This window comes from Microbacterium zouquanmingi (assembly GCF_052266695.1).
Lineage (GTDB): Bacteria > Actinomycetota > Actinomycetes > Actinomycetales > Microbacteriaceae > Microbacterium.
In genome coordinates, this window is sequence record NZ_JBQPQZ010000006.1 from 1 (window position 1) to 113,029 (window position 113,029).

General features: G+C 66.1%; 112 protein-coding genes (1 of these 112 cut by a window edge). 38 read left to right on the plus strand and 74 right to left on the minus strand.

What is annotated here, in order from left to right; translation table 11 throughout:
• From ACTU6U_RS12840 to ACTU6U_RS12880, 9 genes are all read right to left on the minus strand, one after another.
• The coding region (locus ACTU6U_RS12840; protein ID WP_443469505.1) for a hypothetical protein at nt 1-191 on the minus strand (191 nt) is incomplete at its 3' end.
• Between the two features lie 21 nt (nt 192-212).
• Nucleotides 213-1,061, minus strand: a complete 849-nt coding sequence (locus tag ACTU6U_RS12845) for a hypothetical protein (protein WP_443469506.1) — start codon at nt 1,059-1,061, stop codon at nt 213-215.
• 248 nt (nt 1,062-1,309) lie between these two features.
• Entirely contained in the window at nt 1,310-2,230 is a 921-nt protein-coding gene (glpX, locus tag ACTU6U_RS12850) for a class II fructose-bisphosphatase (RefSeq protein ID WP_443469507.1), read from the minus strand.
• 157 nt (nt 2,231-2,387) lie between these two features.
• Nucleotides 2,388-3,056 (minus strand): dihydroxyacetone kinase subunit DhaL, encoded by a 669-nt coding sequence (dhaL, locus tag ACTU6U_RS12855; RefSeq protein WP_443469508.1) that lies wholly within the window; start codon nt 3,054-3,056, stop codon nt 2,388-2,390.
• 22 nt (nt 3,057-3,078) lie between these two features.
• Nucleotides 3,079-4,086: a dihydroxyacetone kinase subunit DhaK gene (locus ACTU6U_RS12860; RefSeq protein WP_443469509.1), complete on the minus strand. Its 1,008-nt coding sequence runs from the start codon at nt 4,084-4,086 to the stop codon at nt 3,079-3,081.
• Nucleotides 4,087-4,136: 50 nt separating this feature from the next.
• A complete protein-coding gene (locus ACTU6U_RS12865; RefSeq protein WP_443469510.1) occupies nt 4,137-4,844 on the minus strand; it encodes an HPr family phosphocarrier protein in 708 nt (235 codons plus the stop codon).
• Nucleotides 4,841-5,488, minus strand: a complete 648-nt coding sequence (gene dhaL / locus ACTU6U_RS12870) for a dihydroxyacetone kinase subunit DhaL (protein WP_443469511.1) — start codon at nt 5,486-5,488, stop codon at nt 4,841-4,843. The genes ACTU6U_RS12865 and dhaL (ACTU6U_RS12870) overlap by 4 nt, the downstream gene beginning before the upstream one ends.
• An 8-nt stretch (nt 5,489-5,496) precedes the next feature.
• On the minus strand, nt 5,497-6,483 hold the full coding sequence (gene dhaK, locus ACTU6U_RS12875) for a dihydroxyacetone kinase subunit DhaK (RefSeq protein ID WP_443469512.1): 987 nt from the start codon (nt 6,481-6,483) through the stop codon (nt 5,497-5,499).
• Nucleotides 6,480-7,235, minus strand: a complete 756-nt coding sequence (locus ACTU6U_RS12880; protein ID WP_443469513.1) for an MIP/aquaporin family protein — start codon at nt 7,233-7,235, stop codon at nt 6,480-6,482. The genes dhaK and ACTU6U_RS12880 overlap by 4 nt, the downstream gene beginning before the upstream one ends.
• Before the next feature lie 171 nt (nt 7,236-7,406).
• On the opposite strand from ACTU6U_RS12880, the gene ACTU6U_RS12885 reads away from it, so the two are divergent.
• The gene (locus ACTU6U_RS12885; protein ID WP_443469514.1) at nt 7,407-8,156 is read left to right on the plus strand and encodes an IclR family transcriptional regulator; all 750 of its coding nucleotides are present in this window, start codon (nt 7,407-7,409) and stop codon (nt 8,154-8,156) included.
• 36 nt (nt 8,157-8,192) lie between these two features.
• Here the strand turns inward: ACTU6U_RS12885 and ACTU6U_RS12890 are convergent, their stop codons facing one another.
• The 12 genes from ACTU6U_RS12890 to ACTU6U_RS12945 all read right to left on the minus strand — a co-directional run bounded on the left by ACTU6U_RS12890 (nt 8,193) and on the right by ACTU6U_RS12945 (nt 22,607).
• Nucleotides 8,193-10,145 (minus strand): BCCT family transporter, encoded by a 1,953-nt coding sequence (locus ACTU6U_RS12890; RefSeq protein WP_443469515.1) that lies wholly within the window; start codon nt 10,143-10,145, stop codon nt 8,193-8,195.
• A 194-nt stretch (nt 10,146-10,339) separates the two neighbouring features.
• The gene (locus ACTU6U_RS12895; RefSeq protein WP_443469516.1) at nt 10,340-10,909 is read right to left on the minus strand and encodes a sugar O-acetyltransferase; all 570 of its coding nucleotides are present in this window, start codon (nt 10,907-10,909) and stop codon (nt 10,340-10,342) included.
• A gap of 9 nt (nt 10,910-10,918) precedes the next feature.
• Nucleotides 10,919-12,631, minus strand: a complete 1,713-nt coding sequence (locus ACTU6U_RS12900; protein WP_443469517.1) for an ABC1 kinase family protein — start codon at nt 12,629-12,631, stop codon at nt 10,919-10,921.
• A 16-nt stretch (nt 12,632-12,647) separates the two neighbouring features.
• Entirely contained in the window at nt 12,648-13,250 is a 603-nt protein-coding gene (locus tag ACTU6U_RS12905; protein WP_443469518.1) for a PadR family transcriptional regulator, read from the minus strand.
• Nucleotides 13,251-13,325: 75 nt separating this feature from the next.
• A complete protein-coding gene (locus ACTU6U_RS12910) occupies nt 13,326-14,285 on the minus strand; it encodes a PfkB family carbohydrate kinase (protein WP_443469519.1) in 960 nt (319 codons plus the stop codon).
• 36 nt (nt 14,286-14,321) lie between these two features.
• On the minus strand, nt 14,322-15,530 hold the full coding sequence (locus ACTU6U_RS12915; RefSeq protein WP_443469520.1) for an MFS transporter: 1,209 nt from the start codon (nt 15,528-15,530) through the stop codon (nt 14,322-14,324).
• 45 nt (nt 15,531-15,575) lie between these two features.
• On the minus strand, nt 15,576-15,995 hold the full coding sequence (locus ACTU6U_RS12920) for an HtaA domain-containing protein (RefSeq protein WP_443469521.1): 420 nt from the start codon (nt 15,993-15,995) through the stop codon (nt 15,576-15,578).
• A 9-nt stretch (nt 15,996-16,004) separates the two neighbouring features.
• Nucleotides 16,005-18,257, minus strand: a complete 2,253-nt coding sequence (locus tag ACTU6U_RS12925; protein WP_443469522.1) for a cytochrome P450 — start codon at nt 18,255-18,257, stop codon at nt 16,005-16,007.
• A gap of 38 nt (nt 18,258-18,295) precedes the next feature.
• Nucleotides 18,296-19,498, minus strand: a complete 1,203-nt coding sequence (locus ACTU6U_RS12930) for a serine hydrolase domain-containing protein (protein WP_443469523.1) — start codon at nt 19,496-19,498, stop codon at nt 18,296-18,298.
• Between the two features lie 12 nt (nt 19,499-19,510).
• Nucleotides 19,511-20,320, minus strand: coding sequence for an SDR family NAD(P)-dependent oxidoreductase (locus ACTU6U_RS12935; RefSeq protein WP_443469524.1), 810 nt, complete (start codon nt 20,318-20,320; stop codon nt 19,511-19,513).
• Nucleotides 20,321-20,422: 102 nt separating this feature from the next.
• Nucleotides 20,423-21,916, minus strand: a complete 1,494-nt coding sequence (locus ACTU6U_RS12940) for an MFS transporter (RefSeq protein ID WP_443469525.1) — start codon at nt 21,914-21,916, stop codon at nt 20,423-20,425.
• An 85-nt stretch (nt 21,917-22,001) separates the two neighbouring features.
• Nucleotides 22,002-22,607, minus strand: a complete 606-nt coding sequence (locus ACTU6U_RS12945) for a TetR/AcrR family transcriptional regulator (RefSeq protein WP_443469526.1) — start codon at nt 22,605-22,607, stop codon at nt 22,002-22,004.
• A 232-nt stretch (nt 22,608-22,839) separates the two neighbouring features.
• On the opposite strand from ACTU6U_RS12945, the gene ACTU6U_RS12950 reads away from it, so the two are divergent.
• Nucleotides 22,840-23,688, plus strand: a complete 849-nt coding sequence (locus ACTU6U_RS12950; RefSeq protein ID WP_443469527.1) for a hypothetical protein — start codon at nt 22,840-22,842, stop codon at nt 23,686-23,688.
• A 63-nt stretch (nt 23,689-23,751) separates the two neighbouring features.
• On the opposite strand, the gene ACTU6U_RS12955 is transcribed toward ACTU6U_RS12950, so the two are convergent.
• A complete protein-coding gene (locus tag ACTU6U_RS12955) occupies nt 23,752-24,933 on the minus strand; it encodes an FAD-dependent oxidoreductase (protein WP_443469528.1) in 1,182 nt (393 codons plus the stop codon).
• 109 nt (nt 24,934-25,042) lie between these two features.
• Nucleotides 25,043-26,125, minus strand: a complete 1,083-nt coding sequence (locus tag ACTU6U_RS12960) for a type I restriction endonuclease (protein WP_443469529.1) — start codon at nt 26,123-26,125, stop codon at nt 25,043-25,045.
• 155 nt (nt 26,126-26,280) lie between these two features.
• Here ACTU6U_RS12960 and ACTU6U_RS12965 point away from each other — a divergent pair, with 155 nt between their 5' ends.
• The 7 genes from ACTU6U_RS12965 to ACTU6U_RS12995 all read left to right on the plus strand — a co-directional run bounded on the left by ACTU6U_RS12965 (nt 26,281) and on the right by ACTU6U_RS12995 (nt 31,641).
• A complete protein-coding gene (locus ACTU6U_RS12965) occupies nt 26,281-26,676 on the plus strand; it encodes a (deoxy)nucleoside triphosphate pyrophosphohydrolase (protein ID WP_443469530.1) in 396 nt (131 codons plus the stop codon).
• 38 nt (nt 26,677-26,714) lie between these two features.
• Nucleotides 26,715-27,605: an HNH endonuclease gene (locus ACTU6U_RS12970; RefSeq protein WP_443469531.1), complete on the plus strand. Its 891-nt coding sequence runs from the start codon at nt 26,715-26,717 to the stop codon at nt 27,603-27,605.
• A 71-nt stretch (nt 27,606-27,676) separates the two neighbouring features.
• Nucleotides 27,677-28,015: a nucleotide pyrophosphohydrolase gene (locus ACTU6U_RS12975; protein ID WP_443469532.1), complete on the plus strand. Its 339-nt coding sequence runs from the start codon at nt 27,677-27,679 to the stop codon at nt 28,013-28,015.
• On the plus strand, nt 28,012-29,748 hold the full coding sequence (locus ACTU6U_RS12980; RefSeq protein WP_443469533.1) for a DNA/RNA helicase domain-containing protein: 1,737 nt from the start codon (nt 28,012-28,014) through the stop codon (nt 29,746-29,748). The genes ACTU6U_RS12975 and ACTU6U_RS12980 overlap by 4 nt, the downstream gene beginning before the upstream one ends.
• A 235-nt stretch (nt 29,749-29,983) precedes the next feature.
• Nucleotides 29,984-30,181 (plus strand): type II toxin-antitoxin system HicA family toxin, encoded by a 198-nt coding sequence (locus ACTU6U_RS12985; protein WP_443469534.1) that lies wholly within the window; start codon nt 29,984-29,986, stop codon nt 30,179-30,181.
• Nucleotides 30,178-30,564, plus strand: a complete 387-nt coding sequence (locus ACTU6U_RS12990) for a hypothetical protein (protein ID WP_443469535.1) — start codon at nt 30,178-30,180, stop codon at nt 30,562-30,564. Before ACTU6U_RS12985 ends, ACTU6U_RS12990 begins: the two co-directional genes overlap by 4 nt.
• A gap of 129 nt (nt 30,565-30,693) precedes the next feature.
• On the plus strand, nt 30,694-31,641 hold the full coding sequence (locus ACTU6U_RS12995; protein ID WP_443469536.1) for a zinc-binding dehydrogenase: 948 nt from the start codon (nt 30,694-30,696) through the stop codon (nt 31,639-31,641).
• 47 nt (nt 31,642-31,688) lie between these two features.
• Here ACTU6U_RS12995 and ACTU6U_RS13000 read toward each other — a convergent pair whose 3' ends face one another.
• The 3 genes from ACTU6U_RS13000 to ACTU6U_RS13010 are packed head-to-tail and all read right to left on the minus strand — an operon-like array spanning nt 31,689 to nt 33,343.
• Nucleotides 31,689-31,865, minus strand: a complete 177-nt coding sequence (locus ACTU6U_RS13000; protein WP_443469537.1) for a hypothetical protein — start codon at nt 31,863-31,865, stop codon at nt 31,689-31,691.
• Between the two features lie 20 nt (nt 31,866-31,885).
• Nucleotides 31,886-32,452, minus strand: a complete 567-nt coding sequence (locus ACTU6U_RS13005) for a TetR/AcrR family transcriptional regulator (protein WP_443469538.1) — start codon at nt 32,450-32,452, stop codon at nt 31,886-31,888.
• Between the two features lie 39 nt (nt 32,453-32,491).
• Complete coding sequence (locus tag ACTU6U_RS13010) at nt 32,492-33,343, minus strand: SDR family NAD(P)-dependent oxidoreductase (RefSeq protein WP_443469539.1); 852 nt, start codon at nt 33,341-33,343, stop codon at nt 32,492-32,494.
• 186 nt (nt 33,344-33,529) lie between these two features.
• Here ACTU6U_RS13010 and ACTU6U_RS13015 point away from each other — a divergent pair, with 186 nt between their 5' ends.
• Entirely contained in the window at nt 33,530-34,525 is a 996-nt protein-coding gene (locus ACTU6U_RS13015) for an SDR family NAD(P)-dependent oxidoreductase (protein ID WP_443469540.1), read from the plus strand.
• A 191-nt stretch (nt 34,526-34,716) separates the two neighbouring features.
• Nucleotides 34,717-37,866, plus strand: a complete 3,150-nt coding sequence (locus tag ACTU6U_RS13020; protein WP_443469541.1) for an ATP-binding protein — start codon at nt 34,717-34,719, stop codon at nt 37,864-37,866.
• Here the strand turns inward: ACTU6U_RS13020 and ACTU6U_RS13025 are convergent.
• Nucleotides 37,844-38,332, minus strand: a complete 489-nt coding sequence (locus ACTU6U_RS13025; protein WP_443469542.1) for a hypothetical protein — start codon at nt 38,330-38,332, stop codon at nt 37,844-37,846. The genes ACTU6U_RS13020 and ACTU6U_RS13025 overlap by 23 nt on opposite strands.
• Before the next feature lie 179 nt (nt 38,333-38,511).
• On the opposite strand from ACTU6U_RS13025, the gene ACTU6U_RS13030 reads away from it, so the two are divergent.
• A complete protein-coding gene (locus tag ACTU6U_RS13030; protein ID WP_443469543.1) occupies nt 38,512-39,045 on the plus strand; it encodes a large exoprotein in 534 nt (177 codons plus the stop codon).
• A gap of 14 nt (nt 39,046-39,059) precedes the next feature.
• Here ACTU6U_RS13030 and ACTU6U_RS13035 read toward each other — a convergent pair whose 3' ends face one another.
• From ACTU6U_RS13035 to ACTU6U_RS13050, 4 genes are all read right to left on the minus strand, one after another.
• Nucleotides 39,060-39,926 (minus strand): CPBP family intramembrane glutamic endopeptidase, encoded by an 867-nt coding sequence (locus ACTU6U_RS13035; RefSeq protein WP_443469544.1) that lies wholly within the window; start codon nt 39,924-39,926, stop codon nt 39,060-39,062.
• Nucleotides 39,927-40,018: 92 nt separating this feature from the next.
• Nucleotides 40,019-40,687: a response regulator gene (locus ACTU6U_RS13040; protein ID WP_443469545.1), complete on the minus strand. Its 669-nt coding sequence runs from the start codon at nt 40,685-40,687 to the stop codon at nt 40,019-40,021.
• On the minus strand, nt 40,684-41,868 hold the full coding sequence (locus ACTU6U_RS13045) for a sensor histidine kinase (RefSeq protein WP_443469546.1): 1,185 nt from the start codon (nt 41,866-41,868) through the stop codon (nt 40,684-40,686). Before ACTU6U_RS13045 ends, ACTU6U_RS13040 begins: the two co-directional genes overlap by 4 nt.
• Nucleotides 41,869-41,876: 8 nt before the next feature.
• A complete protein-coding gene (locus ACTU6U_RS13050; protein WP_443469547.1) occupies nt 41,877-42,449 on the minus strand; it encodes a TetR family transcriptional regulator in 573 nt (190 codons plus the stop codon).
• Nucleotides 42,450-42,514: 65 nt separating this feature from the next.
• On the opposite strand from ACTU6U_RS13050, the gene ACTU6U_RS13055 reads away from it, so the two are divergent.
• Nucleotides 42,515-43,102 (plus strand): biotin transporter BioY, encoded by a 588-nt coding sequence (locus tag ACTU6U_RS13055; protein WP_443469548.1) that lies wholly within the window; start codon nt 42,515-42,517, stop codon nt 43,100-43,102.
• Nucleotides 43,103-43,190: 88 nt separating this feature from the next.
• Complete coding sequence (locus ACTU6U_RS13060; protein WP_443469549.1) at nt 43,191-43,334, plus strand: hypothetical protein; 144 nt, start codon at nt 43,191-43,193, stop codon at nt 43,332-43,334.
• Nucleotides 43,335-43,361: 27 nt separating this feature from the next.
• Here ACTU6U_RS13060 and ACTU6U_RS13065 read toward each other — a convergent pair whose 3' ends face one another.
• Together ACTU6U_RS13065 and ACTU6U_RS13070 are read right to left on the minus strand one after the other, a co-directional pair.
• Nucleotides 43,362-43,559 (minus strand): hypothetical protein, encoded by a 198-nt coding sequence (locus tag ACTU6U_RS13065; RefSeq protein WP_443469550.1) that lies wholly within the window; start codon nt 43,557-43,559, stop codon nt 43,362-43,364.
• 111 nt (nt 43,560-43,670) lie between these two features.
• Entirely contained in the window at nt 43,671-45,161 is a 1,491-nt protein-coding gene (locus ACTU6U_RS13070) for an alpha-L-fucosidase (protein WP_443469551.1), read from the minus strand.
• 99 nt (nt 45,162-45,260) lie between these two features.
• Between ACTU6U_RS13070 and purL the strand changes: the two genes are divergently transcribed.
• The 3 genes from purL (at nt 45,261) to ACTU6U_RS13085 (ending at nt 48,397) form a co-directional block, all read left to right on the plus strand.
• Entirely contained in the window at nt 45,261-47,582 is a 2,322-nt protein-coding gene (purL, locus tag ACTU6U_RS13075; RefSeq protein WP_443469552.1) for a phosphoribosylformylglycinamidine synthase subunit PurL, read from the plus strand.
• 154 nt (nt 47,583-47,736) lie between these two features.
• Entirely contained in the window at nt 47,737-47,886 is a 150-nt protein-coding gene (locus tag ACTU6U_RS13080; protein ID WP_417512334.1) for a hypothetical protein, read from the plus strand.
• Between the two features lie 157 nt (nt 47,887-48,043).
• Nucleotides 48,044-48,397, plus strand: coding sequence for a TraR/DksA family transcriptional regulator (locus ACTU6U_RS13085; protein WP_443469553.1), 354 nt, complete (start codon nt 48,044-48,046; stop codon nt 48,395-48,397).
• 85 nt (nt 48,398-48,482) lie between these two features.
• Here ACTU6U_RS13085 and gnd read toward each other — a convergent pair whose 3' ends face one another.
• A complete protein-coding gene (gene gnd / locus ACTU6U_RS13090; RefSeq protein WP_443469554.1) occupies nt 48,483-49,538 on the minus strand; it encodes a phosphogluconate dehydrogenase (NAD(+)-dependent, decarboxylating) in 1,056 nt (351 codons plus the stop codon).
• A 106-nt stretch (nt 49,539-49,644) separates the two neighbouring features.
• Here gnd and ACTU6U_RS13095 point away from each other — a divergent pair, with 106 nt between their 5' ends.
• Nucleotides 49,645-50,463, plus strand: coding sequence for a hypothetical protein (locus tag ACTU6U_RS13095; RefSeq protein ID WP_443469555.1), 819 nt, complete (start codon nt 49,645-49,647; stop codon nt 50,461-50,463).
• Between the two features lie 122 nt (nt 50,464-50,585).
• On the opposite strand, the gene ACTU6U_RS13100 is transcribed toward ACTU6U_RS13095, so the two are convergent.
• Nucleotides 50,586-51,443 carry a fumarylacetoacetate hydrolase family protein gene (locus ACTU6U_RS13100; protein WP_443469556.1) on the minus strand — a complete coding sequence of 286 codons (858 nt, stop codon included), beginning with the start codon at nt 51,441-51,443 and terminating at the stop codon, nt 50,586-50,588.
• Nucleotides 51,444-51,462: 19 nt separating this feature from the next.
• Nucleotides 51,463-52,440 carry a C-terminal binding protein gene (locus ACTU6U_RS13105; protein ID WP_443469557.1) on the minus strand — a complete coding sequence of 326 codons (978 nt, stop codon included), beginning with the start codon at nt 52,438-52,440 and terminating at the stop codon, nt 51,463-51,465.
• A 78-nt stretch (nt 52,441-52,518) separates the two neighbouring features.
• On the opposite strand from ACTU6U_RS13105, the gene ACTU6U_RS13110 reads away from it, so the two are divergent.
• The 3 genes from ACTU6U_RS13110 to ACTU6U_RS13120 all read left to right on the plus strand — a co-directional run bounded on the left by ACTU6U_RS13110 (nt 52,519) and on the right by ACTU6U_RS13120 (nt 56,777).
• Complete coding sequence (locus tag ACTU6U_RS13110; protein ID WP_443469558.1) at nt 52,519-53,268, plus strand: SDR family NAD(P)-dependent oxidoreductase; 750 nt, start codon at nt 52,519-52,521, stop codon at nt 53,266-53,268.
• Complete coding sequence (locus tag ACTU6U_RS13115; protein WP_443469559.1) at nt 53,261-53,611, plus strand: nuclear transport factor 2 family protein; 351 nt, start codon at nt 53,261-53,263, stop codon at nt 53,609-53,611. Before ACTU6U_RS13110 ends, ACTU6U_RS13115 begins: the two co-directional genes overlap by 8 nt.
• A gap of 268 nt (nt 53,612-53,879) precedes the next feature.
• Nucleotides 53,880-56,777: a hypothetical protein gene (locus tag ACTU6U_RS13120; protein ID WP_443469560.1), complete on the plus strand. Its 2,898-nt coding sequence runs from the start codon at nt 53,880-53,882 to the stop codon at nt 56,775-56,777.
• Between the two features lie 83 nt (nt 56,778-56,860).
• Here ACTU6U_RS13120 and ACTU6U_RS13125 read toward each other — a convergent pair whose 3' ends face one another.
• The 8 genes from ACTU6U_RS13125 to ACTU6U_RS13160 are packed head-to-tail and all read right to left on the minus strand — an operon-like array spanning nt 56,861 to nt 66,043.
• The gene (locus ACTU6U_RS13125; RefSeq protein WP_443469561.1) at nt 56,861-57,637 is read right to left on the minus strand and encodes an SDR family NAD(P)-dependent oxidoreductase; all 777 of its coding nucleotides are present in this window, start codon (nt 57,635-57,637) and stop codon (nt 56,861-56,863) included.
• Between the two features lies 1 nt (nt 57,638).
• Entirely contained in the window at nt 57,639-58,718 is a 1,080-nt protein-coding gene (locus tag ACTU6U_RS13130) for an enolase C-terminal domain-like protein (RefSeq protein ID WP_443469562.1), read from the minus strand.
• A complete protein-coding gene (locus ACTU6U_RS13135) occupies nt 58,715-59,476 on the minus strand; it encodes an SDR family NAD(P)-dependent oxidoreductase (RefSeq protein ID WP_443469563.1) in 762 nt (253 codons plus the stop codon). Before ACTU6U_RS13135 ends, ACTU6U_RS13130 begins: the two co-directional genes overlap by 4 nt.
• Before the next feature lie 42 nt (nt 59,477-59,518).
• On the minus strand, nt 59,519-60,934 hold the full coding sequence (locus ACTU6U_RS13140) for a hypothetical protein (protein WP_443469564.1): 1,416 nt from the start codon (nt 60,932-60,934) through the stop codon (nt 59,519-59,521).
• A 32-nt stretch (nt 60,935-60,966) separates the two neighbouring features.
• The gene (locus ACTU6U_RS13145) at nt 60,967-62,709 is read right to left on the minus strand and encodes an ABC transporter ATP-binding protein (protein WP_443469565.1); all 1,743 of its coding nucleotides are present in this window, start codon (nt 62,707-62,709) and stop codon (nt 60,967-60,969) included.
• A complete protein-coding gene (locus ACTU6U_RS13150) occupies nt 62,709-63,554 on the minus strand; it encodes an ABC transporter permease (RefSeq protein ID WP_443469566.1) in 846 nt (281 codons plus the stop codon). Before ACTU6U_RS13150 ends, ACTU6U_RS13145 begins: the two co-directional genes overlap by 1 nt.
• Nucleotides 63,547-64,509, minus strand: a complete 963-nt coding sequence (locus tag ACTU6U_RS13155) for an ABC transporter permease (protein ID WP_443469567.1) — start codon at nt 64,507-64,509, stop codon at nt 63,547-63,549. Before ACTU6U_RS13155 ends, ACTU6U_RS13150 begins: the two co-directional genes overlap by 8 nt.
• A gap of 1 nt (nt 64,510) precedes the next feature.
• Nucleotides 64,511-66,043 (minus strand): ABC transporter substrate-binding protein, encoded by a 1,533-nt coding sequence (locus ACTU6U_RS13160; RefSeq protein WP_443469568.1) that lies wholly within the window; start codon nt 66,041-66,043, stop codon nt 64,511-64,513.
• 151 nt (nt 66,044-66,194) lie between these two features.
• Between ACTU6U_RS13160 and ACTU6U_RS13165 the strand changes: the two genes are divergently transcribed.
• Entirely contained in the window at nt 66,195-66,851 is a 657-nt protein-coding gene (locus tag ACTU6U_RS13165; protein WP_443469569.1) for a GntR family transcriptional regulator, read from the plus strand.
• 99 nt (nt 66,852-66,950) lie between these two features.
• Here the strand turns inward: ACTU6U_RS13165 and ACTU6U_RS13170 are convergent, their stop codons facing one another.
• The 9 genes from ACTU6U_RS13170 to ACTU6U_RS13210 all read right to left on the minus strand — a co-directional run bounded on the left by ACTU6U_RS13170 (nt 66,951) and on the right by ACTU6U_RS13210 (nt 76,523).
• Nucleotides 66,951-69,131: a peptidase C14 gene (locus tag ACTU6U_RS13170; RefSeq protein ID WP_443469570.1), complete on the minus strand. Its 2,181-nt coding sequence runs from the start codon at nt 69,129-69,131 to the stop codon at nt 66,951-66,953.
• 102 nt (nt 69,132-69,233) lie between these two features.
• Nucleotides 69,234-69,362 (minus strand): hypothetical protein, encoded by a 129-nt coding sequence (locus ACTU6U_RS13175; RefSeq protein WP_443469571.1) that lies wholly within the window; start codon nt 69,360-69,362, stop codon nt 69,234-69,236.
• On the minus strand, nt 69,359-70,318 hold the full coding sequence (locus tag ACTU6U_RS13180; protein WP_443469572.1) for a Gfo/Idh/MocA family oxidoreductase: 960 nt from the start codon (nt 70,316-70,318) through the stop codon (nt 69,359-69,361). The genes ACTU6U_RS13175 and ACTU6U_RS13180 overlap by 4 nt, the downstream gene beginning before the upstream one ends.
• On the minus strand, nt 70,315-71,316 hold the full coding sequence (locus tag ACTU6U_RS13185; RefSeq protein WP_443469573.1) for a hydroxyacid dehydrogenase: 1,002 nt from the start codon (nt 71,314-71,316) through the stop codon (nt 70,315-70,317). The genes ACTU6U_RS13180 and ACTU6U_RS13185 overlap by 4 nt, the downstream gene beginning before the upstream one ends.
• Nucleotides 71,313-72,374 carry a dihydrodipicolinate synthase family protein gene (locus ACTU6U_RS13190; RefSeq protein WP_443469574.1) on the minus strand — a complete coding sequence of 354 codons (1,062 nt, stop codon included), beginning with the start codon at nt 72,372-72,374 and terminating at the stop codon, nt 71,313-71,315. Before ACTU6U_RS13190 ends, ACTU6U_RS13185 begins: the two co-directional genes overlap by 4 nt.
• Nucleotides 72,374-73,408, minus strand: a complete 1,035-nt coding sequence (locus tag ACTU6U_RS13195) for an NAD-dependent epimerase/dehydratase family protein (RefSeq protein ID WP_443469575.1) — start codon at nt 73,406-73,408, stop codon at nt 72,374-72,376. Before ACTU6U_RS13195 ends, ACTU6U_RS13190 begins: the two co-directional genes overlap by 1 nt.
• A gap of 16 nt (nt 73,409-73,424) precedes the next feature.
• Nucleotides 73,425-74,300, minus strand: a complete 876-nt coding sequence (locus ACTU6U_RS13200; protein WP_443469576.1) for a carbohydrate ABC transporter permease — start codon at nt 74,298-74,300, stop codon at nt 73,425-73,427.
• Nucleotides 74,297-75,232, minus strand: a complete 936-nt coding sequence (locus ACTU6U_RS13205) for a carbohydrate ABC transporter permease (RefSeq protein ID WP_443469577.1) — start codon at nt 75,230-75,232, stop codon at nt 74,297-74,299. The genes ACTU6U_RS13200 and ACTU6U_RS13205 overlap by 4 nt, the downstream gene beginning before the upstream one ends.
• A gap of 58 nt (nt 75,233-75,290) precedes the next feature.
• Nucleotides 75,291-76,523, minus strand: a complete 1,233-nt coding sequence (locus tag ACTU6U_RS13210) for an ABC transporter substrate-binding protein (protein ID WP_443469578.1) — start codon at nt 76,521-76,523, stop codon at nt 75,291-75,293.
• Between the two features lie 195 nt (nt 76,524-76,718).
• On the opposite strand from ACTU6U_RS13210, the gene ACTU6U_RS13215 reads away from it, so the two are divergent.
• The 7 genes from ACTU6U_RS13215 to ACTU6U_RS13245 all read left to right on the plus strand — a co-directional run bounded on the left by ACTU6U_RS13215 (nt 76,719) and on the right by ACTU6U_RS13245 (nt 83,280).
• Nucleotides 76,719-77,891, plus strand: coding sequence for an ROK family protein (locus tag ACTU6U_RS13215; RefSeq protein ID WP_443469579.1), 1,173 nt, complete (start codon nt 76,719-76,721; stop codon nt 77,889-77,891).
• Nucleotides 77,888-78,889 (plus strand): Gfo/Idh/MocA family protein, encoded by a 1,002-nt coding sequence (locus ACTU6U_RS13220; protein WP_443469580.1) that lies wholly within the window; start codon nt 77,888-77,890, stop codon nt 78,887-78,889. The genes ACTU6U_RS13215 and ACTU6U_RS13220 overlap by 4 nt, the downstream gene beginning before the upstream one ends.
• Nucleotides 78,886-79,923, plus strand: coding sequence for a Gfo/Idh/MocA family protein (locus ACTU6U_RS13225; protein WP_443469581.1), 1,038 nt, complete (start codon nt 78,886-78,888; stop codon nt 79,921-79,923). The genes ACTU6U_RS13220 and ACTU6U_RS13225 overlap by 4 nt, the downstream gene beginning before the upstream one ends.
• 1 nt (nt 79,924) lies before the next feature.
• Nucleotides 79,925-81,148: an aminotransferase class III-fold pyridoxal phosphate-dependent enzyme gene (locus ACTU6U_RS13230; RefSeq protein WP_443469582.1), complete on the plus strand. Its 1,224-nt coding sequence runs from the start codon at nt 79,925-79,927 to the stop codon at nt 81,146-81,148.
• Complete coding sequence (locus ACTU6U_RS13235; RefSeq protein ID WP_443469583.1) at nt 81,145-81,891, plus strand: amidohydrolase family protein; 747 nt, start codon at nt 81,145-81,147, stop codon at nt 81,889-81,891. The genes ACTU6U_RS13230 and ACTU6U_RS13235 overlap by 4 nt, the downstream gene beginning before the upstream one ends.
• Complete coding sequence (locus ACTU6U_RS13240; RefSeq protein WP_443469584.1) at nt 81,888-82,667, plus strand: hypothetical protein; 780 nt, start codon at nt 81,888-81,890, stop codon at nt 82,665-82,667. Before ACTU6U_RS13235 ends, ACTU6U_RS13240 begins: the two co-directional genes overlap by 4 nt.
• A 79-nt stretch (nt 82,668-82,746) precedes the next feature.
• Nucleotides 82,747-83,280 carry a Gfo/Idh/MocA family protein gene (locus ACTU6U_RS13245; RefSeq protein WP_443469585.1) on the plus strand — a complete coding sequence of 178 codons (534 nt, stop codon included), beginning with the start codon at nt 82,747-82,749 and terminating at the stop codon, nt 83,278-83,280.
• A 175-nt stretch (nt 83,281-83,455) separates the two neighbouring features.
• Here ACTU6U_RS13245 and ACTU6U_RS13250 read toward each other — a convergent pair whose 3' ends face one another.
• The 5 genes from ACTU6U_RS13250 to ACTU6U_RS13270 all read right to left on the minus strand — a co-directional run bounded on the left by ACTU6U_RS13250 (nt 83,456) and on the right by ACTU6U_RS13270 (nt 88,731).
• Nucleotides 83,456-83,830 carry a lipase maturation factor family protein gene (locus ACTU6U_RS13250; protein WP_443469586.1) on the minus strand — a complete coding sequence of 125 codons (375 nt, stop codon included), beginning with the start codon at nt 83,828-83,830 and terminating at the stop codon, nt 83,456-83,458.
• A 198-nt stretch (nt 83,831-84,028) separates the two neighbouring features.
• On the minus strand, nt 84,029-84,940 hold the full coding sequence (locus tag ACTU6U_RS13255; RefSeq protein ID WP_443469587.1) for a glycine betaine ABC transporter substrate-binding protein: 912 nt from the start codon (nt 84,938-84,940) through the stop codon (nt 84,029-84,031).
• 55 nt (nt 84,941-84,995) lie between these two features.
• Nucleotides 84,996-85,946, minus strand: a complete 951-nt coding sequence (locus ACTU6U_RS13260) for an ABC transporter permease (protein WP_443469588.1) — start codon at nt 85,944-85,946, stop codon at nt 84,996-84,998.
• Nucleotides 85,946-87,247, minus strand: coding sequence for a quaternary amine ABC transporter ATP-binding protein (locus ACTU6U_RS13265; RefSeq protein ID WP_443469589.1), 1,302 nt, complete (start codon nt 87,245-87,247; stop codon nt 85,946-85,948). The genes ACTU6U_RS13260 and ACTU6U_RS13265 overlap by 1 nt, the downstream gene beginning before the upstream one ends.
• Before the next feature lie 281 nt (nt 87,248-87,528).
• Entirely contained in the window at nt 87,529-88,731 is a 1,203-nt protein-coding gene (locus ACTU6U_RS13270) for a class I SAM-dependent methyltransferase (RefSeq protein WP_443469590.1), read from the minus strand.
• Nucleotides 88,732-88,844: 113 nt separating this feature from the next.
• Between ACTU6U_RS13270 and ACTU6U_RS13275 the strand changes: the two genes are divergently transcribed.
• From ACTU6U_RS13275 to ACTU6U_RS13285, 3 genes are read left to right on the plus strand one after another with little or no spacing between them, the layout of a single operon-like run.
• Nucleotides 88,845-89,234, plus strand: coding sequence for a GntR family transcriptional regulator (locus ACTU6U_RS13275; RefSeq protein WP_443469591.1), 390 nt, complete (start codon nt 88,845-88,847; stop codon nt 89,232-89,234).
• Nucleotides 89,231-90,136 carry an ABC transporter ATP-binding protein gene (locus ACTU6U_RS13280; protein WP_443469592.1) on the plus strand — a complete coding sequence of 302 codons (906 nt, stop codon included), beginning with the start codon at nt 89,231-89,233 and terminating at the stop codon, nt 90,134-90,136. The genes ACTU6U_RS13275 and ACTU6U_RS13280 overlap by 4 nt, the downstream gene beginning before the upstream one ends.
• Entirely contained in the window at nt 90,136-90,822 is a 687-nt protein-coding gene (locus tag ACTU6U_RS13285) for a hypothetical protein (RefSeq protein ID WP_443469593.1), read from the plus strand. The genes ACTU6U_RS13280 and ACTU6U_RS13285 overlap by 1 nt, the downstream gene beginning before the upstream one ends.
• Nucleotides 90,823-90,966: 144 nt before the next feature.
• Here the strand turns inward: ACTU6U_RS13285 and ACTU6U_RS13290 are convergent, their stop codons facing one another.
• The 9 genes from ACTU6U_RS13290 to ACTU6U_RS13330 all read right to left on the minus strand — a co-directional run bounded on the left by ACTU6U_RS13290 (nt 90,967) and on the right by ACTU6U_RS13330 (nt 100,874).
• The gene (locus ACTU6U_RS13290) at nt 90,967-92,934 is read right to left on the minus strand and encodes a DUF6259 domain-containing protein (RefSeq protein WP_443469594.1); all 1,968 of its coding nucleotides are present in this window, start codon (nt 92,932-92,934) and stop codon (nt 90,967-90,969) included.
• Nucleotides 92,935-93,021: 87 nt separating this feature from the next.
• Nucleotides 93,022-93,909, minus strand: coding sequence for an aldose 1-epimerase family protein (locus tag ACTU6U_RS13295; protein WP_443469595.1), 888 nt, complete (start codon nt 93,907-93,909; stop codon nt 93,022-93,024).
• A 10-nt stretch (nt 93,910-93,919) separates the two neighbouring features.
• Nucleotides 93,920-94,684, minus strand: coding sequence for an IclR family transcriptional regulator (locus ACTU6U_RS13300; protein WP_443469596.1), 765 nt, complete (start codon nt 94,682-94,684; stop codon nt 93,920-93,922).
• A 26-nt stretch (nt 94,685-94,710) separates the two neighbouring features.
• On the minus strand, nt 94,711-95,571 hold the full coding sequence (locus ACTU6U_RS13305; protein ID WP_443469597.1) for an NAD-dependent epimerase/dehydratase family protein: 861 nt from the start codon (nt 95,569-95,571) through the stop codon (nt 94,711-94,713).
• Nucleotides 95,568-96,836 (minus strand): enolase C-terminal domain-like protein, encoded by a 1,269-nt coding sequence (locus ACTU6U_RS13310; protein WP_443469598.1) that lies wholly within the window; start codon nt 96,834-96,836, stop codon nt 95,568-95,570. The genes ACTU6U_RS13305 and ACTU6U_RS13310 overlap by 4 nt, the downstream gene beginning before the upstream one ends.
• Before the next feature lie 27 nt (nt 96,837-96,863).
• A complete protein-coding gene (locus ACTU6U_RS13315) occupies nt 96,864-97,730 on the minus strand; it encodes a carbohydrate ABC transporter permease (RefSeq protein ID WP_443469599.1) in 867 nt (288 codons plus the stop codon).
• Nucleotides 97,727-98,659, minus strand: a complete 933-nt coding sequence (locus ACTU6U_RS13320) for a carbohydrate ABC transporter permease (RefSeq protein ID WP_443469600.1) — start codon at nt 98,657-98,659, stop codon at nt 97,727-97,729. The genes ACTU6U_RS13315 and ACTU6U_RS13320 overlap by 4 nt, the downstream gene beginning before the upstream one ends.
• A 2-nt stretch (nt 98,660-98,661) precedes the next feature.
• Complete coding sequence (locus ACTU6U_RS13325) at nt 98,662-99,969, minus strand: ABC transporter substrate-binding protein (RefSeq protein WP_443469601.1); 1,308 nt, start codon at nt 99,967-99,969, stop codon at nt 98,662-98,664.
• A gap of 311 nt (nt 99,970-100,280) precedes the next feature.
• Nucleotides 100,281-100,874 carry an ArsR/SmtB family transcription factor gene (locus ACTU6U_RS13330; protein ID WP_443469602.1) on the minus strand — a complete coding sequence of 198 codons (594 nt, stop codon included), beginning with the start codon at nt 100,872-100,874 and terminating at the stop codon, nt 100,281-100,283.
• Between the two features lie 75 nt (nt 100,875-100,949).
• Here ACTU6U_RS13330 and ACTU6U_RS13335 point away from each other — a divergent pair, with 75 nt between their 5' ends.
• Nucleotides 100,950-102,260, plus strand: a complete 1,311-nt coding sequence (locus tag ACTU6U_RS13335) for an MFS transporter (protein ID WP_443469603.1) — start codon at nt 100,950-100,952, stop codon at nt 102,258-102,260.
• A 202-nt stretch (nt 102,261-102,462) separates the two neighbouring features.
• Here the strand turns inward: ACTU6U_RS13335 and ACTU6U_RS13340 are convergent, their stop codons facing one another.
• From ACTU6U_RS13340 to ACTU6U_RS13370, 7 genes are all read right to left on the minus strand, one after another.
• Nucleotides 102,463-102,681: an SCO4848 family membrane protein gene (locus ACTU6U_RS13340; RefSeq protein ID WP_443469604.1), complete on the minus strand. Its 219-nt coding sequence runs from the start codon at nt 102,679-102,681 to the stop codon at nt 102,463-102,465.
• Between the two features lie 21 nt (nt 102,682-102,702).
• Nucleotides 102,703-103,455, minus strand: coding sequence for a DeoR/GlpR family DNA-binding transcription regulator (locus ACTU6U_RS13345; RefSeq protein WP_443469605.1), 753 nt, complete (start codon nt 103,453-103,455; stop codon nt 102,703-102,705).
• Nucleotides 103,455-104,297, minus strand: a complete 843-nt coding sequence (locus ACTU6U_RS13350) for a class II fructose-bisphosphate aldolase (RefSeq protein WP_443469606.1) — start codon at nt 104,295-104,297, stop codon at nt 103,455-103,457. Before ACTU6U_RS13350 ends, ACTU6U_RS13345 begins: the two co-directional genes overlap by 1 nt.
• Nucleotides 104,294-105,232 carry a 1-phosphofructokinase family hexose kinase gene (locus ACTU6U_RS13355; protein WP_443469607.1) on the minus strand — a complete coding sequence of 313 codons (939 nt, stop codon included), beginning with the start codon at nt 105,230-105,232 and terminating at the stop codon, nt 104,294-104,296. The genes ACTU6U_RS13350 and ACTU6U_RS13355 overlap by 4 nt, the downstream gene beginning before the upstream one ends.
• A complete protein-coding gene (locus tag ACTU6U_RS13360; protein WP_443469608.1) occupies nt 105,229-106,224 on the minus strand; it encodes an ROK family protein in 996 nt (331 codons plus the stop codon). The genes ACTU6U_RS13355 and ACTU6U_RS13360 overlap by 4 nt, the downstream gene beginning before the upstream one ends.
• Nucleotides 106,221-107,129, minus strand: coding sequence for an SIS domain-containing protein (locus ACTU6U_RS13365; protein WP_443469609.1), 909 nt, complete (start codon nt 107,127-107,129; stop codon nt 106,221-106,223). Before ACTU6U_RS13365 ends, ACTU6U_RS13360 begins: the two co-directional genes overlap by 4 nt.
• Nucleotides 107,130-107,208: 79 nt before the next feature.
• Nucleotides 107,209-108,222 carry an N-acetylglucosamine kinase gene (locus tag ACTU6U_RS13370; RefSeq protein ID WP_443469610.1) on the minus strand — a complete coding sequence of 338 codons (1,014 nt, stop codon included), beginning with the start codon at nt 108,220-108,222 and terminating at the stop codon, nt 107,209-107,211.
• A gap of 95 nt (nt 108,223-108,317) precedes the next feature.
• On the opposite strand from ACTU6U_RS13370, the gene ACTU6U_RS13375 reads away from it, so the two are divergent.
• From ACTU6U_RS13375 to ACTU6U_RS13395, 5 genes are all read left to right on the plus strand, one after another.
• Nucleotides 108,318-109,112, plus strand: coding sequence for a sugar isomerase domain-containing protein (locus ACTU6U_RS13375; RefSeq protein WP_443469611.1), 795 nt, complete (start codon nt 108,318-108,320; stop codon nt 109,110-109,112).
• 21 nt (nt 109,113-109,133) lie between these two features.
• A complete protein-coding gene (gene ngcE, locus ACTU6U_RS13380) occupies nt 109,134-110,552 on the plus strand; it encodes an N-acetylglucosamine/diacetylchitobiose ABC transporter substrate-binding protein (protein WP_443469612.1) in 1,419 nt (472 codons plus the stop codon).
• On the plus strand, nt 110,549-111,550 hold the full coding sequence (locus ACTU6U_RS13385; RefSeq protein ID WP_443469613.1) for a carbohydrate ABC transporter permease: 1,002 nt from the start codon (nt 110,549-110,551) through the stop codon (nt 111,548-111,550). Before ngcE ends, ACTU6U_RS13385 begins: the two co-directional genes overlap by 4 nt.
• Nucleotides 111,551-111,612: 62 nt before the next feature.
• Complete coding sequence (locus ACTU6U_RS13390; RefSeq protein ID WP_443469765.1) at nt 111,613-112,461, plus strand: carbohydrate ABC transporter permease; 849 nt, start codon at nt 111,613-111,615, stop codon at nt 112,459-112,461.
• A 54-nt stretch (nt 112,462-112,515) separates the two neighbouring features.
• Nucleotides 112,516-113,029, plus strand: partial view of a short chain dehydrogenase gene (locus ACTU6U_RS13395; protein WP_443469614.1) — the 5' portion only. Its footprint extends 80 nt past the window's final position; only the first 514 of its 594 coding nucleotides appear in the window; it begins with the start codon at nt 112,516-112,518; its stop codon lies beyond the right edge, outside the window.

The window sequence follows — 113,029 nt, forward strand, 5'->3', positions numbered from 1 at the left end:
GAAATCCTCACAGCGTTGGAGTCAACTAAACCGTCAGCAGTCCCGGTCTCGTCGTGCGAGATGTAGGGCACGTCGACCACTGGACCCCGGTCTTCCATTCGCAACGTTGCGCCTGTGTAGGGGGTGCCGGTCACACCGTCGATCAGCAAGCCAACATACGACTGACCGGGGGTAAGAGAGGTGATAGCCATACCCCGCAGTGTATGGGGGCTTCAGGCGCCCTGTTCTTCTGCCGGTTCTTCGTCCTCCGCGTCATGTGACGGCACCAGTGCGCCGAAGACCTCTTGGAAGGACTTCCAATCTTCCCCGAACTCTTCGCCCATCGCAGGAGCCTCAGGGAGCTTCCCATCCTCGCCGTACTCAGCCAAGTACACGTGAGTCTTGACGGCAGATGTTGCCTCGTCATACACGACGTCCTCATCGAAGACGTTGCCAAGGTCGGGGATAGTGCCGTTCGCGTGAAGAGTCTCAACGAAGGTGAGCGTTGTCATCCCGAGCATCAGCAACCGAACCACCACCGGCACAGCGGCACGGTAGCGCTCATCTACTCCGAAGACTTGCCCCTGCGCTCGTCTCTCCGGGTCCGCGTGAACGACATCGCCGTAAATCCATGAGAACGCTAAAGCGTTGTCACCAATCTGAGTCTCGGGATCATCGTTACTCTGAACGCGCACTTCGTAGTATCCGTTGCTGTCCGCTTTCGGATTCACCCTCGCCCACTGCTGCTTGAGCGCACGGATGGATTCGATGTTGACCTCAGGGAGCTTCGCCTTGTTCGCGAAGTAGGAGATCGCGTTCATCACCTTGGCGTGAAAGGTGTCCTCGTCGTTGAGGATGAGTGGTCTCACTCGGGCAGCAGCGCTCTCTACCTGCTCTTCGGGCGGCAGGGTCCATGTAAGGGTGGTCTCGCCGTTCTCCGGGTTGAGTTGAACGGTCACCGTGGGGTTGACCAACTTCTGAAGCAACGCAGCATCCTTGGACAGCGAGTGTGCCCGGATGCGTCGGGCACGGAGCACAAACGCCCGCAGTGTGCTCAGATACCGCTCTTCATGGTCAGCCATGACTTCACATTAGGACTGCGTCTCCAATGACTGTGGTCCCGAGCTGCTCACCCGCACGGCATCCTCGTCGAGCGCCAATGATGGAAAGTGTCACGGTAAAGACGCCCGGCGGCACCCAAGAATCGTGGTTCTGCGTGACACTTAGTGTCATCTCACCGCGTTTCCGACATTTCTTGTCGGGAATGCCCTGCCAGTGGTGATGTACGCGGGCCGTCCGACAGCAGCCAGACTGATTCCAAGATGAGCGTTCATTGGCCCCATCTATCGGCACGATGCTCAGCAATGATGCGTCGGACTGTCCGGGTGTGGCTACGCAGGATCAGGCTTTCGGTGCGGATCACGGTGTCGGCGTATCGAACTCCGGAAAGGAGGTCACCGTCCGTGACGCCCGTAGCGATGAAGAGAGCGTCGCCTTGTACAAGGTCCCCCGCCTCCCAAATGCGCTCGTAATCGAGATCGCGTGCGGCTCGACGAGTGTCGTTGCGTAGCATCCGCACTTGCATGTAGCCGTCAAGAGCTTTGATAGCGCAAGCGGTCGCGACCCCTTCCGGGCTTCCTCCGACACCGATGGCCATGTCGACCGGCGACGTGTCCATGGCAGCGTTTATGCCAGCTGCTACGTCACCGTCGGAAATGAGACGCGTGCGAGCGCCGGTCGCACGGACCTCCTCAACCAAGCTGGCGTGTCGAGGGCGGTTGAGGATCGCAACCTGCATTGCCGAGACGGGTTTATGTTTGGCGGCCGCGAGCGCGGCGATGTTCTCTGCCACGGTCTGGTCAAGGTGCACGACCCCGTTTCCGTCAGAGTTCGTGACGATTTTCGTCATATAGAAGGCTTCGGAAGCGTCGATCATCGAACCGCCGTCGGCTGCCGCAATGACAGACAGAGCGTTGGGCATGCCGGCTGCTGTCAGCGTGGTCCCATCGATAGGGTCGACTGCGATGTCCAGGCGGGGGCCTCGGCCGGTGCCAACTCGCTCGCCCCGGTACAGCATGGGGGCTTCGTCTTTCTCGCCTTCACCTATGACGATGAGACCATCCACGTCGAGGGTGGAGAGGAAAGCGCGCATGGCGTCCACGGCGGCGCCGTCCGCCCTGTTCTTGTCTCCTCGGCCGATCCAAGCATGCGCGCTGATAGCAGCGACTTCGGTGGCTCTGACCAGTTCCATGCCGACGTTGCGGTCGGCTGCTGTGAGTGTTGTGATGGCGTTGCTCCTTTCAGATGTGGAGGCCGGCCGGCCAGCCCGCCCCCGTAAGCGGGCACCCCAGCCATCCGGGCATGCCGCCGAACGTCGTTCGGGGACTCGCAGTCCCGCTGGGCGGCAGTCAGTTGACAGCGGAGACGACCGGCGCCCACTCTCTTGAGGCGCCTGCGGCGTTGGCGCCAGCCTCAAAGAAAAGAGCAATGGTCACGGCCCCCGGGTCCAGAACACCTCTTGCCAGCTCACCGACGTAGCTCGCCCGGCCCCTGGCGGCGACGAGTTCACTCGTGGACTCCGCACCGATCCGAGCGGCGTTCGCCGCCGCGGTGAGCGCGTCGCACACCGACAAACCTCGGCCCGCGGCATCCGTGAGGGCGAGCGATGCTGGCTCGAGGGCGTCAATCATCGTGTTGTCTCCTACACGTGCACCGCCCAATTTCTGAACGACCTCGAGCCCGTTGGCGACGCCTTCGGCAATGGCAACGACGTTCACGGCGTCTGTATCGCCAGCCTTCGAAATCTCCCTGAACCACATTCCGAACAACGGGCCGCTGGTGCCGCCTGTTGCCATGAAGCCCGTGGAGGCGGCCGCGAAGACGGTTGCGTAGGTCGCCTCGTCGCTGGCAGGCAACGCGCGACGAGTGCGGTCTAGCGCCGAAGCGATGTTCCCACCGAAGTCGCCGTCACCGGCGAGCCGGTCTAGATTCGTGAGGTAGTCCTGCGTGCTCGCGAACTGGTTGTGGAATCGGGTGATCCACGCGTACGCGACGCTGCCGTTGATGTTGTCAGTCATTCGTCTCTCTTTTCCGGGGGTGTTACCAGGTGAACGTGGGGGTGAGCACCGGCTCGTCCCACAGCTCAATGTGCTCATCACTAACTACGGTGAGCGTGACCGACAATCCATGCATGTCGAGCGAGGTCACGTAGGAACCGGCCAGGGATCGGGCGACGGTGACGCCGCGCGCTCCGAGCAGGCGGTGCACTTGACGTGCGGCGATGCTGAGTTCGATCGGGTAGGCACCGCCCAGTCCATTGACGAGGGCAATGACGGCGTCTCCACGCACCAACTCGAGGCTGTTCGCCAGAGGAGTGACGATCTGCTCAACGAGTTCGTCCACCTTCGCGAACTCGATACGGCCGGTGCCACGCTCACCATGGATACCGACACCAAACTCGACCTCGTGTCCTTCGAGTTCGAATGCTGCGTGCGCATCACCGGGGTGCGCTCCGGCATCCAGCGCAATAGCGAGGCTCCGTGAGCGGTCGACGATCTCCCTTCCGACCTTGGTCACGACATTCAGGGGTGCGCCGCGTTCGGCAAGCGCGCCGACCAGCTTTTCTACCGTGACGACTGCTGCAGTACCGCGCCGACCGGGGCCGTCATCGTCAGTGTCGGATGCGAGGTCGTCGTTGACGAGGATGTCTTCGACTTTCAGACCGTCGTCCTCGGCCAGGGACGCCGCGATCTGAAAATTAAGGACGTCGCCGGTGTAGTTCTTCACGATCTGGACGACGCCGGCGCCGCTGTCGGCCAGCGTGGTGCCTGCGTGGACCTGACCGGCAGTGGGGCTCGCGAAAACAGCACCGCATACGGCGACGTCAAGCATTCCGGTTCCGACAAAGCCGGCATGCAGTGGCTCATGGCCCGACCCCCCTCCGGAAACCAGCCCCACCTTTCCGGAGGCCCGATTCTGTCGGAAGATCAGATTGTTTTCTGAGTCCCACGATACGTACTGCGGGTTTGTCAAGGAGAAGCCCTCGAGAGCTTCGTCGATGACGCTGTGAGAGTCGTTGATGAACTGGCGGCGGATGATAGAGGGCATGGCGAATAATCCCGTCGTTGCGTGTAAATAATGGGTGTGGGGTGGAGTGGTTAGGCGACTTCGCCGAAGCCGTCGAGAACGAGGAGTTGCAGTGCAGCCACAGCTTCGGCGGCGTCCGGTCCGTCCGCTTCCAGGCGAATGACGTCGTCTTTTGTTGCGACCAGGGAGAGGAGACCAATCATGCTGTTGGCCTTTACGGGCCCTGTCCCGGCGGTGGCGTTGGTGATCTGGATATCGGCGGTGAATGTGTTGGCTGCGTTCACGAGCATCGCTGCCGGACGGGAGTGAATCCCCATCGGGTTGATGAGCGCCCCTTCCGCTGTCACGCGTCCGGCTATCGGTGAGCGGTCCGGGGCGGCTCCGTCGGATGCAGGATGTCGCTTCGCTTTGAGGGCGGTGCTCGCCTCCTCCGCTATATCGCCCAGTGTCCCGCCGGCAGCTGCGCTGACGATAGCTGCCGTGGTGCCCTCGACGAACGGGCCGTCGCTGATGAGCACCGGCCGCGTGCTAGAACGCAGGTCCAGCGCCAGTTCGGAGCTCAGAATTGCTGACCCGAGGTCGGTGATAATGAGGACGCCGTCGGTGTGGGCGAGTTCGTCAAGGGCGGCGGCGATCGCCGCCGCGTCGGTTCCGAAGCCGCCGGCAGCACCTGACGCGACGCGGATCGGTGGTTCTTCCCCGTGAACCATCTGCAACGCAAGCTCAACTGCCGCGTGTGCGAGCGCCTCACTGTGCGAGACGATGACGATTCCAATCACGCGCTTTTCCTTCCCAGGACATCGCTCAGAGACTGGAGCAGGATGGTGGCGGAGGCAGAACCGGGGTCGATATGGCCAGTGCTTCGGTCTCCCAGATATGAGGCGCGCCCTTTGCGCGCGACCAGCGACTCAGTGGAGTCGCGCCCGTCTGCGGCTGCCTTTGCAGCGGCAGCAGAAGCGTCGGCTATCGGCAGCCCCCGCGCGAGCGAGAGAGAAAATGCCGCAACGGCCGGTTCAAAGGCGTCGACCATGGTCTTGTCCCCGACCGCCGCATGCCCGCGAGTGACCACACCGCTGATGCCCGCACGGATCGCCTGCTCGAGCTGGGGACCATCCAGTGTGGTAACGGCGGGGACAGCTTTCCCCATTTCCAGGAAGAACGTCCCGTAGAGCGAACCGCTCGCCCCACCCACTGTGGAGATGAGCGTCATCCCAACGGACTTCAGGAGTTCCTGGGCTGTGGTGAACGAGATCGAGTCCAGGCTTGTCACTATTGCCGTCAGTCCACGGGTCATGTTGGTGCCGTGGTCGGCATCACCAATCGCCGAGTCCAACGCGGTCAGCCAGTCCGCGTTCGTGTCGAGGTCCTCAGCCGACTGCCGGAGCCACGCCTCGAGGTCCGCAATGGTGATCACATCGTTCATGGTCGGGGTCACCATCGCACTGCCGACGTGTTCACAGGAGCATCCCACAGTCGAAGGATCTCGTCGTCTGCGCGCACAAGTGTCAGCGAGCATCCGGCCATGTCGAGGCTGGTGACGTAATCGCCGACCAGACTGCGAGCCACCCTGATCTCTCGGGCGCTGAGAGCATCAGCAATCTCACCGTATGTGGCGTACAGCTCGATGAGAGGCGTGCCGCCGAGCCCTGTCAGAAGTGCGATGACGGGGGCACCGGTGAAGTCATAGTCGGATGTGATGGACTCGACGATCTCTTCAGCGATGTCGTGCGCGCTCGCCAACGGCACACGCTTTCTGCCGGGCTCGCCGTGGATACCGACGCCGATCTCCATCTCGTCCTCGGGCAGATCGAAGCTGGGCTTGCCGACCGCGGGAACGGTGCAGCTGGTGAGAGCGACCCCCATGGACCGCCCATTGTCGGCCACCTTCTCCGCGATTGCCTTGACCTGGGAAAGTGTCCTTCCCTCTGCGGCAGCGGCACCAGCGACCTTCTCCACGATAACCGTCGTCCCCACGCCGCGGCGACCTGCCGTCCATGTGGAGTCTTGGACGGCGACGTCGTCGGCCACGACGACAGACTCGACCCGTATGCCTTGCTCCTCGGCGAACTCGCGGGCCATATCGAAGTTCAGCACGTCACCGGTGTAGTTCTTGACGATGAAGAGGACCCCGCCGCCAGAGTCCGTTTGCGTGGCGGCGGCGAGCATTTGGTCGGGTGTGGGTGACGTGAAGATTTCACCGACGCACGCAGCCGAGAGCATCCCCTCTCCCACGAAGCCGCTGTGAAGCGGCTCGTGCCCTGATCCACCTCCCGAGATGAGTGCTACTCGACCGTCGCGCGGTGCGGAGCTGAGAACGATGCGGCTATCAAAGTCCACAGTCAGTTCTGGATGCGCAACCGCTACCCCGCGGAGTGCGTCCTGTAGGACCGTGGCTGGGCTGTTGACGAGCTTTTTCATGCGCGGGTCTCCTGCTCTGTGAGCGCCTCGGTAAGCGAGGTGCGGTCAGCACTGGTCCGCGACACTACTGTAAACAGCGCCGCTGCCGCTACACCTGCAACTAGCTCGGCGATGATGTACACCGGCCATTGCTCCCACGCGACCTGACCGCCGAGAGCCCACTGGACGAACATCGGGCCGGTTGTGCGTGCCGGGTTGATGGATGCGCCGGTGACCGGCGCGACCGGGATGATCGCGGCGAACACGATGAGCCCGATGACCAGTCCCGCAAACCCCGGGGCTGCCTTGCGGTGGATGACCCCAAACACGGTGAACACAAGGATGAAGGTTCCCACGAACTCCGCGGCGAACGCCTGCCCGATTGAGATCTCGCCATACGACGCGACGCCCAGCCCGAGCTCGCTGGCCCTTTGACCAAGCACGGCGACGATCGCGAACGCGCCGACCACGGCGCCGAGCACCTGAGCGATGATGTAGCCGGGGACGTCTTTCCATGGGAACTTCCCTGCCACGGCGAGGGCAACGGTAACTGCGGGGTTGATGTGGTTACCCGAGATATATCCGAAGACATACACCGTGCCAACGACGACGGTGCCGAAGGCCAGAGCGATGAATCCGAGATCCGCGCCGCTGAACGGTTGATCACCCCGAGCCATCGCGAGCGCCGGCACTGAGCCGACGCCGACGAAGACGAGGAAGGCGGTGCCCAGGAACTCGGCGGCAAGCTTCTGCCATGTGCGGTTGTCATCCATAACGCGCGTTCTCCTTTGAACAGGGTTGTGTGTTGTCTCGGTAATCGTGATTCGATAGTGTCGAATCACATTCGTTAATATCGAATAGTGCCGAAGTGCCATGTCGTTGTCAAGACGCGAGAATGAATTGAATGGCCATCAGAGGCCCATCTGGAAAGAAAGGAGCAGCCGATGATTCAGTCAATCGACCGTGCCGCGCGAATCCTCGACCTACTCCAAGGCGCACGAAAACTCGGAATCAGCGAGCTGGCCGCTGCGCTTGACCTACCACCATCGACTGTTCACGGGCTCGTGAAATCACTTCAAGTGCATGGCTTGGTCGCGCAGGAACCGACAGGAAATCGTTATGTTCTTGGGCCTGCGCTGCTGAAGTTGTCGAGCGTCTACCTCGACACACTCGACGTTCGCTCGCGGGCCATACGCTGGATGCATGAGTTGTCGCGCAGCTCCGGGGCCGCGACGCGCTTGGGGGTGAATCTGCGCGGCGATGTACTACTCATCCACCACGACAGGCGCCCCGACGGCAGCGAACAGATGCCGGAAACGGGGCTGGCTCTCCCTGCCCATGCTTCCGCCCTCGGAAAAATTCTGCTCGCGTACGACGAAGACATGCGCGACGACGTCTTGGGGCGGCACCTCGCGGATTTGACCGGCGACACGAATACCGACCCCGGCGCACTCGCAGACGAACTCAGAGAAGTTCGGCGCAATGCTCACGCGGTCGAGAACGAGGAAGCCCTGCTCGGCGAGTCTTCGATGGCCGTTCCAGTGACGGACGAGGGCGGCCGAGTCATCGCCGCCCTGTCCATCGTGTTGCCTTCGGAGCAGTTTCCGCCGCCACGAACAGTAGAAGGTCAATTACGCGACGCGGCACGCAATATCTCCCGTGATCTTGGAGCGCGGTCGTGGCCACCGCGCTGACCACACCTTCGACCGCATGACGAGGAGCCAGTTCGGCTACGCCTCTCCTGCCTGATCCGCGGCTCGTTGGTCCGCAGCATCCAGCCCGTCAGCATCCAGAATGATGTCCACCGCCTCCGTCGCCGCCTCGTACACCTCGGCAAGGCTCTCGTCGACGTCGTCCTCGGCAACCCACGCGATGTCATCCTCGGAGTGGTCGTACTCCACAGGCACGAGCGCGAAGTCATCGCCGTACTCCTCGAGCCCGGTGCGCACGCTGTGCCGCACCGCCATTCGGGCGTAACGGTCGCGGAGAATGAGCGGATCTCGACGCAGGTCCTTCATGAGCGCGATCATCATGAAGGCCATGATGATCGCGAACGGCAGCGCCGCCACGATCGTGACGTTCTGAAGAGACTTCAACCCGCTCCCCTCTGCGCCCGAGACGAGCAGCACAGCCGCGATGACGCCGACGAGGGTTCCCCAGGTAGCTGAGACCCACCGCGCCGGTTCCGGCCGACCCTGCTGCGAGAGGGTTCCCATCACGAGCGACGAGGAGTCGGCGCCGGTGATGAAAAAGATCGCGATGAGCAGGATGAGACCGATGCTGGTGACCATAGGGAAGGGTAGGTTTCCGAGCACGTCGAACAGCACCTGCTCGGGTGGATCAGTGACCAGACCCGCCCCATTCATCTGCTGATCGATCGCCGTCGTGCCGAAGATCGCGAACCAGAACAGCGAGATGACCGACGGCACCAGGATGACGACCGATACGAACTGGCGAAGCGTGCGGCCGCGAGAGATCTTGGCGATGAACATGCCGACGAAGGGCGACCACGAAATCCACCACGCCCAGTAGAAGATCGTCCAGCCCGCGAGGAAGTCCTCGGCCTCGACGCCCTGCGATGCAGAGCGTCCGATCAGCGTCGGAAGATCGCCGATGAACTGCACCGCCACTGCCGGCAGCACGTTGAGGATCAGCATCGTCGGGCCGACGAAGAAGACGAAGATCGCCAGCACGAGAGCGGCGATCCCGTTGATGTTCGAAAGCGCGCGAATGCCCTTGGAGACACCCGACACGGCGGATGCGATGAAGCACGCGGTGAGCACCGCGATGACGGCGACGAGGATGCCGTTGCCCACTTCGCCAATGCCCGTGACGATCTCGATCCCGTGACCGATCTGCAGAGCACCGAGGCCGAGAGACGCCGCAGTGCCGAACAGCGTCACGATGATCGCGAAGATATCGATGATTCGACCGATGGGACCGGTGGTGCGGTTCTCGCCCAGCAGCGGGGCGAAGATCGATGAGATGAGCGGGGTGCGGCCGCGGCGGTATGCGCCGTATGCGATCGCGCCGCCGACCAGTGCGTAGAAGGCCCACGCCTGCGGACCCCAGTGATAGAGCACCTGCACCTGCGCGGTGTGCATGGCGTCGAGAGTGCTCGCCTCGACCGTTCCCGGAGGCGGCGACTCGAACATCGTGAGCGGCTCGGCAGCGCCCCAGAACACCAGACCGATGCCCATGCCTGCAGCGAAGAGCATCGAGATCCACGAGAACATCGAGTACTCGGGAACTTCGTCATCGCGACCGAGCGGAATGCGCCCGAACTTGCTGAACCCGATGAACAACATGAAGAAGAGCACGATGGTGGCGATGACGGTGAAGAAGACACCGAAGTAGTCGAGGACCCAGTCGAGCACGGTGGCGCTGGTGCCCGCGAGGTTGTCGCCGGCGAACACGCCCCACGCGATGAAGGCGAGCATCAGCGTGATCGCGATGCCGAAGACGAGCGGATCAGTCCGGTAGGTGCGCCCCGTCGACTCAACCGAGACACCAGGGATCAGCGCCGGGTGAAGACCGCGAGGCGGCGCCACCGACAGGTCGTGCACGATCTTTCGCGCAGCATCCGTGGATTTCGCCACCGCGCGTTGCGGAACGCTTCCGGTCTTCGGCTGCCCGTCGCGGTGAGCCTCGGAGGATGTGGACTGATCACCAGGGGTACCCATGTCAGTCATCCTGGCACGGATGCGAAAACGACTTCAGATAGAAAACGCTTCAGAAAAGCGTGTCGTCGCGATCGCGCCAGCGATGCCGGAAAGCATGGCGAGCACGGCACCAGAGATCAGGGGCACGGAGACCTCTGCACCCGTCGTGGCCGCCAGTGCAAAACCACAAATCGCAAGTGCAGATCCGCAAATCATCAGCGCGGAACAGACCGCACGAACCGCGCCGGCGATCCGACGACGATCGCGCCGGCAGGCACATCCTTCGTGACGACGGATGCTGCCCCGACCACCGCATCCTCGCCGATCGTCACACCGGGGAGGATCGTCGCATTCGCGCCGATCCAGACGTTTCGACCGATGACAACCGGCGCCGGATGCATATCGGCGCGATGACTCGGCGCGAGGTCGTGGTTGAGCGTGGCGATGACGACATTATGGCCGACGAGGCAGTCGTCGCCGATAGTGATGCCGCCCTGATCCTGGAACCTGCAACCGGAATTGAGGAAGATCCGCTTGCCGAGTGTGATGTTCTGCCCGAAGTCCGAAGTGAACGGCGGGAAGAGCGTCACTGTCTCGTCGACAGGATCGCCGATCAGCTCCGACAGCAGCTCGCGCACTCGGGCGGGCTCGTGATAGCCACCGTTGAGCTCACCGGTGATGCGCTGCGCCCGCTGACTGGCGAGATGCATGACCTCGTGCAGGGGCGAATCTCCGGTGATCGTCTGACCAGCGTTCATGGCATCCAGAAGGTCTTGCAGGTCCATAGGGCCAGACTACGACTCTCGGTGATGCCGCGCTCCGTTGCGCGGAGAACCCCCGAAAAGCCCTGCGAGGACAGCATGCGCAAGAGGGACGATCGATACCGAGAGCAGCACGATTCCCAGCGGAGGCGCAGGACCGAGCAGTAGCGCTCCACCGATCGCGAGCCCCGCGAACAGCACCCCTGAGACCACGCGCAGACCGATCCGGATGAGCGCGTCCATGCGGTGCTCGAGCCGCGAGGTGTCGAACGAGACGATGCCCGCTTCGATGTCGGTGATGACGGAGTCGATGCGCCCGGGCAGCCGAGCCGCCGTACCGACCGAGCCCCAGGCGCTCTGGGCGACATCCTTCAGCGTGTTGCCTGACTCATCGCGCAGCAGTTGGCCGGCGAACGGCTCCACCGCATCCCAGACGTTGAATCTCGGATCGAGACCACTGCACATTCCGGAGGTCAGCGACACTGCACGAAACAGCAGCAGCATGCCCTCTGGGAGCTGGAACGGCAGTGAGCGGATCGTGTCACCGAACTCGTGCGCGAAGTCCCGGAACTCCCGGGGATCAACCGTGCTCAGCTCGGCGAAGCCCATCCCGCCGAAACGCGCGAACAGCTGAGTCACCGCGCGCTCGAAGCTCTTGGTGTCGGCGGACGGCAGCAGCACACCGACCTCCTGCACTGCCTCGACGAGACGCGTGCCGTCGCGGGACGCAACCGCGATGACGAGTCCGCGCAGCCCGCTTCGCAAGCCCTCCGGCACCTCACCCATCATCCCGAAATCGATGAACGTGAGGCGCCAGTCGCCGCCCGGCATGGGTGTGACGAAGATGTTGCCCGGGTGCGGATCGGCGTGGAAGAAGCTGTGCGTGAACACCTGCTCGAACATGGCCGCAGCGAATGCCTGCGCCACCTCGACCGGGTCGATGCCGGCGCCGCGCAGCGCCTCGATGTCATTGATCTTGATCGCGGTGACATCCGAGAGCGTGAGCAGCCGCCTCGTGGTGCGCTCCCATGCCACGGCGGGCGCCGCAACCCGATCGTCGTCGGCGAAGTTCTCCGCGAACCGCTCCGCATTGGCGGCCTCGTGGAGGTAGTCGATCTCCTCGAGACTGGTCTGCGCGAATTCTTCGACGAGGGCCGGAGCATCCACTCGGTCTGACACCATCCGGATCCGGCGCAACCACCCGCCCACCTTGCGAAGGGCCGCGAGGTCGACGGCGATGATGTCGTCGATGCCGGGCCGCTGCACCTTGACGACGACGTCGGCGAATCCTGCGTCGTCGGCGTCGCGATCGGAGAGGCGTGCGCGATGCGCCTGGCCGAGGGATGCCGCGGCCAGCGGCACCTCGTCGAACCACGCGTATGCGCGCTCGAGAGGAACCCCGAGCTCGGTCTCGACGCGCTCCTTGATGTCGGCGAACGGCACCGGCGGCACCTCGTCCTGCAGACCGGCGAGCTCTTCGGTGATCTCCGGAGGCAGCACATCCATGCGTGAGGAGAGAAACTGACCGACCTTGATCATCAGCCCGCCGAGGTCGACAGCGAGCACATGGAAACGCTCGGCGAGTCGGCGCATCCGGTCAGTGCGGGTGCGCTCACTGATGCCGGCGAACCCCACACGGGGCAGGACGAGCTCGAACCACCACAGCTGCACCAGCTGCACGGAGGCGAACCTCAGGATGCGTCGATAGCGAGCACGGTGGGGCCGCACGGATTGCTCGACGACCATGGCGCCCCTCTGCTGATCAGTCCTGGGCAAGGATCGCGTACAGCTTACGACGGGCGTCGTCGAGGACCTCGACAGCAGCATCGAGCTGCTCGGAACTGCCAGTTCGGCCGAGCTGCGCAGCCGCGCCGGCCAGATCAACGCCGGCCTTCGCCAGCGCCGTGTGCCGGTGCACGCTCTCGCCTGTGCGGCCGCTGGACTTCCACGGTGCCGGAGCATCCGCCTCGTCATCAGCCACGGCGCGACCCGCTTCGGTCAGCGAGTACGTCTTGCGTCCGTTCTGCTCATCCGCAGAGACGAGCCCCTCGTCGGCAAGCAGCTGCAGGGTCGGGTAGACCGAGCCCGCGCTCGGCTTCCACGATCCGCCAGAGCGATCCTCGATCTCGCGGATGATCTGGTAGCCGTGCATGGGCTCCTCGGCGAGCAGCGAGAGCACCGCCGCGCGGACGTCGCCGCGCGCCATGCGCGTGGAGCCGGCCGGACGCGGCTCGAAGGATTTGCGGAGCTGATCGAGCGCATCGAAGATCGCCGCCCCCGGGCCGCCTGGGCCACCGAAGGGCGAGCCTGATCCGCCGAAGGGCGAGCCAGATCCGAAACCGCCGGCAGGGAATGAACCGTTCATGTTGACCTCCTGAAATCGTGGAGTTAACGATATATCGCTATGTGTCGTTAAGGAAGTCCGGGTTTCCCGCGCTCGTCACTGCGTCCGCAGGAACTCCTCGACCTCAGCAGCGGTCGGGGCGGTCGTCGGCCCACGCCTGGTCACCTTTATCGCCGCCGTGGCGTTGGCTCTGCGACACGCTTCGACCCACGCGGCCCCCTCTGCGATGCCGGCGAGCAGCGCACCGGTATGCGTATCGCCGGCGCCGTTGGTGTCGATCGGAGTCTGCGGAAAGCCCGGCACATACGTCGTCTCGCCGGCAACGTACACCGCGCAGCCTTCGGCTCCGTCGCGGACGATCACGACAGCATCCGATCGCATCACCGGCGCGAGGGCGCGCGCCTGCGCGACGATCTCGCGGTCGGATGCTTCGACAGCCACACCACGCACGGCCAGAAGATCGGTGGCTTCTTCGGCATTGCTCGTCCAGATATCCGTGCAGGCGAGCATCGCATCGCGCACCTCGACGGGGAGAGCGACGAATGCGGCTCCGGGGTCGAGCACGACGACCGCCTCCTCCGGGAGGGAGGTCAGCCACTCCAGCAGCGGGGCTCGGGTCTGCTCGACAGCGAGCGAGTACCCGGTGACGCACACCAGATCTCCGGCGCGAACATCAGCGGTCGAGAGGGAATCGACGGTGATCTCACGCTCGGCACCAAGCGTGGTGACGAAGGTACGCTCCGCACTCGGTTCGACCAGCACCACGCACACCCCGGTGTCTTGAGTGGTGACGACCGGCGCCGATGCCTCGATGCCGTCCGCGGCGAGCGCGGCACGGATCACATCGCCGTGCGGACCCGCGCCGAGCGAACCGGCATGCACGCACTCTGCGCCGAGACGAGCGGCGGCGAGCAGCACGGTGACCGCTCCGCCCGCGTACTGTGCAACGGAGGAGGCCATCACGTTCTGTCCGCGCGCGGGCAGGTCGGGAATCTCGATGGTCAGATCGACCAGGGCCTGCCCGGTATGGATGACGCGTGGTGCGGAGGTGGGCATGCGGTCAGCCTACCCAGCACGGGGCCGCCGATCGCGTTACCGGGTCGGCTTCACCCGCCCCTGCAGCGCCCACGCGAACAGCACTGCGACGACTCCGGCGATCGGCACGACGAGCAGCCCCGCGCGCAATCCAGCGTTGTCGGCGACGAGTCCGACGATGGGCGGTGAGAAGAGGAAGCCGAGGCGCAGCAACCACGACACGATCGTGAGGCCCGCGCCGTGTTTGAGACCGGGCAGGTCATCGGCGACCTGCATGGCGGCCGGAATGAGGGTGGCGACCCCGTATCCGGCGGCCGCGAATCCGATGATGGTTCCCGGAATCGAGGGGAACGCGAGAGCGAGCCCCATGCCGACGGAGGCGATGAGCCCACCGAAGATCGCGACCGCACGCTGACCGAAGCGGTCGGTGAGCGAGTCGCCGACGATGCGTCCGATGAACTGCGCGCCGACAAGGGCGATGTATCCGGTCGCGGCGAGGGCTGCGGGGGCGCCGAGCGACGAGCCGAGATAGAGCGTCGCCCACGACATCCCGGCATCTTCGACGAGAGCGCCCGCGATCGAGATCAGCACGAGCGCGACGATGATGATGACGGTCTTCGCGGTGATGCGCTGCAGCGCACCTCCGACCTCTTCGCCGCCGGCGATCGCTTCCTCGTCGGTCTCGCGATCGCGGCCCGGCAGGCACAGTCGCAGGGCGATGAGCGAGACGACGCAGAAGATCACAGCGGAGATGATCAGATGGATGCCGATGGGCAGACCCGTCGCGATCGCGACGGCCGCCATCGATCCGCCGAGCACCGCACCGATCGACCAGGTGGCGTGGAAGGAGTTGATGATCGAACGGCCGTAGCCGCGCTGCACACGCAGACCGTGGGCGTTCTGCGCGACGTCAGTGATGGCATCCGCTGCGCCCCCGATCAGCAGGCCGAGCGCGAACAGCAGCACGTGCGGCGAGAGCCCTGCGGCGAGGATGCCGAGGCTGGTGATGATGGTTCCGGCGACCGCGACCTTCGCGGAGCCGAATCGGCGGATGAACATCGCCGCCGCAAGACCCGCGATGATCGCACCAGCGGGAAACGCTGCGATCGCGAGGCCGTAGGCTGCGGCATCCAGACCGAGGGATGCTTTGATCTCGGGGTAGCGCGGCAGGATGTTGGCGAACAGTGCCCCGTTCGTGAGGAACAGCAGCGCGACGCCGACGCGGGCCCGGCGCAGGGCCGGGTCGAGGGTGGGGGAACCAGACACGTGTACGACCGTATCGGTGTCAGCGTTCCCCGGCGCTCACCCCGCTCACGCCGAGCGGTGCACCGTGATCGGGTCGAACACTTCCCCCACCGCGTAATAGCCGCCGAACAGCTCGGCGCCCGCTGGAGTCAGTGCCACCTGATCGAACACAATGTCTCCGCCCTCTTCCCGCGGGGCGCTGAGCGCGAAAGCATCCACAGCCTGCCCACCCGGCGAGGTCGCGAGCAGCCAGGAGCCATCTGTCGAACGATACGCGCGCAGCGATTCGAGTGACGTGATCGGCATCCCGTGGTGGGCGAACAGCGCGACCGATCCGGTCGTCACGTACTCGCCCTCAGCGCAAGAGTCCAGCGGAAACCGGAACTGCCCGTTCTGCGACGTCACGCCATCGGCGCGCACAGCACCGCCCGGCGATGACGTGACGTACAGCAGAAGGCTGAGCTTGATGCTCCACTCGAGGTACATGACTGCCGCTCAGGCATCGAGCACGAGCCGCGGGCAGTTGCCCATGGCACGCGACACGCAGATCATCATGGACTCGCCGCGCTGCTGCTCCTTCGGAGTGAGGATCGAGTCGCGGTGATCGGCCTCACCGCTGAGGATCGGGGTCTCGCACGTACCGCAGGTGCCCTCCCGGCACGACGACATCGTGGTGAGGCCGGCCTTTTCGGCAGCATCCAGAATCGATACCCCCACCGGAACGGTCACAACTCGACCCGACGTCGCGAACTCGACCTCGAACTCGGTGTCGGGGCTGGTGCGCTCGATCTTCTTGGGCGCGAAGCGCTCGGTGTGCAGGGTGTCCTCGGGCCAGTGCGCGAGGGCTCCATCGAGTGCCTTGAGCAGCGGTTCGGGTCCGCACGCGTAGACCAGCGTGTCGGCGGCGACCTCGGCGAAGATCCCCGCCAGATCGAGGTGCCCGAACTCATCCTGCGGAACCAGGCGCGCCCGGTCGCCGTAGGATTCGAGCTCGTCGACGAAGGCCATCGACCTGCGCGAGCGGCCGCCGTAGTGCAGCTCCCACTCGGCGCCGGCGGCCTCTGCCGCCGCGATCATCGGCAGCATGGGCGTGATGCCGATGCCGCCGGCGACGAACACGTAGCGCTTCGAAGGAAGGAAGTGGAAGTTGTTGCGCGGCCATCCGACCCGGATGCTGTCACCCGCAGCCAGTGCGTCGTGCACAGCCAGCGATCCTCCGCGGCCGTTCACCTCACGCAGGATGCCGAGGCGCCACTGGTTGCGCTCGTTCGGAGACGACGACAGCGAGTACTGCCGCACGACCACGCCACCGCCCGCGACAGGAACAGCCACGTCGACGTGCGCGCCGGGCAGCCACTCGGGAAGGACGTCGCCGTCCGGATGCCGCAGCGTGAGCGCTGCGACACTGTCGGCGGCATCCGTCTTGCTCGCGATCGTGAGACTCATGTCGCGCTTGACATTCTTCTTGGCCTTTTCGATGTCGGCGACATCCCACACGACCGGCAGGCTCGTGCGCACTGGGAGGAGCGCCATCTTGATGAACTCGAGCGGGAAGTCCTGCTCGGGGCGCAACGACGGCAGGCGCTCGAAGAGCACCTTGAGGCCTGTCGCACCCTGCACGCGGGCGAGCTCCTGACCGAGACAGGTGTGGCGACCCATCGTGAAGGCGAGGTGATCGGTGGGATTCTCGCGGTGGATGTCGAAGTCGAAGGGCGCGTCGTGGTGCGCCGCCTCGGTGTTGGCGCTGGCGAGCGCGACCCAGATCATGTCGCCCTTGGCGATCTGCACACCCGAGAGCTCCATGTCACGCATGGCCTGGCGGGAGGCGAACGGCGCCGAAGGGCGACGGCGCACGGTCTCTTCGAAGACATTGGCCCACAGCGACGGCTCGGCAATGGCCTCGTCGATGTACTGCGGCTTCTGGCTGAGGAAGAGAATGGCGTTGGTCATCGCCTGGGCGGTGCTGTCGGTGCCGGCCATCGCGAACTCGCAGATCTTGATGGCGATCTGCGGCACGGTCAGTGCGTAGTCGCCATCCGCGCCGCGCTGCACAGCCATCTCGCTGATGAAGTCGGTGCCAGGGTTCTCACGGCGCTCGGCGACCACGGCGCTCATCTCGGCGAACGCGCCCGAGAAGCCCTCCCACACCTCGTCGATGACGTCGGCGGGCATCTCCTCCTGCGCAGAGGAGAGCACCCGGCCCATGTCGCCGCGAAGACGGCGCATGAGGTCGTCGTACTCCCAGCCCAGGCCGAGGTGCGCGAGCAGCGTCTGTGTCGTCAGGTCGAGGCAGTACTCGGCCATGATGTTCGCCGAGCCCTGCTGCTGGATCTTGTCGAGGATGCGGTGCGCGCGCTCCTCGATCTGCGGACGCAGCTCTTCCATGCGCGCCTTCGTGAACCCGCGCAGGGCGATGTTGCGGTGCAGGGTGTGCTCGTCGGGGTCCATGCCGACGATGAGCTGTGCCATAAGGCCCGGCGGCACGATGTGCTGGAAGCGCTCCGGCACATCGATCGTCGCGGTGTTTCCGGCGGACGAGAACTCGGTCCAGTCGCCGAGGACGGTCAGTACGTCGTCGCGACGCGTGACGATCCAGGCGTTCAGCCAGTCGTACCAGAACACCGGATTCTCGTCGCGCACAGCGGCGAAGTGCGCGGCGGGGTCGCGGTAGTAGTCGTCGCTCATGGCGTCGAAGGTGGCGGCCACGGGGCGTTCCGTGGCTACGGGTGCGGTGAGGATGTCGGTCATGTCGAACTCCGTCGTTCTCGGGTGATTTCGGGTGCCGGTCAGAGGGCGGCGGCGATCGCCATCGTCGACAGCTTCTGGAAGCGCGCGACGTTCTCGCTCTCTTCCATGACTCCGGCAGAGAGGAAGGTGAAGGTGAAGTCGCGCTCTGGATCGACCCAGAACAGCGATGAGCCGGCACCGTAGTTGCCGTGCGTGCGCGGAGAGGTGAAGGGCCCGAAGAAGCTCGGCGCGGTGCCGGTGCCCGAGAGCGAGAATCCGAGGCCGAAGTTGCCCTTCGGGATCTCCCAGCCGCGCGCCTTCGCCATCTCGGCGTAGAGGTCGTTGGGCATCTCACCGGTCTGCAGCGTGGTGGCCTGATCGAGGATCGCGGGCGCGACGAGGTGTTCGCCGTTGTGCTCTCCTCGGCGGCGCAGCCACTCGGCGAACGCGTGCACGTCATCGGCGGTGGAGACCGAGCCCACCCAGGGCATCTCGGCATCCGCGGTGATCACGTCGTTGAGAACTTCGATGTCGCTCGGCTGCAGGAAGCCGCCCTCGGGGAGATAGGCCTTCAGCGGAACGGCGCGATCAGCGAGTGCCGCAGGCAGCCCGAACGAGGTGTCGCTCATGCCGAGCGGACGGAAGATCAGCTCCTGCGCGAGTGCGCCGAACGACTCCGCACCATAGGCACGGCGGACCATCTCGCCCATCAGGGCGTGGTTGATGGCCGGTGCGTAGTTGAGGTTCTCCCCCGGCTCGAACAGCACGTCCACGCCGCCGAGCGCCTGAATGACGTCGGCGAGCACGCCGAAGCCGTCGGGGCCGAGGCCGGGGTTCGGCGTCGGGGTGAGGCCGGAGCGGTGCGTGAGCAGGTGGATGAGGTTGATGCGGTCTTTGCGCAGCATCCGGAATGGATCGGTGCCGAGGAACTCGGGGATGAGGTCGACGACCCTGGTCGAGAGCGAGAGCTTGCCCTCGCCGATGGCGCGCAGCGCCATGAGGTTCGTGAACGCCTTCGTCAGCGAGAGCACGCGGAACACGTCGTCCGAGCGCATCTCACGTCCGGCCGCGCGCTCGGACCAGCCGATCGTGGTGTCGAGCACCTTCTCGCCGCCGCGGGCGAGGATCACGTGCACGCCGTCGTAGGCGCCGTGTTCGATGTCGGAGGTGATCTCGGCGGTGAAGCGTTCGATTGCGCGCGGGTCGATGTCGTCGCGGGTGACGACGTCAGCGGTACTGGTGTGCGAGACGGGAATGGTCATCGGATGCTCCGCTCAGACCATCACGAGCCCGCCCGAGGGCGAGATCGTCTGACCGGTCAGGTATGAGGCCGAGGGTCCGGCGAGGAAGAGCACCATCTCGGCGATCTCCTCGGGCTGGGCGGCGCGGCGGATCGGCTGCATGCCGATGAGGAAATCGGCGAACTCTTCGTCGCTCTGGCGGAAAAGCGGGGTGTCGATCGCGCCGGGAGCCAGCGCGTTGACGCGGATGCCGAAGGGAGCGAGCTCTGCGGCGGCCTCGCGGGTGAGACCGAGCACTGCGGCCTTGGAGGCCGGGTAGTAGGCGGGCATCGTGACCCCCATGAGGGCTGCGGCAGAGGAGAAGTTGATGATGGAGCCTGCGCCGCCCCGCTTCATGAGCGGCACCGCTGCACGCATCGTGTAGAAGGTGCCGTAGAGGTTGATGCGCATGACGCGGTCGAAGTCCTCGTCGGTGACGAACTCGAAGAACTCGGAGTCGTGCTTGCGGCCGGCCTTCATCGCATCGAAGATCTTGCGGTTCTCGTCGTTGAGCGCATCGAGCGCTGCACGGTTCGGAGCGTTGACCCCTGCGGCGTTGACGAGGACGTCGAGGCGGCCCTGCTCGGACTCTACGCGTTCGAAGGCAGCCTGCACGGCGGCGCTGTCAGAGATGTCGACGGCAAGGCCGGTGGCACGGTCCAGGTCGGCAAGAGCGTCGGCGACGCTCGGCGAGATGTCCAGTCCGTAGACGGTGGCGCCCGCGGCGTGCAGCGCGCGAACAGTGGCAAGTCCCATCCCGGAGCCAGCCCCGGTGACAAGTGCGACGGTGCCCTCGAATGTCATGTGCTCCTCCTCGAGCGATAGTGACGGTCTACCTGACCGTGAGATGAGTCTGCCACATTCACTAGACATGTGTCTAGTGAATGTGGCAGACCGGCGAGATTCTCAGTGCGTGACGACGGTGTCTGCGAGCGTGGTCGGACGGATCACGAGACCACAGACGATTGCGACGAGCGTCGCGCCAGCAGCAATGAGATAGCCGGTGTCGAACAGCCCTGCCGTGGGCAGCGCGCCACCCTCGATCGGCACCGAGTTCGTCGCCTGCAGGGCTGCGAAGATCGCCCCACCCAACGAGGATGCCGCGAGCGCCATCGACACGTACAGCGACGCTGTGCCTGCGGCGGTCTCCTTCGGCGCCTCGGCCGTGATGACAGACAGCGCCGTCGTCAGCAGCGCGGTGTAGCCGTATCCGAAGACCAGGATCGCGACGACGATCACTGCGAGCGAGGCGTGCCCGAAGCGCAGTGCGGTGAAGGCAGCCATGAGCAGCAGCCCGCCGATCACGAGGGTGACGCCTGCAGAGGTGCGGCGCACGATGATCGGCACAGTCTTGGCCGCGACGAGCCCTGCGAGCGTCATCGGCAGGAAGACGAAGGCGGCCTGTAGCGGGCTGAGCCCAAAACCGACACTCACCGGGTCGCCCGGCACCTGAAGGAGCGTGAGGGTGAGGTTGTAGAGCAGCATCCCGCACACCCCGAGCGTCAGGAAGACGAGGTAGGCGGGGGTCAGGTTGCGTCCGAGTAGCGAGCGCACGTCGAGCAGCGGGTTCTTCGCCTTCGACTCGACGAAGAACGATGCGGCCAGCACCGCAGCACCACCGAGCACGGTGAGCAGCGTCGCGGGAGAGGCCAGACCCCACGTCGTGGACTGAGCGATGCCGATGCAGAGCAGGGTGAGCCCGACGCCCAGCAGCAGCACGCCGCCGACCTCAATGCGCTGGCGAGTGCCGGCGCTGCGCACACGAGCATCCGAGTCCTTGCCCCAGATGAGGAAGGCGACCAGGCTCAGGGCGGTCAGCAGACCGCCGATCCAGAAAGCGCCACGCCAGGTGCCGCCGAACTCGACGATCATGCCGCCGAAGGCAAAGGCGACGAAGATGCCGATGGCCTGGCCGCCAGCGATGATCGCGACCGCACGGGTGCGGTCGCCCACCGACAGTCGGGCGTTGAGGATGCCGATGCACAGCGCTTGACCGGCCATCGTGCCAGTGAGGGCACGGCCGATCACGAGCACGATGAAGTTCGGCGCGAGGGCCGAGATCACGAAGCCCAACGCGATGCCGAGCACCGAGATCACCATCAGACGGCGGTGGCCGTAGATGTCGCCCGCCTTCGACAGCAGGGCGATCGTCGCTGCGCCGAAGATGGTCGTGCTCATCAGCGCCCAGGTGGCCTGGCCTGGACTCAGAGCGAGATCGTTGCTCATCGAGCCGTAGAGCGGGATGGCCATCATGGCGCCGACCTCGTTGAGCAGCTGCAGCAACGAGAAGGTGAGGGCCATTGCCAGGCCGGCACGGCGCCAGGGGAGGAATGCGGTGGGGGTGGTGTCGCGGGTCTTTCCGCCGGCCACTGCCGGTGGAGCGATGTCGGAGGACGTCATCGTCTCAACTCTCTGTCGGGCACGGCGTCGGCGCCGTGCATCTCCGAGAGAGTAGCTCACTTGATAGACACGTGTCTACCCAAAGCTATGCGCGCACCGTCAATCCGAACGCGAGTGTCGAGGCGATCTCAGCGATGATCGCGTCGAGGAAGTCCGGCCGATCCCTGATGATGCCGAAGTAGAAGGCGCGGTCGATCGTCATCGCGACGGCGATCAGTCGAGCCTGAGCGCGTTCTTCGTCGAGCCCCGATTCGATGAGGCGGGTGACGAGCTCTGGCAGTTCGGCGACGATGCGTCCGTACTCCTCGAACCACTCGTCAGCGACCGAGGGTTCGGCGGCCATGGCCTGCACGATCGCGCTGAACTCCATCTGGTGGCGGCGCCAGGTCGCCGCGTGCTCGCGGAGCCAGGCTTCCAGCGCATCCTGCTCTGCGGGGATCTCGGCGAGCTTGCGGAAGTCGGCGAGGATCTCGGGCTCAACCGCGCGCATCTGCTCGATGATGATCTCGGCCTTCGAGCGGAAATAGAGATAGAAGGTCGCTCGCGAGACGTTCGCGGCTTTCGCGATCGCGTCTGCCGTCGTCGCTGAGTAGCCCTGCGCGACGAACAGGCCGCGGGCCGCGAAGATCAGGGCGTCGCGCGTGCGCCTCTTCTGCTCTGCGCGCGAGACGCGCTCAGGTGCACCGCTCAATTTCAGGCTCCGCTCTGCCCGGCGAATCGCCGCCGGGCAGACCCATCATCGCAAATGCCTGATGCTGCGAGCGTGCAGCTCTCCCGCCAGCCTGCGAACTGGCAGGTCGAAGGGTGGAAAGCGGCCTCGCGCGCTATGTCTGCTGCCACCGATATCGTTGTGATTCTGGCGCTCCGCGGCATCCGTCGTGGGGCACGCCGGCGCTCCATGCCCACTCCAAGAGGAGAATCACATGTCCGTTCCCACCCCTCCCGCAGCGCCTTCGCCGCAGCAGATGCCTCCGCCCATGCCGCCCGCGGGCGTGCAGGGTGCCGAGCCGAAGAAGAACAACGTCGTCGCGCTGGTCGCGCTCATCGTCGCCGCTGTGGGCTTCATCTTCGCGTGCATCCCCGGCGCGCTGGTCGTCGGTTGGATTCTGCTGCCGATCGCCTTCGTGCTCAGCATCGTGTCGCTGTTCCTCAAGGGCGACCGCAAGTGGATGGGCATCGTCGGTCTGATCGTGTCGATCATCGGAACGATCGTCGGATTCATCGTGTTCTTCGCCGTCGTGCTCACGGCAGCGGGCGAAGCACTGGATGAGATCAGCAGCGGCGAGACCACGGTCACGCAGACGACCGATGAAGACGCTGAGACCGCGACCGAAGAAGAATCTGCGGCATCCGCCGATCAGGGCACGCGCGAGAACCCCTACCCGCTGGCGTCTCAGATCAGCTCCGACGACTGGACTGTCGTGGTGAACAGCTACACGACCGATGGCAACCCCGTTGTGAGCGGTGCGAACGAGTTCAACGAAGCCGCTCCGGCAGGTTCGCACTACGAAGTCATCAACTACACGGTCACCTACACGGGCTCTGAGTCGGGCCTGTCCGCCGAGGTCGGAATCGCTTTGGTCACCAGCGCTGGAAACGTCGTCAACAGCTACGACGCGCTGGTGCTGCTCACCGACCCCATCGGATTGGACGAGCTGTACACCGGCGCATCCGCCACCGGATCTGCGGCATTCCTCGTGCCTGACGGCGAGACCGCGCTGATCCGGGTTCGCCCCGGGATGCTGGCTGACGAGGTGTTCGTTCAGCCGTAAGGCGCAGCCACCGCAGTAGGGGCCGACGGACTCAGGGAGTCGGCCCCTGTCGGGGCGAGTAGGTCAGAGCCTCTCCGGCCGCGCGCCGAGGCCGATGAAACGGCCGGTGACGTGGGTGAGTCGGGAGTGGTCGCGCAGCATCCGCAGCACGAACGGTAGCGGCGCGTCTGACTCGCGTTCCGCGAGCAGAGGCCCCTGCATCCGACGCTGCACGAACTGGGTGATCCTGGTCGGCCAGTTGCGGCGTCGCTGCACACGTCGTAGGTCGGCGGGTGTCGGGATGCCCTCACGCAGTACGGGTCCGAGGATGCGGGCTGTGGCCACGGCATCCTGAATCGCGAGGTTGATACCGACCCCGCCCGCCGGCGACATCGCGTGTGCGGAGTCGCCCATGCAGAGCATCCCGTCGGTGAACCAGCGGCGCAGCCGCTCGAGGCGCACCCGAAGCAGGCGCACATCAGATGTGACGACCCTGCTGACGGAGGCGGCCATGCTCGGCGAGATACGCGCGATGCGATCTTTCATCGCGGCGAGGTCAGCATCCGTGCCGCGCCAGGTGCCAGCGGGGATCACGTGGGCGATCTGAAAGAAGTCGCCCCGGTCGATCGTGATGATGAGTCCGGAGCCGGCCTGGATGAACGGGTACCGCTCGCCTGCAGTTTTGACGATGCGGAACCAGAGCACATCCATCGCCGAGGCGACACCCTTGGGGGCGAGTCCTGCTGCGGCTCGGATGTCGGAGTCGCGCCCGGAGGCATCGACGACGAGGCGTGCGTACACCGAGACCTCGCCGTCCGGCGCGGTTCCGGTGACCCCGACGATGCGGTCGCCGTCGCGGATCGGCCCGTCGACGCGGGCCTCCCGGAGGAGTGTGAATCCCGGATGCCGCGACGCAGCGTCTGCGATCAGATCGAGAAAGTCCCACTGTGGCATGAAGGTCATGACCTTGCGGCGGGTGGGCAGGCGGGTGAAGTCCGCAAGCGTCAGTTCGGTGCCGTACCAGCTGAACGTGGCGCGAGCCATGTCATCGTGTGGCCTCGTGAGGAACTCGTCGAGCAGCCCGAACTGCACGAGCAGGTCTTGTGTGGAGGGGTGGATGGTGTCGCCCCGAAAATCACGCAGGAAGTCGGCGTGCTTCTCGAGAACGACGACCCGGATGCCTCGGCGCACAAGCGCGAGCGCCAGCACGAGTCCGGCAGGCCCACCGCCGACGATCGCGCAATCCGTGTTGAGCGTGGTGCTCATAGGGATAGTTTGCTCCGCGATGGGCGGGTGTGGGGGTGAATGTTCGTTCACACCAATACCGTTGGCCAACGCGCTAAGCGAAAGAGAAACCTAGCTCGTTACGACGCGTTCAGAGAAATCGCCGAACGGCCTCACGTATCTCCTCTGCGTGTGAGTAGATTTCGTCGAGATCTGTGATGGGATGACGCGTCTCGACCTTGTCTTCGTCGAGCAGACCGAGGTATTTCTGTTTGCCATTGAAGTGCAGGCGCGCAATCGGCTTCCTGTTGTTGTCATCAAGCAGGACCGCGAAGTAACTCTTGGCATCTCGCTGCGTAACACGTTGCGGCTTGACTTCACCACAGGCGATAGCCTTCACGATTTGGTAGCCCTCAAGCTCTTCGAGCGTTGTCTCAAGTTCCGTATCTCGATCAAGATCAGCTTCGACCACTTCCGAGCTCGACGTCGGAGGGAGGTCTGAAGCTTGGCTGGCTCCGCCTACCCCGAGGGCAGCCTTAAGCCTGTCGTTCACCCGCTCCGTGAGGAACTGCTGCGCCGCTTTCCCCACAAGTCCAGTGAATTGTTGACGAACACGCTGCGTAAGCATGCCGTCATATACGCGCGAGGCAAAGAACTTGATCCACTCGTCCGTCGGCTCGCGAAATTGGGCTGCGATCTCACGTTTGAGAGCGCCGATGTACTTCAACTCTTCGGCTGCGTTGACGATGGATTCGAGATCGAAGCTGTCTTTGCTGAGCTTCTGGATTTCCGGGACCAGGGTCTCATCGATGTCAAGTAGGTCAAGAACCAAGAATGGCTTCGCATCCATCCGGTTGGGTGCATCGAGGTCAGTGTAGAAGTGCCATTGAACACCGTTCGTCAGAACCGCAATGCGTGCGTTTGTGACGGCGAAGTACCGAAACAGTTGTGAAGCGTGCTCAATTTTGAGGGCTCCCATCGACGGTTTGCACTCGATGAGAATCTGCACCTCACCATCCCGCATGATGGCGTAGTCGATTTTCTCACCCTTTTTCAGGCCTACATCTGCGATGAACTCCGGAACGACCTCAAGCGGATCAAAGACGTCGTACCCCAAAATGCCGGCGATGAACGGCATGACGAATGCATTCTTTGTTGCTTCTTCGGTAGCGATGGCCGTCGCCTGGTTCTTCACCTTCACCGCAAGAGAATCAAGCCGCTCTGCAAATTCCATTCGCTCTTCCGATCTACATTGATCCGATTGGTTACTCAGACAGTAGCGGAGGGGAGATACATTCACGATCATGGGCTTCCGGATCCCCAGCCCTCCAGATTCAGGATCACCTCCGACCTGCACCAGAATGGCGGCACCTACTATCGTTTGCGGTGATGAGATCACCGATCACAGTCGTGGGCGCTGTCATCCTGAAGGGTGATCACGTGCTCGTTGCCCAGCGCGGGCCCGGGCGGGCCCTCGCGGGGCAGTGGGAATTTCCTGGCGGCAAAATTGAGCCCGGTGAGACACCGGAGTCGGCGCTTGAACGTGAGATCAGGGAAGAGCTCGGGGCTTGCATTCAAGTCGGGCACCACGTTGAGACGACAACACACCACTATGACTTCGCGGTAGTGCACCTCTCGACCTACTACGCCGAGATCATCAGCGGGACCCTCACAGCCAACGAGCATTCCGAGCTGCGGTGGTGCCGGGTGGCGGAGCTCGCGTCGCTGGACTGGGCGCTCGCTGACGTTCCGGCCGTAGAACGTGTCATTGCGGCTTTCACATGAGACCTCCATGGACACGCGCGTGCCGGCATAATCACACTATGCGTACGCATCAGCAAGAACTGGCCATCCGCAACGATGTGTTCCACTGGCTCGACCAGAAATTTATCGGCGGTGGCGGATACGAGATTCACCACACTGAACTGAAGTCATACGAGTTTCAAGGCGAGCGCATTCCGTTGCTCGACACCGGCAAGGGCATCCGAAACCCTGCCACGTTTTCGTCGACGCTGTCGATCATGTCCGGCTGGAAGACGAATCGCTACAACGACCATCACGATGACACCGGCTGGGTAACCTACTCCTACCGCGCAGGCGAAGGCGGCGACAATGTGAAGCTCGTTCGCGCGTACGAGAATCAGGACCCGATTATCTACTTCCGGGCTGTGCGCGAAGGGTACTACTTTCCTTACTATCCGATCTTGATCGCGGAGAACGATCATCTTGGCCGCGTGGTCCGATTCCCACTCGAGCAAAGCCTGACGCTGCTCGGCGATCCGATGGACTATACCGCGCAACAGCGCAGCTACGCCGAGACCATCGTTCGTTCACGATTGCATCAGCCGCTCTTCCGCGCGAAGGTCCTGCACGCTTATTCGAGCGCGTGCGCTATTTGTGACTTGCGGCACGCAGGACTACTCGACGCCGCGCACATCATCCCGGACTCAAACGAACACGGTGTCGCCCATGTGAGCAATGGTCTCGCTCTCTGCAAACTGCACCACGCGGCGTACGATCGCTCGTTCTTGGGGATAACCCCGGATTACAAGGTTCAGATAAATGAGCGACTTATGGGCGAGGTCGACGGCCCGATGTTGCGGCACGGGCTGCAAGAAATGCACGGACGTCAAATTCGGTTACCGTCTACCCGAACCGCCCATCCGTCCCGGGAGAATCTGGCCCTGCGGTTCGAGGAGTTCACTAAGTCGTGATCACCGATTGCGACTGGCGCCCGCGCGCTGGTCGCGTGGTCCCAATCTCATGCCCTGCTAGCGTGACGTCCATGCCGACCCCTGCAACCCTCGCCACTCTCCGCGCCTTCGTCGTCGAGCGTGATTGGGACCAGTTCCACTCCCCGGAGAACCTTGCGAAGTCGATCTCGATCGAGGCAGCTGAACTCCTCGAGCTGTACCAGTGGGGCCAGCAGCCGAACCAGGCTCGGGTCGAGGAGGAGCTAGCCGATGTGCTCACTTACTGCTTCCAGCTCGCAACGAAACTCGGCGTCGACATCGACGAGATCGTGCTCAACAAGCTCGAGAAGACACGCGTGAAGTACCCCGTCGAACTCTCTAAGGGAAGCGTCAACCGATACGCGGACCTGCACGGCAACGCAGAATCATGACCTTCAGCATCCAATGCCTGCCCTTCGATCGCGAAGCGGTCGATGCTTGGGCACGCGACGACGCGCGCCATACGAACTGGCCAGTGGTCTACGTGATCGATGGCGTAGAACGCAGAAAGACGCCTGCGCTCTACGTCGGCGAAACGGTCAGCACAGCGACGCGCATGCGCCAGCACCTCGCAGGCTCCAAGAAGGACGAAGGCCTCGAATCCATCCGGGTCGTCGTCGATGAGCGCTTCAATAAGTCGGTCTGCCTCGATCTCGAATCACACCTCATCCGCTGGTTCCACGGAGACGGACGGTATGAGCTCCTCAACGGCAACGACGGGCTCACCGACGCCCAGTACTACGACCGCGATCTGTACCGAGAGTCATTTCGTGATGTCTTCGAAGCACTCCGCGCCGAAGGACTCTTCTCGCGCAGCATCCCGCAGATCGAGAACTCCGACCTCTTCAAACTCTCGCCGTTCAAGGCGCTCAACGACGAGCAGGCCATTGCGATCACCGACATCGTCGAGGGGCTGCTCGAAGATCTGCAGCATCCAGACGCACGCTCAACACTCGTTGTACAGGGAAGCCCCGGCACCGGCAAGACGATCATCGCGATCTTCCTGATGAAGCTGCTCGCGGACATCCGCGATTACCAGGATCACGACGACGCGCAGCCTGATTCGATGTTCGCGGAGTTCTTCGTCCCCGAGAATCGTGAGCTGCTCGCCGACCTGCGCATGGCACTCGTCATTCCGCAGCAATCGCTGCGGGAGTCGGTCAGGAAGGTCTTCAAGAAGACGCCACGACTCGACCCGACAATGGTCATGACACCGTTCCAAGTCGGCGAATCGGATGCTGCGTTCGACCTGATCCTCGTCGACGAGACCCACCGGCTCGGGCAGCGTGCCAACCAGGCGTCGGGCGTGCAGAACAAGAAGTTCCGCGACATCAACGTCGCCCTGTTCGGCGCAGATGACCCGAAATACACGCAACTCGACTGGCTCAAGGCCCGCAGCACGCATCAGCTTCTGCTCGTCGACGGCGAACAGAGTGTTCGCCCGCATGACCTCTCGCCGACCCTGCTCTCGGCGGAGACGCTGGCGGCGAGCGACCTGCACCGCCATTACCGACTCACGACGCAGATGCGGGTGCGGGCCGGCGCCGACTACGTCGAGTACGTGCGGGCGCTGCTGCGCGACGAGCATCCCACGCTCCCCGATCTCGGCGAATACGACCTGCAATTCTTCGACGACCTCGGCGAGATGCAGGCAGCGATCCGCACTCGCGATGCCGAAGTCGGGCTCTCGCGCCTCGTTGCCGGGTACGCCTGGGACTGGCGCTCTCGACGGGATCCCACGGCGTTCGACATCGAACTCGACGGCGTTCAGCTGCGGTGGAACAGCACGGACAAGGACTGGATCAACTCACCTCGGTCACTCGATGAAGTCGGGTCGATCCACACGGTGCAGGGCTACGACCTCAACTACGCCGGCGTGATCATCGGACCAGATCTTGGCGTCTCACCTTTTTCAGGCCAGATCGTCGCCGATTGGGACGCGTACCGCGACAAGAAGGGCAAGGAGAACACCGGGCACCTCAAGGATGCGTTCGGTGACGATGACCTGCTCGTCTTCATCCGCAACATCTACGGCGTGCTGCTGACGCGCGGGATGCGCGGCACGTATGTGTACGTGTGTGATCCAGGGTTGCGGGAGAGGTTGCGCTTGCTGCTCCAGAGGTGATGTCGGTGGTTGCTCCTAGTGTCAGCAGTGTGCTGAACGGCACAAGCTTCACCTCGACAAAGGAGTCCACCATGCGGGTATCCGCGTACTACTCGACCAACCCATCAGACCCCGACGTTCACCACGTCCACAGCAACTGCCCGAATGGGCAACAGATCCCTGCTCAGAACAAGAAGCCGGGGACCAAACCGGCTGGGGCCCAGTTCACCCAGCAAAGTGTCTAGTGAGATAGACTGTGGTCTCTGAGCAACCAACGCGTAAGGTCACCAAGATGCTCAGGCGCAAGGGTTGGCGCCCGCTGCGGGCAGTGGGGAGCCACACCACGTGGGAAGGACCGAATGGAACACTCTTCACTCTCCCCGATGGTCACGGCACTATCAGCCCCGGCGTGTACCGCAAGCTCTTGAAGACTCTGAACGAGGACAACCGATGACTGCATACGACGCGACCGTGGTCCGCGACGGCAAGTGGTGGATGGTGAGCATCCCTTCCCTTGACGGCCTCACCCAGGCGCGCCGTCTGACTGAGGCAAAAGAGATGGCACGCGAGTACATCGCGGCATCCCAGAGTGTTCCTCTTGAGACCGTGACCGTTGATCTCCACTTCGCGCCGATCGGCGGAATCGAAGACGTCACCACCCGCATCGCCAAGATCACCGAAGCCCGCAGGCGCGCTGCCGAGCTTGAGAAGACCGCGTCACGTGACGCTACCGAACTCGCACGCAGCCTCACCGCCGCCGACATTCCTATGCGCGACATCGGCGCGATGCTCGGCGTCTCACATCAGCGGGCTCACCAGTTGATCTCGCCACGCTGAATATTCCATTCATCTGCATATTCTGCTCCCGGCGAACTCTGCCCCTCATGCGCGCCCACGTGCCTACCCTGGAAGGACGAGGGAGCAACATCCCGTCGCTCCCAGAACCATCGTTCTAAGGAGATCCCCATGCGCGCATGGCAGTTCGTCGGAACCCACAAGCCATTTGAACGTGTCGATATCGAAGAGCCGACCGCCGGTCCCGGCAAGGTCGTCATTGACGTGAAGGCAGCGGGGCTGTGCCACTCCGACGTCGGCATCCTCGAAGACGAGAAGTGGCTGCTCACCATGAAGGAGCTGCCTGTCGTCCCTGGCCACGAGACCGCAGGAGTCATCAGCGAGGTCGGCGAGGGCGTCACCGACTGGAAGGTCGGCGACCGCGTCGCTGTCTGGCCGCTCGCCGATCTCATGGGCTACATGGTCAACGGCGCCTGGGAAGACCGTGCCGAGGTCAGCACCGACGCGCTCATCGCCATTCCCGATGACGTGAACTTCGCCCAGGCCGCCGCAGCGACCGACGCAGGCATGACTTCGGTCGGCGCGCTCTCAACCGCCGGCGTCGAAGCAGGCATGAAGGTCGGCGTCATCGGCTTCGGTGGACTCGGCCAGATCGGCGCCCGCGTCGCACACCTGCGCGGCGCCCAGGTCTACGTCGCCGAGATCAACGAGGCAGTCTGGGACAACGCCCGCGAGGCAGGAGCGGTCGAGGTCGCGAAGTCGATCACGGAGTTCGCCGACGTCGAGCTCGACGTCATCATCGACTACGCCGGATTCGGCGTCACCACCCGCGACGCCCTGCAGACCGTGAAGTCCTCGGGTGGCGGACGCGTCGTGCAGGTCGGCATGGGCAAGCTGGAAGCCACCATCGACACCTACTCGCTGATCCTCGGCCGTAAGCAGCTGCACGGCTCGATGGGCGGCACCAAGCAAGACATCGAAGAGACGATGCGCTTCATGGCCTCGGGCGACCTGAAGCCCACGATCACCGAGATCGACTTCGAGGAGATCCCCGCCGGCATCAAGCAGCTCACCGACGGCACCGTCGTCGGACGCCTGGTCGCGAAGGTCGCCGACTAACCCTCGCGCTCCCTGGGCCCAACCGGGCCCAGGGAGTCAGGCCGGAATCACTCCGACCGGCTGAACATCCCCCGAAGCACCAGAAACACCACGAGCGCGACCACCGCGACAAGCAGCAGCTTCACGACGAACCACAGCACGCTGAACAGCACGCTCACCAGGGTCCACGCGATGATCACGGCGAGAACGACGCCGACGATGGTCCACAGGGTGCTCTTGTTCATGTGTTCCAGGGTACGGCGAGTCAGCGCGCAGAGATCCCCCGCATCAGCACGTCGACCACAGCACCCACCCGCGCCTCATCGAGCGGTCTGCCCAGCAGCGCCGCGTACGAAGACATCGCGATGAACTGATCCGCGACGACCGCGACGTCGACGTCGCTTCTCACATCCCCCGCGTCCTGCGCCACCCGAAGACGCGAGATAACCTGCTCGACGATCGGACCGGCCAGGCGCTCGTTCAACCGCAAGCCGAGCACAGCATCCGTCGCGGTCACCGCGATCAGCGCCCGCGCGACCTCGACGCTCGCGCCGTGCGAAGCATCCGAAGACATCGCCGAGAACCAGGCCCGCAGATCCTCTGCCAGATCCTCCGACACGGGAAGCGCAGGCGTAGGCAGCGAACCATCGAGCAGCGCCTCACCGAGGATCGCGGCCTTCGACGACCACCAGCGGTAGATCGTCTGCTTCGAGACGCCTGCCTCGGCCGCGAGGCCTTCGATCGTCACCGACTCGTATCCATCCGACGTCACCGCAGCACGCATCGTCGCCAGTACGGACTGGCGGGCTTTCTCACTGCGAGGACGAGGCATTCATCGAGCGTATCGGGCACCTGGTTCGGACGAAGCGGCTCAGCATGCCGCCTCAGTGAGATCCCACATCAGCCGCGCCTCCCGGTCATTCCGCAACGACCGGAACAACCGCCGTTCGCGCGGAGCGCCCGACAGCCCGAAAGGTCCACCGGGCGCGAAGAAGCTGCCCGGCGCAGCATCCCTCTCCAGTGCCATCAACGCGGGCTCCGCCGCGCGGGCAGGAGGGTTACCCAGATACCGCGCCAGCCGCGCCATCGTGCCGCGTTCTCCTCCGGGCACCCTGCGACGCAACTCGGCAGCGATGCCAGTGTCGGGCGCAACGCCCGGATGACACAGATTCACGCCCAGACCCCAGTTTTCCAGTGCATTCTGCCGCGCCAGCTCGACGCCCCACAGCCCGAGCGCGCGCTTCGACCCGGCATACGCACGCCACGCGCTGTACCGCCGTTCGCCCTCGAGATCGTCGAGGCTGCCGCGAGCCGCCGCCACACTGAGCTCCACCGCGATGCGCGCACTCCCCTCACGGAGCGCAGGCATCAGCTCACGTGTCAGCGCAGCATGACCGAGGAAGTTCGTCTGCAGATGCAGCTCGTGCCCGTCGGCAGAAATATGCCGCTCCCGATCCCCGAGCAGAATGATCCCCGCATTAATCACATACAACTCGATCGGCTCGCCCGCGGCGCGCAGGTTCTCTCCGAGCGACGTCACCGTCGCGAAGTCTGCCAGGTCGAGATCGCAGAGCTCAAGCGACGCATCCGGCATCGTCTCTCGGATGCTGCGGACCGCAGACTCCCCTCGCCCACGATCACGCACCGGAAGAAGCACATGCGCACCATCTGCAGCGAGTGCCCGCGCGATCTCCCGGCCGACCCCGTTGCTCGCCCCGGTCACGAGCGCGCGCCGCCCCCTCCACCTTCTGGCCATCGCTTCCTCGCTTCGTCGACTGGTGCTCCCACAGTGTCCGACCGCCCACGAAGCGGCAAGCCCCCAGCGACTTCCGTTCCTCTTCGGCGTAGACTCCTAATAACGAGACGTACCGTTGCGAAACATGCAGACGGCGGACGAAAGGGAGAAATCATGGCACTGACCGCACACTCCACCATCGGCGAATGGCTGAACGACGAGGTCGGCGGTGAGCTGGTGCGCGGCATGCTCGCGCAGTCCGGTGCCAACCCCGATTCCCTCGCCCCCGTGCTCGGTCTGCCCCTGCAGCAGCTCGTTGTTCTCAGCCAGGGTCAGATGCCGCAGTCGGTCGTCGACGACCTCGTCCGCGCGGCCAACGGCGGCGAGATCCCCGAAGACACCGGCCCCGCGGGCTGGGTCGAGAAGATCACCCCTGGCCGCTTCGCAGGAAAGACCGTGATCGTCACAGGTGCGGCATCCGGAATCGGCAAGGCCACCGCCTCCCGCATCGCCCGTGAAGGCGGGCGCGTGATCGCCGCCGACATCTCCGCCGAGAAGCTCACCGCACTCGCCGAAGAACTTCCGGGCATCGTCACCGTCGCAGGCGACCTCACCCAGCAAGGCGCGATCGACGCCGTGCTCGCCTCCGCCGGCGACCGCATCGATGCCCTCGCCAACGTCGCCGGCATCAACGACGATTTCTCGCCCGCCGGCGAGACGACGGATGCCGTGTGGGACCGCGTCATCGCCATCAACCTCACCGCCCCGTTCAAGCTCATGCGCGCGGTGCTGCCCGTCATGGAGAAGGCCGGCCGCGGCGCGATCCTCAACGTCGCCAGCGAAGCGGGCCTGCGCGGCAACGCGTCGGGCAACGCCTACACCGCCAGCAAGCACGGCATCATCGGCGTCACGAAGTCCGCCGCCTTCATGTACGGACCGAAGGGCATCCGCGTGAACTCCGTCGCACCCGGCGGCGTGGCCACCGGCATCCCGATGCCTCCCAACATGTCTTCCGCGGGGTCGGCACGCCTGTCCCCGTTCCAGCGCGCGATCCCCGCACTGGCGACCGCCGAAGAGCTCGCTGCGTCCATCACCTTCCTCCTCAGTGATGACGCAGTGAACATCAACGGCGCGATCGTCGCGAGCGACGGCGGGTGGTCGGTGCAGTAACCCGCGGCGCCCCGCGCCCGGCCGGCTGCCGCGCTCATGCGGGATACTTTTGGTCGGTTATGAGTGCGCATAACAGACCAAAGTCATCCCGCATAAGCGCGGTGCCGGCGCAAGGAAGCATGAGCGCCCCGACGCCCGACCAACCCCACTGATATGGTGACGCCTGATGGGGTGGGAAAGGACGTGAGGGTGTGCTCGACGTCTCAGTACTGGGCGCGGTCAAGGCCAGCACTGGTGGCCTTGAACACCCTCTCGGCAGCGCCAAGCAGCGCGGACTCCTCGCTCACCTCGTCGTCTCACGCGGGCGGACGCTGTCACCGCAGTACCTGATCGACGAGCTGTGGGATCAGTCTGCGCCCCGAAATCCCGGCCACGCCCTGCAGGCGCACATTTCGCGCTTGCGCGCGGCGATCCCGGTAGAGATCACCCTCGCCGACGGCGGATACCGGATCGACCCGGCACATGTGCACACGGATGCCGCCCACTTCGAGCTCCTCGTCCAGCAGGGCGGCGTCTCGCTGTCCGACGGCGACTTCTCCCGCGCAACCGCGCTGCTCAGCGACGGCCTCGACCTCTGGCAGGGGACGGCCTACACAGGACTCCACGATCACACCGTGCTGCGAGCAGAATCCGCACGGCTCGGTACCCTGCGCTCGAGCGCGCTCGCAGACCGCATCGACCTCGATCTCGCACTCGGACAAAGCGCCGCGGTGCTCTCCGAACTCCACGCCCTCGTCGAAGAGAACCCCCTCACCGAACGCCACTGGGGCCAGCTGATCGCCGCTCTCTACTGCGACGGACGCACACAAGAAGCTCTCGACGCCTTCGCCCGCGCACGCGCGACCTTCGCCGAACACCTCGGTGTCGAACCCAGCAACGAGCTCAGCCGACTGCACCTCGGCATCCTTCAGGAGCAGCCCGCAGAATCGCTCCTCCGACTCTCGAGCGCGACGGTCGCCGAGTCCGAATCAGATCTCCCGACTCCGGATGCCGCAGTGCACAGCATCACCTCGCACCGACCCGATCTGCTCGCAGCCCTGCTGCGCGAGGGACGAACGACCCTGCTGACCGGCCCTGCCGGCATCGGCAAGACGCACCTGCTGCGTGCGATCCGCGCGCGATTCGAAGCGCACCGCTGCACCGTATCGCTGCTGACCGCGACTCCGCTCAGCCATGCCGTGCCGCTCGGCATCTTCGCCGGTATCGTGCCCGAGAAGTGGCTGACCCCCGCGCTGCTCGTCGACCATTTCACCCGAAACCGCTCGAACACGGTACTGCTCGTCGACAATGTCGAGCAGCTCGACGACGCATCCCTCTTCGTCGTCAGTCAGCTCATCCGCAACTCACGCATGCCGACGATCCTCACCGCCACCGACCTCGAAAGCACCCCGGGCGAGATCCACGCTCTCTACGACAGCGGCGAGCTCGCCGAGATCACCGTCGAACCGCTCACCGCCGATGACGCCCGCGAGCTCGTGCTGCACACGATCGGCGGCAGCCTCACCCCGGCATCCGCTGCCCGAATCTTCGCCATGGCGCAGGGCAACCCGCTGCACCTGCGTGAGATCCTCACCGCCTCGGTGCGCGAAGAGCGCCTCGTACGCACCGAACATGGCTGGGACCTGCACGACGACCCGGTCTCGTCCAGGCGCCTCACCCGCCTGGTCGGCGAGCGCTTCAGCGGCCTCAACGAGGCCGCCATCGAGGCGGCCTCGAAGATCGCAATCGCGGGAGAGCTTCCGATCGCAGCCCTCGGCGATGTCGAAAGACGGATGCTGGCGCGCGCCGACGTCGTCGTCTACTCAGTCCCAGGGTGGCTGCGCCTCTCGCACCCTCTGGACGGCGACTTCCTGCGCGGCCAGTTCAGCGATGCTCTCTGGCGCGAGCTCTCGCTCGAAGTGCTCAGCGCGCTCAGCAGCGACGAGGCCCAGGCGTTCCCCGCCGTGCGTCGCCACGTGCACATCCTCCGCCTCGAGCTCAGCGAGCCTGTCGACATCATCCCCACGCTCGAACTCGCCCAGTACGCGCTCGGCGCCTTCGATGAGCGCCTCGCGCTGCGCGCCGCGCGCGCCGTGATCGACCTCGATCCCGACAGCACCGATGCCCACCGGATCGCCGGCACCGCGGCATCCACCCTCGGCGATGCCGAATCGGCGACCACGTACTTCGTGACCGCCGCCCGCACCGCCGTGACAGACGCTGAGCGCACAGCCGCAGCGCTCGCCCACGCGCAGCATGAGGGACTGCGCAACCACGACGCCTGCGCCGCGCTGAACCTCATCAATAATGCCGTCGGCACCGTCGATGACCCTGTCGAAGTGCAGCATCTGCAGCGCGACGCGACGCGCTGGGCCGCGATCGCCGGGCAGACGAGCGAGATCGCCGACGCTCCAGGAACCACCACCGACGCGATAGCGGTGCGCGGGCTCATCACCGCGGCCAACTCCGCAGCCGTCACCGGCCCGCTCCAAGACGCCACCCTCACTCTGCAGCGACTGAACCTCACTCCCGAAGAGCTCATCGCGCAGGTTCCCGGCGGGGCCGAACTCATCGAGCTCATCGCCATCGTGGCACTTTCGAACACCGGCGACCTCACCGCCAGTCGTCGACGATTCAACCGTGCCATCACCCGCACCGAGACCGGTTCTTCGGAGTCCCTCGGCAGCTGGGAGTACGGACTCGCGCTCATCGACCTGCTTTGCGACGACGTGCGCCGCGCCTATGAGGGCGCCGAATCCGCCACCCGCCATCTGCAATGGCGCGACTCTTCAGGACTGCTGCCGGCCGCGACAGCTCTCGCCGGAGCCGCCGCCCTCGCCACCGGACGTGCGGAAGAATCGGATGCTCGGTTCGCCGCCATCCCCGCCTCAGCCGATACCGACCCGAAAGTGGTCATGCTGCGCGCCTGGACTCAGGCCTGGCATGCGCGCGCGGCCGGATGCGGCGGCGAGGCCGCCCGACTGCTCTTGGATGCCGCCCGCCGAATCCTGCTCGCACAGCACACCTACTTCGCCGGGCTGCTGGCGCACTGCGCGGTGCGCGCAGTCGGTGCTGCGCGCACCGAACACGCCGACCTGCTCGCCGAAGCGATCGCACTACTGAATGAAGCCCATGCGATCGGCGGCGGCGGCCTTCTCGGTTTCGCCACGCGGCACGCGATAGCCACGGCATCCGCAGACCGGATCACCCTCGACGCGCTCGCGCGCGAAGCAGACACCCTCGGAATGGCGGCGTCCGCCGCCGACACGCGCCGGATTCTCGGCCGTCCCCACAGAGCCGATTCCACCGGCGGCATGGCGCTCTGGGCGCCAGAACCGCCTACTCCTGGGCGCCAACGATGACGGTGTAGTTCACCCGACTGTCCTCTTCTTCATCACCCGCCAAGATTGCGGCAGACACGGTCAACGCGTCGCCCTTCTTGTACATGACCGTGTACATCACCCCGAAGTCGTTCACTGCGGTCTCTTCCCAGCCCGCGAAATCTGCCGTGACCTGTTCCACGAGCTCTTCCTTGCTGCGCGGGTCGGTCACGATGACCAGCATCCCCTCCGCAACGGCCATGCTCTGAACGATGTTCTGGCTGACCAGCTTCACGTCCGGGGGGAAGTTCGCCGGCAGCTCGCCGAAGCTGACATCGACCTCGCCACCGCCCACCCCTTCGATGATGCTCTCCGCGGTGTCCTTCGCGTTGTCCTCGGTCACCTGTTCGACGAACGCATCGAGCGGATTCGCGAAGCATCCGGTCAGCATCGCCGCGATGACCACGGCCAGCGCACCACCGGTGATCCGTGCAGATCTGCGCCTCATGGTTGTCCCCCTGCTCTCTATGATTCCCTCGTAGCGCAGTTCAGCAGACCGCACTCACAGAGCGCTCACACGCGCCCGCACCCGCGTTACGGCCCCGCGCCGGTCGGGCCGCGTGAGCGGTCTGTGAGCCGACCCTGGTTGCATGGCGCACGCTGATACACCGATTCAAGGGGGAACAGATGGACGCTTACTCAGGACTGCTCGCTGCCTACATGGCTGCCATGGTCGGCATGGTCATCTTCGCTGTGCTCGCCTACGTGCTCACGGCGTTCTTCATGTCGAAGGTCTTCGCGAAGGCCGGCGTGCACGGCACCTGGCGGGCGTGGGTGCCCGTCTACAACTTCATCGTATTCTTCAAACTGGGCGACCTGAGCCCGTGGCTGGTTCTCTACTGCGTCGGCGGCGCTGTGCTGCTCAGTTGGATCGGCATCGGGTTCATCTTTTCTCTCGCACTCTTCCTCGGCGGCGGCGTGGCGGCGTATCGAATCGGCATGAAGCTCGGCAAGGAGACCGGCTTCGTCGCCTTCTGGCTGATCCCCGTGCTGTGGCTCGGCATCGTGGCCTTCAACAAGGACCAGTGGAACACCGCCGTCGCACCCGCACAGTGGGCCGGCAATGGATTCCTCGCCGACCGCACCGTGTGGGAGGGTGTGCCTGTACAGACCGCGACGGGCCCGGCACTCCCCGGCACGCCGGCCGGAGCCGACGCCTGACGCCGCTGTCCTGCTCAGCCCGCGAGGGCGATGGGGCCTTCGGCGCGGATGCGGCGGCGAGCCGCGACGATCATCAGCGTCGAGAGCACGAGGCTCAGGCCGACAGAGACGACGGATGCTTCGACACCGAAGCCGCCGCCCGTGAGCCAGTCGTCGCCGTGCACCGTGGTCTCGAACAAGCCAGGGTTGCGGTGTCCGGATACCGGAATGCCGAACAGGCTCTGGACGGTGTTCCACACGAAGTGCAGTCCGATCGCGAACCACAGGTTGCGGCGCCACACGAAGGCGGCACCGATCAGCACGCCCGCTTCGACCGTGATCGCGAAGCCGCTCCACAGTGACGCCCCGGGGTTCAGCATGTGCGCGCCGCCGAACAGCAGAGCGGTGACCGCGATCGCCACCCACGGGCCGACGTACTTCTCGAACACCTGCAGCGCGAGACCGCGGAACACGAGCTCCTCGATGACGGCGGCGCCGAGATTCACTGCGACCGCGAGCATGACGGTGGTGAAGACATCCACCGGATGCCACTGCACGGTGTAGCCGCCGAGGGCGGCGACGATCATCACCGAGGCGATGATGAAGAACGCTCCGACCGCACCGCCGAGCAGGAACTCGCGTCCGGCTGCCCATCTCAGCTCGGGAGTGCGGCGGCGGGCGAGCACGCGCATCGTCAGCAGGTACAGACCGATTGAACCCGCCGTGCCGATGAGCGCCGCAGCGATCTGGAACGGAGTGCTCATCTCGGAGGCGACGCCGGTGAGCACCGCGTAGACGATCACGATCGCGGCGGCGCCGAGCACGAGCCAGACCGGCGGAAAGGCGAATATGCGCCGGACGATCCCGGGCTTGTCGAGGGTGGGGGTGATGGACGAGGTCATCTCATGTCTCCGCTTCAGGCCGCGTCTCGGCCGTACTTCGACAGTAGAAATTCGACTGACGCCGCGAATCCCCCGAAGGTGGACAATCCCGCTCAGTGTCCGGCGATGCCCACCCGGTGCGCGAACACGACGGCCTGCACTCGATCACGCAGACCGAGCTTCAGAAGCACCCGCGACACATAGGTCTTCGCCGTCTCGGCGCCCACGGTCATCGCCTCGGCGATCTCGGCATTCGACATCCCCTCGGCGAGAAGAGTGAGCGCCTCGAGTTCGCGGCCGGTGAGCGTCTCGAGCGCACCATCGTCGGCGAATGCCGGTCGGATGCGGTCGCCGAAGGCCCCGATCAGCGCACGAGTTGCCGCGGGATCGATGAGCGCGTCGCCGCGGGCGATCGTGCGCAGCGCATGCAGGAGCGCTTCGGGCCTGGTGTCTTTGAGCAGGAAGCCGCTCGCGCCCGCCCGCAGCGCGTCATAGACGTAGGAGTCGAGATTGAACGTCGTCACCACGAGCACGCGCGGTGGCCGCTCGCTCGCCGCGATGATCTCGGCCGTCGCGGCGATGCCGTCGAGCCGCGGCATCCGCACGTCCATGACGACCAGATCCGGCTGCACGAGTGCGGCGAGCTCGACTGCTGCGCTGCCGTCTTCGGCGGTGCCGACGACCTCGAAGTCGGGTTGAGAACCGATCACCCGCGCGAATCCGTCACGGACCAGCGCCTGGTCATCCGCGATGATCACCCGCTGAGCCGTCTGCCCGCTCACCTGGTCCACCTCGCGGTCGTCGTGTACTGGTTTCCGGTGGCCTCGCTGGTGAAGGTGCCGCCGATCTCTGCCACCCGGTTCGCCATTCCTGAGGTACCGCGGCCTGATCCCACTGCGTCCGGGCTCGCGGTTGCGGCGAGTGCGTTGATGATCGTCAGCGCCATCTCGTTCTCGGTCGCCGCGATGACCAGCTGCACCGGCATTCCCCTGGCGTGCTTCATCGCGTTGGTGACCGCCTCCCGCGCGACGCTGCGCATCACGGCCACGACCTCGGGAGGGAGCTCGTCGACGGCGCCGGTGAGTCGGAGCGAGATCGGATAGCCCGTCTCCTTCAGCCGCTGCACCATGTTCGAGATGTCGCCTGCTTCGGCGAGCGCGGCAGGGCTGTGCGCTGCGGCATCCGGATCGAGAGTGCCCAGAAGCGAACGCAGCTCGGTGAGGGCGAGGCGCCCGGTCGATGCCACCGACGTGAAGATCGCGTCGCGCTCCGCAGCGCCATCGGGCGTCTCGGCGAGATAGCGGGCGGACTCCGACTGCACGACCATCGCCGTCACGTGATGGGTGACGATGTCGTGCAGGTCGCGTGCGAGCAGGGATCGTGCGGCACGGTCTGCGTCTGCGGCAGCCCGCTCGAGCCGTGCGGACTGCTCAGCCCGCCAGCGACGCACGAGCTCTCCGGTGACCCACGGCACGGCGAGGACGGCGGCGAAAGTGATCCAGTCGATGGGCTTTTCCGGCGATCGCTGAGCGACGAGCACCGCGACCAGGGTGAGGTACACCGCGGCACTCGCCAGCACGACTGCCAGCCGCCCGCGACGAAGATGCACCCCGCACGAGTACAGCGCGATCAGCAGTCCCAGCCCGGCAAGGCCGGTACTGGCGCCGAGCGTCTGCGTCACCGCGAAAGCGATGCCGCTCAGCGCCAGGGCCAGCGCGGGAACAGCCCGCCGCAGGGTGAGCGGAAGCGTCTGCGCGACCACCAGCATGACCGGAACCCACAGCGGGTACTCCCGCTGCATCTCGCCGAGACGCAGGCCGTCGATGCCGAGCGGCAGCAGCGACACCAGCATCAGCGCGACTGCCCCGATCCCGTCGCGCACCACCGGGCGTGCGGAGCGCCACCGCTCGCCCATCCCGCCGCGTGCACCCGGCCGGTCGCGTGCACCCGACCGGTCGGCCACGCGCGCGCTCATCGGGTGCGGGCCGAAGCGTGCACGCCGGCGACGACCATCGCGAGCCCGGCGGCGAAATCATCGCTGCCCTGCTGTGCGCCCGAGGGAACGAGGCCGACCGAGGCATCCGCTGCGCCCACGATCGCCGCGTGCAGACGTTGCTGCTCGTGGAACGTGTACCCGATCACGTAGTGCACGACGGTGTCGGCAGCGACTTCGGCGGCCGCGGCATCCAGCCCGATCTCTCGCGCTGCGCCCACCAGTTCGGCGCGGGCGGGCAGGTCGAGCAGTCCGAGTGCGAGCGAGCTCGACACGATCTCGGCACCGTCGCGGTGGTCGAGCAGACGGTCGCGCAGTGCGCGGGCGATGGCATCCAATTGATCGGATGCTGACACCGCACCCGCGATCTGCGCACTCACGGCGGCGAGCAGCGCCTGCTTGTTGGGGAAGTGCCAGTACAGTGCGCTGACCTGCACCTCAAGTTCGTCGGCGATGCGCCGCATCGAGAGCCCGGGCAGTCCATTCTCTGCCAGCACGCGCATGGCCGCGGCGACGACTGTTTCTTTGTCGTTGCGAGCGGGTGCGTTCATAGTGCTACTCTACCGAACGGTGTTCAGGTGAACACTGTTCTAGTGAACGTCGTTCAGGAGGAACCATGTCCGCAACCGCGACCCATGCCCCACGCGTCCCCGTGCTCGCCGATCTCGTGCCCGGTGCGCGCGTTCGCGATGTCGCCCTGGTGCTCATCGGCACCGCGTTCATCACCGTCGCCGGCTACATCGCCATTCCCCTGCCGTTCACCCCTGTGCCGCTGTCGCTGGCGACTTTCGCGGTGCTGCTCACCGGCGCGAGCCTGGGCCCGCTGCGCGGCGGAATCAGCGCGGGGCTCTATCTCGCCCTCGGCATGGTCGGGCTGCCGCTGTTCGCGAACGGGTCAGCGGGATGGGCGTTCTCGTCGTTCGGCTACATCGTCGGATACGTCGTTGCCGCCCTCGTCGTCGGCACCCTCGCCCGCCATCGCTCCGACCGGAACGCATGGTCGACGCTCGGCCTTGCGAGCCTCGGATCGCTGACGATCTACGCGTTCGGCGTGCCGTGGCTGGCCGCATTCCTCGGCGTCGACCTGGCCACCGCACTCGGATTGGGAGTCGTTCCGTTCCTGATCGGCGACGCGATCAAGATCGCCGCGATGGCGGGGTTGCTGCCGCTGGCGTGGCGGCTTATTGACCCCTCCCGCCGCTGACGCCCCTCCCGCCGCTGACGCCGCTGACGCCGCTGCGCGGTCACGCGGCGCGGCGGCAGAGGTGGCGCGCTTGCGCAGGGGGCGCGGGATGAAAAAAACGCCTCGCAAGGCCACCGGAGGCGCGATGTCTGCGGCGACGGCGTCCTGCCCGCGGTACGCGATCGGTCCGGTCGTGGTGGGGAAGGCCGTCGCGGTGCGGCCGGTGCCGATCCCCGCTACCGGGTCGGCGTAGGCGTCGGCGTCGGCGAACGCTCGGCGGTCACGCCGATCGAGGAAGCTCGTCAGCACGACGTTGCCGCTCGACGACCTCGGCGACGGCTTCACCGATCAGCGCCTCGAACTGCGGGGTGGACTCCAGCGTGAAACCGTCCTCCGCGAGCGAGCGCGAAGCATTGGCATCGAGCAGCGCCTGCGTGCGCGGCAGGCTGCCTGACGTCGTGGTCTGGATCTCGGTCACGGGAACTCCTTAACGCGGGGTGAGACCACACTACGATTCAGCGCGCTCGCGCACACCTCACGTGTCCGTCCGTGACTCTGAGTCTCAGAACCCGGGCGCTCGGTGCGCCCCTCAGCGCACCCCGGTGATGCGCAGAGTGTGCACCGGAGCATCCGCAAGCGCATCGGGAACCTCGACGGCGAGCTTGCCGTCGACCACGCTGTGCGCCACAGGCCCGACCCCGAGCAGCTCGACGGCAACGCGCTCATCCGATACGGCGATCTGCTCGATCACGTGCCGACCGGCGGGCGGCGTCTGATCCATCAGGAACGCGTGCAGCACGGCGTTCGACCGAGTGAACCGCAGTGAGGTACCGCGATCGGTGCGCCCCTCGGCGATCCGCCAGGGGCGCGTGCCCTTGATCGCCGTGCCGTTGACGGCCATCCACGCCCCCAGCGCATCCAGCACCCGCTGCTGCTCGACCGGGATCGTGCCGTCGGCATCGGGTCCGACGCCGAGCAGAAGGTTGCCGTTCTTGCTCACGACGTCGACGAACCCGCGCACGAGGTCTGCGACATCGATCATGTCCTCCGCGCGCTCGTTGCGGTTCAGCGCAAACGAGTGCCCGACCCCACGCGTCTGCTCCCACTTCTCGGCCTGCACCTCATCGAAGGTGCGGTACTCGGGCGTTGTGAAGTCTGAGTGCCGGGCAGCCGGAAAACCGACCTGCTTGAACGCTGGGGGCATGAGCGGCCAGAAAATCTCCGTGGCTGCACCGACCAGCTTCGTGACGAACGCCGCGAAGCGGCCTCGCTGTGCCGGGCCTTCTGCCCACCGGTCGTTGATCACACCATCGGGAACCTGCTCGTAGTATGCGCGGAACAGCGCCGGCAGGTCGCCGCCGCCCGGCCAGCCGATGTCGTTCCACAGCACGCTCGGCCGGTAGCGCTCGATCAGCTCGCGCACGTGTGCCGTCGCGTACTGCTCATAAGCGGCCTCCGCGGGCAGCGCGAGCATCGCGTCGGCATTGCGCTTCATGATGACATCGTGCACCGACCAGTCGTAGCCACCCGAGTAGTACAGCCCCATCCGCATCCCGGCCCCGCGCACCGACTCGGTGAGATCGCCGACCAGATCACGATCGGCGTACCGCTGCGTGCCGCGTGGGTGCTCGACCTGGCTCGGCCACAACGTGAAGCCGTCATGGTGCTTCGAGGTGAGCACCACGTATTCGGCGCCCGCGTCGCGCAGGAGCGCGGCGAGATGATCCGTGTCAGCAGCGGATGCTGCGCGATCGAAGTCACCTGCGAACTCGTAGTAGTCACGGTCGCCGTAGGTCGCGAGATGGTGCTGCGCCGATGGGCTGCCCGGCACGCGGTAGCTGTTGCGATACCACTCCGAGTACGGGTTCGCCCCGTAGAGGCCGCGCACCCCCGACTTCGCGATGATCGCGTTGATGTGCTCGACTCGCGGCGCCCACGCCGGAACGGAGTACAGCCCCCAGTGCAAGAAGATGCCGAGCTTCGCATCGTGGAACCAGTCGGGGACTTCGCGCCCGCTGAGCGTATCCCACGCCTCATCCGGTGTCTGATCCGAAGACTTTACGTCTGCCGCGCGCGCCATGATTCACCGGTTCTGTCGAAGGTCAGATTCACGCAGATTCTATTGGTTCCGCGGCGGATAGACTGGGACCGCCCGCCTCCCCCGTCTCCAGGAGTCCGCGTGACCACGCCCACAGCATCAGTTCATGTCCCTGACTCCGTCTCGAATGCCGAGGCGACGCCCGAGAAGGAGCAGCCCTACGGCGCCCTCGGGCTGAAGGATGACGAGTACGCCCGCATCCGCGAGATCCTCGGCCGTCGCCCCACGTCGGGTGAGCTGGCCATGTACTCGGTGATGTGGTCAGAGCACTGCTCTTACAAGTCATCGAAGAACTACCTGAAGCGCTTCGGCGCGAAGGTCAGCGACGAGATGAAGGAACGCCTCATGGTCGGCATGGGCCAGAACGCGGGGGTCGTCGACGTCGGCGAGGGCTGGGCCGTCACCTTCAAGGCCGAGTCGCACAACCACCCGTCGTTCATCGAGCCGTTCCAGGGCGCGGCGACCGGCGTCGGCGGCATCGTCCGCGACATCATCTCGATGGGCGCACGCCCGGTCGCGGTGATGGATGCCCTCCGCTTCGGCGCGATCGACCACCCCGATACCGCCCGCGTCGTGCACGGCGTCACCAGCGGCATCTCGTTCTACGGCAACTGTCTGGGGCTGCCGAACATCGGCGGCGAGACCGTGTTCGACTCGGTTTACCAGGCCAACCCGCTCGTGAACGCACTGGCCGTGGGCGTCCTCCGCCACGAAGACCTCAAGCTCGCGAACGCTGAGGGTGTCGGCAACAAGGTCGTGCTCTTCGGGGCGCGCACCGGCGGCGACGGGATCGGCGGAGCCAGCATCCTGGCATCCGATTCCTTCGACGACGGCGGCCCGACCAAGCGCCCCGCCGTGCAGGTCGGCGATCCCTTCGCCGAGAAGGTGCTCATCGAGTGCTGCCTCGAGCTCTACAAGGGCGAACTCGTCGAGGCGATCCAGGACCTCGGTGCCGCCGGAATCTCGTGCGCGACCAGCGAGCTCGCCGCCAACGGCAACAGCGGCATGCATGTCTCGCTCGATAACGTGCTGCTGCGCGATCCCTCGCTGACCGCCGAAGAGATCCTCATGTCGGAGTCGCAGGAGCGCATGATGGCGATCGTGGCTCCTTCGAAGTTGGAGGCGTTCCTCGAGGTCGTGAACAAGTGGGACGTCGAGACGAGCGTGCTCGGCGAGGTCACCGGAGACGGCCGCCTCGTCATCGACTGGCAGGGCGAGCGCATCGTCGACGTCGACCCCTCGACCGTCGCGGTCGACGGCCCGGTCTACGACCGCCCTGTCGCCTACCCGACGTGGATCGACGCACTGCAGGCGGATGCTGCGGAGCTACTGCCTCGCACCGACGACGCCGAGGTGCTGCGCGAGCAGTTCCTCGCGCTGGTCGGCTCGCCGAACCTCGCAGACACCCGCTGGATCACCAACCAGTACGACTACTACGTCGGCGGAAACACCGCGCTGGCCTTCCCCGATGACGCGGGCATGATCCGCGTCGACGAGGAATCCGGCCTGGGATTCGCGATCTCGACCGACGCCAACGGCCGCTACTGCCAGCTCGACCCCTACGCGGGTGCGCAGCTGGCCCTCGCCGAGGCGTACCGCAACGTCGCCGTCACCGGGGCGACCCCGACCGCGATCACCGACTGCCTGAACTTCGGATCCCCCGAGAACCCCGAGGTCATGTGGCAGTTCGGGAAGGTCGTCGACGGTCTGGCAGACGGATGCTACGAACTGGGCACCCCGGTCACCGGCGGCAACGTCTCGTTCTACAACCAGACCGGTGACACCCCGATCCACCCGACCCCGCTCGTCGGCGTGCTGGGCATCATCGACGACGTCTCACGTCGCATCCCCTCTGGCTGGCAGGACGAGGGCCAGAACATCTACCTGCTCGGCACGACCTCGACCGAGCTCTCGGGTTCGGCGTGGGCCGAGACCGTGCACCAGCACCTCGGCGGTCTTCCCCCGAAGGTGGACCTCGCGGGCGAGAAGCGCCTCGCCGGCCTCATCGGCGCAGCCCGCGACGAGTGGCTGATCTCCTCCGCGCACGACGTGTCAGAGGGTGGCCTCGCCCAGGCACTCGCCGAGGGCGTCATGCGCTTCGGCATCGGCGCCCGCGTGTGGCTGACTGAGCTCATGGAGCGCGACGGGGTGGATGCAGCATCCGCTCTCTTCTCGGAATCGACCGGCCGCGTCATCGTGACGGTGCCGCGCGAGGACGACGTGAAGTTCCGCGGACTGTGCGAGGGACGCGACTACCCGGTACTGCGCATCGGCGTCACCGACACGGTCGCCGACCTCGAGGTGACGGGACTGTTCACGGTCAGCGCTGCCGAGCTGCGTGAGACGTCTCAGGCGACTCTTCCGGCGGCCTTCGGCCCGACCGTGGCGGAGCCCGCCGTCTGATGGCTGTCGTCGCGCTGGCTGCCACCGCGGCACGGGCGGTCGCGCTGTCAAACCCTGTTGGCGCGGCTGAAGTTTCAGCAGCGCCAACAGGATTGAGCAGCGCGAACCAGGAATCAGCAGCGCGAGCATCAAGCAACCAGAGCAGGAGCAGCAAGTGAGCGACGAGGTCGACAACATCGACGACGACTACGGACGCCTCGGCGAGCGCCGCACCCGGCGCATGCGCGTGATCGCGTGGGCCACGATCATCTCGCTGATCCTCATCGGCGGCGGCTCGACCGTGCTGTCGCTGCTGTTCGGCTAGGTTGTTCTGACACTTGTCAGCCGCCTCGACACTCGCCGGGCCGGATGGGCCTGTTTCGACTGACGGGTGTGATCTGGACTGACGGGTGTCGTGTCGTGTCGTGTCGTGTCGGGGAGTGCGGAACACTCCGGCGCGTGCACGGGCCTAAGGTATGGGCATGAGTGACGACGAACTGCGAACACTGCTCGAGGTGTTGCGCCGTGAGGCGAGCGACCGCACGGCGGCGCTCGATGCCACGCTCACCCAGCTCACCCACGACCGCAGTAGCCAGAGCGACGACGACGAGCATGACCCCGAGGGCGTGCCACTCTCGGCAGAATGGTCGCGCCTGAGCGGACTCCTCGACGGGGCCCGCGCAGAACTCGACCAGGTCGACGCGGCGCTCGCCAGGATGGATGCTGCAACCTACGGCGTCTGCGCGAACTGCGGTCGCCGCATCCCGATCGCGCGCCTGCGCGTGCGCCCGTTCGCCGAACTTTGCGTGCCATGCGCCGAGAAGTTGGGGCGCTGAACGCGTCCCCGCCTCTCAGACGTTCACACGCCCACGTGCTGCTGGGGTGCAAAGCGCTCGAACAGCGACGGCGCGTCGCCGACACTCACCCGGCGTCGGACTTGCGCCCACCCGCCTCGAGCACGTCGCCCGCCGGGAGCTCCTGGTGTCCGCCGAACTGCAAGCGCATCGCCGAGAGCACCTGGTTGGCGAACCGATCCTCGCCGCGCGAGGCAAAGCGCTCGAACAGCGCCGCTGAGAGCACGGGGACGGGGACGCCGACGTCGACGGCCGCCTTGACCGTCCATCGGCCCTCACCCGAGTCTGAGACGCGACCGGCGAGCCCGTCGAGCGTGGGGTTCTCGGTCAGCGCGGCAGCGGTGAGATCCAGCAGCCAGGAAGAGATCACCGAGCCTCGACGCCAGAGCTCTGCCACCCTGTCGGTCTCGATCGGGAACTGGTAGAACTCCGGCTCTTCTAGAGGTGCGATCTCCGCGGAGTGCTCCGCTTCGCGGATTCCGGCATCCGCATTCTGCAGCAGGTTGAGCCCCTCGGCGATTGAGGCCATGATGCCGTACTCGATGCCGTTGTGCACCATCTTCACGAAGTGACCTGAGCCGGCCGGGCCACAGTGCAGGTAACCCTGCTCCTCAGATGCGAGTTCTCCGGTGCGGCCGGGTGTGCGCTCGATCTCTCCAGGTCCGGGGGAGATCGTCTTCAGGATCGGCTCGATGTGCGCAAAAGCGCGGTCCGTGCCGCCGACCATGAGGCAGTACCCACGCTCGAGCCCGAAGACACCACCGCTCGTGCCGATGTCGACGTACTCGATGCCCTTCTCGCGCAGCGCCTTCGCGCGGCGCACATCGTCGCGATAGTTCGAGTTGCCGCCGTCGATGAGGATGTCGCCCTTTTCGAGTACCGCCGCAACCTCTTCCGCGACGCTGCCCGTGAGAGACGCGGGCACCATCATCCACACGACGCGGGTGGGTGCCAGCTTCGCCGCGAGATCTCCCATGCTGTCGGCGCCGGTTGCGCCCTCCGCGACGAGAGCCGCGACAGCATCCGGGTTCACGTCGTAGACGACGCACTCGTGGCCATCCTTCATCAGACGGCGAACGATGTTCGCGCCCATCCTGCCGAGTCCGATCATCGCCAGCTGCATGTCTGCTCCTCACTCTCGGGGCTCTTCGAGCCGAGTCGTGGTCATCCTGGCACGGCATCGTCTGACACGCCAGCCACTTGCGCCCCCGCAGTAGGCTGAACGCATCATGCAAGAGTTCTGGCAGTGGGCGGGCAGCTTCTGGTGGTTGATCTTCCCCATCATGGGGATGGCCGGCGGAGCTGCGAAGGCGTGGGAGCAGGGCGCGAAGCGCCGCCACGAGCGCCGTCTCGAGACGCTGCGCCTCAAGGGCGAGCTGAAGACCGCGCAGCTCGCTGCGCGCGGGCAGGTGCTGCCGGCGCCGAAAGATGCCGTGCCCGACTCCCAGCTCTCCTCGAACGAGCTGCTCGAGCGTCTGTTCGCCGAGCATGACGAACTCACCGCCCGCTGGCTCGACTACGAGCTCGACGTCGCGAAGCTCATCGCCTACCCCGCGATGAGCGATGGTCGCCAGCCGCTGACCGCCGCATTCCTGCGAGCGAAGAAGACGGCGGACACCCTGCGTCCCCGCTCCGCGAACGCCAAGGTCAGCGAACAGCAAGTCACTGAATATCTGGATGCCGTCGGCAACGCCGCCGTCGCATTCGACGTCGCCGAGAGAGAAGCTAAGCGCCTGCGCACCTCGACCTTCAGCGAGGCCGAGCGCAAGAAGCTCGACCGCGCACAGACGCTGTTGAAGGTCGCCGTCGACGAATCCGCCACGCAGGCAGAACGCAACATCGCTTACAAGCGCGTGCGCGAAGAACTTGACGGGCTCATCGTGCTCAGCGACCAGGCTGTCGAAGTGCTCGAGAAGCAGGTCGCCGGTGCGCTGCCGGCGGCATCCGCTCCCGCCTCGCCCGGGCCGGTGCGCGAGCCCGCGCCGGAACCCGTGCGCGAGCCTGCGCCGGAGCCGATGCGTCTGAAGCGTCCGGATGACGGCGCATGATCGCGTCGAACGTTACCTGAACGATCGCGTACCACGCCGAAGGGTCGGAGTGGGCCGCGGACTGTGACGGCGGCCAGCCGGCGCTGCCGTTCGGCGGGTGAGCGGCGCAGAAGTGGCGCTGTTCAGGGCAGACTGACCCGCTCGGTGCGCTGACGCTGAAGGCCGAGCCCGTCGATCTCGATCACCATCTCGTCGCCGTGCTGCAGGTACGGGAACCGCCCGGACAGCGCGACACCCTGTGGTGTGCCGGTGTTGATCACGTCGCCGGGTTCGAGCACCATGTACTGGCTGAGCTCGTGCACGATCTGCAGCACCGAGAAGATCATATCGGCGGTCATCGAATCCTGCCGCGGCGAGCCGTTCACGAACGAGCGCAGCCGGAGCGCCTGCGGGTCGATCTCATCGGCCGGCACCAGCACCGGGCCGAGCGGGTTGAACGTCTCGGAGCACTTGCCTTTCGACCACTGCCCGCCCGAGATGTCGAGCTGGTACGCGCGCTCCGACACATCGTTCGAGATCGTGTATCCGGCGATCACCTCGCGGGCCGCCTCCGGCGAGGGCAGGTAGCGGGCGGTCTTGCCGATCACGACGGCGAGCTCGACCTCCCAGTCGACTTTGTCGGCTCCAGGCGGTAGCAGCACGACGTCGTTCGGCCCGACGACGGTGTTCGGATGCTTGAAGAACACGACCGGATGCTCGGGCGGGGCCGACCCGGACTCCGCCGCGTGCGCGGCGTAGTTCTGTCCGATGCAGATGACCGCAGTCGGCCGGGCGATCGGCGCCCCGATGCGCAGGCCGTCGGTGTCGGCTTCACGCAGCTCACCGGCTGCTAGTGCCCGACGCACGCGCGCGATGCCGTCGACAGCGAGGAACGCGCCGTCGACGTCGGCGGTCAGCGGCGCGAGGTCGCGGACGATCCCCTCGTCGTCCCGCACGAAGGGATGCTCGCGGCCGGCTTCTCCAAGACGCATGAGTTCCATGTCTGCTCCTTCCCGCGCGTCAGCGCGCGTCGGCGTAGGCCGGGTTGACGATCGCGTCGACGTGCTCGCCGGCGAGGAAACGGATGAGGTTCTCGGCGGCGTGCACAGGCAGGTCCTCGAGCGCCTCGGGCGAGTACCACGCCGCATGCGGTGTGAGCAGCACGTTCGGGGCGTCGCGCAGCGCGGCATCCGATGCGAGCGGTTCGGCCTCGTAGACGTCCAGCGCGGCAGCCCCGATGCGGCCGTTGTGCAGCGCGGCGACGAGAGCAGTCTCGTCGATGAGCGGACCGCGGCAGGTGTTCACGATCACCGCTCCCGGCTTCATGGTCTGGATCGTGGCCTCGTCGATCAGGTGACGGGTGGCGTCGGTGAGCGGCACATGCAGCGTCAGGATGTCGGCACCGGAGCTCGCCTCATCGATGGTGGCGGGCTCGCAGTCGGCGGCAGTGATCGCCTCAGCGGGGGCGTACGGGTCGGCGACGAGCACGCGGAAGCCGAGCGCACGACATCCGCGCGCGACCAGCGAGCCGATCCGTCCGAAACCGAGGACCGACACCGTGGTGCGGGACGGCCGCACGGCCATCGGCCGGGCCGCGACGGGCTTCCACTCACCCGCGCGTAGCGCGGCGTCGTAGGCGGGCAGGCCGCGGGCCTGGGTCATGATCATGGCGATCGTGTGCGCGGCGACCTCCTCGATGCAGTAGCTGGGGGTGTTGGCGACGGCGATGCCCCGCTCGGTGGCGGCCGCGACGTCGACCATGTCGTAGCCGATGCCGAGCCTGCTGATCATCTTCAGGTTCGGCATCTGATCCATCAGGTCACCGTCGATGCGATGCCACTGCACGATGAGTCCTTCGGCCTCGGCTCCGAGCGCGGCAAGGGTGTCGAAGGAGGTCTCAGACGCGCGCTCGGCGCTGATGCCCGCCGTCCGCAGGGTCTGCTCGGCGGCGTCGCCGGGCAGGTCGCAATCGGTGATGAGGATGTGTGGAGAGGCCATGAGAACAAATGCTATAGCATCTAGCAGATCAGATGCCAGTGGTTTCCGATCTGCCTGTTTTGCTATAGCGTCTTGAGTATGACTGCTCGCCGCGCCCTCATCACCGGCGCCAGTTCCGGCATCGGAACGGCCGCCGCCCTCGAACTCGCGCGCTCCGGCGCCGCGCTCTGGATCACGTACACCGGCCGCGAGGCCGCAGCCGCCCAGGTCGCCGAGGAGTGCCTCGCCGCCGGAGCCTCCGAGGTGCACGTCTCGCGCCTCGATCTGCGCGACCCTGATTCGATCGCCGCGCTCATCGCCGACATCACTGCGGAATGGGACACGCTGCACGTACTCGTCAACAACGGCGGCGTCGGCCCCTACACCGGCTACGACGACATCGACATCGACGAGTGGGACTTCGTTCTCGAGACAAACGCCCGAGGCACCTTCCTCCTCACGCGTGCCGCACTGCCGCTGCTGCGCGCCGCCGACGGCGACCGCTCGGTCGTGAACATCTCGTCGATCGCCGGTCAGGTCGGGGCCCTGCAGACCGGCATGCACTACGCCGCCAGCAAGGGCGCCATCCTCGCGATCACGCGCAGTTTCGCCCGCCATCTGGCATCCGAGGGCATCCGCGTGAACGCCGTGACGCCCGGACCTGTTGCCAGCGCGATCACGAGCGAGCTCTCCGCCGAGGGGCGGGCGAAGCTCGAGGCGGGCATCCCGCTGGGCGAGTTCGGCCAGCCGGCCGATGTCGCGTGGATCATCGCAGCACTGGCATCCGACCGCGCCCGGTTCATCACCGGGGCGACCTACGACGTCAACGGAGGCGTTCGCATTGACTGACATCACCGCGAACACGCGCAGCGCGCTGAACACGGTCCAGGCGCAGCTCGACGCCTTCAATGCGCACGACCTCGACGCCTTCGTCGCGACCTATGCACCCGATGCCGTGATCACGGGAGTCGCATCGGAGCCCATAATCGGCACCGCAGCCATCCGCGCGTTCTACGAGCCGCGTCTGCAGAACCCCGAGCTGTCATGCGCGATCGACAACAGCGTGCTGTTCGGCGCCCGCTGGGTGGTCGCGCAGGAGCGGGTCATCAACGCGGGCATTGCGACCGAGACGATCGCCACCTTCGACGTCGTCGACGGACTGATCTCCCGCGCCTCGATGCTCAAGGCCTGACCAGGGGGTGGCGCAGCCCCGCACTTCTGCGCATCTTCACACTCTCAGCCCGGATTCCTGCGGTGTTGTGCATAAGCGCGGGGAAGTGTGTGCACCGGTTCGATAATTAACCCATCGCCTTTGGCTATTCCGCTAAGAGCGCTTAAGCGCTACGGTCGGTATTTATGAAACCTTAGTTTCGTTTGTATCCAGGTGCAGCGCCGCACCTATATCGCGCCGCACGGACACAAGCGGACCCGACGACGCCCCGCGTCAGGCAGGAGTTCCCGTGCGTCCCACACGCCAACACACCCTTCGGAGATCGCTGGCGGTGATCGCGACGGCCGTGGTCACGGCCACGTTGGCCGTCGCCGCTCCTGCCGGAGCTGTCGGAGCGACGACTTCGTCCTCCGCGGCGGCCCCGCGTTCCGCACCCGATGCGACAGCCTCGGTCAACTTCGATGGACTGGTCATCGGCGATGAGCAGCCCGTGGGCATCCCGGTCCAGGTGCCGAGCATCATCGACATGGCCTTCGGTGAGCTCGATGGTCGTGCCGTCGGGTACACGGCAACCTCATCTGACGGTTCACTGCTGAACGTGATCGACATCGAATCCAACACCTTTCTGAAATCAGCACCCATGCCGAGCGTGATTCAGGTGTGGAAGCTTGAGATCGCACCGAATGGAAAGGTCTACGTCGCCGCGATCGGCAAGAGCGAATCCGGCGCGCAGCGCGGTGAGCTGTGGATCTACGATCCCGTGACCAACGAGGCTTCGCTCGCCGGTGTCGTACCCGGCGCGAGTTCGAACTGGTCACTCGTCGTCGATGATCATTCCAACGCGTACATCGGCACGTACAAGTCCGGCGAAGTGGTCATGTACGACGCCGAGACGGGTGACTTCACAGGGTGGGGGCAGGTCGAGGGCGAGGAGTACGTTCGTTCGATCGAGTATCACGACGGATACATCTATGCCGGAACCGGCGCCTCGGGCGCAGTCGTGAAGATCAACGTGGCGGACCCCGGGGATCGTGAACGCATCTCGGATCCGCTGCTCGAGATCTTCGGTGTCGCGGCGCTGCCGTGGGCATACGACATGGAGAAGGTCGGCGACTGGCTGGCGGTCAACTTCTCGGATGGCCTCGCGGCAACCGCGTTCTACAACCTCGAGACTTCACAGTGGAGCACGACGACGCTGAACAAGTCGTCCCTCGCCGGAACGCCGACCCAGAACGGCAATCCCGGCTTCACCCAGCTCGCCCCGAAGGACGGAAAGATCTATCTGACCCACAATGGCACTATCGCCGAGGTCGACCTCAGCGGTGACGAGCCGACGTTCTCCGACGTGGAGATCCCCTTCGGACTCGGCATGCGTGGACAGGGGTGGGTCGACCTCACCGCCGCGGGTCACCCTGGCGAATGGCTGGTCACGGCGTCACGCCAGGGTCCGCTGCGCGCACTCGACATCGCAGGCAAGCGGCAGATCACTCTGCCGAACGTCGTTCAGACGAACGCTGGAACGCCGCTTCACTCCATGGGCCTCAACCCGGACGGTGGCATCTACATGGTCACCTACCCGGCAGGCACGGGAGCCGTATACGACACAAGCACCGGTGAGTTCACGAATTTCCCCGCCGAGCAGGCCGAGTCGATGCTCACGGTAGGCGACGCGACCTACTTCGGGCTGTATCCCGGCGGTCACATCGACCGTGTGGTGCGAGGCGGCGATGGCCGACCCTCGTCATCGCGAGTCTTCACCATCGGCGAAGGACAGGACCGGCCGTACTACATGGTCGAGGACGACGGAAAGCTCGTGATCGGATCGATCCCCGGGTACGGCATGCACCAAGGGGCGCTGACGATTCACGACATCGCCAGCGGTGAGACGAAGGTCGAGACGGACATCGTCGAGAACCAGAGCATCATCGGCCTCGCCGTTCGCGACGGGGTCGTGTACGGTTCCACGACGATCGTCGGCGGTCTGGGCTCAGACCCGGTAGCCGACGAAGCAAAGCTGTTCACCTACGACATCGCCGGCGGTGAGAAGACGGGCGAGTACCCGTTGATTCTGCCGACCGGTCAGAAGCCCAAGCACATCAGTGCGCTCTCGTTCGGCCCGGACGGTAACCTCTGGGGAACGACCGACGGCTGGGTGTTCGCACTTGACCCCGAGACCATGCAAATCATCCCCGAGAAGTCGAAGAACATCGCACCGGATGTCACCCGCTATGGAATGTGGCGTCCGATGAGCTTCGCCTGGCACGACGGCAAGCTTCTGATCAACGTGGCTTCGCAGCTGACGATCGTCGATCCGCAGACCATGGAGCACCTCGCAGTGACCACGACGGACGAGGAGATCGCGCGATTCATCATCGCTCCGCTCGCTCCATCGTTGCGCACGCCGGGACAGGGCGCGCAGGACGGCATCTACCTGTTCGGAAGCTCCGATGCCGGGAGCCTGCGGGTGATTCCGCTGAGCATCAGTGCGTCCGCCCCCTCGCCGTCGCTGGCGTTCCGTTCCGATTCAGTGGTCGCCGGCACGAGTGTCGATGCCATCTTGCGCGGTTTCGACCCGCACGAAACCGTCACCCTATGGCTCGGCAAGTCGCAGATCGGCACCGCCGAGACGGACGCCGACGGAACGCGCACTGTCACGGCGCAGATCCCGGCTGATACGGCAGCGGGTCCCCACACCGTCAGGGTGAAGGACGCCAACGGTGCAGTTCGCGCAGAAGCGGTGCTGCGGGTCGAACCTGCGACACCCGCGCCTCGCATCACCCTCACCCATCAAGAGGTACGCGCCGGTGACGCACTGGAAGCCCGGCTGGACGGCTTCGCGGCGAATGCACCGGTAACTCTGTGGCTGAGGTCAGAACCGGTGCTTCTTGAGGAGGCGACGATCACGGCCGATGGCTCTGCGACGCTGAATCTGACGATCCCCGTTGGCACGGCGGCGGGCGAGCACACCATCGTCGCGACCGACGCGGGCGGCACGGATCTCGCTCAGGTCGCGGTGCAGGTGACAGTGACCACAGACTCGCCCCCTGTCCCGCCGTCCGATGGTGGCGAGCAGACCGGCGGACTTGCGACCACCGGCGCCGAAGGCGCACTGTGGGTCACCGTCGGCGCCGGGGCACTGGCTGTCATCCTGATGGGCGCGTGGCTGATGCGACGCCGCAAGGCCTGACGCCTCGGTTCATGGATCTGAGACCCGTGCTGCGGACTGCCGCGCACGGGTCTCAGACGCGTCAGGCGACGCGACCATGTGATTCAGCGACGAGCGATGTCACCGAAGGATGCCGTCCAGGCGCCGTCCACGGCGATGGACTGCCCCGTGAGGTACGGCGCCTCGTCCGACAGCAGGAACGCCGCGACTGCGGCGACCTCCTCCGCCCGTGCGATGCGCCCCATCGGCGGCCCCTCGGCGAGGGCGCGCTCCGCCGCGACTGGGTCGGGCGAGGAGGCGATCTGCGCTTCGAGGTGCGGGGTGCGCACCCCGCCGGGTGCGACGGTGTTGGTGCGGATGCCCTGGGCGCCGTAGCTGACGGCCACGCTTCGGGTCAGTGCGTCGATGCCGCCCTTGGTGAACTCATATGCGGCGTGATCGAGGTGACTGGCGCGGCCGTGGATCGAGCCGATATTGACGATGGAGCCCGGCGTGGCCTGCTCGAGAAAGGTTGAGACCGCCACCGAGCAGCCCCACACATACCCGAACCCGTTGATGCCCACGATCTCGCGGACCAGGCCCTCATCGAGCTCGTGCAACGGCGTCTGCTTCGTGATTCCGGCGTTGTTGACCCAGCCGGCCAGCGGCGCGAGCGCCCGCGCCTTCGCCGCCGCCGCGACGTGCGTCTGCCGGTCGGACGCGTCACCGAGCACGACGTCGGCCACGATGCCCGCCTCAAGCGTTCCCGACCCGGGCGAGCGCTCCAGCCCGACGACGATCCACCCGTCGGCGGTGAGACGCTCGGCGATGGCGCGGCCGATGCCCTTCCCGCTGCCGGTGACCACCACGCTGCGTGGTGCCTCCTGCGATTCGGCGTTCATCTCAGATCTCCTCGAAATCGAACACGGTCGGGTCCAGCGAGAACCCGAGCCCGACGGCATCCGATGGCCGCACCCGGCCCTCGAAATGCGGACCACCGACGATGAATGACGGCGCGGGGTCGTACGGGTTGATGCCGCGCGCGAAGGTCTCGACGCCGATGCCGAGGTGCGCGGTGACCTCGGGGTAGACGTGCCCCGAGACCGGCATGCCGCGGGTTCCCGCCCAGCGGATCAGCTCCCGGGCGGGGGTGACGCCGCCGATCGCGACGACGTCCAGGCGCAGCACGTCCACACCGCCGACCTCGGCCAGTGCCTTGAGCACGGCGGGATCGGTGACCTCGTCGCCCACCGACACCGGCAGGCCCGTCCTGGCCCTGATGCGCGCGACGCCGGCGGCGTCCTCGGGCAGCAGCGGGTCTTCGAGCCAGGCCAGACGTGGGTCGCCCCATTGCGAGACCTCGGCGATCGCGGCATCCGCACTCGGCCAGCCGAAGCCGACGTCGACGACGAGGCCGGTCGATGATGGCAGCTCGGCGTTCAGAATCCCGATGAGTTCACGCATATATGCCGCATCGGGAATGCGAGAGATCTTGACGTTCGTCCAGCCGTCCGCCTGCCCGATCACCTCGTTCGCGACCTCGCGCGGCGTGCGCCCTGGCGTCGGGTACGCGGCGACGAGCATCGAGTCGCGCGGCGCATCCCCGGTGCCGATCAGTCGCCACAGCGGCTGCCGGGCCCGGCGGGCCGCGACATCCCACAGCGCGATGTCGACCAGTCCGATGGCCCGACGCACGAGTCCGACGCGTCCGACGATGGCGCTGCCGCGCAGCATCCGCTCCCACGCCGCCGCCGGGTCATCGGCGTCCTGTCCGAGCGCGTGCGCGACGACGAGCCGTTCGACGATCTCGGCCATCGGCGCCTCACGCGACAGGCAGTACGCGACACCCTGCGTGCCGTCGTCGGCCGTTACCCGCACCGCGGTGTACTCACGACGATGCACAGTCATCGCGCCCAGCTGCAGCGGTGCAGGCAGTGGCAGCACCGCTGTGGCGGTGTCGATCCGCGCGACCGTCGCCATCATTCCGGCCTCTTCGCGAGCGGTACGCCGTAATCGATCATGAAGCCCCCATCGACATACAGAGTCTGGCCGTTCATGTAGCGCGACTGGTCCGAGACGAGGAAACTCACTGCGGCGGCGATCTCAGCGGCATCCGCCAGCCGCTTCGCGGGGATGCGCGAGAGGATCGTGTCGAGACTGAGGGTGCCCGCTTCGACGCCCTGCCGGAACACGCCGGTGTCGACGTAGCCGGGGGCGACCGCGTTGACGCGGACGCCGCGAGCGGCCCACTCGGCGCCGGCCGTGGAGGTGAGCCCGATGACGGCGGCCTTCGTCGTGGCGTATGGCGCGCGACCCGCTGAGCCGCGCGAGGAGATCGACGAGATGTTGACAATCCGTCCGTCGCCGTGTGCGAGCATGCGCCGTCCGGCCGCCTGCAGGCAGTTGAAGACGCCGTGGAGGTTGACGTCAACGACGGCGGTCCATTCGTCCCAGGTGAGGTCTTCGAGGCCGCGATGACGCTGGATGCCGGCATTGTTCACCAGCACCTCGATGGGTCCGAATTCGGCTTCGACCTCGCCGAACACGCGATCGACGCCCTCGTGGTCGGTGACGTCGAGCTCGCGCCAGATGATGCCTGCGGGATTCTCGTCAGCGGTGAAGCCGGGCACGCGGTCGGCGGCGATGACTCGGTAGCCGTCGGCGGCGAGGCGCTGGCCGATCTCCCAGCCGATTCCTGCCGAGCCGCCGGTGACGATGGCGACGGGGGTCTGAGAGGTCATGGTTCTCCTCGTTGTGGCGGGTCGAAATTTGCTATAGCAAGTCTACAGAGGTCGCTGCTCCACGAGTTCGGAGACGACGGCGATCACATGCTCCTCGAGCAACTCCAGCGCACCCGCCGCCAGCGGGGTCTGCCAGGCCTGATACGCGCCGCGCTGATACGCCTCGCGCGTGGGCAGGTAGACGAAGCCGGGCCCGTTGGTGAGGTTCATCACAACGATCGGCGTCTCGGGGAAGCGCGTGCGCAGCCTGGTCTGCAGCCGCGAGTAAGCCTCGCCGGGATGTCCGACGATCACCGCGTCACCGAGACGCCATGCCCAGACCGGATGCTGCACCGTGGGTCCCGTGATGTATCCGTCGCGCAGGTTGCGCGCACGTCCCAGCCGCTCGTCGCGCGAGCGCGGGTCGATGTCCCGCCACTCCTCGGCGAGCTCATCGAGGGTGGGCAGGTCGCGCAGCGGCAGTTCGACGGACGTCATCGATTCGGATGCCACGGCGCCGCCCTCCGCAGCCTGGGCGGCCCAGATCGCCAACGGCGCCCCGGACTCGACCACCGAGTCGAGGGTGAGCTCCGCGCCCGGAACCGGCAGCGAATCCAGCGCCGCCATGACCGCATGACCGAGGGATCGCCCGTGCCGGTCGGCGACGGCCACGTCGCCGGTGTACTGCTCGCGGGGCGCCAGTTCGCCCGACGCACCCTGCACGAACAGACACGGAGCGTCGGTCGCCTGCTCGACGATCTCGCGCATCGCGCCGACATAGTCGGGTGAGACCTCGCGGGACTGCCACGCGAGCGTCGTCGGGTGGCAGGCGTAGTTCACCAGCGTCGCCGTCACTGCGCCGTCGATGCTGACCCGTCCGATCGTGACGGTGTCGTCGGCGGATGCCGCGGGGTTGTACCCCACCAGGGCGCGACCGTCGAGATCGAGCTCGCGGTTGGCGGCGAGGGTGCAGCGCCCCGTCGTCCACTCGATGAGCCCCGGCTTCGCGGCATCCAGCGCCTCGCGCCCCGCCTCGATCCCCGCAGCCGCGAGCGCCTCGAGGTATCCGGGGATCAGCTCGCCGCCGGGCAGGTGCGCATCGGCGGCGCACAGCACGGCACCGGCATGGGTGTGCGACAGCGAGAGCATGAGCTGCTCGGCATCCAGCCCGAGGCCGTCGAGGATCGCACCGCGCACGCCCTGCTCATCGGCGACCCGACGCCACCAAGTGCCGTCCACCGCCAGCAGCATCCGAGGACGGTCGTCGGAAGCGATGACGGCGAGCGCGGTCAGCGTGAACGGACGGTGCGCCCCCTCCGAGCGCTCCCAGTCGGCCGGGCCCCAGTTCTTCGCGCGGATGCCGACCGGTGGGGTGATGTCGCGCCGGGCGATGCCGATGCGAGCCGCCGTACGCGGAACGCGGATGCGGTCGCCGACGCGAGCCGCCCGCGGGGTCGTCGAGTTCTGCACGTCGTTCATGATGCTGGCATCCTCCGTCATCGTCGTTCCGATCATCGCGCGGTCGGCGTGACCGTGGTGTCCGACCCCTGCTCCTGCCAGAGTTTCGCCGCCTCGGCCCGGCGTCTGCGCTCAGCCACCGGATCCGCGATCGGGATCGCTGCCATCAGACTCCGCGTGTAGTCGTGCTGCGGTGCGGCGAACAGCTCGTCGCGACCGCCCGTCTCGACGATGCGCCCCTGCCGCATCACGGCGACGGTCGACGACATGTAACGGATCACGGCGAGGTCGTGGCTGATGAACAGGTAGGTCAGGCCGAGCTCAGCCTGCAGCTCGCGCAGCAGGTTGAGCACCTGTGCCTGGATCGACACGTCCAGCGCCGAGACGGATTCGTCCAGCACCATGAAGTCCGGTTCCAGAACAAGGGACCGCGCGATCGACACGCGTTGGCACTGCCCGCCGGACATCGATCGCGGCAGACGATCAGCGAACTCCTCGTCCAGCCGCACCCGGTGCATGGCCTCCCGAACCTTGTCGGCGCGCGAGGCCCTGGTGCCGATACCATGGGCGCGCAGCGGCGCCTCGATGATCTGCTCGACGGTCTGACGGCGATTCAACGCCGAGAACGGGTCCTGGAAGACCATCTGCATCCGCCGCCGCAGCTGGCGCAGCGGCTCCGCGCGCATCTCATGCGGACGATGGCCGTCGAACTCGACACTGCCCGCGTCGATGCCACCAAGCGCGAGCACCGCCTTCGACACCGTGGACTTCCCGGAGCCGGACTGCCCGACCAGGCCGAACGTCTCTCCTCGGCGGATCTGGAACGACACGTCATCCACGGCGGTCACGCGGCGACCAGAGCCGAGCGTGAAGGTCTTGGTGAGATCGGTGACCTCCACCAGCACCTCACCGTTCTCCCGAGCCTCGTCCACCGCACTGCGCACGTTCGCGTCTTCGAGGGGTTCGGTGCCCCGTTCGAGCACCTCCACCGCGGTGCGGATGGGCTTGTGCACATCGACGGTGAGATCGACCACCGCACCCAGCAGCGCCTGGGTGTACGGATGCTCGGGATGCGCGTACAGCTGATCGACGGGAGCCTCCTCGATGATCCTGCCGTAGCGCATCACGTGGATGCGCTCGCAGAAGCCCGCCGCGACGCCGAGATCGTGGGTGATCAGGATCACCGCGGTCCCGTGCTCGTCAGCCAGCTTGTCGAGCAGATCGATGATGCGCGACTGCGTGGTGACGTCGAGCGCCGTCGTCGGCTCGTCGGCGATCAGCACCTTCGGTCGCGAAGACATCGCCATCGCGATCATCACCCGCTGGCGCATTCCGCCAGAGAACTCATGCGGATACTGTGCGAGACGCTCTTCGGGGAGGGGAACGCCCACCTCGGTCAACAGCTCGATGGCTCGCGTCGCGGCATCCGTCTTCGACATCCTGTCGTGCAGTCGTATCGCCTCGATGAGCTGGTGGCCGATGGTGCGCACCGGATTCAGCGAGCTCATCGGGTCCTGATAGACCATCGCAATCTCGCCGCCGCGCACACGGGTCATCTCGCGCTTGCTCAGCGCGAGCAGTTCGCGATCGCCCAGACGGATGCTGCCGCCGAGACGCGCCCCGTCGTTCAGCCGCATGATCGACAGGGCCGTGAGCGACTTGCCCGAGCCCGATTCGCCGACCAGCCCGATGCGCTCCCCGGGGCGGACGCTGAAACTGATCCCCTTGACAGGCATGACGTCTCCGTACGAGACGGTGAGGTCCTGCACCTGCAGGATCGGCGCGGAATCGCTCATCAGCGCGCCCCCTTCCTGTCGCCGCCGAACTGATCGGCGAGCACGTTGAGCAGCCAGATGGTGACGAAGATGAACAGCGCAGGGAACAGCACGTAGCCGATCGACTGGTACATCTTCTGGTAGCCCTGCTGCACAAGGGTTCCCCAAGTGGCCTCGGGCGGCGCGATGCCCAGGCCGACGAAGCTCATCGAGGCCTCGAGCAGGATGGCGTTGGCCGCGTTGATCGCCGCCTGCACGACGATCGGACCACGGGCGTTCGGCAGCACCTCCGCGAACAGCAGTCGGGAGCGCTTCGAACCGAAGGCGACGGCGGCGGTGAAGTAGTCCTCCTGCAGCTCGCTGATCACCGCGGAGCGCACCAGGCGCGCCGTGGTGGGTGTCAGCAGGATGCCGATGATGACCGCGAGCTTCACGGGATCCGCCCCGAAGGCGGAGATGAAGACGAGCGCGAACAGGATCTGCGGGATCGCCATCACGGTGTCGGCGAGGCGCATCAGGATCTCGTCGACGATCCCTCGGGTGAAGGCGGCCGCCATCCCCCATGCGACTCCGAGCACCATCGCGACGAGTGTCGCCCCGCCCGCGATGAAGATGGTCAGCTGGCCACCGTAGAGCACGCGACTGAACAGATCGCGCCCCAGCTCGTCGGTGCCGAACAGGTGCGCACCAGATGGGCTGGCGAAGCGGTCGGGGGATTGCTGCGCGGGATCGTAGGGCGCGACGAGGGGCGCGAGCACCGACGCCAGCACGATGAGGGCGAGCACGCCGAGCGAGACCCAGGACGCGACAGGAAGGTGGCGCCGCGGAGCCCGGGCGCGGAGGGCGAGGGAGACGGTGTCAGCCACGGCTGCTCCTTGCACGAAGACGCGGATCGAGCACACCGTAGAGCAGGTCGACGATGAGCGTGGTGAGGATGAACATCGCCGAGATCAACAGCACGACGGACTGCAGCACGGCGTAGTCGCGCTTGAAGACCGCGTCGATCGCCAGCGACCCGAGACCGGGGATGCCGAACACGTACTCCACGATCACGACACCGCCGAGCGTGTACCCGACGATGAGCCCGAGCATGGTCAGCCCCGGGATGAGCGCGTTGCGCAGCGCATGCCCCAGCACCACTCCGCTGGCCGACTGGCCCTTGCCGCGGGCGGTGCGGATGTAAGGCGCGTCGAGCACCTCGACCATCGACGCCCGCAGGAACCGCATGAGCAGGGGCGCGGCGGCGAACGCGAGCGTCAGCCCGGGCAGGATCATCCTCTGCAGGTTCTCGGCGGGGTCTTCGGCGAACGGCGTGTACCCGCGCGCGGGCATGACCTTGAGCTGCACGGCGAAGATGACAATCAGCACGATGCCGATCAGGAACTGGGGCAGCGCCATGCCGGCCGTTGAGATCGCGGTGAGGATGCGATCGACCGCGCCGAGCGGACGGAGCGAGGCGATGACTGCGGCGGGCGTGGCGATGATCACCGCGAGCAGGATGCCGATGATCGTCAGTTCGATCGTGGCGGGGAACCGCTGCGCGATCAGTTCCGAGACGGAGTACTGGTTGAAGTACGACTGCCCGAAGTCTCCGGTGAAGACGCCGCCCATCCAGCGCAGGTACTGCTCGATGATGGGCGCGTCCAGACCCGCCTCTTCACGGAGTCGCGCGAGCATCTCGGCGTCCACGCCCGGCGTCGACCCCAGCCGGGTGATGACGGGGTCTCCCGGCAGCAGCCGGAGCACGACGAAGACGAGAAGCGAGGTGGCGATCAGCATCGCGATGCTGATCGCCACCCGGCGAAGGATGGACCAGACCACGTCAGCCCTTCAGCTGTGCGTTCTCGAGGTGCAGCTGGCCGCCGCCTTCCGCCCAGATGCCGGCGACGTTCGTACCGGTGGCCGTGACCACCGTCGACTGCAGCGGGACGATCAGCGGCACCTCCTCGTTGATGATCTCCTGCACGGTCGCCCACTTGTCCTTGCGTGCCGCGTCGTCCGGCTCGGCGACGGCCCCGGCGAAGGCCTGCTGGAACTCGTCGCTCTTCCAGTTGCACTCGCAGCGACCGTCGAGGTAGAAGTTCAGCGAGTACGCCGGCTCAGGAGGAGTCGACTGGAAGTTGGGAACGATGTAGCCGGGGAACGACTTGCCGGCCGGGTAGAACGAGTCGACCCAGGTGCCGATGTCGTTGTTGTCGATCTTCAGAGTGATGCCGATCTCCTTCAGGCTCGCCTGAAGGATCTCACCGCTCGTGTTCCATTCAGGGTACGAACCGGCGATGCCCCACCAGGTGAGCGTGCTGCCCTCGGTGATGCCGGCCTGGGCGAACAGCTCCTTCGCCTTGTCGAGATCGTAGGAGTAGTCGGTCAGATCGCCACCGAACCAGGGGTTGACCTCGCCGAGTGCGTTGTTGGTCGGCGAGACGGTGCCCTGACCGTAGTACGCCGCCTCGAGGATCGCCTCACGATCAGTGGCATAGGCGAGCGCCTGACGCGCACGGACATCGTCGAACGGCGCCGAGGTCGTGTCGACCTCCCACGACGGCCACTGGCTCGGGTTGTCCGGACGGACCAGGGCGATGTCTCCACCGGCCTCGAGTCCCTCCACGTCGCCCTGCGGCACCGACCACAGCACGTCGATGTCACCCGAGCGCAGGCCGGTGACGGCCGCCGTCGACTCAGCCGCCTTGACGATGGTGATCTCGTCGAGCAGCGGCGCCTCGCCGAAGTAGTTCTCGTTGGAAACGAGCGTGACGCTGTCGTCCGGAGTGAACTTGTCGACGACGTACGGGCCGGTGCCGATGGGCTCCTTGTCGATGGTGTCGAGCGAACCGACGTCGATCATCTTCACCCACACGATCCCGGCCGCGAAGGTCGCGATCGGCTCGGAGAGCGTGATCACGACGGTCTTGTCGTCGGGTGCGGTGACGTCGGTGATCATGGAGATCTTGTTCTTCTCCTGCGTCGCCGTGTCATCATCGAGGTAGTACTCGAACGCGGCGACGGCTTCCTCTGCGGTGAAGGGATCCCCGTTCGAGAACGTCACCCCGTCGCGCAGCGTGAACGTCCACGTCTTCTGATCGGGCGAAGCCTCCCACTTCTCGGCGAGGTCGCCGACGATCTCACCGGACTCATCCGTCTTGGTGAGCCCGTTCCACAGAAGCGGGAAGAGCACCTCCTCCCACGCGAACGTGCGGATCGCGGGATTGAGCTGCGGGATGCCCTGCGCGGCGGCCACGGTGAGCTCACCGCCGTCGACAGGGTCGCCGCCGCCCTCTGTCGTGCTGCAACCGGCCGTCAACAGGGCCGCGGTGAGAACCGCCACTCCTGCCAGCCATGAACGTCGACGTGACATGGTGCCTCCTTCATTGGGTGCATCGGGAACACTGTTGCTATAGCATCTAGCAAATCGCCGGATTTGTCTACTCTGCGCCCTCGATGCCATAGCATCGGTCGAGCAGGAGGGCGCGATGCCCTTCCGGCACGTCGCCCGGGGAGGTCACGCAATGCGCACCGTTTCTGATCAGAACATCGCCGAGCAGGTCACGGACGAACTCCGGGCCGCGATCCACTCCGGCGAGTTGGCTCCGGGCGACCGCCTGGTCGAGCGCAAGCTCGCCGAGCGCCTCGGAGTGAGCCACATCCCCGTCCGCGAAGCGCTCACTCGGCTGGCGGAGGAGCGGCTGATCATTCGCGAGCCACGCCGCGGAGCGCGGGTGGCCGCACTGACCGCTCAAGACCTCGAGGAGATCGCGAGCCTTCGCACCGTGCTCGAGCAGTTCATGGCCATCCGCGTGCAGGAGCGGTGGACGGATGCCTCGGCCGCGCGGCTGCAGGCGATCATCGATGCGATGGCGGCGGCCGAGGTCGGCGACATGGAAGAGGTGCTTCGGCAGGACCGCGCTTTCCACGAGGCACTTGCAGAGCTCAGCGAGCACCGCTTCCTCACTGAGCTCAGCGCCCAGTTGCGCGGACGCATCACCGGATTCATCAGCGCCGCCAACGCGGCGCTCCCTGAAGACCAGCAGGCGGAGCATGTGCACAGTCACCAGCAGATCCTGGATGCCATCGCCAGCGGCGATCCGGATGCAGCACGCACCGTCATCGCCGAGCACGTCACCCGCGCCTTCGCCCGGATCGAGCCGCTCGCCGACCCCGCCTGACCGAGAGACCGTCCTGCCACACCCCCGGCCCCGCCGCGCCGAAACCCACCCCGCCGCGGGGCCGAGCCCGATGAATCGGGCCCGACCCTGCAAGCCGGATCAGGCGATCGCGTTGGCGGCGATCACGACGGCATCCGACTCCTCGGGCACCGCGGTGCGCTTCACGCCGATCTCGACGTTCGACGAGTGCACCAGCGTTGAGCCCTTGCCGAAGGCCTCGGGCTTCAGTTCGAGTGAGCCGCCCTCGAACCGCGTGCCGACCGCACGGTAGTGGTTCACGCCGTCGGCGAGCTGCACGTGCACGCCGGCGTCGCCGACGAAGGCGCTGTTCGCCAGAGTGATGTCGCGACGGCCATCGCCCTTGCGCGAGATCGCGGCGCCCTTCACCCCGGTCACCTGCGTGCCGGTGATGTCGACCTGCTGACCGTCGGCGCCCGCCGCCACGAGACGCACACCCGACAGTGTCGACCCGTCGACGCGCACCTTCTGCGAGGCGATCGAGACGGGATCCGCATCCTCACCGGCGACCAGCGTCGACCCGCGGAAGGTCACCGGCGCCGGGCCGTTGATCTTCATGCCACCGACGCCCTGCAGAACCGTATCGACGAAGGTGACCGGCTCCTTGACCGTCGCGTTGGTGAGCTCACCTGGTGCGACGAAGGTGAAGTGCGAGTCGGCGATCACGGTAGGCCGCGACGAGATGTCGGACGACTGCGTGATGATCAGCGTGTCGGATGCCGTGCAGCCGCGCAGCTGCGCACCGTCGGCATTGATCCACAGCATGCCCGAGCCCTCGAGCGACTTCTTGCCGATGACCTGCACGTCTTCGAGCGTCAGGTCGGTGACGTTCACGCGTGCGACGAACCACGAGCAGACGTGCTTGCGCACCGTGATTCGCTTGGCTGCCGAGCCCCAGGCGGCGCCCGAGTTCGCGAACGTCATCAGCCCCGAGTTGCCGACGTAGGTGAGGTCGTGCTCGTACTGGCCGTGCGTGACGAACGGTCCCTGGTCGTCACCGTCGCCGTGGCAGTTCTCGACCAGGCAGTACGCACTGGCGGTCCAGTCGTTCAGATGGCGGGCGTTGGAGGTGTGGCAGTTCGCGACGTACCCATACAGGCAGTAGATCTGCTGCGTGAGGTAGCCGGCGCCACCCCAGGTCACTGAGGTCGGGTTGGTGAGGTTGCATTCGGTGGTCGAGAAATACGTGTTCCAGCGGCGCTGGATCAGCGGCCAGAACGTGCCGGTGCCGTCGATGTGGTCGACGTCGCAGCGAACCGCGTACTCGAAGGCGAGCGGGTGCGAGCCGGTGAGCTCGTCTTCGCCCTTGCCGAGGAAGCGCAGGTTCGACACTGAAACGTCCTGCACCGGCTTGACGTGGCGCCACGCCATGACGCGATCCTCACCGAGCGTCCAGCCGTTCAGATAGTTGACCCGGATGTGCGTGCCATCGACGATCTGCGTCACCTGCACCAGGCGCTGCAGCTCGCGCTCCCACCGGCCGGCGAGCGCGTTCACCTCGGCCGCATACCAGGAGCCGACCGTGAAGAACGACGAGTCACCGACGGGGAACACGTCGGAGTTGTCGGGCACGACCTCACCGAGCTTCGCCTCGTGCACCGCATCGGTGACCTCGCCCTGGAAGAACATCACCGCGGCGAACGGATTGTTCGCGGGAGCGTTCTCGATGCCCTCGGTGGTCATCAGGTGTCCACCGAAGTCGAACGCGATGTTCGAGCGGGTGAAGGTGTGGCGGCGCACGAAGTTGAGATCGGTGTGCGCCTCGATGCGGCTGATCGACGCGTCGGCGACCATGGCGTCGAGGGCGTCGTCGGCGTTCTGCTCCGGCCCGAAGACGCCGAACACGCGGAAGTCGACGGTACCCGAGTGCACCAGCGCCCAGCTGCCATTCTTGCCCTTCTTACCCTTCTTGCCGTTCAGCACCGTTCCGCCGTTGGGCGGCGGGGCGTCCTTCGTCACGAACCGGTACATCGCCCCGCCGCCGTCGCCGGGAGAGGTGCGCCCGGCGGTTTGTACGAGGTCGCCTGCCTTCGCGTTGAGTTTCGCCAGCGCGGAGGCGTCGGATGCCGCGCCGACGGACTTCGAGGCGGTGGACTTCGCCGGCACGGCGGAACCCGCGGCCTGCGCGGCGGCGGGCGCCGACACCGCGGCGACACCGCCGATCGCGGCAGCGGCGAACCCGGCGAGCACCATGCGCCGGCTGCGTACCGGTGCGGGCCTCTCGAGTGTTGTTGCCTGTGTGAGGGTCTCGTGATGCGTCATCGTCATCCTCCTTGCGGCGTCGTCGCCGCGGTCAGTGCGCGCGGTGGGGTTCCGGGCGCTTCGTCCCCGTTCCGCATTCCGTACGGGGTCCTGAGCCAAGGCTCAGAAGTAGTCGGCCGCCGTGAAATGGCGGATGCCCTCGAGTCGGGGCTCGCGGCGCAGCAGTGCAGCCAGAGCGGCGGTGTCCGACTCCTGGGCCGGGCGGATCGCGATCTCGGATGCCGTCATCATTCCCCCGATTCCTGCGCGTCACGCACGAATCCCGCAGCGCGGATAGTGTTCGCGACGACCGCGCGTGCCTCAGCCCACGGGGCGGGCACACGTTCGGACGGAGCCTCCTCGAGCAGTGCACGCACCAGTCCGGCGAAGCCGAGCTGCTCGTTCGCCGCGCCGACGTCGAGCTCGACCGTGTGCAGCCCGCGTGCGGTGAGCACGTCGGCGGAATACCGGTCGGGGCCGGAGAGGCCGGTGATCGTCACCTGCACTGGGATCGGCTGTCCACCTTCAGCACGGCGCAACAGGCCGTCGACGCCCGCTGCGTCCTCCGACCGCGTCGTCGCTCCGGTCGAGCGACGACTCCAACCCGATGCGGGGTCGAACCTCGCTCCTGGGACGATACGGTCGATCATCTCCCACGCGTGCACGCCGACTGTGACCAGCGTGCCACCGCCTTGCACGGGGTCGTCCTGCCAGGCGCGCCCTGGCAGCTGGAATCCCGCGTTGTCGTGCTGTGCGTGCACGCGAACGCCGATGATCTCCTGCTCGGCCAGATCGCCGGCGAACCGCGTCAGCGCGGGCGCGAAGCGCAGCACCGAAGCGGTGCCGACCGGTGCCCGCACGTCGTCGAGCGCACTCTCCCACGCGGTGAGCTGGGCGTCCGTGGCGGCGACGACCTTGTTGAAGAACACCGGCATGACAGCACCCGACTGCGCCACCGCGCGCAGAAGCGGCACGATCTCATCGGGTCGCGGCGTGGCCACGAGCACATCGGGACGGTGCGTGATCAGCGCAGCGGGAGAGCCGACGACGCGGGCGCCGAAGCGGTCGGCGAAGTCGGTCGCCGCATCGGCATCGGCATCACACACCGCAACGACCTCCGCCCCGAGTCTGCGCGCGTTGCGGGCGTCGGTGAACGGATGCGAATGCGCGAGCCCCGCGAAGGCGATGCGCAACGGCGACGGGATCATGCCATCGATGACAGGTGCTCGCGCGAGATCGCGTGCTCGAGCAGGCCGCCTGCCAGATACGACTCGATCTCGCCGATCACGATGTGGCCGAGACTCCGCCTGCCCTCGCGTGTGCCGGCCGCGCGATGCGGCGTCAGCAGCACGTCCGGCAGCGATCGGAACGCGCTGTCGCTGGCCAGCGGCTCCTCATCGAACACATCGATGGCGGCTGCGATCCGGCGGCTGCTCACCTCTCTGAGCAGCGCCGCCTCGTCGACCAACCACGAGCGGGCGGTGTTGACCAGGCCGGCACCATCTGGCATCAGCGCGAGCTCCCGCGCGCCGACCATGTGGTGCGTCTCGGGCAGCGTCGGTGCGTGCACCGCGACGATGAGAGACCGGCTCATCGCTTCGTCGAGCGGCACCAGCTCAGCACCCAACTCGGCCGCGGCGGCAGCATCTAGCGTGGGATCGACCAGCAGCGGACGCGCCCCGAGGGCGCGAATCATCGCCAGGTACGCGCGCCCGGTGCGCGACGCGCCGATCACGCCGATCGGCGCGTTCAGGATCTCGTGCTGCGCCCCGGCGGTGCGCTCGTCGTACCAGCCGCCGTCGCGCAGGGCGTGATGCATCGTGGGGATGCGGTGCAACAGCGCCAGCGTGAACGCGACCGAGACCTCGGCGACCGACCGTGCCATGCCGGCTCCAGCCTGGGTGATGAGGATGCCGCGGTCGTACAGTTCATCGGTGACGAATGGTTTGATGGTCGCGCCCGTGTGCGCGACCAGTCGCAGTCGCGGCATCCGGTCCAGCCGTGTCGCATCGAGCGGACCGAGGCCCCAGCTCGTGACGAGCACCTCGACATTCCCGACGTCGACGGCGTCCTCGAGACGATCGACTCGTTGGAACGACCCGCCCATATCCGCGGCAGCCCTGTGCAGACGCTCGGCATCCTCTGACGAGAAGAACTCAGCGAACAGGCCCTCCGAGACGACGGCGAGGATGCGCGGGGGGGTCATCGCAGCCACTTCTCCCGGTTCTCGACGATGAACGCGTCGTCATTGAGCTCGGGATAGGCGAGGCGCACGCGCTCGATCTCTTCGGCCTGTCCCGGCGAAAGGCTCTCGTGCGGATCGAGGCACCAGGTGCCCTCGAGCAATCCCTGCTGACGAAGCATCTCGTGCACTCCGGCGATGACCCCGTGGAAGTCGTTGCCTGGATCGAACACCGCCTGGTTGACGTCGACCATGTCCGAGGCGAGCCGGCCCAGCCGCTGATATGCCTCGAGGTCGCCGGCCGCCGCGCGGTGCGCGACCTCGAGCATGGTCACTGCGGCTCGCGTGCCCACCGCCCACTGCCCGAGCAACCCGCCGACGAATCGCAGGGTGCGGTGCCCGTGCGGCGAGTCGACATGGAACTCGCTGAGCAGATCTGCGACGATCGCGTCGTCGTTGCCGGTGTACAGCGCGATCTCGTCGGCGCGACCCGATGCCGCCACCCCGCGCACCAGTTCCAGTGTGCGGTAGCGATCGAAGGGAGCGGCCTTGACTGCGACGACCGCGGGGATCGAGGCGAACTCTCGCCAGAACTCGCGATCGAGCACCGGACCGCCGATCGCGGTCTGCAGGTAAAAGCCGACAACGGGCAGCACCTCGCCTACCGCGCGAGCGCGATCGAGCAGCGCCCGATCGTCAGCTCCCGAGACCCTCGGGCTGACGAGCACTGCATCAAAGCCCAGGCTGCGGGCCAGTTCAGCTTCGGCCACGGCCTGCGCCGTACCGCCGGCGACACCGGCGATGCGCACGACATCGGGACCGGCCGCCTTCAGCTCTTCCGCCGCGAGTGAGAGCACCGGCTCAAACAGGGCGTGCTCTGGATCTCGGATCTCGAACTGGGTGGTGTGCACGCCCACGGCCACACCGCCGGCCCCTGCGTCCAGGTAGTAGCGGGTCAGCGCACGTTGGCGGCGCTCGTCGAGGCGGCGCTCGGCGGTGAGGGCGAGTGGGTGCGCGGGGATCACGGCACCACGGGCCAGAGTCTGCGCCGCTTCCGGACGCAGAGCGGGTACAGCGCTCATCAGAACTTTCCGTCTCGAACGGCCCACTTGGTGGGCTTCGCGGTCATCGGCAGGTCAGCCTGCATCCACGCCGCCTGCCACTCGATCAGGGTCTCGGCCGAGACTGACGGGTAGCCGAACAGTGCCATGCAGCGGCGTGCGTCGCTGAGCAGAGCCGTCGGCTGCGGCTCGTCGGCGAGCGTGACCTCGCGCCCCAGCAGCGTGCCGAAACGCCGAGCGATCGACTCGACGCTCAATAGTTCCGGTCCGGTGAGGTTGACGGTGAACACGTCGCTCGAGGCGTGCAGCAGACTGCGCAGCACCACCTCGTTCGCGTACCCCTGCCAGATCACGTTGACGTTGGCGGTCGCCACCGAAACGGGCTCACCTGCGAACACCGCGCTGCCGATGTCAGCGAGCACGCCGTAGCGCAGGTCGACCGCGTAGTTCAGGCGAATCAGCGACACCCTGGTGCCGCGCTCCTGTGCGCCGAATTCGAAGACGCGCTCGCGCCCGAGGCAAGACTGCGCGTACTCGCCGATCGGTGACGGGGTGACCTCTTCGGATGCGCCACCCGAGGCGGCGGGCAGGAACGGGTAGACGTTGCCGGTCGAGAGCACGGCGACCGTGCTGTCGCGGTAGCGGCGCGCGACCCGGTCGGGCAGCGCGGCGTTGACCTCCCATGCCCAGGAGGGGCTGGTGGCGGCGCCGAACTTGGCACCGACCATGAAGACGACGTTGGGGGCATCCGGAAGCGATGAGAAGTCGTCGTTCTCGATCAGGTCGAACGGCACGACCTCCACTCGGGCGTTCTGCAATCGCTCCACCACGGCCGCGTCGCCGAAGCGAGACACGGCGTGCACGGTGTCGGACGCCCGACCCGCTGCATCCATCGCCTTGCGCGCGAGCATCGCGAGCGTGGGCCCCATCTTGCCGCCGGCGCCGAGGACGACGAGGTCGCCCGACGACTTCTCGAAGTCCGCGATCAGCGCGGGACTGGGATCGACGAGCGCGAGCTCGAGTTCTTCCTCGGAGGTGAATCTCTGCTGTGACACGGTGGTAATGGTCCTTTCAGCCCTTGATCCCAGAGCCGGTGACGCCCTCCTGGACGTACCGCTGGGCGACCAGATAAGCCATGAAGATGGGGATGAGCGCGACGACCGAGCCGGCGAGCATGACGCTCAGCGGCACATTCTGCTGCTGCAGTGAGGAGATGCCGACGGTCAGTGTGAACATGTCGTTGGACTTCGCGATGATGAGGGGCCACAGGAAGTCGTTCCAGTGCCACAGGAACACGAAGATGCCGAGGGTGGCCAGCACGGGCTTGCACAGGGGCAGCACGATTCGCAGGAAGATGCGCATCTCGCTCGCACCGTCGATGCGCGCCGCCTCGAAGAGCTCGTCCGGCAGCCCCTGGATGAACTGGCGCATGAGGAACACCGCCTGGGCGTTCGCGAGGGTCGGCAGGATCAGGCCCCAGTACTCATCGACGCCGCCGAGGTTGGCGATCAGCAGGAACGTGGGGATGAGGGTGACGTGGAAGGGCACCATCACCATCGCCAGGAACGACCAGAAGATCACTTCCTTGCCGGCGAAGCGCTTCTTGGCGAACGCGTACCCGGCCATCGCGGACAGGAAGAGCACCGCGACGACTGAGACAAGGGAGTACACCAGCGTGTTGAACAGCCATAACAGGATGTTCTGGCCGCTGAGCACCTGTTCGTACGAGGCGAACGACATGTCGCCCCAGGGCAGCAGTGAACCGGGGAACTCGACTGCGGCGCCGGGCTTCAGGCTCAGCACGACCATGGCGTAGAACGGGAAGAAGCTGAAGACGGCGGCGATGCTCAGCCAGAGCCAGCGCAGTGCCAGACCCCCGCGGCTCGGCTCCAGCGCGCGGTACGACCGCTGCTTCCGTGCGTTCTTCGCTGACGTGACGGCGGTCATTTCTGCTTTCCGATCACGAGGCGCTGGATCAGCGCGACGACGAGGGTCATGATGAACAGGGCGACACCCGCGGCGGCCGCGTAGCCGTATTCGAAGTACTTGAACCCCTGGTCGTAGATGAGGTAGACGAGCGAGTAGCTGGCGTTCGCAGGCCCGCCCTGCGTCATCACGTAGATGACGTCGAACACCTGGAACGCGGCCGTCGTCTCGATGACAGCGAGGAAGAACACTGTCGGCTTCAGGTAAGGCAGGATCACCCAGCGGAAACGCTTCCAGGCGTTCGCGCCGTCCATCAGCGCAGCCTCTTCGAGTTCTCGAGGGATGTCCTGCATCGCGGCGATCATGATCATCATGCCGTAGCCGAATCGCGACCAGACGCCGACGATGATAATCGCCGGGAGGACCAGCACGGTGCTCGCCAGCCAGGATCCGCCCAGTCCGAGCGGTGTCATCATCGCCGACCACGGCCCGTTGCTGGAGAAGATCCAGACGAAGATCGCTCCGGCGAGCACCAGCGAGGTGATGACCGGCAGGAAGAAGATCGAGCGGAAGAACCGGGAGCCGCGGAAAGCGCGGCGCACGCCGAGTGCCATCGCCGTGGACAGCACGAGCGAGATCGGCACGGCGAAGACCGTGTAGATCAGGGTGGTGCCCAGGGCCCGCCAGAACAGCGGATCGTTGACCAGGCGCTGGAAGTGGTCGAGCCCTCGCCAGGCGATCTCACCGGAGATGTCGTAGTCGAAGAAGCTCAGCAGCACGCCGGCGATCGCCGGCCCGAACCGGAACGCGAGGAAGAGCAGGAATGCGGGAAGCACGAAGAGCAGCGCGATGCGCGCCTCGCGCCGGGCGAGCACGCGTGTGGAGACGAACGCGCGCTTCTTCGTCCGTGCGGACGGCTCGGGCGGGGCGGCCGTCGGTGGGGCAGTCGTCATTTCTATTCCTCGTCGGAGCGGGTGGGACGCACGGAACGACCGTGCGTCCCACCATCGATCACTTCAGCAGGGGCTCGGCGGCCTTGGCCGCGTCTTCGAGGGCCTGCTGCGGACTCTTCTGACCGAGCAGGGCGGCCTGGATCTCGGGCGAGAGCACGCCCATCAGCGCACGAGCGCTCGGTGCGAGCTCGCCGACCGTGCTGACGTCGACGAACTGCTCGACCTGGCCCTGCAGCGAGTCGGGGGCGTTGAGCGGCTCGCCCTCGAGCGCCGAGAAGAACCCGGAATCGAGCAGGTAGGGCTTGATCACGTCGGCGCTGGTGGCGAACTCGGCGAACTTGCCCGCAGCATCCTTGTCCTTCGACCCCTTCAGCATCGACAGCGAACCGACGGTGCCGTAGGTGACCGTCTCCACGTCGGTGAGGGGCGCGAGCACCTTGACGTTCTCCTCGCCCCAGATCGGGGCCAGCTCGGTGACCGAGTTGACCCAGCTGCAAGCGGTCGTGCCCTGCGCGATTCCAGTCTGCTCGAGCGGGGGCAGCGACGTCAGCGGATCGGGGTCGAGCGCACCCGACTCGGCAAGGTCAGCCAGGAAGGTCAGCGCCTCGACGCCCTCGTCGCTGTTGAAGGCAATCTGGCCGTCGTCGGTGTACACGCTCCCTCCGGCCTGCCACAGTAGCGGGTAATAGGTCATGTTGAGGGTCGCTTCTGCGGACGCCGTGTAGTTGAACAGGTGCATACCCGCGTCGACGAATTTCGGTGCGATCTCACGAGCGTCTTCCCAGGTCTCGGGGTACTCGGTGACGCCGGCAGCCTCGAAGGTGGCGGCGTTGCAGATCAGCGGCTGCGTGCTGGTCAGCATCGGTGCGCCCATCATGCCCTCCTCGAGGGAGACCGACTCGACCACGTTGGGAAGGATCTCGGCCTTGCGCTCGTCACTCAGGTATTCGTCCATCGGCTCGATGGACTTCTCGTAGGCGACCAGCTGGTCGGGGATCAGGTAGACGAGATCGGGGCCCTTGTTGGCGGCGATCGCCGTCTGCAGGCTCTCGTCGCGGTTCGCCCACGGGAAGATCTCGTAATCGACGGTGATGCCCTCGTTGGCGGCCTCGAAGTCGGCGACCGTCTTGTCCCAGAACTCCTTGTGCTTGGCCTCGTCGGCGATGACCGGGTACAACCAGACGGTGACGCTCTGGTCTCCGCTGGCCTCACCGCTTCCTCCGGCGCAGCCGGCCATGAGGCCGACCGCGGCGATACCGGCGACGACGCCGGTGATCCTCTTGACGCGCATGATGCTCCTTTGCTGAACGTGCAGGTGTAATGCCATTATGACAGTGGTCTTGGATAATTAGTCAAGCACGAAAGGTGCAATCGCACCAGATCGGTATATTTTCATTGCTTCAAGGTCGAGAATCACATCACGGCCATTCCGCGAATCACGTGTGCTAATTTTGTCGCAAGTTCATCGACGACGAGAGGACCCCGCATGTCGCGCACCAGCGCCCTGCCCATCGCCGTCCGCGTCGCACTGCATCTGCGCGACAGGGGTTCGGCGACGGTCACGGAGATCGCCCGCACCCTCGAGCTCTCGCGCACCTCGGTCGAGAACGCCATGACCGCGCTCAGCGAGATCGGCCTGATCGCCGATGCCCCCGCCACCTTCGGACGCGGCGCCGGGCGCCCCGCCCGAAGGTTCTCATTCGAGGGTCGATCGGGCTTCGTCGTCGGAGTCGACATCGGCATCGCCTCCGTGCGCGTGGTCATCGCCGACCTGACCGGTGGCGTCGTCCGCCATGAGAGTTTCGGCGGCGTCGCCCACTCCCGCGACGGCGCCGACAAGCTGGCCGTCGTCATTGACGACATCCGCTCCACTCTGACCGCGTCGGCCATCCCGCCTTCGCGCGTGCGCGCGATCGGCGTGTCGCTGCCGGGTATCGTCGACGACGCGGGGCGCGTGACGACCTCGGTGGTCATCCCCGAGTGGTCGGGGGTCGACATCGGCGCGCAGCTGTCGTCCGCTTTCGGATTCCCGGTCTCGGTCGACAACGGCGTACGGCTCGCAGCTGTGGCCGAGCATCACCTCGGCGTCGCGCAGCTCGTCGACGACATGCTCTACCTCTCGGTCGGCAACCGCATCTCGATGGGCCTGATCCTCGACGGTCGTCCGCGCCGTGGCATCCACAACGCCGCAGGCGACATCGGCCGTCTCGCGTTCCCCGGTCTGGTTACTGAGACGGGCCAGCTCACGTGGCGCTCCGGCAGCACAGCCGAAGACGTCTTTGCTCTCGCCCGCGACGGCGAAGAGGCGGCCTCCGACGAACTCGCAGCCTTCGTCGATCAGCTGGCCCGGGGCATCGCCACCCTCGCGCTCACCGTCGACCCCGCCATGGTGGTGATCGGCGGTGGGCTCTCGGCCGCGCACGAGCAGTTCCTCGATCCGCTCAGGCAGGCGCTGTCGACGCACATCGGGCTTCCATTCTCGGTGCCACTGGTGGGCGCCCGGCTCGGTGCCGAGGCCGCTTCACACGGCGCCCTCGTGTTCGCCTTCCACCGCCATTCCGCGCAGATCTACCAGCTGGACGACGTTCCGGTCCCGCCGATCACGCCGCTGCCGGCCGACGCCACCGCCATCGCAGAACCCCGCAAGGAGAGAACGTGAGCACACTCAAAGTCGGACTCATCGGTGCCGGAGGGATCTCGCGCGTGCACGCCGATGCCTGGCGCACCCTGGGCGTCACCGGTTACGTGACCTCGCTCGCGGGAGCCGGCGAGATCGCCGCCGAGTACGGCTTCGAGGTCGTCGCCGACGTGAACTCCCTCATCGAGCTGGTCGACATCGTCGACATCGTCACCCCCAGCAGCACCCACGCCGATTTCGCCCTGCGCGCGATCGCCCGTGGACGAGACGTCATTTGCGAGAAGCCTCTCGCCCACACCGCTGAGGCCGCGGCCGAGGTCGCGGACGCCGCAGTCGCCGCCGGCGTGCGCCTCTTCCCTGCGCACGTGGTGCGCTACATGGGCGAGTACGCGGGCATCAAGGCCGGCATCGACGCGGGTCGCATCGGCACGGTCGCCGTGCAGCGCTTCAGTCGTGCCGGCTCCGCTCCCGCATCGCCGTGGTTCTTCACCGAGAGCACAGGCGGCGGCATCATCCGCGACCTGATGATCCATGACATAGACCAGGCGCTGTGGTTCGCAGGACCGGTGGCATCCGTCTACGCCGTGCAGAACCCGCCCACCGTCGACGACCTCGTGCCCGTGCCGGTGACCTCGCACGTCGTGCTCACCCATCGCAACGGCGTGATCAGCCACGTCCATGGGAGCTGGGTGGCCGCGGGAATGCCGTTCCGCACCAGCGTCGAGGTGGCCGGCTCGGCCGGCCGGCTGCGCTATGACAGCGCCGAGGACACCACGATGCGGGTGGACTCGATCGTGCCGCCTGGCCATGATGACTACTTGCCGCCGATGTCGCCGCAAGAGAGCCCCTACTATGCCGAGATCGCCGACTTCCTCGCCGCGATCGCCGAGGATCGCGATGCGCTGGTGACGCCGGCCGCCGGAATCGCGGCCGTCGCCGTGGCCGAGGCTGCTTACGCCTCGATCATCACCGGCGCCCCCGTCTCACTCGACGTCGAGGCCGAGGAGGCCGCCGCATGACCGCGCTCACTCCGCTGCGCGTCGCCGTGCTCTCGTTCGCCCATACCCACGCGCTCAGCTATGTGCACGCGCTGAAGGAGATGCCCGGTGTCGAGCTGATCGCCGCGGACCCCGAAGGAGCAGTGGCTCCCGACGACGCGCCGCGCGGCGCCGAACTCGCCGCCGAACTGGGCGTCGAATATGTCGACAGCTACGACGAGGCGTTCGCCTGGAAGCCGGATGCCGTCGTCGTCGCCGCAGAGAACTCGCGCCACCGCGACCTCGTCGAGCGAGCGGCGTCCGCAGGCGCCCACGTGCTGTGCGAGAAGCCGCTCGCGACGACCGTCGAGGACGCGATCGCGATGCAGCAGGTGTGCGAGCGTGCGGGCGTGACCCTGATGGTCGCCTATCCGGTGCGGTTCTCCCCCACCGTGCGCGACGCGATCGCACAGCTGCGCAGTGGGCGCCTGGGTCGCGTTCTCGGCGTCACCGGCATCAACAACGGCAAGCTGCCCCAGGACCGCGCCTGGTTCACCGACCCCGCACTGGCGGGCGGTGGCGCCCTGGTGGATCACGTCGTGCACTGCGCCGACCTGCTCGACGAGCTGCTCGGCGAGCGCGCGGCCTCGGTGCATGCCGTCTCGAACACCTTCCTGCACGCCGATCGCAACCTCGAGGTCGAGACCGGCGGACTGGTCACGATTCGATACCCCAGCGGCGTCGTCGCGACGATTGACTGCTCATGGAGCTGGCCGATGAGCTCGCCCACATGGGGCGGCCTGACACTGCAGGTGATCGCCGAGCGCGGCTCGATCACGGTGAGCCCGTTCGCCAAGGCCGTCTCGGGCCACGACGCGAAGGGTGAGACGTGGCATCCGATCGGCGCCGATCTCGACGCGCTGCTGCTCGCGGAGTTCATCTCGGCAGTGCGCGAGGGCAGGCAGCCGCAGCCCGACGCGAGAGCCGGCATCCGCACAGTCGAGATCGTAAAGGCGGCTCAGGCCTCGGCAGCCGTCGGCGGCGACGTCGTCGCTCTCGGGCGAGGCAGCCAGTGACATGGCGCATGCGACGCGAACGACCACCGGCTGGCGGGACCGCGCCCTCACGGTGATGCCCGTCGGCAGCAGCACCAATTCGAAAGCTCCGGTGCTGCTGCCGGACGAGCCCGAGGTCATCGCGCGCGGCCGCGGATGCCGGGTGTGGGACGACCAGGGGCGCGAGTTCATCGACTACCGCAACGCTCTCGGCCCTGTCACGCTCGGCTACGCCGAACCTCGGGTGGATGCCGCGATCCGCGCTCAGCTCCATGACGGCATCCTCTTCGGGCATCCGCACCCGCTCGAGACGACCACCGCCGAGCTGTTCTGCTCTCTCGTGCCGGGGGCCGAAGCCGCACGGTTCCTGAAGACGGGCGGAGAGGCGCTCGCGGCGCTGATCCGCATCGCTCGTGCGCACACGGAACGCGACCGCATCGTGCAGATCGGCTACAACGGCTGGCTGAACTCGCTGGCTCCCGGGGCGCGCGTTCTGCCGGGCGCGACGACGACCAAGGTGCCGGGCGTGCCGGCCGCTCTGGCCGAGCTGCATCATGCCGTCGATTGGAACGACCTGGCGATCCTCGACGAGCTGTTCACGGCGCACGGCTCAGAGATCGCGCTGATCCTCGTGGCCGCTGACTACCCCGGCCTTGCCGACGCCCCCGACTTCTATCGTCGCCTTCGCGCGCTGGCCGACGAGCACGGTGCGCTGCTCGGCTACGACGAGATGGTGACCGGATTCCGGGTGGCGCTGGGCGGCATGGCCGAGTTCACCGGCGTGCTGCCTGACCTGTCGGTGTTTGGCAAGGGCATCGCGAACGGCATGCCCTTGTCGGTGTACTGCGGGCGCCGGGATGTGCTTTCGGTGCTCGACCGCACAGAAGTGGTCGTCTCGTCAACCTATGGCGGTGAGACCCTGTCGCTGGCCGCGGCCACCGCGACCATGACGGCGATGCGCGACGAAGGGATCATCGATCAGCTGCACGCATCGGGCACAGCACTGCAGGCCGGCATGAACGCCGCCTTCGCGGCGTCTGGCGTCAGCATCCGGCTCGAGGGCCACCCGACCTGCCCGCAGCTCGTCGCCGGCGACGAAACGACGCTGCAGGCATTCCTGCGCGCAGCGTTCCGCCATGGCGTCTCGCTGTACCGCGTGGTCTACGTCAACGCCGCGCACACCGCCGACGACATCGACGAGACGCTGCGTCGGGTGCGCAAGGCGCTGGCCGAGGTCGCCGCGTGACGGGCGTGGACGCGCACACCCACCTGGGCGACGGCCGGTTCAATCCCGACATCATCCGCCGCGGCGAGCAGCTCGGCATCGGGCTGTTCCTGTGCAGCAACATCGGCGCGTTCGTCGCACACCCCTCGCTCGACGAGGTGCGCGAGATGAACCGCGTGATGGCGGGCGAACTCGAGCAGTATCCCGACCACCTGCGCGGCTACTGCTACGTCAACCCGCGCTACGGACGCGACAGCCTCGACGACCTGCGCCGCAACGTCGAGGATCGCGGAATGATCGGCATCAAGCTGTGGATCGCCACACTTGCCGACGATCCGCTGAACGATCCGATCCTCGAGTACGCGGCCGAGCACCGGCTCATCGTGCTGGCGCACGCCTGGCGGAAGACGGTCGGCGGATTCCCCTACGAGTCGACGGCCGAGCACATCGCGGCGGCTGCGCGACGGCATCCGGAAACCCGCTTCGTCATGGCGCACCTGGGCGGACAGGCCGACTCGGCGATCAACACCGTGCGCGAGACGACCAATGTGGCCGTCGACACCTCGGGCACGATCATCGGCGCCGGTGAGGTGGCGCTCGCAGTCGATCGGCTCGGCGTCGACAGGGTGGTCTTCGGTTCCGACCTGCCTCACGTCGACCTGTCGGCCAATGTCGGGAAAGTGCTCGGCGCGGGGCTGCCGGTCGAGGCCGAGCAGCGCGTCTTCGGCGGCACCATAGCCGGCTGGCTGGCGGAGGTGGCATGACGGCAGAAGGGCGGATGCTGCTGCGCGCGTTCTCGCAGCTGGGGGTGATCGACACGATGTGCCACCTGGGCACCTGGCCGTACCGGCTCACGGCGAGCGCGGACGCCGACGGACTACGCGCGTACGCAAGACGCCACGGGTTGCGGAGCCTGTGGGTCTCGCACCTGTCGGCGCTGTTCGGCTTCGACACGCACACCGGCAACCGGGCAGCGCTGACCGAGTGCGCGGGAGACGAGCTGTTCCGGGTGTTCGCGGTGATCGATCCGAGCGAGGCCGACTGGCGCAGCGAGCTGGCCTGGGCGGCGGATGCCGGTGCCTTCGGCGTGCGCGTCGCCCCCGGCTTCCACCACTACCCGGTGCCGCTGGTCGCCGAAGTGATCGACGCAGCGGCCACACACGGAATGTCGGTGCAGCTGATCGCTCGCATGGACGACGCCCGCGTGCGGCATCCGTCCTGCCTCGCTCGGGATCTGGACGTGCACGACATCGCCGATCTTGTACGTTCCCGTCCGGAGCACCCGCTCGTGATCAGCGGGCTGAACGCGGCCGATTGGACGGAACTAAGTCGCCATCTCAGCGACGCGGTGCCTGAGACGGTGCGCCTCGACCTCTGGCACGTCAACGGCCCCACGGGCATCGTCGATCGTCTTGATCCGGCGCGCTGGGTGTTCGGCTCCGGTCTGCCCGTGCAGACGCCCGAGGCAACCATGCTGCAGATGATGGCATCTGACCTCCCACCCGACGCCCTCCGCACGATCACCACCCCGCGGCTCTGAAAGGATGCCGTCATCCCTCGCTTCGACCTGAGTCCCGAAGAACTGCGCGCGTACCGCCCCGAGTCGCCGAGCCCTGTTCATGGACACCCGCGGGCAAGGCTCGACCTGGGGCACCGCCGACCCGCGCGGATCGACGCCCGCCGCATCCGGGGTCATAACCCGTGGCATCCTCAACCCGCACGACTACTACTACCGCCGTGCGATGACCGATGGGGTGCTGGCCGTCGCCCGCCGCGCGTTCGCACGCGACCGACACGTCGTGCGCGAGAAGCCGTTCGCCGTCAGCACCGCAGATGCCGTCTCGTTGGTGCAGGAGGCATCGGATGCAGGTGAGCGCCTCTTCCCGGCGCACGTGGTGCGCTATTTCGAGAGCTACCAGCGGATGAAGGAGGGTGTCGGCTCGATCGTCACGCTGCTCGATCTGACCTTCCGCCGGGCCGTGGCGGCGCCGGATTCGGTCTGGTTCTATGCAGAGGATGCCGGCGGCGGGCTGATCCCCGACCTCATGATCCCCGACCTCGATCAGGCCCGGTGGCTCACGGCCCCGGTCGCCGAAGTGTCCGCGACGCGGGATCCCCCAGCCTTGGACGGCCGGGTCAGGCGAAGCCCGTGAGGGCTACCTGCCGCCGGCATCCGACCTCGATCCGTACCGGGCGGCCGGTCCTGCTATAGGGCTGACGCCCGGTCACGTCCTGGGGGCCGACACGCCAGATCACGGACCGGATGCCCGTCTTGGTCCGACAAGTGGCGTGTCGGACCCCGAAGCGTACTCCGCACCAGGGTCAGGGTCACGCGGGCAGGCTCACCGGCCGCACGATCACGCGCTGGCGGTCGCGCCCCCACACGGCGCCGCCCGCGCGGTGCTCGGCCCTGGCCGCGAACCGGTAGCGGTACGAGATGACGATTCCCGTCCAGCACAGCGCGGCGAAGCGGCCGTCGGTGTAGCGGATCCGCGTAAAGAGCGTGGGGCGCAGCGCCCTCTTTCGCGCCGTCGATGATGCGGCCCAGGCGAGCAGCTCCGGTGCAGGCAGAAGCCCTCGCTCACCGAGAAGCGGTCGGACCTGATTCAGCGTCGACACGAACGCGACCAGATACAGCGCGGCGGTGCCCCGCTGGAGCATCTCGCCCGCGAAACCGAAGTCGACCGCGGCGAATCCATCCATGCGACGTATCGTCGTCCGCGCCGACGTGCGGTGAAAGGGGCCTGCGCACCGCACAACTCCTGAGAATCTCTCTGGTTCGGGCACGCAGCGCCCGAGATCATGCGGATCCGGTAAAAACCTCAGGAGTTGTGCGCGGCCGGTGCAGACGAGAAGGGCGCCGCGGCCGAAGCCGCGACGCCCCCTCGCACGAAGCGGGCTCTACTTCTTGACGACCCAGTCGAACTGGTCGCCGTTCTCCTCGAGCCACTTGTCGACGGCGTCGGCCTCCTGGCCCTCGCCGAACTCGTTGACGACGAGGTCCTCGAGTGAACCGTACTGGTCGTCATCGAGCTTGATCTTCTCGACGAGCGCAGCAGCCTCGGGGAACTGCTCGCTGAAGCCCTTGTGGCCCATGAAGTTCAGCGTCTCCGCCTCACCCATCGCGCCCAGCGGGTCTTCGAGGTCCTTCACGTCGTACGTGCTGTTGGCCCAGAACGGACGCCACAGCGTGACGACGACGTCCTCTTCGTTGTCGATGGCCTCACCGAGAACGGTGAGCATCGCGGCGGTCGATGAGGTCTCGAGCGTGTACTCGTCCTCGAGGCCGTACGCCGGAATCATCTCTTCCTGCGTCTGGCGGGTCAGGCCCGCCCCCGGCTCGATGCCGATGATCTTGCCGTCGAAACGAGCGGCGTCGCCCTTGAGGTCCTCGAGCGAGTCGATGTCCATGTAGCTGGGCACAGCGATCGTGAGCTTGGCGTTGTCGTAGTACGCGCCGAGGTCCTCGAGATCGTCGCCGTACTTCTCCATGTACTCGACGTGCGTGACCTCGGGCCACGCCGACGGGTACATGTCGACGTCGCCCTGCGCGAGGCCGGTGTAGAGCGGACCAGCCTCGGTCAGCGTCTCCATCTCGACCGTGTAGCCGAGCTTCTCGAACTGGTCCTGCAGGAGGTAGGCCATGCTCAGGCCGTCGGTCCAGGAGGGCAGGAATCCGAGGGTGATGGTGCCCTTGCTGTCTTCGCCGCTGTCGCCTCCAGCGGTGTCGTTGCCTGCCGCACATCCTCCGAGTGCGAGGGATGCGGTGACACCGATTGCTGCGATGGCTGTGATGTGCCGGAACTTCTTCATGTGCTTCCTTTCGTATGTTCTGCTGCGTTTCGTATGGGTAGTCAGTTGTTGTCGATCACATGATCGGGGCACGGTGCGGCGAAGCCGATTCGCGCTCGGCCTGAGCCGCAGCATCCGCCGCGGTTGCGCGACGCTCACCCTGGCGACGCGAGATGACTCCGATCAGCGATGAGCGGTACTCGCTCGGTGTCCCCAGGGCCGCAGTCACGCGGTCGAGGAACACGGCGACCAGCACGACGCCGAGACCGGCCTCGACGCCCTTGGCGATGTTCACTGTCGAGATGGCCTCGACGACCATCTTGCCGAGCCCATCGGCCCCCGCCATTCCAGCGATGACAGCCATCGACAAGGCGAGCATGATCACCTGGTTGATACCGGCCATGATGGTCGGCATCGCAAGAGGCAGCTGGATGCCGCGCAGGATCTGCCCGGGCGTCGCACCGAAGGCATGCCCCGCCTCGACGGTCTCCGAGTCGACTCCGCGGATGCCGAGCTCCGTCAGCCGGACGCCCGGAGGCAGCGAGAAGATCACGGTGGCAACGAGACCCGGGACGACGCCGATGCTGAAGAACACGATCGCCGGGATCAGATACACGAACGCCGGCATCGTCTGCATGAAGTCGAGGACGGGCTTGAGGATCGCTCTGACGGTCGCATTGCGCGCCGACCAGATGCCCAGTGGGATTGCGATAAGCACTGCCACGATCGCCGAGACGATCACCAGCGACAGGGTCTGCATCGCGGGCTCCCACAGGTTCATGCCCACGATGAGCACGAACGCCACCACGGTTCCCACGGCCATCTGCCACGATCGCACGAACCATGCGATCAGCGCGAAGATCGCGATGAGAAGCGGGAAGGGCGTGCCGACGAGGATGTCGGTCAGCCCGTTGACCAAGAACTTCACCACGAACGAGATGAAGTCGAGCAGTCCCTCGAGGTTGTCTTTGACCCAGTCGACAGCGGTCGAAGCCCACTCACCGATCGGAACGCGGAAACCGTCCATCAGCGCACCTCTCCTTCGACGTGAGCCGCCTCGGCAACCGCAGCATCCGCCTCTCCCAGCACTGCGGCGATCTCGGCATGCGAGACCGGCGGCATCGGCAGAGTGATCTCCTCCGTGGAGTTCGGTCCAGGACCCAGCGCTGCCAGAAGCGTGATGCGCGGGATGACGCCGACCAGGCGGTTCTCAGCATCCGTCACTGCGAGCGGCAGCGGCGACTCGACGGCGGGCACGAACAGGTTCATGAGGATCTCGTCTTCAGAGACGCTCTGCGGCACCGGCTTGATGATGGACGTCAGCGACGTGTCGCCCTTGCGGATGAGCTTGACGGCGTCGCGGTCGATGACCATCCCCAGCAGCTTTCGGTCGCGGTCGGTGACGTAGACCGCCGACGAATAGGTGTCGCGCATCTGGCGCAGCGCCGTGCGGGGACCGCCCGTGTCTGGCACGAAAGGACGCGGCAACTCCATGACGTTCGCGGCGGTGAGCACGCGCGCACGGTCGACGTCCTGCACGAACTGCTCGACGTAGTCGTTGGCGGGATCCGTGAGGATGTCTTCCGGCGTGCCGATCTGCACGATACGGCCATCGCGCATTACGGCGATCCGGTCACCGAGGAACATCGCCTCGTTGAGGTCGTGCGTGATGAAGACGATGGTCTTCTGCAGCTTGGCCTGCAGCTCGACCAGCTGCTCCTGCATCTCGCGGCGGATCAGTGGGTCAAGCGCGCTGAACGCCTCATCCATCAACAGGATCTCGGTGTCCGCGGCGAGTGCGCGAGCGATACCGACGCGCTGCTGCATTCCGCCGGACAGCTGCGAGGGCAGTTTGTCGCCCCAGCCGGTGAGCCCGACCATCTCGATGACCTCGTTGGCCTTCGCCAGGCGCTCTGCCTTGGCCACGCCCTTGAGCTCGAGCGGATAAGCGACGTTGTCAGCAACGGTGCGGTGCGGCAGCAGCGCGAAGTGCTGGAACACCATCGACACGTTGTCGCGGCGGATCTCGCGCAGACGTGCCGCCGAGACTCCGGCAATCTCGTCGCCGCCCACCACGACGGAGCCATCAGTGATGTCGTGCAGCCCATTGAGCATGCGGATGATCGTGGACTTGCCCGATCCGGACAGCCCCATGATCACGAAGATCTCGCCCTTGTTGACGGTGAAGCTGGCGTCGATGACGGCGGCGGTTCCGGCCTCCTGCACCTCGGCACGAGATGCACCAGCCTTCAGCCGCTGCACTGCCTGCTTCGGATTGCGTCCGAACACTTTGAAAAGATGGCGCGCCTCAAGTGCGGTTTCAGTCACGTTTCCCCTGGCGACTCACCGATACTTCGGGTTTCGGGAGCCACTTCGGTTACGTCCGGGTGATGCTCAGGGCCGTTCGACATCGTCTTGCGGGCGGCACGAGAGGGGGATCCTGCTCCCCCGTAAAAGCATCGACCTTACGCCCACGTCGCTTCCCAGCATGAATCAATTCGAACGCACGACGTGTTCGCGGACTGGTCTCAGACCAATTGGCCTACATTCCAACGTAACAAAGATGAGGATCGCTGTCGAATGTCGACAATCTGCGGCGAAGAATGAATTCAACGACGGATGCTTCGCGTGACGGTGAATTTCGAGGTGCGGTGAAGCTGGTCCGTGGGACCGATCCGCGTCGCCAGCTCTTGCTTGTACGCGAGGTGCGAGTTGTAGACGGTGAGCAGTTCGCCGCCGGGCTTGAGGATGCGCGCGGCAGCCTCGAACAGTCTGGTCGCCGCTCCGGTGTGGATGCTCGCGCCGAGGTGGAATGGCGGATTGAGCAGCACAAGATCTACTGATTGATCGGGGATTTCTGACCCGGCGTCGTCGTGGGTGACCTCGACATCGGCCCCGTTCGCATGCATCGTCGCGCGAGCGGATGCCACGGCTGCCGCCGAGCGATCAGTGGCGATGACGCGGGCCTCAGGATGGGTGAGCGCGTAGGTTGCGGCCAGCACTCCGGTCCCGCAACCGAGGTCGATGACCGTCGCCCCGGCGCCGCCTTGCATAACTCCTGAACTTTTTCGCCGATCGCTGCTTTCGCGGCTCCGGCCGGGCTGATCAGCGGAGTTTCTCAGGAGTTGTGCGCGGGAAGCGAGCACCTCGAGCAGCACGCGCGTGCCGATGTCGAGCTTCACGCCGGCAAAAGCGCCGCCGTGGGCGACCACCGTCAGCGGCTGGTCGCGCCCCGGCACCTCGATGCGCGCGCTGACCGGGAACATCGACTCAGCGGGCACGCCTCGGGGAGAGGACGCCACGATCAGCCGCGACTTGCGCTCAGCGCGCTGCGGCTGCACGTGCCCGAAACTCCGAGCGAGCACCTCGTTCTGCGTCAGAGTCATGTGCTTCACGCGACCACCGGCGATGAGTGTGACCTCGGGCGCCGCCCAGCGGGTCACGGCATCCGCGATTTCTTCAAGCTCAGCGAGCGACTTCGGCAGCTGCAGCAGCACGAGCCCCGCGCCCTCGAGCAGCTGCGCGTCGAGTTCGTGCGAGCGCAATCCCACTAGCCCGAGCGCCACGGCGTTGCGTGCCAGAGCCCGTCTCCCCGTGGCGAGGTCCTGGTGCACGCGCAGGCCGGTGAGCCCAGCATCCGCCAGCGCGAGCGTGATCGCGCCGTACTCGTCACCGATGATGGCGATCTCTTCCCCTGCCAGCCCCGCGGCGAGCGCGTGCTGCACAAGGAGCTCGTCCGTGGCATCCCACGCCTGCAGATTCGGCGCTTCGACATCGGGGAAGCGGCGAAGCGCCGCGTACGAGAAGACCACGTCCTCATCCTACGAAGGCCCTCTGCCACGAGCCGTCACAGAAGCTCTTGACACCCTCGAGGTTAAGTGGTTAGTTAGTTGAGTAACTAACCGACCTACCAAGCGGAGGCATTGTGATCGAAGAAGGCAAGGCGCTCTTCCTCCAGATCGCGGAGCAGATCGAGGACCAGATCCTCGACGGCTCGCTGGAAGAGGAGTCCAAGGCGCCCTCGACCACTGAGCTCGCCTCCTTCTATCGCATCAACCCCGCCACAGCAGCGAAGGGAGTCGCCATGCTCACCGACAAGGGAGTGCTCTACAAGCAACGAGGCATCGGCATGTTCGTCGCCACTGGAGCGCGCACCGCACTCCTCACCGAGCGTCGCTCCGCCTTCGCCGACCGCTACATCGATCCTCTCCTCGCCGAGGCCCGCACGCTCGGGCTCGGCCCCGAAGACCTTGCAACGCTGTTGCGTGAACGCGCCGCGGCATCCGAAACCACCACCGAAGGGAATCCCGCATGACCGCCGTCATCGAGGTGCAGAACCTCACCAAGCGCTACAAGGACAAGCATGCCCTCGACAACGTGTCGCTCTCGATCGAGGGAAACGCGATCTACGGGCTGCTCGGTCGCAACGGCGCGGGCAAGACGACTCTCATGTCGATCCTCACTGCGCAGAACTTCGAGTCGGCCGGCACCGTGAAGGTGTTCGGCGAGCACCCGTACGAGAACTCCCACGTGCTCAGCCGGATCTGCTTCGTTCGCGAAAGCCAGAAGTATCCGGATGACGCGACCCCGCGCCACGCTTTCAAAGCTGCGAGCCTGTTCTTCACGAACTGGGACCAGGAGTTCGCCGATCAGCTGATCAAGGACTTCCAGCTGCCGATGAAGCAGACGATCAAGAAGCTCTCTCGCGGACAGCTCTCGGCCGTCGGCGTCATCATCGGCCTCGCCTCGCGTGCCGAGATCACCTTCTTCGACGAGCCCTACCTCGGCCTCGACGCGGTCGCGCGGCAGATCTTCTACGATCGCCTGCTCGAGGACTACGCCGAGTTCCCGCGCACGATCATTCTGTCATCGCACCTGATCGACGAGGTCTCCAACCTGATCGAACACGTCATCGTCATCGACAATGGTCAGATCCTCATGAACGAGGACACGGATGCTGTGCGCGACCGCGCCGTGACCGTCATCGGCGATGCAGCCAACGTCGACGCATGGGTCGGTGACCGCGAAGTGTTGCACCGGGAAGCGTTGGGACGAGTGGCATCTGTCACCGTGCTGGGCGCCCTCTCCGACGACGAACGTGCTGAGGTCACGGCATCCGGTCTTGATCTCGCCCCCGTCTCACTGCAACAGCTCATCGTTCGCCTGACCCAGAAGGCCGGCGCAGAAAACCGCTCAGACCACCAGGAGGTTCGCTGATGTCCCGCACGCTCAATGTCGTCCGTCTGCAGTTGATCAACAAGCAGACCTTCATCTGGGTGCCGCTGATCGTTCTCGCTGGCGCAGTGATCGTATCCATCCTCATCTACGCGATGATCCCGATCGACCAGCCGAAATACGGCGGCGGCGGCCAGGCACCGCTGTGGGTCTTCTTCGGGACCGGCCTCACCGCGATGACCCTCACGTTCCCGTTCTCGCAAGCTCTGAGCATCACCAGGCGTGACTTCTTCCTCGGTACACTCCTGGCGGCGGCCCTCGGCAGCGCCTTGATGGCCATCATCTTCGTCATCGGCGGAGGCATCGAACTTCTCACGAACGGGTACGGTGTCAACGGCTATGTCTTCCACCTGCCGTGGATATGGGAAGCCGGCCCGCTCGGAGCCTTCGTCACCTTCTTCACTCTTGCACTGTTCTTCTTCGTGGTCGGTTTCACCGGCGCGACGATCTACAAGAGCTGGGGCCCGGTGGTGCTCACGATCGTGAGCTTCGTGCTCGTGCTCGCGCTGCTCGGGGTGATCTTCGTGGTGACGCGGCTCGAGCTCTGGATCCAGTTCTGGACGATGTTCGCCGAACTCGGAGCCGTCGGACTCTCTCTGTGGGGGCTCGTCGTCATCGCCGTGCTGTCGGCAGTATCGTTCCTGGCTTTCCGGAGGGCGACGCCCTAACGAATGTCACCGGGCCGTGCTTCACCCGGCGCACGGCGTCGCCGGTACCCGTCCTGGGCATGCCCCAGGACGGGTACCGGCGATCGCGCGGTGCGGTGGGGCGCTCACCGGTTCTGCGAACTCATCCGAAACCGGCTGGCACTCTCAGTTCGATGCGACGGCGAAGACGAGCTGATTCGGGGCGAACACCACACCTGCGTCATCCGAGACCTGCGCATCGGTGGAGTTCCACCTGATCGTCAGGACCTCCCCGGCGTGTCTGTACGCGACCGTCACGATCGGGTCGTCGCCCCAATCCTGGTCCGCGGCTTCGAACACGCCCTCTCGGAAGAACCGACGATACGTCTTTCGGTAGCCCAGCAGCTCTCGGATCTTCGCGGCGTACTCAGGGAACTCCGTGACGAGAGCCCGGCACCGGTAGATCGCGACGTCAAAGACGAGGTTGTACACCAGCGCGTAGTGCAACTGGTGCTCCCAGCCGTCGAGTTGATCGTGGATCAGCCGGTTGCTGACAACCGGCTCGGGGAAGGTCTGACGGAACAAGGCAGGGAACGCCTCGGCGTGGTCCGAATAGCCGAACCCCCAGCCGTGGTGATAGTCCAGGCGTGAGATCAGGAAGTCGGTCATGCCTTCTGAACCGAGGACGACGCCCTCACCCTGACTGCGCATGCCCTCCAGCGTCTTCGCACGGAAGACGCCTTCCTGGTCAACCTTCTCCCCGTGGTCGTGTCGGGCGTCATAGCAGGGCCAGGCGATGAGATGGTACGCCGTCTGATCGAAGAAGATCGAATTCGTGCCCAGGGCGAGGTTGTCGGCCGCAACCCCCGTCATCATGTCGCGCCAGGTCGCTGCACCATGGCATCCCAGTGTGAAGCCCGGGCCGGCGAAGTGCGGAAGAGACTTCGACTCGTTCGCGAAGTTGTAGCCGACGACGTAGTCGAGCCCGCTCCGGTCCTTCTTGGTCGACAGACTCGCATCCGACGCATAGAAGTCCGACGTGCGGTCGATGAGGTTGCCGTTCGCATACAGCATCACCGAACCGCCACGAGACTCAATCTGCGCAATCGCCTCGCGCAGCTCCTGCGCGGTGCCCAGCGCCGGATCCACGTCGTACACGGGATACCCGCGATCCATCCCCTGCTGCCACCACCCGAACAGCAGGATCGTGTCGAGGCCGGCCGTCCGGCCTGCCTCCCATGCTTCGACGAGTTGCCCGTAGCGGAGGTACACCTCGCCGAACTGGTGCCGCATGATCAGTCGCTGCCATCCGTCGAGTTCCGCGGTGGCCTCCTGCCGCACCGGGCCGGTGTACCAGGTATCGGCCCACGCCCGGTAGTAGGCGGCGCCGGTACGCCAATCACCGGGGAGCCAGGCGATGATGTTCTGCGGGATCTCAAACGTCTGCCCCTGCCGCGCCGAGGGAAGTGCCGTCGTGCCGAAATTCAGTGCCTGCGCAGCGCCACGGGGATTGACGCCCGCGGAGAACAGCGCTGCACGGAACTCGGCGTCATGGCGCGCGACGTATAAGAAGTGATCATCTGACTGCAGACCTTGCCACGCCATGGTGAGCTCACCCGGATAAGCCTTGGTGGTCCAGACCCCCTTGTGGTCCGCCGACATGTACTCGGTGTGCGCCCGCTCCAGGGTGCGCCAGGGATCGACGATCCGCTGGCCGAGACCGAACGGACGAAACAGCACGTCGCTGCTGCGGTCCGTCGATGCCGCCTGCGCGAGCGACAGCACCGGCAGCATCACCTCATGCACCGTCACGGCGCCGGCCACCTCCCCGGTGGCAGAGAACACGAAACTGCCGTCGAGGACCTGGATCCGAACGCGGAGAGCCACTGCGAGCGCGTCCCCGCCGTCGGACACCAGCGAGTCGTAGATCACCTCGATGGAATCCGCGGCACTGATCACCCTGCCCCGCTGACTGCTCGAGCGCACCGCCGAATCGCGCAGGTCGCCGTGCTCCGTCGACATCGTCCACATGTCGGAACCCGGCGTGGACCTCAGCCCCGTCGTCGGATCGCTCCACTCGACGACGGAACCGTCGTCGCTGATCGAGAGACGAAGCGTCCCCGCAGTGAGGTGATGGACGGGTGTGCGCGTCATGAGTTCTCTGCTTTCATCGTCGTCGACGGGGTTTACCCAGCCAACCATCGGGAGCCATTAGCTGCAACATGGTTGCATACAGTGCAATCAATGCGCTCTGATGGCCCAAGCGAGTTCGAGGGCGTCACCGGGTTCGACGATGTCGAGGTCGAGGCCTGAGACGAACGCGTTCGGCGGACAGGTCATCGGCTCAATCGCGAGCCCGCGCCGACGCAACCGGGGATCATCTACGTCTCCCGTATAGATCTGCACCCACCTGCTCGTCTCACCCAGCACCACGTCGACACCCGTGCCAGCGGGGTCGCGCACCGTCACGGTCCGGTATGCGGCGAGAGACGGCGCATCGAGTCGGAATGCCCTGCTGAACCGTTGATCACCGATCGGCCGCGGAGAACGGAAGTCGAACGAAGTCGCTTCGACGTCCTGCAGCCGAGTCGGCAGCAGAGTCGCTGGGTCGACATCGAGCATGGTGTCGGCGTTGAGGCCCAACTCCCAAGAATCGAGCGGACCATCACCCGCCCGCACGTACGGATGGCAGCCGAGCCCGACCGGCGCCGTCACGTCGCCGATATTGCGGGCGATCAGTCGCGCTGAGATGCCCCCGTCGCACAAGTCGTAGTGAACCTCGAATTCCATTCGGAACGGGTAGCCCGGCTGCGTCTCGAGAACGCTGCTGAGTGTGACAGCCCCCGCCCCTCGACGTCGTGCGAGCCAATCCAGCCCTGACGCGAACCCGTGGATCGCGTGTCCGCGCTCTGCCTCGTTGATGGGAAGCTGATGCTCGACGCCGCCGTGCCGGTACAGGCCACCGCCCACCCGGTTCGGCCACGGCGCGAGAAGCTCTCCGTGGAAGGCGCGGTTCGGCCCTTTCACCGGTGGTTCGACGAGCAGCTCGCGCTCGCCAACACGGAGTTGCCGCAAACCCGCAGAGCGCATGATCGTCGCCTGAACATCAGCGCGTCGCAGCTGGATCATCGACGCGCTGTCATGGGGCGCGCGTATCGCCGCGCAGCATCCCGGTCAGCTCGTTCGCGGCGTCCCGGCACGCGGCACCGAACTCCTGGATGCGATCGTGCATCCGGTACTTAGGGCCGTATACAGAGACGGCGGCGACCGGCATGCCCACAGCGTCGTACACGGGAGCGGCGATCCGCTCCAGGTCATCGGAGCGCCTCATCCAGACGTACCCCTGAGCCACAGCGTATTCAGCCTCTCGCGCCAGACGTGCTTGCGCCAACCGGACCTCGGGGTGCTCGACTTTGTCGTCCTTCGTGGCGCGAAGGACCGACTTCGCTTCAGCCGCCGGCAGCGAAAGCAGGATCGCTCGCCCCGCAGCGGTCGCATCAAGCGGCGCCGTGTTTCCCACGTGCGGAACGAGCCGCATGTTCTGCAGCGGATCGACCTGATCGATGCTGGTCGTGAAGTTGCCCTGACGCACCGTCAGGATCACCGTCTCGTTGACCTCATCCCGGAGTGCCAGCAGGAGCGGCCGCGCAAGCTTCTGCAGATCGAATTGGTCCTCGAAACCCCGCGTGAGACGCAGGACCTTGCCCGACAGGATGACGGAGCGGTCGACCTGACGGTGAAGGTATCCCAGATCGGCCAGCGAGCTCACCAGACGGGAGGTCGTGCTCTTGTCCAACTGCGTGATCGCGGCCAGTTCCGTGACCGACAGGCCTTCCCCAGCGGCGGCGACCGCCTCCAGGATCGCGAAGCCTCTGCCGAGAGTCCGATGCTTCAGGTCATCCATTCCGCTCCCTCATCGATTGCCGGCGATCACGGCGCATCAGCGATCGTATCCGTCCGCCGCGTGGGGGCGACATCCTCCCGCATCCCCGAGGGCTGCGAAGGAGGCGTGAGGCTTCCGAGGTTATCCGATGCGTAGCCGGCCAGTCCGGAGAGTTCGAACGAATCGTACAACGGAACATAACCGAGCTGCGCCTGAGCCTTCGAGGTGTCCATCCGGCCCAGCCGGTTGGCGCTGGCCGCGTTGAAGATCTCGAAGGTGATGTCGTCGTGCTCGATGCACAGCCGCAGAAGCTGGTATAGGTCGGCCGGGGCGCAGTACTCCTCGACCATCCAGCCGGAGCCGACCTTTCCGACCAGGTCCGGGTACTGGAAAGCGCCGACCCTCAGCGCGATGAACGACAACCCCTCCTGCTCAGCGGCGTAGCGCCCGAGCGCCTCCCCGAACACCTTGCTGACGCCGTAGAGATCGGCCGGATTGACCGGGTCCTCCTCGCGCAGTTGTCGGCCCTCTGCATACCCCGAAACCGCATGCACCGAGGAGGCGAAGATGAATCGTGAGCACTCGTTGGCGATCGCCGCCGCCACGACGTTGTAGGTCCCCGCGATGTTCACCGGGAGCAGATCCGCCCATCGCGTCGAAGCCTGCCGGAAACCGCCGAGATGGATCACCGTGTCCACCCCCGCAAGGGCTGACCGCATCGCCTGGGAATCGGTGATGTCCGCCTCGATGACCTCCCCAAGCTCTTCCGCTGCTGCGGTGAACCGACCGGGCAGATCCAGGAGGACGAAGTCGTACTCGCCCTGAGCATCAGCAGCGAAGCCGAGCCCGATCTGGCCGGCGCCTCCCGTGATGAGGACTCGACGCAAAGCGTCAACTTTGGTGGTCATGGCCGTTGCAACGCCCCATCCGGTCGGCGAACGCGACCATAGTGCCAGTTGGCCAAGGCATCCGTCGGAGGATGCAACGCGGCCTGTTTCTCGTCGAAGTCGATGCCCAATCCCGGCTTTCCGTTGGGGCGCAGCTGACCGCGTTCGGCCACGGCGGTACCGGGGAAGACGGCGTGAGTCTGCTCCGAGAATTCGAAGTGCTCGTGGATTCCGAAGGCAGGAGACGCGAGATCGAGAGCGATGTTGGCGGCGTGTCCGACCGGGGACACATCGCGCGGACCGTGCCAGGCCGTTCGGACGCCGAAAAGCTCCGCCGCTCCCGCCAGTCGCCAGGCGGGAGTGATCCCTCCGATCGCGGACACGTGACACCGGATGAAGTCGATGAGGCGATTCTGGATGAGCGGAAGGTACTCGTCCACCTTGGAGAACAGCTCACCGATCGCGAGAGGACTCGACGTGCGCTCGCGCAGGCGAGGAAGCCAGCCGAGGTCTTCCGGAGCGAGCGCATCCTCGACGAAGAAGAGCCCGAACTCATCGAGCCTGCGCACCAGGCTCACCGCATCGTGCGGGTGCAGACGCTCGTGGACATCGTGGATGAACTCCGTCTGGCCGAAGCGCTGGCGGAGCTCGGCGAAGACGCCCGGAATGTAGCGCAGGTAGTCCCGCGGGTTCCAGGTGAGGGCAGAGTCGCTCCCGATCGCTCCGTAGGTCAGTGATCCCGGGACACTCACCTGGCACCGGATATGCGTGTACCCGACCTCCAGGTGACGCTCGATCTGCTCGGACAGCTCGTCGACGGTCGCACCCGTCGCGTGCACGTACGTCGTCACGCTCTCCCTGGCACGACCGCCGAGCAGTTGCCAGACGGGCATGCCGGCGACCTTGCCCTTGATGTCCCACAGCGCCATGTCGATCCCGGATACGGCGTTGTTCGTCACCGGCCCGCTGCGCCAATACGAGTCGAGCGTCAGGGATGCGGCGATGTCGGTGATGTCACCGGGGTCTCGCCCGATCAGGAAGGGGGCGATGTAGTCCTCGATCACGGTTCGGACGGCGAACGCGCGCTGGGTGAAGGTCGCACATCCGTATCCGACGAGACCATCCTGGTTCGTCTCGACCTTCACGATCACGAGATTGACTCCGTCAGGCGCCGTGATGGTGCACGAGATCCGCGTGATACGTAGCCCACCACCTGCCTCCTGCTGCCACGGCGGCGGGGTCACGCGCACCTCCGGCACGTACGTCGGGGAGAGGATCTCAGTCATTGTCTTCCTTCCAGCCATGCGAAATCGCTACTTCCCGATGCCGGCCGTGAGCCCCGTCACGATCTGTTTCGTCGCGACGATGAACAGCAGCACGAGGGGGATGGTGGCGATCACAAGACCAGCGAACAAGGGGGACCAGTCTGTCGAGAACTCACCGAAGAACGAGGTGAGTCCGACAGGGATGGTGTACTTCTCGGTCGATCGCAGCATCACCAGCGGGAAGAGGAAGTCATTCCAGATCGGTACGAACCGGAAGATCACGACCGTGGCGATGGCCGGCTTGACCAACGGCATCATCACCGAGAAGAACGTGCGGACGGGGCCGGCGCCGTCGATGCGGGCTGCCTCCTCGAGCTCCTCGGGCAGCTGTCGGAAGAACGCCGCGAGTATGAAGATCGAGAACGGGACTCCGTTCGCCGCGTAGATCAGGATCAACGCCAGGTGCGAGTCCAGGAGCCCGAAGCCGTCGATCAGGTAGAACAGCGGCAGCACGGCGAGCATCACAGGGATCATCAGGCCGGAGATGAAGAGACTCTGCAGCGCAGACCTCCCGAAGAACGTCCACCGGGCGAGGGCATATGCCGCGAACAGCGATACTCCCGTCGACAGCACAACAGAACAGACCGTGACGAACAGCGAGTTGAAGAAATACGTGCTGAACGAGGCATCCGTCCACGCCTTGACGTAGCCCTCGACCGTCGGGTTACTGAAAAACCCGAGCGGGTTGACGAACATGTCGGATGACGAGCGGAACGAGTTGACGATCATGATCGCCAGCGGCGAGACCGCGATGACCGCGTAGACCGTCATGATCACGGTGATGATCTTTCGCGTCAGCGTGCCGCCGAACCGCGAACGGCGCGAGGAGGCGGCGACAGTGGCGTCGGCACTCATGAGAGCCTCCTCTCCATGCGCTGAAGGAAGTAGTTCGCGAGGATCGCCGTTCCGAAGATGAGCAGGAACAGCAGGGTGGCGATGGCCGAAGACAGCCCGATCGCATTGGGTGCACCCGATTGGAAGGACGTGCGGTAGAACAGCAGTGCCAGCACGTCGGTGGCACCGGCCGGCGAGCCGGTCGATCCGCCCAGCGCGTAGACCAGCGGGAAGATCTCCATCATGTAGATGAAAGTCAGAATCGTCACGGTCCCCAGTACAGGGATGAGCTGAGGGAACTTGATGTGCCAGAAGATCTGCCAGCCGGACGCGCCGTCCGTCGCAGCGGCCTGATCGTACTCGAGCGGTTGCCCGGCCAGAGCTGCCCCGTACAGGAGGATCGGGAAGCCGAGCCATTGCCAGGCCCCGATGAGGATGACGATCGGCAGCGCCAATCCGGGATCACCCAACCAGGGAAGAGCGAGAGCATCCAGTCCCACAGCCTTGAAGAAGGCGTTGACCGGCCCGAGGTTCGGTGAGAGCAGCAACGACCAGAGGTATCCGATCACGAGCGGGCTGACCAGGTACGGCATCGCGTACATCGTCTGGAAGAACCGCTGCATGCGCGCCCGCTTCTGCAGCTGGACTGCCAGGAACAGTCCGAGCGAGTTCTGCACGATCATCGTGCCGACGAAGAACAGGATGTTGTGGACGAATGCGTTCGGGATGGCGTCACGGAACGGCAGGTCCGTGAACAGCCGGACGAAGTTCTCGAAACCGAGGAAGGCGCCGCGAAGAGTGCCCTGCCACTCGAAGAACGCGTAGGAGACAGCGCTCAGCAGCGGGTAGAGCAGGAACACCCCGAAGAGCGCAAGCGCGGGGAGGATGAACAGGTACGGGACCAGAGGAGGAACGCGCACCGCTCCTCCCCGACGCTTACGTGTCGTCATGACTACTTCTTAGGGGTGTACCACTGCGAGATGCCGGCCTGGATGTCGGCGGCGGCTTCTTCTGCGGTCTGCTCGCCGAGCCAGATGCGCTGCACTGCTGTTCCGAGCAGGTCGGTGCCCCAGGGCTGGCCGTATCGGAAGTCCGTCAGCAGCAGGTACGGCGCACCATTGGCCTCGTAGTTGCTGTATTGCTCCTGCAGGATGGGATCGGCATTGGTGACCCCCGGCACGGGAGAGTTCTGGCTGAGCAGGTCGGAGAACATCTGGCCGAACTCTTCGGTAGCCATCCACGCCACCAGATCGATCGCCGCGTCCTGATTCTCCGACCGAGCGGAGACTCCGTAGCCGCCGTCGACGAAGCCGGGAGTGATGGGTTCCTTCGAGACCCAGTCGTCGCCCACAGGCATCGCGAAGGCGTCGAAGTCGAGGTCCGGCGCCTGGCTCGTGAAGGTGCCGGCCTGGAACGAACCGGAGGGGTACATCGCCGCCTGACCGGACAGGAAGAGGACCATCGCGTCGTCCGCCGAGGTCGCGGTGACGTTCTCCGGGAAGAACGGCTTCAGCTCGTCCATCAACTCGAGCGACGCGACGTAGTCAGGATCCGTGAAGTCCTTCTCACCGGAGCGGACAGCCTCCGCGAACTCCGCCCCGCCGTAACGGCCGGCGACGAGCGACTCCGTGCTCACGGGGATCTGGACCTGCGCGTCTGCTCCGCCCATCGTGATCGGGATCACGCCGGCGTCCTTGAGCGTCTGGCTGATCTCGAGGAACTCATCCCACGTCGTCGGCTCCTCGATCCCATGCTCCTCGAAGATCGCAGTGTTGTAGAAGACCTGGAACGTGTTGACGGCGAACGGCACGCCGTAGATGTCACCGGTGTTGATATCGGAGAGCGCCGCTGTCGTCGCCGGAGGGAATTCCTCCAGGGCAGGAACGGACGACCCGATCTCGATGATCGAGCCGCTGTCGATCAGAGCCTGCACGCCCCCATAGGACTTCAGCTGAACCACGTCCGGCCCGTCGCTGCCGGCGAGGCCGGTGGTCAGGATCTGGTTGTATTCGGTGTTCTTGAACGGTTTGAAATCGACCGTGACGCCGGGATTCGCCTCCTCGTAAACGTCGAAGATCTCCTCGTACTGCTTGACGTCTTCCGTGCGCCAGGACCAGACCGTGACGGTGGTCTCCTCGGCACCCTCCCCGCCACCACCGCCGCCGCCGGACGACGTTGGGGCGCAGGCAGCAAGGCCGAGACCCACGACTCCGACTGCTGCGATGGCGAGGACGCGTATGGCTGGCTTTCTGCTGATCATCATTGACCTCCTGTGAAAGGAAACGAATATGCGGGGTAAATCGCGACATGACGTTTGCGATGTCGCTGAAAGTAAATCACGCAGACTCACTCACTGCTACATTGTTGCAGCTAGTGCAACTAGAGGGAATGCCGTCGACACGACGCAGGTGACCGAAACGCGACCGCATCGGTGGCTTAGGCGCGGCGGGTTCAGCATCCACTCGCCGCAGAGCCGGGATCACGCGCAGACACATCCCACGAAGCGGCACCCTGGCCGCCGTCACATCGGCCGCGGGTGCTTGTCCTCCCGCTTCGTCGCGACGGGTGTAGTCAGATCAGGTCGTCGGCGGCAACGATGTCGAGTGACCATAAGCGAGCCGCGGGGTCATCGGGGTCCGCCGCATCCTCAACCTCTTTAATCACCTCTTGGATTCGTCGTTCAACTTCACTGAACTCTGCAGCGGTCAGACGCATGCTGCGTTGGGAGAACGTCCCGTGCACTTCCGGGTCTCGCCCCGAGACATACTCCGGCGCCCACACCAAGACGCGCCGCACCATATCGACGTGATCGTCAGCGAGGGAATTCATGAGCACGCCGCCGAGCACTTCATCGACAATCGGATGCTCCGGAGAGCCGACGTTCCACGCACCCTCGGTGGGCTTCCACACGCGATCGCGCTTGTCTCTGGCACGCTCCGGGGCCGCTTCAATGAGTCCAGCATCGGCGAGGACACGCAGGTGGAAGCTGATGCTGTTGGCAGGAATGTCCAGGTCACCGGCGAGATCGGCGGCGCGAGCATATCCGCGCGCCGCAACGGCCTTGGCGATCCGGCGACGCAACGGATGCGAATACGCCTTCATCATCGCGGTCGTCGCATTACGAGCATCCGGATGCGTGACCGTGCGAGGTTCCTCGTCCACCATGCCCCGATCATACCCGCACCAAAAATTGCGCAAGAGTAGTTGCGCAAGAGAGCTTGCGCATTTACTCTGGACAGCATGACCACCGCCGCCCCCGCACATCGGCTCACGCGCAACAGCCGCTACATCACGTGGCTGATCAGCGACACCGCCAAGGGTCTCGCGAGCGCGCTGTTCGGTTTCGCCATCCCGCTGATCGCGCTGTTCGTCACGAACGATCCCGCTCAGGCCGGCATCATCAGCGCGGTTGGCATGACGATCCGCACGGTCACCACCGTGTTCGGAGGGGTGCTCGCCGACCGCCACCGCCGGATCGCGATGATGGTCACCGGGTCTGTCGTGGGTGCCCTGCTCTCGATCGCCTTCACCGTTCTCGCCCTCGTCGACGCATTGACCTTCGTCACACTCCTGATCGCGGAGGTCCTGCTCGCCGCACGCGCCGGACTGTTCGACATCGCCGGTGAGAGCGCCATCAAAGAGGTCGTCCCCGATGACGCGATGGGCCGGGCGCAGGCGGCGAACCAGGGGCGCGATGCCGTGCTGCAACTGGCCGGCGGACCACTCGGCGGCGTCCTGCTCGCCGCAGGTGCATGGCTGATCGGCGCGGCAATGGCCGTGTGCCACGTGATCGCCGCCGCAACAGCGTGGATGCTGCAGCGTTCGCCCCGCACTTCTCTTACTGAAGAAGCGGATGCCGCGGCATCCGACATCGGCCTTTCGGCGGCCACGGTCGCCGTCGGAAAGCCGAACGCCCTCCGCGAAGTGCGCGAAGGATTCGCGTGGCTGTTCTCACGCCCCGACCTGCGCGGCGTGCTGTTCGTGGCGACCATCGTCAACCTCGGCTTCAGCACTGCGCTGACCACTGTCATCTACGCGCTGCAGCAGCAGGGCCACTCCCCTGTCACGATCGGTCTGCTCGCCACTGGGGCGGGAATCGCCATGCTCATCGGCGCACTGTTCGCACCGCTTCTCGTCTCTCGCGTGCGAGCCGGCACCATCATCATCGGGGGGCTGCTGGTTTCGACGGTCGGAATCTTCGGACTCATCCCCGTGCATGCGCCCATCTGGCTCGCGGTCGTGCTCGGCGGTGTCGTGTTGTTCATCCCAGCGGTCAATGCCGCGCTGATGGGTTACTTCATGGTCGCCACTCCGAGCCCGATGCTGGGTCGTGCGAACAGCGCCGCCGCCGTGCTGGGAATGGGCGCGATGCCGCTTGCCCCGCTGGTCGCCGGTGTCGGGCTGTCGTTCATCGGGCGCGAAGCGACCCTCATCGTCGGCGCCGCCCTCTGCGCCGTCTCGGTCATCCTCGCCGTCTCGACGCGGCCGCTGCGCGCCCTTCCCCCCGAGTCCGCCTGGACCGCCCACGCCGCCCAGTTCGCCAGTCGCTGACTCATGCACAGCTTGGGTCACCGAGCTGCAACAACCCGGTTGCACGCGCCTGACGCCCGAACCGCCGCTACAGACGTCAGCGCGGATCACACATGTCGGCGCGGATCTGGGATACGCACCGACATCTGTGATCGGGACTGACAAGTGTCCGGCCGGTGGGTGTCGCGTCGGCAAGTGTCGGGTCGGCGGTCGGATGCCGCGACTAAAGCACCCCGACGAGCGCAGCGATCCCGGCGATCACCGAGACCAGCGCGAGCACGAGAGCGAAAGCGATGAGAACGGCGTGCACCTTCAAGAATGCGGTGGCATTGCCCGCGGCATCCCGAGCCCGTGGATCACGAACGACCCGCTTGTAGAACTGCGGCCACACGATCACGTTGAAGGCCGCGTTGATGAACAGGAGTACAGCGAGAGCGATCACCCCTCCAGCGTAGGCGCGACCTCAGGCGACGATGACCTCGAATCCGGCGTCGACCAGGGCAGTCGCCGGGGCATCGGTGATCACGGTCTGGAAGAGCTCAGGCCCGCCGACCCGCGCGAAAGCAGCGCGACCGATCTTGCCCGAGTCGGCGACGACGACGGCGCGCTGCGCGCGCGAAGCCATCATGCGGTTGACCGCCGCCTCGCGTTCGTCATGCGTCGACGCCCCGCGGTCCGCCGAGAGCGCATTGACGCCGATGAAGGCGATGTCGAGCTGGATGCCGCTGAGCAGCTGCTCCACGAACGGCCCGACGAGCTCATAGCTGCGCGAGTGGATCACGCCCCCGGTGACGACGACCTTGATGTCGGGGCGGGTGGCCAGCTGCGAGGCGATGTTCACGGCGTTCGTGACGACCGTGAACTCGCCCAGATCTTCGCGTGCGGCGAGCGCCGCGGCGATGGCGGTGGTCGTGGTGCCGCCGGAGAGACCGACGACCGCGCCGGTGGCGACCAGAGCGGATGCCGCGCGCGCGATGCGCTCCTTCTCATCTGTGCGCTGGTGGCTCTTGTACCGGATGGGCAGTTCGTAGGCGACCGACTGCGCGACCGCGCCGCCGTGCGTGCGCGTGAGCAGGCGCTGCTCGGCAAGGCTGTCGAGGTCGCGACGGATCGTGGCAGCGGATGCTTCGAACCGCACGACGAGCTCGTCCACCGAGACCTCGCCCTGCTCAGCGAGCAGATCGAGGATGGCGCTCAACCGTGCGGCGCGCTTCATCAGGCGTCCTGCAGGGCGAACAGCCGCAGCATCCGGGCGGCTTCATTGGTAACCGCATCGCGCGCCGGGGCGATGTACTTGCGCGAGTCGACGAGCTGCTCGTTCGCCGCGAGGGTCGAGCGCACCTCGCGGGTGAAGAACCCGTTCAAGTGAGTGGAGACGTTGATCTTCGTCATTCCGGCGCGCACAGCTTCGACGATAACGGCATCCGCGACACCCGACGATCCATGCAGCACGAGCGGCACCTCGAGCGCGGTGTGCAACTGCGCGATCAGGTCGATGTCGAGCGAGGCACTACGATCGAGCATCGCGTGCGAGGAGCCGACCGCGACGGCGAGCGCATCGACACCGGTCTCGGCGACAAAAGCACGCGCCTCGTCAGGGTCGGTGCGCACGCCCGGCGCATGCGCACCGTCCTTGCCGCCGACCTCGCCCAGCTCGCCCTCGACATAGACGCCGGCCGCATGTGCACGCGATGCAACCGAGCGGGTCAGTGCGACGTTCTCGTCGTAGGGCAGCGCCCCACCGTCGAACATGACAGAGCCGAACCCGAGCGCGATGGCGTCGTCAACGAGAGCGGGGTCCTCGGCGTGATCGAGGTGCACCGCGACCGGCGTCTCGGCACGACGGGCGACCGCGAGGGTCGCGAGGGCGATCGGCTCGAGCGCGCCGTGATACTTGGCGCAGTTCTGAGAGATCTGCAGAATGACGGGCAGGCGCGCCTCCGCGGATGCCGCGACCAGAGCCTCTGCCGTCTCGAGGTGGATCACATTGAACGCACCGATCCCGCGGCCGCTCGATGCGGCATCGCGGACGAGGTCGGCGGCAGAGACGAGGGTCATTCGGAGTCCTTTTGAAGTTCAGCGTCGGTGGGTTCGGTGATGATGAGTTCGTCCGCGAGCTGCGCATGCCGCGGTGAGATCTCGCCGGCGAGCGGCATGAGCACGGCCGCGGCCGACCAGGCGGTCGCCCGGCGCAGGATCTGTTCCGGGTCGCGCACGCCGCTCTCGAGAAGGGATGCCGCGGCGGCGACCGCCGCGTCTCCTGCACCGGTCGGGTTCCCCGCCAGAGGCTCAGGCAACTGCGCCCTGAGTACACGATCTGCGGTGACCGCCAGCATCCCTTCGGCACCGAGCGAGAGCAGCACGAGACCCGCACCGCGGCGCAGCAGCTCGCGCGCGCCGCCTGCCGGGTCGTCGATGCCGGTGGCCTCCGCGAGCTCCGCGCGGTTCGGCTTGACCACGGAGACCCCGGCGTCGGCCGCGGCGAGCAGCAACGGCCCAGACGTATCGACGATCACCGGACGCCCGCTCGCGGCGACAATGAGCGCTTCGAGAAGTCCGTGCGGCGCCGCGGGCGGAAAGCTGCCCGAGATCACGAGAACGGATGCCGCGACGGCATCCTCATGCACGGCCGCGACGAACTCGGCCCACTCTTCGCGGGTGGGACTCGTGCCGCGCTCGTTCACGATCGTGGTGTCGCCGAGCGAACGGTCGACCCAGGCGACGCTGCGCCGGGTGTCGGCGGCCACGGGCAGAAGCACGTGCGGCACGCCGCTCGCAGCGAGGTCACGGCGCAGCTCGTCGCCGGTCGCACCGCCGGCCGTCGAGATCGCGCGCGCATCGAACCCCTCAGAGTGCAGGACTCTGGCGACATTGAGTCCCTTGCCGCCCGCGCGCACCGCCCCGGCATCCGCCCGGTGAGTGCCGCCGATCTCAATGCGATCCAGCTCCCACGTCAGATCGAGCGCGGGGTTCGGGGTGACCGTGAGGATCATGCGAGTTCCCGCGCCCGGAGCGCTGCGCCGAGAAGGCCCGCATTGCCGGACAACTCCGCGGGGATCAGCGCGGGAATCCGATGGAAGCTGAGGCGCGCGGCAAGACGCGTGCGCAGCTCGTCGAAAAGCGTGCTCGCGCGCGACAGCCCGCCGCCGATGATGATCGCCTCCGGCGCCATGATCGCGGTCAGCTGGGCGAGCGACATCGCCAGGGCGTCGAGGGCTGCATTCCAGATCTCGGCAGCGGCCTCATCGCCGGCGGCAGCACGAGCGATGACGTCCTTCGCGCCGTTCGGTGTGAGGCCGGTGGCCTCTCGGTAGCGGCGGGCGATGGCTCCGGCCGAAGCCACGGTCTCCAAGCATCCGCGCGCGCCGCAGGCACATTCCGGTCCGTCGGCGACAGGCGAGTGCCCGATCTCTCCGGCGTAGCCGCCGGCGGTGTAGGGCCGGCCGCCGACGAGAATCGCACCGGCGATCCCCGTGCCGATGATCACCACGACGACGTCATCGTGCGCGCGCGCACCGCCGAGCTCATGCTCGGCCCAGCTCGCCGCGCCCACGTCGTGGTCGAACGCGACCGTCAGGTTCAGCCGCTGCTGCGCGAGCGCGCGCAGCGGCGCGTTCCGCCACCCCATATTGCTCGCGAAGACGCCGATTCCGGCATCCACGTCGACGATGCCGGGCACGACGAAACCGAGCGCCCGAGGCTCGACAGACGGATGCTGCGCCCGCAGCCCATCCGCCAATCGTGCGATCTCCTCGATCAGCGCGGCCGCGGGGTCTGCGCCCAGCTTCGGCGTCGGTGTGCGCTGCAGTCCGAGCGGCGTGCCGTCGGCGTCGAAGAGGGCCGACTTGATGTCGGTGCCGCCCACATCGAAGGCGAGCACCGGCGATCCCTGGCCAACACCCCACGAACCCGCAAAACCACGCCGAGCCTCACGCGAATCGGGATTGTTTCGGCGTGGTTTTGCTGGCTCGGGAGAAGTGCTCACGCGTCCAGGATGACCGATCGCGAGAGGTTTCGGGGCATGTCGGGGTCGAGCCCCTTGCCGACTGCGCGGTCGAGGGCGACGCGGTGCAGACGTGCGAGATCAGCGAGCGGGTCGACGTCGTGCTGCACGAAGCGTCCGCCGGTGGCCTCGACCTGGCCGGCGAGCCCCTCGGGAGCGACACCGAACTGCCACGTGATGCGGCCGGGAGCCGCAATCGCGATCGGACCGTGACGGTAGTCCATCGACGGGTACGACTCGGTCCACGACTGCGAGGACTCGCGCATCTTCAGCGCCGCCTCGTGCGCGAGGCCGATGGTCCAGCCCCGGCCGAGGAACGTGTACTGATCGGCGGTGGTGAGGCCTTCATCGTCGGTCGCCGCGAGGACAGCCGCAGCATCCTCGATCGACTTCGCGACATCGGCGTCGAGGCCGAGCGACGCGCGCATCAGCGTCAGCGCGGTCGTCGCGAAGCGGGTCTGCACGACCGACTGCTCGTCGGCGAACGGGAGGAGAACCGACTCATCAGCGAGGGCGACGAGCGGTGACGTCGGGTCGCCGATCACGCCGATGACGGGGATGCGACCCTTCACCTGGCTGGCTACCTCGAGCACCTCGCTGGTCGTGCCGGACCGCGTGAGAGCGACGATCGCGTCATAGTCGCGATCGAGAAAAGCTTCGGATGCCGCGTACGCATCGGTCACGCCGTGCCCTGCACGCTCGCGCAGAGCAGCGTAGGACTGTGCCATGAACCACGAGGTGCCGCATCCGATGACGGCCACGCGCTGACCCGATCCGGGGAGCACCTTCTGCTCGTCACGCATTGCCGCCGCCCGTGCCCAGGTCTCGGGCTGCGAGAGCAGCTCTTCTCGCATGTGGGCGCCAGGTGCGGTGATCGGATCGGTCATGTTCGCCTTTCTCGTGGCCAGTCAGTGAATGACGTTTTGTGATTGATTCAATTCATCTTCAATCATAGACCATCGATTGTCAACGAAAACGGGCTATCGTGGCCGCGACCAGCTCGAGCGTTCGCGCAGAAACGGTCACCCCACCAGCGCGCAGCGCCAGCAGCCCCGCCCCGACAGCTCCGTCGACGACCGGCAGCAGCGGAAGCCCGGCAGCTCGGTCGCCGAGGCGCTCGAGGAAGGCATCCCGCACCAACCCCTCCCGGCCCAGCACTCCGCCACCGATCACAAGGGGACCAGGCCCTGCAAGGACCGCCACGAGCGAATCGGCCAGTCGAGAACCCGCACGGCGCAGGATCCCTGCGGCGACCGGATCGCCGGCCCCACCGGCGACAGGATCGCCCGCAGCGATCGCGAGCGGCGCGAAGTCGGCGAGCTCGATCGGCGCCAGCGCGTAGAGCGATTTCACCAGCTGCACCAGTGCTCCGCCGCGCCCCTCGCGTCGCACGTCGTCCACCTCGATGCCGAGCATCTCGAGCAGCCCGGGTGTCAGCGTCGTGGCGGGACCTGCGCCATCGAGATCACGGACGACGGCCTTCGCGACGCGCTGGCCGATCCAGAATCCGCTGCCGCGATCACCGACCAGCCAGCCGAGTCCATCAGCGACCGCGTCGATCCGTCCGTCCGAAACCCGAATGACGGATGCGCCGGTACCCGCGACCACCGCGTACCCGAACGACTCCGCAGTTCCACTGAAGTACGTCGCCAGCAGATCGGACTCCAGAACCACCCGGCCGCGGAATCCTTCAGCGGCCAATGGATCACGCAACCATGCGGTGTCTCGGTCGTCGACGCCCGATTGTCCTGCAATCGCGAAGACGATCACCGACACTTCTGCCAGAGTGCGGCCGGTGGCGGCGAGCGCTCCGGCGATCGCCGCGCGGACACCCTCGGCTGCGCGATCCAACCCGGCAGAGGTCGGGTTGCCGCGCCCGCCGAGACCGTAACCGAGACAGCCGCCCTGCTCCGTCACGAGCACGCCACGGGTCGAAGTGCCGCCGGCATCCACGCCCAACATCAGGGTGTCGTGACTCATTTGTTATCCCTCCTAACTTGACCTTCGTCGAGGGTGAGAATAGCTTTCATCCCACGGAGACTTCATTGGCGAGTCTGGAGGCAATGGTGCCACGCATGAATACTGACAACCGTAATAGCGACGGTTCCACCACGCCTCCAGCGCCCACGCCCAGCGACCTTCTCCGTGAAGTGGACGAGCGACTCACCCGCCTCGCAGAGACAACCGAGAACGGCGCGCTGGATGCCGCGATCGCACTCATGGTGCGGGCTCTCGACGTCGGCGGAATCATTCACGCCTTCGGCACAGGGCACTCCGAAGCTTTCGCGATGGAGATCTCGGGACGTGCCGGCGGACTCATCCCGACCAACAATTTCGCACTGCGCGATCTGGTGCTGCACGGCGACCGCGAGGTCGGCGCGCTCACACCCGCGCTGGAGCGCGAACCCTGGCTCGTCGACGAACTCATGGCGACGGTTCCGGTGGCCGATGGCGACGTCTTCCTCATCGCTTCGAACTCCGGGGTCAACGGCTCGATCGTCGGCACGGCGCTCTGGGCAAAGGAGCGCGGGCACTCCGTGATCGCGGTCACGAGCATGGAGCACACGATGCGCGTGGAGCCGAAGCATCCGTCGGGCAAGCGTCTCGCCGACGTCGCGGATGTCGTCATCGACAACCTCGCCCCCTACGGCGACACGACGCTCGAGCTACCCGGCGGCATCGGTGTCGGCGCGGTCTCATCCATGACCGGCGCTTTCATCGCTCAGCTGCTCACTCTCGGTGTCGCCCGCACAATTGCTGCACGCGACGAGACTCCACCGATGTACATCTCCGCCAATATCCCCGGCGGCGACGAGCACAACTCTGCCCTCGAAGACCGCTATCGCGGTCGCATCCGCCGGGGAAACTAACCACCAATGAAAGGTACGAAGATGGAAATCACCCAGTCATCCATCAGCCGCCGCAACCTCCTGCGCGGCGCAGCAGCGACGGCGCTGCTGCTGCCGTTCGGCATGTCGCTGGCGTCGTGTGCAGCGCCAGGAGGCGGAGGCGGGGGGAGCGCCCCGGCGGGAGAGATCACCGCAGACAACCCCTTCGGCGTCGCGGCGAACACGACCGTCGATGCGGTCATCTTCAACGGTGGTTACGGCGTCGACTACGTCGAGAACGCCGGCAAGATCATGGAGAAGAACAAGGGCCTCGACGGCGTGACCGTCAAGGTCTCGCCCTCCACGAAGATCGCCACCGAGCTGCAGCCCCGCTTCGTCGGCGGCAACCCGCCGGACCTCGTCGACAACTCCGGTGCGAACTCCATCGGCTGGAACACCATCATCGACCAGCTCGAAGACCTCACCGACGTGATCGGCTCGAACAACCTCGAGGGCACGAAGATCGCTGACACCCTCTTCGCAGGCATCAAGGCTCCCGGCACCTTCGACGGCAAGTTCGTCGCGCTGAACTACGTGATGACCGTGTACGGCATCTGGTACTCGTCGAGCCTGTTCGAGAAGAACGGCTGGCAGGTTCCGACGAGCTGGCAGGACCTGAAGGCCCTCGGTGAAGCGGCCAAGGCACAGGGCAAGTACCTGTTCCTCTGGGGCAAGGAAGCCGCCACCTACTACCAGACGATGGTGGTCGACTCCGCTGTCATCCAGGGCGGCGACGAGGTGCGCCTGCCGCTGGAGAACCTCGAAGAGGGATGCTGGTCGAACCCGATCCTGCAGGACATCCTGACGATCATGCACGAGCTGATCGCTTCGGGATACGTCAAGCCCGGTGGTTCGGGAACGCAGTTCACCGAGGCCCAGGCGCAGTGGAGCAACAAGGAAGAAGCGCTGCTGTACCCGTCCGGCTCGTGGATCGAGAACGAGATGAAGTCGCAGACCGCCGAAGGCTTCGCGATGATGGGCTTCCCCGAGCTGCCGCTGAACGCAGATCAGACGACGCCTGCAGGCTTCATGCGCGCCGAGGCCGGAGAGCCGTTCATCGTTCCATCGAAGGCGAAGAACCCCGCGGGCGGCAAGGAGCTGCTGCGCACCATGCTCTCGAAGGACTCGGCTGTCGCGTTCGCGAAGGAGAAGCTCGCTCCGACCATCGTCAAGGACACCGTCCCCGAGGACGGCTTCGGTTCGACCGCACTTCAGTCGCAGGGCAAGATGCTCGCGGCCGCCGGCGACAACGTCTTCACGATCAAGTCGTTCAACCTGTACGGCATGAACAGCGATCAGCTGCCGATCTGGAACTCGTTCCTCGACGGCAAGATGAGCGTGGAAGAGATCACGAAGCAGCTGCAGGACCTCACTGACAAGATCCGCAACGATGACTCCATCACCAAGATCGAGATCAAGTGACCACAGCTCCTGTTCTTGATACCGCGGTATCCGCCAAGGCGGGGCGGCGTCGGCCGCCCCGCCTTGGCGGGCGCCCGCTGACGTTCGATTACATCTCTTTCCTACTGGTCTTCCTGGTCATACCTGTCGCGATCTTCCTGATCTTCGTGATCTCGCCTTTCGTGCAGGCCGTCTACTACTCGATGACCAACTGGACCGGCTTCTCCCCCGAGATGGACTTCGTGGGACTGAAGAACTTCGGTCGCCTGTTCACCGATTCGACCTTCCTGCAGGCGATGGGCAACAACGTCATCCTGGCGATCTTCGTCCCGCTGATCACCCTGTTGATCGCTTTGATCTTCGCCAGCATGATCACCGTCGGTGGCCCGAGCACCGGACAGGTCAGGGGGCTCGCCGGGTCGAGCTTCTACCGCGTGGTGTCGTTCTTCCCCTACGTCATCCCCGCGATCGTCATCGGTATTCTGTGGGCGCTGATCTACTCGCCAGAGGGTCTGCTCAACGGCATCCTCGGGGCTGTGGGTCTCGACACCAACGGCTTCGCCTGGCTCGGTGACGAGAGAACCGCGATGGGTGCGTCGATCTTCGTGATCGTCTGGGGCATGGTCGGTTTCTACATGGTGCTGTTCATCGCCGCGATCAAGGGCGTCCCGGCCGAAGTCTACGAGGCCGCCCGCATCGACGGCGCAGGTCGCTACCGCACGACCGTCTCGATCACGCTGCCGCTGATCCGCGACAACGTGCAGACAGCGGTCATCTACATCGGCATCCTCGCGCTCGACGCCTTCGTCTACATGGCGGCGCTGAACTCCACCGGGGGCCCGGGAAACACCACTCTCGTGATGTCGCAGTACCTGTATCGCACCGCGTTCGAGAAGAGCCAGTTCGGTCTGGCGAGCGCGATGGGTGTCGTGCTCGCTGTGGTCACTCTGGTCTTCGCCGCGATCGTGTTCATCGTGAACAGGCTCACCGGAGGCAAGGAAGACGGAGGGCGACTGTGAGCGACAAGACAGAGAATCTGGTCACGATCGATCGCAAGCGCGTCCGCAAGGACGCTGTGCGTCTGCGCGCGAGTCGCGGCACCAAGAGCGACAGGGTTATCGGCACCACCTCGCACGTGATCCTCGCGATCTGGTCGATCATCGTGATCCTGCCGCTGCTGTGGACCCTGTTCAGCTCGTTCAAGACCACCGGTGAGATCTTCGATTCGCCCTTCACGCTGCCAGCATCGTGGGCTCCGACGAACTACATCAACGCCTGGACGAAGTACAACTTCGGCCAGATGTTCTTGAACACCGTCATCGTGGTCGGTGTCGCGCTGGTGCTGGTGATGTTGCTGGGCGCCATGTGCGCCTACGTGCTCGCGCGCTTCTCGGTCCCTGGCAGCAGAGTGATCTACTACCTGATGCTCGCAGGGCTCACCTTCCCGGTGTTCCTCGCGATCGTGCCGCTGTTCTTCATCCTGCAGGGCATCGGGCTTCTGGGGACGCTGCCAGGCCTCATCATCACGTACGTGGCGTTCGCGCTGCCGTTCACGGTGTTCTTCCTGTACTCGTTCTTCAAGTCGTTGCCGTACGAGATCCAGGAGGCCGCCTACGTCGATGGCGCCAGCGAATGGCGCACGTTCTTCCAGGTGATGCTGCCGATGGCGAAGCCCGGACTCGCAGCGGTCGGCATCCTGAACTTCCTCGGTCTGTGGAACCAGTTCCTGCTGCCGGTCGCGTTGAACCCGAACGCCTCGCAGTACGTGCTCTCGCAGGGAATGGCGGCCTTCGCGTCGGCCGCCGGCTACGAGGTCGACCAGGGCGCGCTGTTCGCCGCGGTGATCATCACGATCGTCCCGGTGCTCATCGTGTACATCTTCTTCCAGCGCCAGCTGCAGGGCTCGGTGTCGCAGGGCACGTCGCGGTAGCGCAAGAGAGGCGACGGCGCCGAGCGCAAGGGCCCCGCGGCTAGGATCAAGCGCATGAAGATCCTGGTCATCGGAGCAACCGGCCACATCGGCGCCGTCGTCGTGTCGACTCTCGAGTCGCGCGGTCACGAAGTGCTGCGCGCATCGCGCGGCAGCGAGTGGACCGTCGATGCCACCGATCCGACCTCGGTGCGCTCGCTGTTCGAGCGGGTCGGCGAGGTGGATGCTGTGGTGGTGGCATCCGGATCGGTGCCGTTCGCGCACCTGACGGAGCTGACCTGCGACGACTACCTGACGGCATTCACGTCGAAGGCGCTGTCGCAGATCAACATCGCCCGCACCGCTCTCGACCACGTGCGCGACGGCGGCTCGATCACCGTCACCACCGGCGTGCTCGCCCGTGAGCCGATCCCGACCGGTGCCGCTGCGGCCATGGCCAACGGGGCACTGGAATCCTGGATCGTCACGGCGGCCGCCGAGGCGCCGCGCGGCATCCGCATCAATGCCGTCTCGCCGAACGTTCTCGAGAACTCGCCCGGCAGTCACGCGCTCTTCGCCGGTCAGCGAC

Bases quoted from the DNA above. Each gene is read 5' to 3' on its own strand.
- ACTU6U_RS13325 (WP_443469601.1), bottom strand. From the start codon at position 99,969: ATGATCAGCAGAAAGCCAGCCATACGCGTCCTCGCCATCGCAGCAGTC.
- ACTU6U_RS12885 (WP_443469514.1), top strand. From the start codon at position 7,407: ATGATTCAGTCAATCGACCGTGCCGCGCGAATCCTCGACCTACTCCAA.
- ACTU6U_RS12995 (WP_443469536.1), top strand. From the start codon at position 30,694: ATGCGCGCATGGCAGTTCGTCGGAACCCACAAGCCATTTGAACGTGTC.
- ACTU6U_RS13295 (WP_443469595.1), bottom strand. From the start codon at position 93,909: ATGATCCAGCTGCGACGCGCTGATGTTCAGGCGACGATCATGCGCTCT.
- ACTU6U_RS12900 (WP_443469517.1), bottom strand. From the start codon at position 12,631: ATGGTCGTCGAGCAATCCGTGCGGCCCCACCGTGCTCGCTATCGACGC.
- ACTU6U_RS12955 (WP_443469528.1), bottom strand. From the start codon at position 24,933: ATGAGCACCACGCTCAACACGGATTGCGCGATCGTCGGCGGTGGGCCT.
- ACTU6U_RS12890 (WP_443469515.1), bottom strand. From the start codon at position 10,145: ATGGGTACCCCTGGTGATCAGTCCACATCCTCCGAGGCTCACCGCGAC.
- ACTU6U_RS13335 (WP_443469603.1), top strand. From the start codon at position 100,950: ATGACCACCGCCGCCCCCGCACATCGGCTCACGCGCAACAGCCGCTAC.
- ACTU6U_RS13140 (WP_443469564.1), bottom strand. From the start codon at position 60,934: ATGAACGACGTGCAGAACTCGACGACCCCGCGGGCGGCTCGCGTCGGC.
- ACTU6U_RS13250 (WP_443469586.1), bottom strand. From the start codon at position 83,830: ATGGATGGATTCGCCGCGGTCGACTTCGGTTTCGCGGGCGAGATGCTC.
- ACTU6U_RS13105 (WP_443469557.1), bottom strand. From the start codon at position 52,440: ATGGCCTCTCCACACATCCTCATCACCGATTGCGACCTGCCCGGCGAC.
- ACTU6U_RS13345 (WP_443469605.1), bottom strand. From the start codon at position 103,455: ATGAAGCGCGCCGCACGGTTGAGCGCCATCCTCGATCTGCTCGCTGAG.
- ACTU6U_RS12860 (WP_443469509.1), bottom strand. From the start codon at position 4,086: ATGCCCTCTATCATCCGCCGCCAGTTCATCAACGACTCTCACAGCGTC.
- ACTU6U_RS12910 (WP_443469519.1), bottom strand. From the start codon at position 14,285: ATGCCCACCTCCGCACCACGCGTCATCCATACCGGGCAGGCCCTGGTC.
- ACTU6U_RS12970 (WP_443469531.1), top strand. From the start codon at position 26,715: ATGCGTACGCATCAGCAAGAACTGGCCATCCGCAACGATGTGTTCCAC.
- ACTU6U_RS13205 (WP_443469577.1), bottom strand. From the start codon at position 75,232: ATGACGACTGCCCCACCGACGGCCGCCCCGCCCGAGCCGTCCGCACGG.
- ACTU6U_RS13310 (WP_443469598.1), bottom strand. From the start codon at position 96,836: ATGACTGAGATCCTCTCCCCGACGTACGTGCCGGAGGTGCGCGTGACC.
- ACTU6U_RS13365 (WP_443469609.1), bottom strand. From the start codon at position 107,129: ATGACCGATCCGATCACCGCACCTGGCGCCCACATGCGAGAAGAGCTG.
- ACTU6U_RS13015 (WP_443469540.1), top strand. From the start codon at position 33,530: ATGGCACTGACCGCACACTCCACCATCGGCGAATGGCTGAACGACGAG.
- ACTU6U_RS13315 (WP_443469599.1), bottom strand. From the start codon at position 97,730: ATGAGTGCCGACGCCACTGTCGCCGCCTCCTCGCGCCGTTCGCGGTTC.
- ACTU6U_RS13095 (WP_443469555.1), top strand. From the start codon at position 49,645: ATGCAAGAGTTCTGGCAGTGGGCGGGCAGCTTCTGGTGGTTGATCTTC.
- ACTU6U_RS12990 (WP_443469535.1), top strand. From the start codon at position 30,178: ATGACTGCATACGACGCGACCGTGGTCCGCGACGGCAAGTGGTGGATG.
- gnd (WP_443469554.1), bottom strand. From the start codon at position 49,538: ATGCAGCTGGCGATGATCGGACTCGGCAGGATGGGCGCGAACATCGTT.
- ACTU6U_RS12880 (WP_443469513.1), bottom strand. From the start codon at position 7,235: ATGGATGACAACCGCACATGGCAGAAGCTTGCCGCCGAGTTCCTGGGC.
- ACTU6U_RS13245 (WP_443469585.1), top strand. From the start codon at position 82,747: ATGGACACCCGCGGGCAAGGCTCGACCTGGGGCACCGCCGACCCGCGC.
- ACTU6U_RS13305 (WP_443469597.1), bottom strand. From the start codon at position 95,571: ATGACCACCAAAGTTGACGCTTTGCGTCGAGTCCTCATCACGGGAGGC.
- ACTU6U_RS12930 (WP_443469523.1), bottom strand. From the start codon at position 19,498: ATGACCATTCCCGTCTCGCACACCAGTACCGCTGACGTCGTCACCCGC.
- ACTU6U_RS13000 (WP_443469537.1), bottom strand. From the start codon at position 31,865: ATGAACAAGAGCACCCTGTGGACCATCGTCGGCGTCGTTCTCGCCGTG.
- ACTU6U_RS13060 (WP_443469549.1), top strand. From the start codon at position 43,191: ATGAAAAAAACGCCTCGCAAGGCCACCGGAGGCGCGATGTCTGCGGCG.
- ACTU6U_RS12980 (WP_443469533.1), top strand. From the start codon at position 28,012: ATGACCTTCAGCATCCAATGCCTGCCCTTCGATCGCGAAGCGGTCGAT.
- ACTU6U_RS13350 (WP_443469606.1), bottom strand. From the start codon at position 104,297: ATGACCCTCGTCTCTGCCGCCGACCTCGTCCGCGATGCCGCATCGAGC.
- ACTU6U_RS13170 (WP_443469570.1), bottom strand. From the start codon at position 69,131: ATGACGCATCACGAGACCCTCACACAGGCAACAACACTCGAGAGGCCC.
- ACTU6U_RS13185 (WP_443469573.1), bottom strand. From the start codon at position 71,316: ATGACCCCCCCGCGCATCCTCGCCGTCGTCTCGGAGGGCCTGTTCGCT.
- ACTU6U_RS13210 (WP_443469578.1), bottom strand. From the start codon at position 76,523: ATGCGCGTCAAGAGGATCACCGGCGTCGTCGCCGGTATCGCCGCGGTC.
- ACTU6U_RS12845 (WP_443469506.1), bottom strand. From the start codon at position 1,061: ATGGCTGACCATGAAGAGCGGTATCTGAGCACACTGCGGGCGTTTGTG.
- ACTU6U_RS12965 (WP_443469530.1), top strand. From the start codon at position 26,281: ATGAGATCACCGATCACAGTCGTGGGCGCTGTCATCCTGAAGGGTGAT.
- ACTU6U_RS13255 (WP_443469587.1), bottom strand. From the start codon at position 84,940: ATGAAGAAGTTCCGGCACATCACAGCCATCGCAGCAATCGGTGTCACC.
- ACTU6U_RS13160 (WP_443469568.1), bottom strand. From the start codon at position 66,043: ATGTCACGTCGACGTTCATGGCTGGCAGGAGTGGCGGTTCTCACCGCG.
- ACTU6U_RS13200 (WP_443469576.1), bottom strand. From the start codon at position 74,300: ATGACCGCCGTCACGTCAGCGAAGAACGCACGGAAGCAGCGGTCGTAC.
- ACTU6U_RS12925 (WP_443469522.1), bottom strand. From the start codon at position 18,257: ATGACCGACATCCTCACCGCACCCGTAGCCACGGAACGCCCCGTGGCC.
- ACTU6U_RS13005 (WP_443469538.1), bottom strand. From the start codon at position 32,452: ATGCCTCGTCCTCGCAGTGAGAAAGCCCGCCAGTCCGTACTGGCGACG.
- dhaL (WP_443469508.1), bottom strand. From the start codon at position 3,056: ATGACTGACAACATCAACGGCAGCGTCGCGTACGCGTGGATCACCCGA.
- ACTU6U_RS13370 (WP_443469610.1), bottom strand. From the start codon at position 108,222: ATGAGTCACGACACCCTGATGTTGGGCGTGGATGCCGGCGGCACTTCG.
- ACTU6U_RS13280 (WP_443469592.1), top strand. From the start codon at position 89,231: ATGACCGCCGTCATCGAGGTGCAGAACCTCACCAAGCGCTACAAGGAC.
- ACTU6U_RS13125 (WP_443469561.1), bottom strand. From the start codon at position 57,637: ATGAACGCCGAATCGCAGGAGGCACCACGCAGCGTGGTGGTCACCGGC.
- ACTU6U_RS12950 (WP_443469527.1), top strand. From the start codon at position 22,840: ATGTCCGTTCCCACCCCTCCCGCAGCGCCTTCGCCGCAGCAGATGCCT.
- ACTU6U_RS13230 (WP_443469582.1), top strand. From the start codon at position 79,925: ATGGCGCATGCGACGCGAACGACCACCGGCTGGCGGGACCGCGCCCTC.
- ACTU6U_RS12975 (WP_443469532.1), top strand. From the start codon at position 27,677: ATGCCGACCCCTGCAACCCTCGCCACTCTCCGCGCCTTCGTCGTCGAG.
- ACTU6U_RS13025 (WP_443469542.1), bottom strand. From the start codon at position 38,332: ATGAGGCGCAGATCTGCACGGATCACCGGTGGTGCGCTGGCCGTGGTC.
- ACTU6U_RS13300 (WP_443469596.1), bottom strand. From the start codon at position 94,684: ATGGATGACCTGAAGCATCGGACTCTCGGCAGAGGCTTCGCGATCCTG.
- ACTU6U_RS13285 (WP_443469593.1), top strand. From the start codon at position 90,136: ATGTCCCGCACGCTCAATGTCGTCCGTCTGCAGTTGATCAACAAGCAG.
- ACTU6U_RS13240 (WP_443469584.1), top strand. From the start codon at position 81,888: ATGACGGCAGAAGGGCGGATGCTGCTGCGCGCGTTCTCGCAGCTGGGG.
- ACTU6U_RS13180 (WP_443469572.1), bottom strand. From the start codon at position 70,318: ATGATCCCGTCGCCGTTGCGCATCGCCTTCGCGGGGCTCGCGCATTCG.
- ACTU6U_RS12935 (WP_443469524.1), bottom strand. From the start codon at position 20,320: ATGACATTCGAGGGCACCGTCGCACTTGTCACCGGGGCTGGCTCCGGG.
- ACTU6U_RS13290 (WP_443469594.1), bottom strand. From the start codon at position 92,934: ATGACGCGCACACCCGTCCATCACCTCACTGCGGGGACGCTTCGTCTC.
- dhaL (WP_443469511.1), bottom strand. From the start codon at position 5,488: ATGAACGATGTGATCACCATTGCGGACCTCGAGGCGTGGCTCCGGCAG.
- ACTU6U_RS13320 (WP_443469600.1), bottom strand. From the start codon at position 98,659: ATGACGACACGTAAGCGTCGGGGAGGAGCGGTGCGCGTTCCTCCTCTG.
- ACTU6U_RS13100 (WP_443469556.1), bottom strand. From the start codon at position 51,443: ATGGAACTCATGCGTCTTGGAGAAGCCGGCCGCGAGCATCCCTTCGTG.
- ACTU6U_RS13085 (WP_443469553.1), top strand. From the start codon at position 48,044: ATGAGTGACGACGAACTGCGAACACTGCTCGAGGTGTTGCGCCGTGAG.
- ACTU6U_RS13030 (WP_443469543.1), top strand. From the start codon at position 38,512: ATGGACGCTTACTCAGGACTGCTCGCTGCCTACATGGCTGCCATGGTC.
- ACTU6U_RS13050 (WP_443469547.1), bottom strand. From the start codon at position 42,449: ATGAACGCACCCGCTCGCAACGACAAAGAAACAGTCGTCGCCGCGGCC.
- ngcE (WP_443469612.1), top strand. From the start codon at position 109,134: ATGGAAATCACCCAGTCATCCATCAGCCGCCGCAACCTCCTGCGCGGC.
- ACTU6U_RS13165 (WP_443469569.1), top strand. From the start codon at position 66,195: ATGCGCACCGTTTCTGATCAGAACATCGCCGAGCAGGTCACGGACGAA.
- ACTU6U_RS13190 (WP_443469574.1), bottom strand. From the start codon at position 72,374: ATGAGCGCTGTACCCGCTCTGCGTCCGGAAGCGGCGCAGACTCTGGCC.
- ACTU6U_RS13375 (WP_443469611.1), top strand. From the start codon at position 108,318: ATGAATACTGACAACCGTAATAGCGACGGTTCCACCACGCCTCCAGCG.
- ACTU6U_RS13215 (WP_443469579.1), top strand. From the start codon at position 76,719: ATGTCGCGCACCAGCGCCCTGCCCATCGCCGTCCGCGTCGCACTGCAT.
- dhaK (WP_443469512.1), bottom strand. From the start codon at position 6,483: ATGAAAAAGCTCGTCAACAGCCCAGCCACGGTCCTACAGGACGCACTC.
- ACTU6U_RS13135 (WP_443469563.1), bottom strand. From the start codon at position 59,476: ATGACCTCTCAGACCCCCGTCGCCATCGTCACCGGCGGCTCGGCAGGA.
- ACTU6U_RS13055 (WP_443469548.1), top strand. From the start codon at position 42,515: ATGTCCGCAACCGCGACCCATGCCCCACGCGTCCCCGTGCTCGCCGAT.
- ACTU6U_RS13175 (WP_443469571.1), bottom strand. From the start codon at position 69,362: ATGATGACGGCATCCGAGATCGCGATCCGCCCGGCCCAGGAGTCGGAC.
- ACTU6U_RS12940 (WP_443469525.1), bottom strand. From the start codon at position 21,916: ATGACGTCCTCCGACATCGCTCCACCGGCAGTGGCCGGCGGAAAGACC.
- ACTU6U_RS13070 (WP_443469551.1), bottom strand. From the start codon at position 45,161: ATGGCGCGCGCGGCAGACGTAAAGTCTTCGGATCAGACACCGGATGAG.
- ACTU6U_RS13225 (WP_443469581.1), top strand. From the start codon at position 78,886: ATGACCGCGCTCACTCCGCTGCGCGTCGCCGTGCTCTCGTTCGCCCAT.
- ACTU6U_RS13035 (WP_443469544.1), bottom strand. From the start codon at position 39,926: ATGACCTCGTCCATCACCCCCACCCTCGACAAGCCCGGGATCGTCCGG.
- ACTU6U_RS12895 (WP_443469516.1), bottom strand. From the start codon at position 10,909: ATGGACCTGCAAGACCTTCTGGATGCCATGAACGCTGGTCAGACGATC.
- ACTU6U_RS12920 (WP_443469521.1), bottom strand. From the start codon at position 15,995: ATGTACCTCGAGTGGAGCATCAAGCTCAGCCTTCTGCTGTACGTCACG.
- ACTU6U_RS12960 (WP_443469529.1), bottom strand. From the start codon at position 26,125: ATGGAATTTGCAGAGCGGCTTGATTCTCTTGCGGTGAAGGTGAAGAAC.
- ACTU6U_RS13355 (WP_443469607.1), bottom strand. From the start codon at position 105,232: ATGATCCTCACGGTCACCCCGAACCCCGCGCTCGATCTGACGTGGGAG.
- ACTU6U_RS13130 (WP_443469562.1), bottom strand. From the start codon at position 58,718: ATGATGGCGACGGTCGCGCGGATCGACACCGCCACAGCGGTGCTGCCA.
- ACTU6U_RS12905 (WP_443469518.1), bottom strand. From the start codon at position 13,250: ATGAACGGTTCATTCCCTGCCGGCGGTTTCGGATCTGGCTCGCCCTTC.
- glpX (WP_443469507.1), bottom strand. From the start codon at position 2,230: ATGGAACTGGTCAGAGCCACCGAAGTCGCTGCTATCAGCGCGCATGCT.
- ACTU6U_RS13145 (WP_443469565.1), bottom strand. From the start codon at position 62,709: ATGAGCGATTCCGCGCCGATCCTGCAGGTGCAGGACCTCACCGTCTCG.
- ACTU6U_RS13260 (WP_443469588.1), bottom strand. From the start codon at position 85,946: ATGGACGGTTTCCGCGTTCCGATCGGTGAGTGGGCTTCGACCGCTGTC.
- ACTU6U_RS13330 (WP_443469602.1), bottom strand. From the start codon at position 100,874: ATGGTGGACGAGGAACCTCGCACGGTCACGCATCCGGATGCTCGTAAT.
- ACTU6U_RS13110 (WP_443469558.1), top strand. From the start codon at position 52,519: ATGACTGCTCGCCGCGCCCTCATCACCGGCGCCAGTTCCGGCATCGGA.